Here is a 113,618-nt window from a genome sequence, read left to right as displayed (position 1 = left end):
TTTTAAAGGAAATAAGGCGCCAAAACTCATCTTTGACAGATTCCTCAATGAATGTCTGAAATACAATGCCATTTTCGAGCAATAGAGTAATATCTCCTGTATCGGAAAAGTTGACCTTTGTTACCCTCACGCCGCGAGATAAATTCATATTCAGTGCGTTCACTTTTTCATCGTACACACTGTTATCATCATTTCCTATGTCAAATGGCTTTGTCTCATCGAAGCGTCTATACATATCACCGGAAGCCAAAATGATTTTATTGTTTTGCAGGAATCTCCATGCACATTGAATGACAAGATAGTATAAATGCTTTTCTTTGCCCTTTACTTTAATTTTATCTCCAAAACCAATCCAAACGGTCAACCCTCCTTTTCCAACCTCTGAACAAGTTATGTTTTTCAGTATGTTGGATATGAATTCAAAATCATTCATTTATGTGCTCCTTTTGATGTTTGGGATTCTTGAGTATTATTTTAGCTATTTAGTAGATAAGCGGTGCAAATGCTTTAGAGGATACTTCGACTTCATTGTAAACATATCCTTCTCATGATAAGTTTCTCTTGTTACAGAAAAACTATTGACGGATATGTTAAACTAAACGGATAGTGATTCCTTAGTTATTTTTAGAAAGTGAATATACATGAAGATCATTGATGCTCATCTGCACTTTGGCAGAGGGGAGTATTTTGATACCGTCGCACGTGCGGCAGGGCACGAGAACACGGAGACGGCACTGCGGCGCGACTGCCGTGCGGCGGGGATTGTCCACGGTGTTATCATGGGCAATCTCCCCGTGGAGGAGCTCGCGCCGAACTATCCCGATCTCTTTCACTACTGTGTCGGGATCGCGGGCGACGGCGGGCAGACGGAGATGAGTGCCGCGCGCATTGATAGGCTCCTTCCTGCACTCGAGCAGCATCTTCGCAGTGAGCGCTGCGTCGGCATCAAGCTCTATCCCGGCTACAATTATTTCTATCTCTATGACGATATGCTTGCCCCCGTCTACGAACTCGCGGCACGGTATGGAAAGCCCGTCGCCGTACATACGGGACTGACAGCGACGGAGAAGGCACTGCTGAAGTATGCGCATCCGAATGTCATGGATGAGGCGGCGACGAAGTTCCGTCAGGTGAATTTCGTCATGTGCCATCTGGGTGAGCCGTATTTCATCGATTCCATTGCGGTGATGGAGAAAAACCCGAATGTTACCGCCGATCTCTCGGGGATGCTCGAGGGAAAGATTGTGGATTTTGACCGCTTCTGTGCGCGGAAGCATTTCTACATCGAGCAGCTGCGCGGCTGGCTCGCGTATCTGAACGCGTACGATCGGCTGATGTTCGGCACAGATTGGCCGCTGGCGAACTTCGGCGACTATGTTGCATTCACGAAGCTCCTCATTCCCGAGGAGCATTGGGATGCGGTATTTTATGAGAATGCGGTGCGGATCTATCATCTGCACCTGACATGAGGAATACTATGGCGATACTTGACATCAAGAAGGCGGGCGATCCCGTCCTGAAACAGACGGCAGAGCCGATCGAACGCCTCACGAAGCGGCATCGGCAGCTGCTCGACGATATGGCGGAAACGATGTACGCCGCTGACGGCGTGGGCCTTGCTGCGCCGCAGGTGGGGAAGTCTCTGCGCATCGTTGTCATCGACGTGCAGGATGAGCACGGACTCTTGGAGCTCGTCAATCCTGTCATCACCATGCGCGAGGGCAGCGTGACGGAATCGGAGGGGTGTCTCTCTGTGCCAAAGGTCTACGGCGATGTGGAGCGCGCGGAGCGCGTGACGGTGGAGTATACCGACCGCCGCAGCCGTCGCCGCACATTGACGGCAGAGGGGCTTTTGGCGCGCTGTATTCAGCATGAGTGCGATCATCTTGAGGGGCGGCTCTTCATCGATATTGCCGTGCGCCTGCGCAAGGAGGAGGAAGAGGAATGACGCCGATGCGTACCGTCTTTATGGGGACGCCGGATTTTTCCGTGGGAATTCTTGCGGCGATGGCAGAGCGGCGCGATCTCATGGATATCGCCGCTGTCGTCACGCAGCCGGATCGCCCGCGCGGGCGCGGGAAGAAACTCAGCCCCTCTCCGGTTAAGGCGTGGGCACTCGCGCATGATATTCCCGTTCTTCAGCCTGCGCGCGCACGCGATGCGGCCTTTGCCGAAGAGCTGCGCGTCCTCCGTCCCGACGTGGCGGTGGTGGCTGCATTTGGGCAGATCCTGACGCAGGAGATTCTGGATATCCCCGTGCATGGCTGCATCAATGTGCACGCATCCCTGCTGCCGCTGTACCGCGGTGCTGCACCGATTCAGCACGCGGTGATGGACGGTGTTGCCGTGACGGGGATTACGACCATGCAGATGGACGCGGGACTCGACACGGGGGATATGCTCCTGCGGCGCGAGGTTCCCATCCATGCGGATACAACGTACGGAACCCTCCACGATGCCCTGATGGAGACAGGGGCGGCACTCCTCGTGGAGACGCTGGAACAGCTTGCGGCAGGGACGCTTATCCGTACGCCGCAGACGGGGGAGAGCACCTATGCTGCGCGCATTACGCGTGAGACGGCGCAGATCGACTGGTCACGCACGGCGCGGGAGCTCGACGCCCTCGTGCGCGGGCTGAACCCTGTGCCCTATGCGGAGACACATCTGGGTGACGCATTGTATAAGATCGGTATGCTGTCCCTCACAGGGGAGCGGACAGATGCGCCGCACGGCACCATTCTCACGGCAGATCGGCGGGCAGGGCTGCGCGTCGCAGCAGGCGATGAGATCGTGCAGGTGACGGAGATTCAGGCACCCGGGAAACGGATGATGGCGGCATCCGAATTTTTGAACGGCTGTGCACTGACCGCAGGAGCACGTTTTACATCATGAGTACGGAGACATTGACGGTCAACGGCGGCAAGGCGGGGGAGAAGAAGACGATTCTCCTGCCCTCACGGCCAAAGAAGCGGCTCTTTATCGGGATGCTCCTGCTCGTGACCCTGCTCGCCGCCGTGCTCCTCTTTGGGATTTGGTACATTGGCGTGCCGGGGCTCGAGCGCATCCAGCCGCTTCTGCCGTGGGCGATCGGCGCCCTGCTGACGGGCGCGGTATTCCTGTCCTTTTTTGGTATCTTCAATATGGTGCTTGCCGTTGCGGGACTGCCGTACCTCCCGTGGATGAAGCGGCAGACTTACGAGCTGATCAATCTGCTCTTTCCTGCTGCCGTGCGCTTGGGCGCTCTTTTTGGCGTCAAGCGCCGTCGGCTGGAGGGCTCGTTTATCGCGGTCAGCAATCTGCTCTTTCACCGCATGCACATCCGCGTGCCCGCCGAGCGCCTGCTCGTCGTAACACCGCACTGCCTGCAGCTCGCGAGCTGCCCGCACAAGGTGACGCGCGATCCGAACAACTGCAAGCGCTGCGGCGGCTGCAACATCGGCGATCTTGTCGCACTCTCAGAGGAGATGGGCTTTCACTTCTTTGTCGCGACGGGCGGGACACTGGCACGACAGATCGTCTACAATACGCGGCCGAAGGCTGTGCTTGCGATTGCGTGTGAGCGTGATCTGATGAGCGGCATCCAGGATGTCTTTCCGCTTCCCGCCGTCGGGGTGCTCAACATCCGCCCGAACGGTCCCTGCTACAATACGAGCGTGGATATGGCGGAGGTGCGCCGTCAACTGGAAGAAATCATCGAATCGAAGAAAAAGGACGTATAGATGCCAAAGCCGTACGATGCGAATAAAATCGACCGCATACGCGAGCAGGCCATGCAGGTGCTCCTGCGTATTCACAGTGAGGGGGCCTATGCTAATGTGGCGCTGGCAGAGGAACTGCGCATCGCACAGATGACGGAGCGCGACCGCCGTTTTCTGACAGAGCTGGTCTATGGCACGGTCAAGGCGGGCGAGACGCTCGATTATATGATTCGCCGCTATGTCGCCGATCTCAAAAAGGCGCAGCCGCCCATACGCGAGCTTCTGCGCCTTGGCTTTTACCAGATCTTCTTTATGGATAAAATCCCGTCATCCGCCGTCTGCCATACGGCCGTGGAATTGGCGAAGAAACATGGCGGAAAGGGGGCGGCGTCCTTTGTCAATGGGGTCCTCCGTACCGCCCTGCGTGAGCCGAAGCGTGCAGCGCTCCCTCAGGGGCATGATGCACGCTCGCTTGCGCTGCGGATGCAGCATCCCGTGTGGATGGTGGAGCGGTGGCTGCGCGACTATGGCAGTGAACGTACGGAGACGCTGTGCCGCTGCGACAATGAGAGTGCACCGCTCACGCTGCGGACGAATACACTGCGCACGAGCCGCACTGCCCTTATAGAGCGGCTGACGGCGGCAGGAGTCCGCGCTGAGGCGTCACTGCGCGTCCCCGAGAGCGTTCTCCTGCATGCGCACGGTGCGCTCGATGCGCTCGCGCCGCTGCGCGAGGGGCTGGCGCAGGTGCAGGATGAGAGCTCGATGCTTGTGGCGCATGTCCTTGGGGCAGAGCCCGGCATGACGGTGATCGATGCCTGTGCCGCCCCAGGGGGGAAGACGACCCATATCGCTCAGCGGATGGAGAACCGCGGGCGCATTTGGGCATTTGACATCCATGAGGAAAAACTGCGGCGTATCATGCGCAACGCAGAGCGGCTCGGCATCTCCATCATTGAGACGCAGCTCCTCGATGCGCGTGAGGTCGGTGCGCACTATGGTGTGTGTGCCGACCGCGTTCTTGTGGATGCACCGTGCTCGGGGCTCGGTGTCCTGCGCCGCAAACCTGATGCTCGCTGGCGCAAAACTCCATCGGACGTTAAGACGCTGCCGCCGCTGCAGCTCGCGATTCTGGCGAGTGCGGCGCGAACGGTGAAGCAGGGCGGCGTCCTCGTCTACAGTACCTGTACGATGGAGCGCAGCGAAAATACCGCCGTGGTGGAGGCATTTTTGCGCGGGCATGAGGACTTTGTCCTTGAGGAAACGGGGGCGTTTTTGCCGGAGCAGAAAACAGCAGAACGCATGGTACAAATCATGCCGGAGACGGGTGGGCCGGACGGCTTCTTTATCGCCCGTATGAGACGCCGATGAATATTTTTGGATGGACGAAGACAGAGCTTGCCGATGCCCTTCGTGCAGAGGGGATCCCTCGCTTTCGCGCGGACCAGGTTATCCGATGGATGTATCAGCGCGGTGCGGTTTCTTTTGATATTATGGACAATCTGCCAAAGACGCTGCGCGTTCGTTTGGCGGCGCTTTTTTCCATCGAACGGCCGCAGATTGCCGCGCGCCTTACATCGACGGACGGCGCGACGATCAAGCTCCTCTATGCATTTGCTGATGGGCAGACGGCAGAGACGGTGCTCATGCGTCATCCCTACGGCAACAGTGTCTGCGTCTCGACGCAGGCAGGATGTCGGATGGGGTGTGCTTTTTGTGCATCGACACTGCACGGGCTTGTGCGTAATTTGACCGTGGGGGAGATCGCCGCGCAGGTGATCGGCATGGCAGATTACCTGCGGCAGGAGGGGGCGCACGTCGATACGATTGTCGTCATGGGCTCGGGCGAACCGTTGGAAAACTATGATAATGTCATTGGTGCACTGCGCCTTTTGCATGCAGATGATACCATCGGACTCAGCTATCGCGGCATCACACTTTCGACGTCGGGGATTGTTCCCGGAATTCTGCGGCTTTCGGAGGAGGGGATGCCCATCTCCCTCTCCATTTCTCTTCATGCGCCGACAGAGGAGCTGCGCTCGTCGTTGATGCCCGTTAACCGCATGTATCCTATGGCGGATGTACTGCGCGCGGCACAGACCTATGCCGCGCGGACGAAGAGGCGCGTGACCTATGAGTATATCCTCATCCGCGATGTGAACGACGGAATACGTGAAGCAGAGCAGCTTGCGGAACTTTTGCGCGGACAGCTTGCAAGCGTCAATCTCATTCCCATCAACCCTGTCGTCGAGCGAAACCTTCTTCGCCCGTCGAAGGGGACCGTGCGCCGCTTTCAGCGTGTTTTGGAGGAGCGGCACATCACCGCAACCGTGCGCCGTGAGATGGGGACGGACATTCAGGCGGCATGTGGGCAGCTCCGCAGCAGGCTGATGGACGCAGGACTATAATTTTTTCAGGATTTATGCTATGATATAGAAGTTGTTTTATATTCTTATGAAGCATGTGGATTTTCCTGTGCTTTACGATCAAAGGAGAGCGATGCATGATGATGGATCGCGTGGAATCGTTTCTGGGGGATCACATTGAGGGATTCTTCAACCGCAAGTTCAGCAGTCATCTGGAGCCGGTTGAACTGATCAGGGGATTGGAGAAAGAGGCAAAGCGTCAGGGAAGCGCCTCGATTGCCAATGCTTACGTCATTTCCCTTGGAACAGAGGACTATCAGCGCCTCTGTTCTCATCGTGTGACGGATGAGCTGGGCACGGCACTGAAGCGCTGTATTATCCGAGAGGATCTTCTGATGGAAGGGCGGCTTAGCATCTCATTTGTTGTTGATTCTTCTCTGCGTGCAGGTTCCTATCGTATGACCGCACAGATGCAGCAGAAGCATGTTCCGGAACAGAACGAGCCGGTCTCCCATGATACGATGGCACAGACCATTGTGCTGGAGCGTCCGTCGATGCGGGATGTGCGCTGCCTCGACCTGCCGCCGGAGCATGAGCTTGCCATGCTCACTGTTCTCAGCGGGGCAGATGAAGGTATCACCATGCTGCTTGGTGAGCGCAAAATCTATATGGGACGTATGCCGCGCAATGAGTTTATTCTGACGGACACCAATGTCTCGCGCGTGCATGCATGGATTTCCTATGAGCAGCATCGGCACATGCTCTATGATGCGGAGAGCCGCAATGGGACCTTTGTCGATGGCAGGCGGATTGAGATGCAGTGCCTCAGAAACGGGGATGAGATATGCCTCGGGACAACAGCGCTTCGCTATGAGGTATGCTGATGCCGGCGCTTTTTCTTAAGGCGCTGCGCGTCATATTGGAATATGGTGCATTGCTTTGGCTGGCTTATTCCGTCTTCCGTATCGGGCACCTCATGTTTTCCTCACTGCGCATGGATTTGCATGTACCACGTGCGCCTGTGCAGTCGGTCGGAGCACCGACACTCCTTGTCCTCACCGGCAAGGGGATAGAGGGAAAGAGATATCCCCTAGGGCATGAGCTGTCGATCGGCCGCAGTCCGGATAACGATATTGTCCTTTCAGACAGCTTTGTTTCACATCATCATGTTCTGATTTATCAGCGGGAAAATTCATATATTGCAGAGGATCTTGGCAGCCGCAACTGTACCTACCTGAACGATGGGCGGCTGTCGGGACGGGCGTATCTGCGCCCCGGCGATGTTCTGCGCATCGGTGCCGTGTCTCTGCGGTTTGAGAGGTAAGCACATGATAGAAGTTTCGAGTGCGTCGGATATCGGCCGTGTACGAACGTCGAACGAGGACAGCTGCGGCGTATTCGTCCATTCCGTCTATGTCGTGGCAGATGGCCTCGGCGGACATGCAGCAGGTGAGGTGGCAAGCCGCATTGTTGTTGCCGCTGTGCATGATATGGCGAATGCAGGTGAACCCATCGATACGGCGTCGCTCAAGAGTGCAGTGCTTCGTGCGAACCAGCAGGTATTGGATGCCGCTGCAGGCAATTCCTCCTATGAGGGGATGGGATCGACGGCGACGGTTCTTCATATCGATGAAGCTGCGCAGATGGCGCATTATGCGCACGTCGGCGACAGCCGTCTCTATCTTCTGCGGGATGGAGAATTCCGCCAGATCTCGCGTGACCACTCCTATGTGGAAGAACTTGTCGCACGAGGAGAACTGAGTGAGGCAGAAGCACAGCATCATCCGCGCAAGAATTATCTTCTGCGTGCCGTCGGCATCGAGGAACGCCTGCATGTGGATGGTGATTCGTTTCCCGTTGAGGCGGGGGATCGCTTTCTCCTCGCAACAGATGGGCTGACCAATATGGTTGAGGATGCAGAGCTGTGTACACTGCTCGGCGGTGTCCCCGCCGATGCTGCCCATCAAATGGTGAAACGTGCCCTTGATGCAGGGGGAACGGATAACGTAACGGCGATTGTCGTCGCCTGTGATCCGTCATGATGCATAAATTGCGATTTGCTCCGCTCGGTATCCTCCTCTGCGGACTTGGTATTCTTCTGCTGGAGCACGGGGCGGGGCAGCCCGGCTGGCACTTTGACTGGCAGACCGATTTGCCGTATTTGCCGTATCTCGGCATTCTCCTGCTTTGCGGCACGGTGAGTTTTTTCCTTGCGGCACGGCGCAGACTGGATCGTGTGCCCTTGATGCTCGCTTATGTACTCCTTTCCGTTGGCCTTGCGGAGATTGCACGGCTGAAGCCAGATCTCTTCACAGCGCAGCTGCGCTGGGCATCCATTGGAATCATCCTGTGGATGACGGTGATTCTTATGTGGGATCGCCTTGCGCGGATGTTTTCCTATCCTTACTTGCTCGGTGCAGCTACCACCATCGTCCTCCTGCTTCCTCTGCTCTTTGGTGTCTCCATTGGCGGCAATAAGAATTGGCTGGCATTCGGCGCTTTTTCTGTCCAGCCCTCGGAGTTTGGCAAGATTCTTCTCGTGTTCTTTCTTTCTGCCTATCTTGCCGATCATCATGCCGTGCTGACACTTCCGGCACGGCGCGTCGCATTCCTCCATCTGCCGCCCGTACGTTTCATCGCGCCTCTCATTGCTCTCTGGGGACTTTCCGTGCTGATGTTTGTTATCGCACATGACCTCGGCGCGGCATTGTTTTTCTTTGGCATGGCAGTGGTTATGACCTATATGGGAACAGGGCGCAAGTCCTATGTGTTTCTTGCGGGAGTGTTCATTCTTGCTGCGGCAGCACTCAGTTATATGCTTTTTGGGCATGTGCGTGTCCGCTTTGACATCTGGATGCACCCGTGGGCAGACCCAAATGGTATGTCATATCAGATCGTTCAGGCTCTCTTTGCCATCGGCAGCGGCGGTGTCTGGGGGACGGGATTTGCTGAGGGGCATCCCGGACTGATCCCGGAGGTGCACACGGACTTCATCTTTGCTGCGATTGCCGAGGAGTTCGGTCTGATTGGTGCAGCTGCTGTTCTCCTCGCCTATGCACTTATCTTTTGGCGTGGTGTCCATATTGCTATGTGTCAGCTGCGTGTGGAGCGGGCTCTTGCTGCAGCAGGTGCTGCGACGGCGCTTCTCCTGCAGGCGTTCATTATCATTGCGGGCGTTACGAAACTTCTGCCGTTGACGGGCATCACTCTGCCCTTTGTCAGCTATGGCGGCAGCTCCATGGCGGCGAGTTTTGTTTTTCTTGGTATTCTGACGGCACTGTCCGCACCACGTAAGGAGGCGGCACCATGACGGATGAAAAGATGCGCCGGCATATCGCTGCCGCTGCTGCGTGTCTGCTCCTTCTTATCGTTATCCAACTTCTTTACCTCGTCAAGCTTTCTGTGTGGGATGGTCCGGAACTTGCCGCACATCCGCTCAATATGCGCTCCGCACTGATGGAGGGAGATATACAGCGCGGCCGTATCCTCGATCGTGAGGGACGTGTCCTCGCCGAGAGTGATGCCGGAGGGCATCGTTCCTATCCTTATGGCACGGTGCTTGCACCTGTTACTGGCTACCGTACTGACCGTCATGGGGCGACAGGTATCGAGCAGACGGAGGGCGCTGCGCTCAGCGGGGTGACGAATGATGTGGCGGGGATGGGCCCACTGCGCACACTTCTGCGCGCCGATACGGGCTATGATGTCCGTCTTACTGTCGATGCGGAACTGTCGCAGACGGCGTACCGTGCGCTCGGCGAACATCGGGGAGCAGTCGTTGTAATGGACGCGGCGACGGGGGCAGTGCTTGCCATGGTGAGTACGCCATCCTTTGATCCTTCGGTGACAGAACGTGCGTGGGATGAACTATCGTCCCGTGCCGACAGCCCGCTCGTAAATCGGGCCGCACAGGGACTATATCCGCCTGGCTCTACCTTCAAGACACTGATCGCCGATGCGGCACTGAAGACTGGTGTGACGACGCCGGATGAGATCTTTGACTGTACGGGAGAGCTTGCCATCGGCAAGGACTATGTCCTGCATGAGAGTCACGGTGAGGCACACGGCCGACTGCGTCTCGCGGATGCACTGCGTGAGTCGTGTAATATTACCTTTGCGACACTCGCCATGCGCATGGGAGACAAGGGGCTCAGTGATGCGTTTGACCGCTTCGGTATTGGGGCAGAACTTCCAGCGGCGGAACTTACGATGGCGATGGCCCATGTTCCTTCTCTGCACGGTCTGAGCGACGGAGAGATTGCCCAGATCGGATTCGGTCAGGGACAGCTGCTTGTCACCCCCCTGCAGATGGCACTCGTTGCTGATGCGTTCGCGAATGGGGGACGCATCATGCAGCCATATCTCGTAGATGCTGTACTGACGACGGGAGGTGCAGCACTCTATGCAGCAAATCCGCAGGTGTGGCGGACGGCAACGACAGCCGAACGTGCTTCTATTATCGATGCGGATATGGAGGGAGTCGTTGCCTCCGGGACAGGTACGGCGGCAGAGGTCAGCGGCGTGCGTGTGACGGGCAAGACCGGCACGGCAGAGAACGCAACCGGAACCGATCATGCATGGTTTATCGGCACGGCAGAGCACGGCGGCCGCAAGATCGTCCTTTCCGTCCTTGTGGAGGAGGGCGGCTACGGCGGCAGAGCGGCGGCGGGGATTGCCCGTCGAATTATCAGCAGGTATTTTGAGGGCTGACACCCTGATGAGATAGTGCCTCGGCACACGGCAGAGGCGATAGGAGGAAGAAACATGGTCGAGCGTGTTTTGGATGGACGCTATGCACTGGAAATGCTTGTTGGCAGCGGCGGCATGGCGGATGTCTATCGGGCGAAAGATCAGCTTTTGGAACGCACTGTCGCTGTTAAAATTTTGCATCAGCAGTATGAGCACGACACGGAATTCATTGGGCGGTTTCAGCGTGAGGCAAAGGCTGCGGCGCGCATCACGCACCCCAATATCGTCAATGTCTATGATGTCGGTGTTGCCGAGGGACGCCACTACATTGTTATGGAGTATGTTCCGGGACGTACGCTGAAGGAGCGCATCAAGGAGGAGGGGGCTCTGCCCGTGGCTCAGGCGCTCCGCATTGCACGTCAGATCGCGGGAGCACTGGCACAGGCACATGCGAATAATCTTGTGCACTGCGACATCAAGCCGCATAACATCCTGGTCATGCCCGACGGAAACATCAAGGTGGCAGACTTCGGCATCGCACGCGCGGTGACTGAGTCCACCATGACGTACAACGATAATATCATGGGCTCTGTACATTATTTCTCTCCCGAGCAGGCGCGCGGTACGCTCATTACGCCGAAGTCGGATGTCTACTCCCTCGGCGTTGTTCTCTATGAAATGCTTTCTGGCCGCATCCCTTTTGATGGGAATACTGCCGTGAGTATTGCACGCAAGCATCTCGAAGAGGAGCCGCAGCCACTCCGTCTCCTCGTTCCGGGTATTCCGCCTGTCGTTGAGGCTCTTGTAGCACGCATGATGGCGAAGGACCCGTCACAGCGTCCGGACAGCAGCACACTCGCGGCAGATATTGCACATACGGAGCAGATGATGCATAGCGATACCACCGCTGTACCAGGGTTTGATCCGGATGCGACACGTGTTCTCAGCCCCATGGAAGCGCAGGAGCTCCATGCTGCTGTCCCGGCGTCGGAGAATGAGATAGAATTGCCGCAGGCGGAAGAGCGTTCATTCTATCAGAAGAAGAAGTTCAAGTTTGGGATTGTTCTCATTCTTCTTCTGGGATTCTTTACTGGTTTTTTCCTTAGCTTTGGCAAATTCTGGAGTTCCGTTGAGGTCACTGTTCCTGATGTAACAGGAAAGCAGCTGACACTTGCCCGACAGATTTTGGAGGATCAGCATCTGCGTGTTACGGTCGCTGAAACCTATGATGCATCTGTACCTGTCGGCATTGTCGTTTCGCAGACTCCTGAGGCAGGCATGACGGTCAAGGAAGAGCGTACGGTTACCATCTACGTCAGCAAGGGCGGTGAGGAGATCGAGATGCCGAATCTGCGCGGACTGACGAAGGCAGATGCCATCGCCAAACTCGAGCAAATGGGGCTGCGCCTTGGCTCAGCGTATGAGACATATTCAGACGAGGACAGTGGCACGGTCATCTCACAGGACCCGCGCAGCGGATCGCGCATCAGCAAAGGACAGTCGGTCGATATTACTGTCAGCAAAGGGCAGAAGGTCAAGAAGGTCGCAGTCCCTGATGTAAAAGGTGTACCATTGGATCGTGCCCGTGCGCTGCTTGAGAGCAGCGGTCTGAAGGTCGGAAGTACGGCAGAAGAGACGAGTACCCAGGCAGCAGGGACGGTTATCAGCCAGTCGCCCTCGGCGGGAGCTGAGATGGAGGCAGGGAGTGTGGTACGGCTCACTGTTTCGAGCGGAAAGGGGACTGAAACGAAGAACAGCGGGAAAAACAGCGAACCTAAGAAGGGGGATAAAGACCCCGCCGGACGCCGTATCCAGACGGAAAAGACAGAGTAGGGAGGCGGCTGTGCACCAGTACGGACGGATTCTGAAGGTCTACAACAGCGTCATCCACGTCAGCGTGAACAGTGCGGAGATACTCTGCAAGCTGCGCGGCAAGAGTACACGTGGGCGTGATGCACTGCTTCCCGGTGACATTGTGCGTCTGGAGAGGATCTCCTCCACGGAGGGCGTGATCGAGGGAACAGAGCCGCGCACATCGCTTCTTTTGCGTCCGCGCGTGGCAAATCTCACGCAGATCGTCGTCACTGTCGCTGCCGCCGCCCCCAATCCACACCCGCTCGTTGTCAGTCGCTTTCTTGTACTTGCCGAGCACAGCGGCATAGATCATATCGTGCTCTGCATCAATAAGATTGATCTGGCTGGCGGCAACATGACGGAATTCTGCACGCCGTACGAAGCAGCAGGGTATCCCGTCCTGCTGGTGTCTGCAGTGAATGGGACGGGACTTTCGGCGTTGCAGGAGCGTCTTGCAGGAGAGATCACGGTCTTTGCAGGCCCTTCGGGCGCAGGAAAATCCTCCCTGCTCAATGCAATGGATTCGTCCCTCGCTCTGGCAGTGGGAGCGGTCAGTGAGAAAATCGGACGCGGTCGGCATACGACGCGCCGCGCCGAACTCCTTCCCTTTGCGGGTGGCTATGTCGTCGATACGCCGGGCTTTACCCAGCAGGAGCTGACGGGAATCGCGGCGGACGAGCTCGCGGACTGCTTTCCTGAGTTCCTGCATTTCCCGGGCTGCCGCTTCACGCCGTGCAGCCACAGTCATGAGCCGAACTGTGCCGTTAAGGCGGCGGCAGAGGAAGGACGGCTCGCGTGTACGCGCTATGATGCTTACATTGCGTTGCTGGATGAAATCAGATCGGTAAGAAGATAGGAGAATACCCATGACACACGAGCATGAATATGAAGAAGAAATGATGGAGGAAGAGGAACATATCCACGTAGAGCGACCGACGATTATCGCCCCGTCCATCCTCTCAGCGGATTTTGCGAATCTCGGGGCAGAGGTGCGCCGCGTCGAGGAAGCAGGGGCAGAGTACATCCACATTGACGTGATGGACGGGACGTTTGTGCCGAATATCACGATGGGGGCATGTGTGGTCGAGAGCCTGCGCAAGGTGTCCAAGGCGGTCTTTGACGTGCATCTGATGGTCGAGCACCCCGAGACGCACATCGAGAGCTTTGCGCGTGCGGGTGCGGACATCATCACCTTCCACGTCGAGGCGACGCGTCACGCGCACCGCGTCATCCAGCAGATCAAGGCGGCGGGCTGCCGTGCGGGAGTCGCACTCAATCCGGGCACCTCCATCTACACGCTCGAGGAGCTGATCGACGATGTCGACATGGTGCTGCTCATGACAGTGAACCCCGGCTTTGGCGGGCAAAAGTTCATCGAGAACACACTCGGGAAGATCCATGCCCTCTACCATACGATTGAGGGGAATGAACTGAATGTCGACATCGAGGTCGACGGCGGCATCAATGCGGAGACGGCGGAGTCCGTGCGCTCCGCGGGAGCGAATGTGCTCGTCGCCGGATCATATATCTACGGTGCGGCAGATGTATCTGCTGCCATCGCGTCGCTGCGCGGCTGATCGAAAAGGGGAGAACGGTATGGGAGAACGTGCAGTCATTCTGCTCTCGGGGGGGCTTGACAGCTGCACCTGCATGGCGATCGCCCATGCGGCGGGGCAGGAACTCTATCCGATCAGTTTTAACTACCATCAGCGCCACAGTCGTGAGCTGGATGCGGCGAGGAGCATTGCCGCTCACTATCATGCGGCAGAGCATCTCATCATTGAAACGAATATGGACGCCATCGGCGGTTCAGCGCTGACCGACAGTGCCATTGATGTCCCACAGGGCAATGCGGAACGGACCGACATTCCCGTCACATATGTGCCTGCCCGCAACCTCATCTTCCTCAGCTATGCGCTCGGCTATGCGGAGCGCGTTGGTGCCGCACACGTCTACATCGGCGTGAACTCTGTGGACTACTCGGGCTATCCCGACTGCCGCCCGGAATTTATTGCGGCGTTTCAGCGCGCAGCAGATGCGGCGACGGCGGCATCTGCGGAGGACGGACGGCGTATCGTCATCGAGACGCCGCTCCAGCATCTCTCAAAGGGTGAGATCATCCTCCGCGGGGATGAACTCGACGCACCCTACGCACTGACAACGAGCTGTTATCGCGGCGGCACTGTGGCATGCGGTGTCTGCGACAGCTGCCTTCTGCGGCTGCGCGGCTTTGCCGAGGCAGGGCTGCATGACCCCATCCCGTATGCTGAGGGGAAGAACTGATGCAGGACGTACAGAGCAGGGAGGACGGGCGCGGCATCGCCATTCAGCGCGTCGGGGTCAAGGACGTGCGCCTTCCCTTTCTCATCAAAAAACAGGCGGGCGGCTATCAGCAGGTGCTGGCAACGATTACCTTCACCGTTTCCCTGCCGATGGAGTTCAAGGGGACGCATATGAGTCGTTTCCTTGAGATCCTGCTTCCGTGGCGCGAGAAGCCTCTCGCCGAGGAGGAGATGGATGCGATGCTCACGGAGGCACTCGATCGTCTCCAGGCCGAGGCGGCAGAGGTGCGGCTCGCATTTACCTACTTCCTCGAAAAGAGTGCGCCCGTCAGTGGACGCACTTCTCTCCTCGATGTCGATGCGTCCTTTACGGGACGCAAGCGGCGTGGCATGCCGATGGAGTTTGAGCTGGGACTGTCCATGCCGTTCACCTCGCTCTGCCCGTGCAGCAAGGAGATTTCCTCCTATGGGGCGCACAATCAGCGCTCGCGGGCGCGCGTGCGGCTTCGCTTCCATGAGGGCGTGCCGTGTATCTACATCGAGGATCTGGCATCGCTTCTCGAACAGCAGGGCTCTGCGCCCATCTATCCGCTGCTGAAGCGCGCCGATGAGAAATACGTCACAGAGGAAGCGTACGAGCATCCGAAATTTGTCGAGGATATCCTGCGGGATACAGTCCTTGCTCTGCGGCAGCTGCCGGGGCTTGCGTACTTCTCTCTCGCCTGTGAGAATGAGGAGTCCATCCACAGCCACAATGCCTTTGCGGCACATGAAGAATATTTGAACTAAAGGAATCACGGACAACACAAGGACGCTGAATTATCAGTGCGTCCGCAAGGATTCCTTCCTCAGGGAAAGGGGGAGAGGGGCGAACCATGGGGAAATTCATACGGCGCTTCCTACTCCTTTTTGTTCTTGTTGTCGGTATCTCTGCTGCCGTCATTTACACCACCGTCGATATCAATACTCTGCACAATCTGACGCGTTTTCAGCCATGGTCGCTCGTGCTTGCCCTCTGTGCTATAGCACTTGGCATGTTTTTTGACGGCAGCCGCCTGATGCATCTTGTCCGCATTTCCAACGAGCGCATTACACTGTATCAGGCGGTGCAGGTGATCTTTGGCAATTACTTCCTCGCTTTGCTTACCCCAGGGGCGACAGGGGGCGCTGTGGCGCAGGTCATGTTCCTGCGTCATGCGGGCGTACCGACAGGGAAAGCGGCGGTGCTCGTCATTGTGCGAACCCTGCTGTCAATCTTTTTCCTTGCCCTTTGTATGCCGTTGATCTTCCTCCATGACGAAGGAATCGTTCCAGGAATCTCTAACGATGTGCTGATGGCGATAACCCTTGCCGCATTTCTTGGTATCATTCTCATTGTCATCAGTGCGCGGCGCGGCTATCTCGACTACCTCGTCGTACGTCTTGCCCGACGGCTGCGTGAATGCCGCCGGCGCAAGCTATTTGCCCTATACCGCGATACGAAGAGCGCCATCTCACTCCTGCTTGATGCACCGCGCCAGATGCTCATTGTATTCATCGAGTCGGGGCTGAACCTCCTGTGTATCTACGCGGTCGTTCCATGTCTGCTCCTTGGCCTCGGCGTTGTCGATGCGGACTGGTATACCGTCATGGGACGCATGATCTTCCTTAATATGCTTCTCTATTTCAGCCCGACACCGGGCGGATCGGGAATTGCCGAGGGCGGCTTTGTCCTCCTCTTTGCCGCTGTCGTCCCCGCAGGAACGGTCGGCATCGTTGCAGTTTGTTGGCGGCTTATTGCTGAGTATCTGCCGTTTCTCATCGGCTTTTATTACACCATTACTGTTTTTGGGCGTGAGTTCTTACGGCGTTACTGAGATTTCTATGGGCGTTGTTATCTTCCCTGTTCAGTGATGCTGCCGCAGCTTGGCTTGATGAGGTGACGAAGCCATTTCTGTCAAGGCTGTACAGTCTGAGCGGCTGGCAGTGTTCGTTAAGAGTCTCAAAGTGAGAAGCGAGTCCGCAGCAGAGTTTGACAGCCGCCTTTAGGCGAGCATGGCAGAGTGCGTCAGTGTGTGAAATTCCTATTGGAGGATAACTCTTCCCAGAACTTCATCCCGAGGGAGAACCCATACGTCATCCGGCGTACGGAATCCCTCGGTTTTTTGTATGGGCGCGGCCGTGAATACGTCATAGGAAAGCGTATCCGTTGCTCCGCGCAGCCCGAGCACAGTGTCTGCGGTCACGTGGCTGTTGTGAACCTCTGTGCCTTACCCGCAGACTGCACCGACCTCAAGCTCAAAGTAGAGTCCTGTCTTTTGTTTCGGGTATCGTGTCGAAAGTTCATTTCGGAAATACCATCCGTTTGTGCCCTTAAATTGTTCTTTCGATTTCCTCATTCCCAATATATTTTGCAGCTTGGCGCATTGCTTTCATGTCGTGCATGGAGATAAATCTGCCGACGGAACTATTGTCCGAATCTCTGACATTTTGTGGACGGAGCAAAAATGACAACAAGTTTTTTCGCGGAGAGGGAGATGATGTGATATAAGTTGTATTTGACAAAAATCAAAAAGTCAAATATAATGGTAGAGATCACAATTAGGAGTAAGCAAAAGAAGGTGGTATGATGAGCAACATTGCCGATATGATCGAGTCGTATATTCTGCGCCAGCTCGCCGCCTGTCAGGATGGAAAGGTGGAGCTGCGCCGGACGGACATCGCTGATGAGATTTCGTGTGCGCCGTCACAGATCAGCTATGTGCTCTCTACGCGTTTTACGCAGGATAAGGGCTTTGTGGTGGAGTCGCGGCGCGGGCTTGGTGGTTTTATCCGTATCGTACAGGTGCCGCTGCGTGATCTTGTTTACCGTGATATGATGTCGAAGATCGACGAACATACGGACTGTGATGCAGTGCAGACCATGCTGCGATATTTGATGCAGCACGGCATGATTGAGACTCGTGAGACAGCCCTGATGCTGCAGATGGTGTCCGGGCTGTTCCATGCAGAGTCTCTTGATCCCAAAGAGCGTGTACAGATGCTGAAAACAATGTTTTTGACACTGGAGAAATTTACCTAGTTATTCGATAGATATAGATAAAGGAACTGTCGTCCAGACGGATGAAAAAGGAGCGCACGAATGATTTGTGAGGAATGCGGCCGCAATGAGGCGATTGTACACATTGTGCAGATTGGTCCGGGTGGTCGGAGCGAAAAAAACATCTGTATGAACTGTGCCGCGCGCTATGGTGCGTCGATTCTTCGCGCTCAGCAGGAGAATGTCTCAGCGGAGGATTTTCTCAAGGGTCTCTTTGGCAGCAATCAGCAGGAGAGCACAGAGGAGGATGACGTTCCCAGCATTACCTGTCCCAACTGTGGGATGCGTTTTGCCGATCTTTCGAAGACAGGGCAGATTGGATGTTCCGTCTGTTATGAGACGTTCCAACACGAACTTGCACCGCTGCTGCGGAGGATTCATGGGGCGAGCATTCATCGCGGCAAGATTCCGCGACGCTCCGGCAGTGATATTATGCTGCGTCGGGAGGCAGAGCAGCTGCGCACGGGCCTCAAGGAAGCAGTTGCCAATGAGGAGTACGAGAAGGCGGCAGAGCTGCGCGATCGGATTCGTGCATTGGAGCAGCGTATGGAGGCGAACGGCCATGGCACTTGAGGATCTCCTGCGTGCGGAACAGCTTCCGTGGTTTGGTGCCGCCGGACAGGACAGTGATGTTGTGCTGTCGAGCCGCGTACGTCTTGCGCGCAATTTGGTGCGGCTTCCTTTTCCGGGGCGTGCTGATGATGCACAGCTGGCAGAGATACAACGGATTTTGGATAATGTCCTTGCGGATCTTGGCACGGCATTCGGACAGACCTTTGAGCGCATCGTCATCGATGAACTGTCGGATGTTCAGCGGGAGGTCTTGATCGGGAAGCAGCTCATCAGTGAGAAGTTCACTGCCGACCAGCCGCACCGCATGGCGTACATCAGTGCGGATATGGGGATTGGCATCCTTGTCAATGAAGATGACCACCTGCATATCCAGGCAATGACGCCGGGGCTTTCTCCTGCACAGGCATTTCAGACGGCGGCGCGGGCAGATGATTTCATCGAAGCGCGGCTCGATCTTGCCTTTGATGAGCGGATGGGCTATCTGACCGCTCAGCCGACCAATCTTGGCACGGGATTGCGCGCCTCGGTGATTGTTCATCTTCCGGGGCTCGTCTACACTCGGAATATAGAAAACATCATCCACTCATTTCCCCAGCTCGGGCTTGCTGTCCAGCCGCTTCACGGCGGTGCTGAGGGCGCACATCTCTATAAAATCTCGAACCAGCTGACGCTCGGTTATGCCGAGGCGGAGATTATTGAAAACCTGCGCACGGCGGTCGGGGAGATCGCCGCACATGAACGCCGCGCACGCAAGGCTCTGTCCTACGTCGGCAAGGACAGTGTCGAGGATGGTGTTTGGCGTGCTCTTGGAATTTTGTCTTATGCACGTTCGCTGACGGAGCAGGAAACACTTGACCTGCTCTCGCGTGTGCGTTATGGTATAGATCGAGGGATCATCACCGGCGTATCGGGGGATTGCTATGGTGAGATTGCCGTGGCGGTACATGATGCCTATATCCGTTATATGGCGGGCAATGAAGAGTATACAGCGGGGGAGATCGCCGGCATGCGCGCAGCGCGTGTACGGGCAATTTTAGATAAATATAAAACGCAGGGGTAAGGAGGGGAACAGCTTGAACTACCGTCAATTTTTCACACAGGCGGCGATTAAAGCCGTAGAGTTTTCACAGTATATTGCGCAGCGGCGCGGCAAGGGGTACATCGGTACCGGTCAGCTCCTGCTTGGGATTCTGCACATGCGTGACACGACTGCAGCCGAGGCATTGGATAAGTGCGGTGTAGACTACGACAGTGCGGAGCAGGTGATTCGGGAAGGGGACGGTTTTCAAGATGTCTTGACCCCGGAGGAGACGCCCTACTATACGCGGCGCGCCCAACGTGTCATGCAGGGAGCGATTGACACCGCGCGTGAGGAACGCTCCTTTGTGACGACAGAGCACATCCTGCTTAGTCTGCTCGCAGAGGGTGAGGGGACAGCCATACAGACGCTGGAAGATCTTAACGTGGACATCGAGGCACTGCAGAATGATGTGCGTGCCCAGATGGAAGATACGGAGGAGGCACCGAAAGAGAGATCAGCACGCCGCAAGACCGGAAAGGACAGTCGTAAAGGGCTGCCTGCCTCACTGAAGAAGTATGGTACCGACCTGACTGCGGCAGCGGGCGGCGGAGAACTTGATCCCGTGATCGGACGCACGGCAGAGATCGACCGCGTGATCCAGATTCTTGCGCGGCGCACGAAGAACAACCCGCTTCTGCTTGGTGAGGCAGGCGTTGGCAAGACAGCCATCGCCGAAGGGCTGGCGCGCCGCATTGCTGCAGGAGAGGTGCCGTTCTTGCTCGAGGATAAGCGCATCGTGACGCTGTCGATGACAGCACTTGTGGCGGGGACAAAGTACCGCGGAGAGTTCGAGGAACGTTTGAAAAATGTGGTGGATGATGTCGTTAAGGCAAAGAACATCATCCTTTTCATCGATGAAATTCATACGCTCATCCGTGCGGGCGGTGCCGAAGGTGCGCTCGATGCGGCGAATATCCTGAAGCCTGCCCTTGCGCGCGGACAGATGCAGATTATCGGTGCAACAACGCTGAGCGAGTATAAGAAGTATTTTGCCAAGGATGGTGCGCTTGCCCGACGTTTCCAGACTGTCACAGTGGATGAGCCGGGCGAGGCGGATGCCGAGCAGATCCTTCTCGGGCTGCGCGGACGCTACGAGGAGTTCCACCATGCACGTATTGAGGATGGTGCCGTTACGGCGGCAGTGCGTCTCTCCCGGCGCTATCTGACGGATCGCTTCCTGCCGGATAAGGCGATTGATCTGATGGATGAGGCAGCATCCCGTGTACGTATGAAGAGCGTCGGGGGAACGGATAAACTGGTTGGACTGCGCCGCGAAATAGCGGGAGTTGTGAAGGACAAGAATACGGCGATCAGTCGACAGGACTATGAGACGGCAGCAAAACTGCGCGACCGTGAGAAGGAGCTGCACGCAAAACTCGAGGCATCCCGCAGGAGCGAAGATACACGTACGGAGATTCGTGTGACGGAGAATGACATTGCTGATGTGGTGGCACAGTGGACAGGAATTCCTGTCCAGCGCATCGCGGCGAAGGAGTCAGATCGGCTTCTTGCTCTTGAGACGCACATTGGACGCCGTGTCATCGGGCAGGATGAAGCAGTACGTGCGGTCGCGCGTGCTGTGCGCCGCGCCCGCGCCGGGGTGAAGGATCCGCGCCGCCCGATTGGTTCGTTCCTCTTTCTTGGTGCGACCGGTGTTGGCAAAACCGAGCTTGCACGGGCCCTCGCTGAGGCGGTATTCGGGACAGAGGAGGCAATCATCCGCTTCGATATGTCTGAGTATATGGAGAAGCATACAACGGCACGCCTCGTCGGTGCGCCTCCGGGCTATGTCGGCTATGAGGAGGGCGGTCAGCTCACGGATGCTGTGCGGCGCAAGCCGTTTTCCATTATTCTCTTTGACGAAGTGGAGAAGGCACATCCGGATGTGTTCCACATGCTGCTGCAGGTGCTTGAGGATGGACGTCTGACAGATGGACAGGGACGTGTCACGGACTTCCGCAATACGATCATCATTATGACCTCGAATGCAGGAGCCGATCACCTGCGCTCGACGCGCGGAACCATCGGTTTTGCTGTCGGACTACAGGCGAGGGCGGATGAAGAACAGGCGAAGAAACGTGTTCTCGAAGAGGTACGGAAGATTTTCCGCCCGGAGTTCCTCAACCGTGTAGACGATATGATCGTATTCAATGCGCTTGGAGAGCCTGAGCTGTCGAAGATCGTGGATATCCTGCTCCGTGATGTGAAGGTACGCCTTGCCGAGCAAAAGATCAATATCGAGGTCAGCCCGTCGGCCAAACGGGTACTCATTGCAAAGGGCGCAGATGTCAAGTTCGGTGCACGTCCGCTGCGGCGAGCCATTCAGAAAAACATTGAGGACGCACTTGCCGAGCACATCCTTGCCCGTGACTTTGCGTCGGGGGACAGCATTTCTGTGCGCAAGCTCGGAGATGGACTGAATTTCGTCAAAAGGGATAAGACACGCAACCGCCGTGCGAAGAATGGGAAAAAGGAGCCTTGCCGTGAGGCATGAAGGGGGCAATGTGCTTGCTCCGCACTCACGACTTGGACGACTGGGTGATTTTTTTCTTAATTTCGGCTGGTCGCTGTACTGGCTTGTGCGCTCTGCGCGGCGGCTGATTCTGTCTCGGTGAATGAAGGGGCTGCTGCATGAAGGTCGACTACCTCGTGCAGCAGCCCTTTCTTGTGTTCCTTTTGATGGAGAGATTATGGCAAAGAAAAAAAAGATGATGTATGTCTGTCAGAACTGCGGATACGACAACACGCGCTGGATGGGCAAATGTCCCAGCTGTGGTGCATGGAATACGATGGCGGAGGAGGTTGTCGTCCCCCCGGCGGAGGAACGACGGGGCGTCGCTTCAGCAGGGGAACCTCCGCAGCCGATCGCAGAGATCCGTGCGGAGGATCTGCCGCGTTTTTCGACCGGATCAGGCGAGCTTGACCGTGTTCTTGGCGGCGGTGTAATCCCTGGCTCCATCGTGCTCATTGTGGGAGATCCTGGTGTCGGTAAGTCGAGCCTTACCCTGCGCGCCTCGGCGGATATTGCGCGGAAAGGACGACGTGTTCTCTATGTGACAGGGGAGGAGAGTGCACGTCAGATCCGAATGCGTGCCGACCGTCTGCAGGCTGTGGCGGATGAGCTGCTCGTTGTCAGTGAGACGAATCTCGATGCGATCTGCGCGCATGCGGAACATGTGAAGCCTGCACTTATTATCATTGATTCCATCCAGACGATGTATCGTCCCGACATTGAGAGCGCGCCAGGCAGTGTCTCACAGGTGCGCGAGTGTGCCATGGAGTTGATGCGTGTCGCGAAGACAGCGGGCATCGCGGTTTTTGTCATTGGCCACGTGACAAAGGAAGGAAGTCTGGCGGGACCACGGGTTCTGGAACATATCGTGGATACCGTACTCTACTTTGAGGGGGAGCGAAACGCTGAGTATCGTGTGCTGCGTGCCGTGAAAAATCGTTTCGGCAGCACGAATGAATTGGGGCTCTTTGAGATGCGGGATGTGGGGCTGGTCGATGTACCCGATGCGTCGAAACTCTTTCTCTCGGAGCGTGCCCCCGAGAGCGGTTCAATTATCGTTCCGACCGTAGAGGGAACCCGCCCTCTGCTCGTAGAGGTACAGGCATTGGTTGCACCGACGCCCTATCAGCCGCCGCGTCGTACGGCAGACTCTGTGGATGTCAAGCGTATTCAGCTGCTGCTTGCCGTTCTTGAGAAACGCGTACGCCTGCCCATCGGTGCTGCCGATGTCTATGTGAAGGTCGCGGGCGGTATCCGTCTTGATGAGCCTGCGGCCGATCTTGCCCTTTGTGTTGCGATGGCATCGAGTTTTGCGGGGCGTCTGCCGCGCCCGCAGATGGTCGTCTGCGGGGAGGTCGGGCTCTCGGGGGAGGTGCGCGCTGTCTCGCAGGCGGAGCAGCGCATTGCCGAAGCAATGCGGCTCGGCTTTCATGCGGCACTTTTGCCAATGAAGAACTATCGCCAGCTGAAAGGAAAGTTTCCGGAAATGGATTTGCTGGGGGCAGAGACGATTGGCGATGCCCTTAGGTGCGCCATGCCAAAAAATATTTAAGAATTCACGTCTCCTTTTCGATAAAGAAATTGAAGAGGTGATGTGTAGATGAATGCCGGGAATCTTATGGCGGTATCGACCGCGGATGGAACGTCGGCCGGGACGGGTGTGCAGGGTGCACGCAATGTGTCGGCGGCCAGCCGTACGCAGACAGCCTCAGGGAAGAATACGTTCAGCGATACGATGGGCGCACTGCAGAAAAAGGGAATGACTGCCAATGCGACCAAGATCCAGACCAACAATGGTTCCGCTGATGCCGTGCAGGGTAAGCCTGCGGCGGCGCAGAACAACGGGTCTGCGCAGGACGCACAGGATGTGAAGAAAGCAGCGTCAGATTCCACAGAGAAGGGGAAGACTGATGCTTTAAAAGAAATCTCCGCAGAGGACAAGGATGCAGACACAAGTGCGGCGGCTGCTGTACTTGCGTCACTCCTGCAGGTGGATGTGAATGCGGCACTTGTGAACCACACGGGCGCGGAAGAAGAACTTCCCGCGGCATTGTCGGATATTCTCAAGCGCTACGATCTGACGGCGGATCAGCTTAGCGATGATAAGCTGCAGACAACGGTACAGAATCTTCTTCAGCAGATGCCCGAGGCAGGAGAGAAAAGCAAGAATTTCCTTTTGGCGCTTTCAGGGGAACCGCTTGCCTTGGAATCGACAGATTCCGCCCCTGTGCAGACTGCACCTGCTGCAGCGCTTGCGCGTCTCGTTGCACTTGATGCAGCGATGCCGGCACAGCTGCGGGCTGCGCTTCAGGATCAAATGACATCTGTGTCTGAGCCTGTTCCTTCCGTATCATCAGAACAGACGACGCAGAACGTGCAGCCGTCAGCCGTTCCTGCGGTACAGATGACGGCTGCCGCACAGCAGACGCTTGTGCAGGGGCAGGGAAAGCGTGCCGCTGATTTAGTCGGGGAGAATCTGACAACGAAGACCGTCGCTGAGCCGGTCAGCCCCCTTGATGTTCTTGCCCAGCGTACGATGCGTCATGACGCCATGCAGCAAAATATGGCAGAAGATGCACAGCAGGAACAACACCCAATGCAGAGTGAAGCACAGACCGATGCGCTGCGCGGCGGTGTGCCCTTTGAGACTGCAGTACGTGCAGCCGAAGCCCCGGCAGTCCAGCCAACACCGGCGCAAGTGATGTCGATGCAGGCTCCTGCGCAGCAGCCTGTGCAGGATGTGCAGGCTCCACCGGTTCCTGAAACTCCGCAGCGCCCACAGACGGATTACGAGATCCCGCGTCAGATTGTGGAGCAGGCACGCCTTCTGCGTACGATGACGGATACACAGATGGTCATTCGATTGAAGCCGGAGCATCTCGGTGAACTGACCCTGCGCGTTGCCGTCGGTGCTGACGGTGCCGTGCAGGCGTCCTTCCACAGTGATAATGCCCACGTGCGCAGCGTGATAGAGAATTCCCTCGTCCAGCTGCGGCAGGAACTGAACACGCAGGGGATCAAGGTTGATCGTGTCGGTGTTTATACTGGTCTTGCCGATGGGCAGATGCCGCAAGGGCAGGGCCAGGAAGCATGGCAGCAGCAGAGCAGTCGCGGAGAGGTACATTCCTATGCGAGTGGGGATGCCGATGACTATCTCGATGTGGATGCTGCTGAGGGAACTGCGCCGTCAACGACGCAGGAGAGCAGAGGAAATGTTGCCGCGGAAGGCGTAGACTATCGCGTCTGAGCAGGGTGAGGAGGAATTATTGTGGCTAGTACAAATCCTTTGAATACGATCAATGTCGGCGGTGTCGTTCAGAAGGTGTCCGACTATGAGAAGGCACAGAATCAGGCAAAGGCTGCCAGCAAGGATAACAGTGCACTTGGCAAGGACGCATTCCTGCAGCTGCTTGTAACGCAGATGCGCTACCAGGATCCCCTCAATCCGCAGGATAACGCCGAGTATCTTTCGCAGCTGGCGCAGTTCTCGGCACTTGAGCAGATGACGAACGTTTCCAAGGGGCTGGAGAAGGTCAGCAAGATCGTTGACAACATCGATTCTTCGGTGTTGATCGGTCAGCTCAGTTCGATGATTGGACAGCCAATTCAGTGGATTACAGAGACAAAGGGCAAAGATGGTGCTGTAACGAAGCAGAACTTTGAAGGCAAAGTTATCGGCGTGAGCATCACAGACGGTGCGCCGAGCATTATCGCCGATGTCAATGGACAGTCGCACAAGGTGCAGATCTCCGAAGTGGTGCGTGTCGGTCGGCTAAAAGCAGCTACGGCATAAAAAGTAATGATCAGGGGGCAGCATGGAGTCGTAGAGGCGTCATCCTGTCCTTTTCTTCTTGCATGATGAATATCCATCGCTTATAATGGGGGCGCGCAACATCCCAAGGGAATATGGGATGAAGAGAAGGAATGGAGGGATCCATAATGGCTATATCAGCCGTTGGAGGAGGCTTTGGTTCGAGCCTGTTTCAACAATCGAACCGTGAAATTCACCGCATTGGCGGTGAAGCGACACAGGCTAAGATGAACGAGGTCAAGGCGGTCACCGGCGACTCGAAATTTGGCTCCGGCACCAAAGCGGGGACAAGCAAATTTCAGCAGACACAGGATCATGTGATTCGCGTGGCGGAGCAGAGCACCTCGCGCGCAACGCAGCAGTCAGAACGCAATATGGATCCTGCTGCTCTCGGAACGAGTGCATTTCAGCGTTCGAACCGTTCGGCACAACAGATGGGGGCGCAGGCAACACAGGCCAAGATGGATGTGGTCAGATCCGTCATGAGCGACTCGAAGTTCGGTTCGAGTACGAAGGCGGGTACCAGTGAGTTCCAGCAGACACAGCGGACGATCGTGCGGACTGCCGAGCAAGTGTCCTCACGTGCCACACAGCAGACCGCGCAGAATTTGGATCCTGCGATGATCGGAACAAGCCGCTTTCAGCGTGCGCTTCGTGAGGCTCAGCAGAATGGTGCGCAGGCAACGAGTCAGCGCATGGAGCAGGCCAAGGCCGCCTATGCGGTCAGCCCACGTGCTCCTCAGAATGTCGGAAGCAATCTTGATATCAAGGCGTGAGCAAGATGATGGTGGACTGTTGTACGGAATCCTTCACTTCGTATGGCAGTCCTTATTTTTGTCTTGACAAGCTAGAATCCATCTGTTAATATAACATCTGTCGCAGTGATAGCGTGAAGTGAATATGGAGTGGTACTCAAGAGGCTGAAGAGGACGGTTTGCTAAATCGTTAGAGTGGGTAACCGCTGCGAGAGTTCGAATCTCTCCCACTCCGCCATTTTTATACCTGGCCTGCGTCGGGCTTTTTTAGTTTAAGGAGATGCTTTTATGGAGATGCAGGGAACGCCGCCGTCCTTTGTCGAACGATTCTTCAAAGTGCGTGAAAAGGGGTCGACCGTACGTACGGAATTGCTCGCAGGCGTGACCACATTCATTGCAATGGCGTATATTCTGTTTGTTAATCCCAATATTCTTGCAGATGCAGGAATTCCCAAAGAGGCAGCCATCGCTTCAACCATTTGGATTGCTGCACTCGCCTCTTTGGCAATGGGGGTATTTGCCAACTATCCTGTTGCCCTTGCACCTGGCATGGGACTGAATGCGTTCTTTGCCTATTATGTCTGTGGTGTTCTTGGACTGCACTGGACCGTTGCTCTGGGTGCGGTGTTCTTTTCAGGGGTTCTTTTCCTCATTCTGACGGTCGGCGGCATTCGTCAGGCGATCATCAATGCGGTGCCGCGTGATCTGAAGCTTGCCATTAGTGTCGGCATCGGACTTTTTATTGCCTTCATCGGTTTGAAGGGGACGGGGCTGATTGTGGAGAATTCCGCGACGTATGTCTCTCTGGGACACGTGACCGCTCCGACGACACTTCTTTCGCTCTTTGGACTCCTTTTTACGGCGGCGCTTATGGCACGTAATGTCCATGGATCAATCCTTATCGGCATCTTTGTAACGACACTCCTTGCGATGGCACTTGGCATGACGCCGGCACCGCAGGGGATTACGGATGTGGTGAGCACCTCGCTCCCCCATATGGGGGAGACGTTCGGTCAGCTCGATCTGGTGGGCGCATGGCACTACGGTCTCATCTCGATCATCTTTACGTTCACCGTGGTAGAGTTGTTCGATAATATGGGGACACTGATTGGTCTGACAACAAAGGCGAAAATGATTCGTCCTGATGGGCATATCGAAAATATTGACAAGGCACTGACAACGGATGCTGTCGGCACGATGGTTTCTGCTGTGTTTGGAACATCGACGGTCACATCCTACATTGAGAGTGCTGCCGGAATTACTGCCGGCGGGCGAACGGGATTGACGGCTGTGGCGGCAGGTGTGCTTTTCCTTGCTGCACTGCTCTTTACCCCGCTGATCGGCTTGGTGCCGGCGTTTGCGACAGCACCTGCCCTCATTCTTGTCGGCGCACTGCTTATGTCCGAGGTCGGGAAAATCGATTTTTCCGACTTCACGAATGCACTGCCTGCGTTTCTCACAATTATCATGATGCCGCTTACGTCGAGTATTGCCAACGGCTTTGCGTTCGGATTTATCAGCTATACCATCATGAAACTCTTTGCCGGACAGTATAAGAAGGTCAGTTGGATTATGTATCTCGTTTCAATCGCATTCCTTATCAATCTGGCGCTGCGTTCGTGATCTGTCAGAAGGAGGCAGCTGTGCGTATGAGGTACCGACTTTCACTTTTCGTGAGTCTGCTTCTTTTGACTTCCGTCTTTCTTGGCGGCTGTACGGGAGCCTTTCGCGGTGCCCCGGCAGAGCAAGCGGCGCAGCAGGGCTCAATTACCGTTAAGATGCTTGATGTCGGTCAGGGGGATGCCATCCTCATTCAGACCGAGACGCAGAATGTCCTCATTGACACGGGCGATCTGGACGAACGGGATAAGCTTCGTGCCGAACTGGACAAGGCCGGGGTCAAAAAAATCGATGCGGTGATCCTGACACATCCCCATGCCGATCACATCGGCGGGATGGAGATGCTGATCGATACGTATCCCATCGGCATGGTCTATGACAATGGGATGCCGTCAACGTCGCGCGTCTACATTGGCTATATGAAACAACTGAAGGCGAAGGGGATTGCACGCAAGGGACTCTGTACGGGGGATCGCGTGGATCTCGGCGGCGGAGCGGTATTTGAGGTGCTCGCTCCATCGGCATCGCTTGTTCAGCAGGGCAGTGTCAAGGGCTATAAGCACGATCCGAACAACGAGTCCGTCGTCGGACGTCTTGTCTTTGGCGATTTCTCCATGATGTTTACGGGCGATGCAGAAAAGAAAGAGGAGCAGGACGTCCTTGCCGGCGGGCAGGGAGAGGTGCAGAGCACCGTCCTCAAGGCAGGGCATCATGGCAGTAAGACCTCCTCCTCGGCAGATTTCCTGCGTGCCGTCCGTCCTGCGGCGGTACTCATTTCCTGCGGCGTGAACAACGACTATGGTCACCCGCATAAGGAAACGATGAAAAAGTACCATGCCATGGATCTGGATATTTATGTGACGGCGGAGAATGGCACCATTACACTCACGAGCGATGGCAAGGACTACCATATTACGCCGGAGAGAGGAGAGAAACAATGATTTCTGCGTATCTGGATCGGTTCGAAGGAGATCTTGCCGTGCTTCTCCTCGGAGATTCCATGGTCAAGGTGAATTTTCCGCGTGCGTTCCTGCCGAATGATGCGGCAGAGGGCGACTATCTGAAGCTGGCGATAGAGCGCGACGCGGCGGCAACGGATGCCGCTGAGGATGAGGCACTGGAGCTGCTGAAAGGCTGAATGGGGGGCGAGATTGGCATTGACGATCGATAACAGGGGTCATCTGTGGATGCGACCGCTGCTTGCCGCAGCGGTTTTTGTCTGCCTGCTGTTTCTCCTCGGCGGAATGGGAGAGGCGCGAAGCGGCGGCACACATCGCGTTACGGGCATTGAAAGCCATGCGGTGGAGGTGGACGGACGCGCAGCCCAGCGCATTGAAATCACCGTAAAGAAGCCGGGACTGCACTACGCTCCATCGGAGCGGTATCATGCGGACCATCAGCTGCTGGTCGAGCTGGAGGACGTTGCGTTGGATGAGCATCTTCCGCATGAGATCGCCTTGGATGGAGCGGTGCTGCAGCGGCTTGTCGTTATTCCGCGCGAGAATCATCGTGCGGCACTACGAATCTATGCAGGGCATGATCTCCGCGGTGCGGATGCCTATCGTATGTATACCGTACCAGGGGAAGGCCGCGCCAAAAATACGGAACGCCTTGTCATCGACATCTTTGCGGATGTCGATGACACGCTCAGCAGAGCGGTCATGGGACATACGGTGGTCATTGATCCCGGACATGGCGGCAGTGATTCAGGGGCAATCGGTCCTTCAGGCGTATGTGAAAAGGATGTGGCACTTGCCGTTGCAGCGCGTACGAAGGAGCTTTTGACCAAGGCTGGTGCACACGTTATTATGACACGAACCGACGATGTTGATGTCGCCTATGCGGGCAGTTCGGCATCACGTGAGCTGCAGGCACGCGTAGATGTGGGGGCGGCTCATGAGGAGGCGGAGCTTTTCCTTTCGGTGCACTGCAATTCGTTTTCCAATCCAGATGCCAACGGGATGGAGACCTACTACTATCCGAAGACAGATGAGGATGAGCGCTTTGCTGTGCTGCTGAATGAGGAACTCGCGGCGGCCGGCGGTCTCTATAACCGCGGGGTAAAGGATGCGCGGTTCTATGTCCTGCGGCACTCCGCGATACCTGCTTCCCTCGTGGAGCTTGGTTTCATTTCGAATCCGGAGGAGGAGAAACTGCTGGCGGATGCTGCCTATCAGGAGACGCTGGCACAGGCACTCTTTCGTGCAGTTGCGCGCTATTTTGAGTAATGGGGAGAGAATCTGAAATGTTTATGTGCTCGAAACTTATCATACGAATGCTTGGCATGCTTTTGTGTATTGTTCTCCTTCTTGCTGCCGGCTGTGCGGATGAGAAGAAGTCTGCTCCGCCGACCGCTGAGCCGCAGGCGGCACAGACTGCCAGTACAGAGAATCATCCTGTCAATGACACCAAGGAAATGAAGGTTCGTGTCTACTTCCCGAAAAATGACGGTATGGGGCTCGCTGCAGTCAGCCGTACGGTGAAGATCGACAAGGAGGATAAGTATACGGCTGCCTTGAAGTCACTGCTTACAGGGACGACGGAGAAGGGGCAGACGAATATTATCCCGAAGCAAACAAAGCTGCGCAGTGTCACGGTAAACAACGGCACGGCTGTGGCAGATTTCTCTAAGGAAATGCAGACAAATTTCAATGGCGGATCGACGGGAGAGGAGATGCTTATTGGCTCGATTGTCAATACACTTACGGATTTCCCGGAGGTAACGAAGGTGCGTATTCGGATCGAAGGGAGAGATGTAGAGACTCTTTCAGGACACATGGATCTCTCCGACCCACTCCCGCGTATGACGGAGCTACTGAAATAGCTGTGCTTGTCATTTTTGGCGTTTTGTGATAGGATACAAGTACAATGGCGGAGGATGCTCTCTTTGCATGCCCGCAGATCGGAGGGTGCAGCGCGCTCTCAAAGGAAAAAGCAGGAGGTTGTTTCATACAATGAAGGTTACGGCGGAGCATGGTGAGAACCGCGAGGTCACGCTGACGATTGAAGTGGAGCAGGAAAAGCTGGAGAATGCAACGGACGGTGCGGCCAAGCGTATCGCAGGACGTGTGAATATTCCGGGATTCCGTAAGGGAAAGGCCCCCCGCAAGATCGTCGAGAATTTTGTCGGGAAGGAAGCCATCCTTCAGGAGGCATTTGAGGCTGTTGCCCAGAAGGCGTTTGATGAGGCACTGAAGGAGCAGGATATGGAGCCTGTGACGCGCCCTGAGATCGACATTGTAACGCTTGAAGAGGGCAAGAATGTCGTGTTTACGGCGAAGTTTACCCAGCGCCCCGAGGTTACGCTTGGCGAATATAAGGGACTCAAGGTTGAAAAGCCTGAGGCATCGGTTTCTGAGGAAGACATTGATCGTCAGATTGAGGGAATGCGCCAGCATCAGGGCACACTCATCGATGCCCCCGCAGATGCCGCTGTCAAAAAGGACGACTTCATCACGCTCGATTTCGATGGCTTTGTAGACGGTGTGCCGTTCGAGGGCGGCAAGGGCGAAGACTACCCGCTCCAGATCGGTTCAGGTTCCTTTATCCCGGGGTTTGAGGATCAGCTCATCGGCGCGAAGGTCGGTGAGGAGCGTGAGGTGAACGTCACGTTCCCCGAGGACTACCATGCGGAGAATCTCAAGGGCAAGGCGGCCGCCTTCAAGTGCACGGTGCGCAGCATCAAGTCGCGCGAACTGCCAGAGCTGGACGATGCGTTTGCCAAGAAGGCGAGCAAGTTCGATACGCTGGCGGAGCTGCGTGAGGACATCCGCAAGAACCTTCAGGAAAGTGCGGCGCGTCGGGCGGAGAATGAGCGCCGCACGAAGGCGATTGACATGGCAACGGACAACTGCACGATGGAGATCCCGCCGGTGATGGTTGAGAACCGCATCACGGCGATGATTCAGGAGATGGCGATGCGCCTTGAGCAGCAGGGGATGAGCCTCGAGCAGTATCTTCAGTACGCAGGTCTTGATATGGCGCGCATCCGTGATGAGTACCGCGAGACGGCAGAGAAGAATGTGCGCACTGACCTCATGCTCGAGGAGGTGGCAAAGGCAGAGGATATCAAGGTCGATGGAAGGGATCTTGATCAGGAAGTCTATGCCATGGCGCTTTCCTATGGCGCAACACCAAAGCAGGTTCAGAAGATCATCAAGGAACAGGGGCGCGTCAGTGATCTTGCTGCGACGGTTCTGCGCAAGAAAACGGCGCAGTTTATCGTGGACAATATCACGGAGTAAGAAAGCTCCTGCGGGGAGGAACATATGAGTTACTATGTACCGATGGTGGTGGAGAACTCCGGACGCGGGGAGCGTGCCTATGACATATACTCCCGCCTGCTGAAGGAGCGTATCATCTTCCTTGGTGGTCCGATTGATGACAGCGTTGCCAACGTCATTGTTGCGCAGATGCTCTTTTTGGAGTCAGAGGATCCCGATAAGGATATCCACCTTTACATCAACAGCCCCGGCGGTGTTGTCACGGCAGGACTGGCGATCTATGATACCATGCAGTATATCAAGCCGGATGTCTCCACGATCTGTGTTGGACAGGCGGCGAGCATGGGCTCGATTCTCTTGACGGCGGGTGCAAAGGGAAAACGCTATGCCCTCCCGCATGCCCGTATTATGATCCATCAGCCGCTTGGAGGAGCACAGGGACAGTCGACGGACATTCAGATCCAGGCGAAGGAGATCCTGCGTCTGCGTGAAGTCGGCAATGAGATCCTGGCACGTCATACAGGGCAGGATACTGCAAAGATCAACATTGATACGGAACGCGACAACTTCATGTCGGCGGAGGAGGCAAAAGAATACGGCCTCATTGATGAGGTTGTCCTCCGACCAAAGGATACATCTGCTGACAGCAAGGCCTGAGGGGGTGTCATGCGATGAAATTTGGCGCGGATGATAAGGGACAGCTCAAATGCTCGTTTTGCGGAAAGACACAGGAGCAGGTGCGCAAGCTTGTCGCGGGGCCGGGGGTCTATATATGCGACGAGTGCATTGAACTCTGCAATGAGATCATCGCAGAGGAATTTGGCGACGAAGTTGATGTCGGTCTGAAAGAAATTCCGAAGCCAAAGGAGATTCGGCATATCCTCGATCAATATGTGATCGGACAGGATGAAGCAAAGAAATCATTGTCGGTTGCGGTCTATAATCATTATAAGCGGATTCATGCAGGACAAGGGAAAAATGAGGACGTGGAACTGCGTAAGTCGAATGTTCTCATGATTGGCCCCACTGGCAGCGGCAAGACCCTGCTGGCGCAGACACTGGCACGCATCCTGAATGTGCCGTTTGCCATCGCCGATGCAACCTCTCTCACGGAGGCAGGCTATGTCGGCGAGGATGTCGAGAACATTCTGCTGAAGCTGATCCAGGCGGCAGACTACGACATCGAAAAAGCACAGCGCGGTATCATCTACATTGATGAAATCGATAAGATTGCGCGAAAATCGGAAAATCCCTCGATTACACGGGATGTTTCCGGCGAGGGCGTTCAGCAGGCGCTTCTCAAGATCCTTGAGGGGACGACGGCATCGGTACCGCCGCAGGGGGGGCGAAAGCATCCCCAGCAGGAACTGCTGCAGATTGATACGACGAATATTCTTTTCATTTGCGGCGGATCATTTGATGGCCTTGAGGAGATCATCGAGTCTCGTCTTGGCAAGAAGCAGATGGGATTCGGGGCAGAGGTGCGCTCAAGGAGGCGCGTCAAAATTGGTGCGTCACTCAGCAAAATCATTCCAGAAGATTTGATGAAAAACGGGCTGATTCCCGAGTTCATTGGACGTCTTCCTGTGGTTGTTACACTGAACTCACTCGATGAGGATGCCCTTGTCCGCATCCTGACGGAACCGAAGAATGCGCTTATTAAGCAGTTTCAGAAGCTCCTTGAATTGGACGGCGTACGTCTCACCTTTGAGGATGAGGCACTGCACCTTATCGCGAAGGAAGCACTTACGCATAAGACGGGGGCGCGCGGACTGCGTTCCATCGTTGAGAACATCATGCGGAATGTTATGTATGAAGTGCCGTCAATTCACGGTGTGACAGCATGTCAGGTCACAAAGGATGTTATCATCAACCATAGTGACCCCATCTTAACCATTGATGGTACAGGAGCACAGAAAATGGCGGCTGCAAATTAGCATCATATTTTTGGAAGGAGCCTGCATTGCGGTGCTCCTTTGTTTTTTATTAGTGAGACCATAGACGGAAGGAACGACCATGTCTGAGAAACAAACACTACCGCTGCTCCCCCTGCGTGGGCTGGTGGTCTATCCGCATATGATGGTTAACCTGGATGTGGGACGTGATCGCTCTGTTGCGGCGATTGAGGCGGCTATTGCGGGTGACAGCCGCATTCTTGTCGTCTCACAGAAGGAACCGGAGCTTGACGAACCAACTGCTGCAGATCTTTATGATGTCGGCACAGTTGCCGAAATTCGTCAGTTTCTGCGGATGCCGGAAGGTGTCTTGCGGATTCTGGTTGATGGGCAGCAGCGTGCAGAGATCCTCTCCGTTCGTGAGGGTGAGACCTATGCGGAGGCGGAGGTCAATGTGGTTGAGGAGGAGAACCCGGATGTGCCGCAGACAAAAGATATGGAGGCACTTGTTCACGGTGTGACAAGTAAATTTGAGGAATGGGTGAAGCTCTCTCACAAGATTCCCCCTGAGGCACTTGTTTCGATCTCCATTATAGAAGATATGGGACGGCTCGCGGATATCATTGCCAGTCATCTGAGCCTGAAACATGAGGTGCGGCAGGATATCCTTGCCACCATTGATGTGCGCGCACGTCTGCATCGCCTCTATGAGGTACTCGTCTATGAGCTGGATATCATGGGGATCGAGCAGAAGATCAACCGTCGTGTCCGTAAGCAGATGGACAAGGTTCAGCGTGATTTTTATCTGCGTGAGCAGATAAAGGCAATCCATAAGGAACTCGGCGACGATGTGGATAAGTCCGCCGATGTGGACCGTTACCGTACAGCTCTCGCGGAGGGGGCGTTTCCCGATGCCGTACGCGAGACCATCGAGCGTGAGATTCACCGTCTCGACGTCAGCCCTGCGATGAGTGCCGAGGTCGGTGTGATCCGCAGTTATCTGGACTGCCTGATCGCGCTGCCGTGGATGCACACAACCAAAGAGACGGTCGATATGACCGCAGCACGCTCTGTGCTCGAACGAGACCACTACGGACTCGAAAAGATCAAGGAGCGCATCCTCGACTACCTTGCTGTGCGTCAGCTGGCACCGGAGCAGAATGCCCCCATCCTCTGCTTCGTCGGTGCGCCCGGTGTCGGCAAGACGTCGCTCGGAGCATCGATTGCCCGTGCGATGGGGAGGGAGTTCATCCGCATCTCACTCGGCGGCATCCGTGATGAGGCGGAGATTCGCGGGCATCGCCGTACCTATGTCGGCGCGATGCCGGGCCGCATCATCGAGGGGATTCGCCGTGCGGGAACGAAGAACCCCGTCTTTCTCCTGGACGAGGTGGACAAGATCGCCATGGACTTTCATGGTGATCCCTCCGCCGCCCTGCTGGAGGTTCTTGACCCTGCACAGAACTGCACGTTCAGCGATCACTTTGTGGAGCTGCCGTTTGACCTCTCACAGGTGTTCTGGATCGTCACGGCAAATCATCCCGCACGTATTCCCGCACCGCTGCGTGACCGTATGGAGATCCTGAATCTCTCGAGTTATACGGAGATGGAGAAGGTCGAGATAGCACGGCAGCATCTCCTGCCGCGCCAGCGCATTCAGAACGGGTTGAAGGCAAAGGACATCCGCATCAGTGCAGGCGTCTATCCTGCGCTCATCCGCTCCTATACGCGCGAGGCGGGGGTGCGCGAGCTGGAGCGCGTTGTGGGGCAGCTTTGCCGCAAGACGGCGCGGCGCATCGTCGAAGGGGAGACACCGCCCATCGCTGTGACGAAGGCGAACCTTACGGAGTTCATGGAACGCCCGAAGTACCATGCGGCGCGGCAGGAGAAAAAACCGCTCGTCGGCGTCGTCACGGGGCTCGCGTGGACGGAGGTCGGCGGCGACGTGCTGCGGACGGAGGTCAACATTCTGCGCGGGAAGGGAAAACTTATCCTCACGGGGCAGCTTGGCGACGTGATGCAGGAGTCGGCACAGGCGGCGCTCTCCTATGTGCGCAGCCGTGCGGATGCACTCCATCTGGCGGAGAACTTCTACGAGACGGACGACATACACATCCATCTGCCCGAGGGAGCGATTCCGAAGGACGGCCCCTCGGCCGGCATCACCATGGCAACGGCGATGATTTCTGCGCTCACGGGGCGCAAGGTGCGCTCCGATGTTGCCATGACGGGGGAGATCACGCTGCGCGGGAATGTCCTGCCGATCGGCGGGCTGAAGGAGAAGACGCTCGCTGCCTATCGCGAGGGGATGCATACCATCGTCCTTCCGCAGGAGAACGAACGCGATATTGAGGATATTCCCGATGCGGTGCGCGCGTCACTCGAGTTTGTGCCTGTAGCGCACATGGACGAGGTGCTGAAAGTCGCGCTGTATAATTAGGGAAGCCAGGAGGTGCAGTATGTCCGAGCCAGTTGTCATTACAAAGGCTGCCTATCTTGCCTCTGCGGTACGGCGCGATCAATACCCCGAGGAACAGTGCCCTGCGGCTGCATTCATCGGGCGCTCCAATGTCGGGAAGTCGTCCCTCATCAACTCCCTGACACGCATTCGCCAGCTTGCCCATGTATCGGGGAAACCGGGGAAGACACAGACGATCAACTTCTATGAGCTGCTGATGCGCATCGATGGAGGTGAAGAACGCCATCCCGTGCATCTGGTCGATCTGCCGGGTTATGGTTATGCCAAGGCGGCGCGTGAGAGCCGAAATACATGGGCAAAGTTTATTGAGGAGTACTTCCTCCATGCAGAGAATCTGCACTTTGTCGCTCTCCTGCTCGATATCCGTCATGCGCCCATGACCTCTGACTGCAAAATGTTTGACTGGCTTGTGGCGCATGATATACCCGTGCTGGTTATCGCCACGAAGGCGGATAAGCTTGGGCGTACGGCGCGGCAAAAACAGCTGTCGCTGATGCGCAGGACACTCGGCGTCCCCGATCTTTCGATTCTGCCGTACTCCGTGCCTAAAAACGAGGGGCGCACAGAACTCCTTGACGTGATGAAGGAATATCTGTTAGAATAGGCACACAGAGAAGTGAATCGCATTCATCTTTTTGTTCCTGTGTCCTATGATACGATTGTCCATGAGCAAGACGATCCGACCCTGGTGCATGAAGATGGTGCACTGTGTATGGGAGAGTCTTTAATGGCAGAACTGACAGAATTTGACAAGCGGCTGCTGAACCTCCTGCAGGGCAACCTGCCGGTGTGTTCACGGCCGTTTGCGCGTCTCGGCGAGATGCTGGAGACAACGGAGGAGCATGTGCTTGAGCGGCTGGACACCCTGAAGGCGGACGGTTTTTTGCGGCGCATTGGGACATTTTTCAACTCGGAACGGCTTGGCTATCAGGGGACGCTGATCGCGCTGTGCGTGACGCCCAATCAGCTTCCGTCCGTTGCCCAGGCAATCAATCGCTATACGGGCGTGACACACAACTACGAGCGCGAGGGCAGGTATAACCTATGGTTTACCCTGATGACACCGTCGCAGGCGATGGAGGCGAAGATCATCAGGGAGATCGAGGCACTGCCCGGGGTGGAGCGTCTGATGAGCCTGAAAGCGAATAAGAAATATAAGATTAACGTGCAGTTTAAGCTGAACTGATGCAGGAAGGAAGGCATATCTATGAGCGAAGCAATCGAAGTCGATGCCCTCGACCGCAAGATCATCCGTCTCCTGCAGGGCCAATTTCCGATTGTTGCTGAGCCGTACAAGGCGCTCGCAGCGGAAATCGGAATCAGCGAGGAGGAGTTTCTGCAGCGCGTGGAGCGTATGATTGCGGAAAAGAAGATTCGCAAGATGGGGGCGGTTCTTCGTCACCGTGAGGTTGGCTTTACGTCCAACTGTCTCTGCGTCTGGAATGTCCCCGACGTACGCGTGGATGAGGTGGCGCGGCGGATGGCGCAGCACGAGCGCGTCTCCCACTGCTATGACCGCAGCCGTACGGCGGATTGGCCCTATAACGTCTACACGATGATCCATGGCTTCAGCAGAGAAGAGTGTGAGAAGATCGCCGGAGAACTCGCGGCCGCAACGAATATCGAAGATCGTGTGATGCTCTACACCAAGAAAGAGTGGAAGAAGACGTCGATGCAGTACTTTATGGAAGAGTGATATTGACAGAAACCCCCCGAAGGCTTCCATCGTGAGCCTTCGGGGGGTTCTATTTACTTAGGGAAGCACTGATAAATTCAGCACCGCCATCTTAGCACATCTTTTTTCCCCGCGATCCTCCACATAGCTTTGGCTATGCGTCCAGTTTGCCTCCTCAATCGGACGAAAAAATCTACGTCAATCTGAGGGTCTATTTTATCAGCGATTCCCTAGAGTGCGAGCACTTGATCATGGAGTGCCTTGAGCTGTTCCTCGGATGGAACGTAGAGGATACGTACCTTGTCCATGGCAATCTCGCAGCCGCCCGTCTTCAGCTCGTCCTCGATCTGCTGGATGCTCTGCCCGCCCCAGCCATAGGAGCCGAAGGCGAATGCCTTGCGTCCTTTCGGTGCGAGCCCCCGCATGTAGCAGAGGAAACCGCCGATGGTCGGGAGCATCGTGTTGTTGAGCGTCGGTGAACCGACGGCGAGATAGCGGCTCGTAAGGATATCCGTCATGATGTCTGCATGGGTGTTCTTCTTGATGTCGTAGTAGCCGACGGAGTAACCCTTGTCGATGAACGCCTCGGCAATCGTATGTGCCATCGCTTCGGTGGAGTGCCACATGCTGTCGAAGACGATGACGGCGCGCTCCTCTGTTTCGCCGCTCGACCACTGCTTGTAGCGCTCGATGATCTCAGGGATGTGGGAACGCCAGATGATGCCGTGCCCTGTGGCGATCATCTCCATGTCGAGCCCGTGCAGTGCCTTGAGTGCCGCCTTTGCCTGTGCCCCGTAAGGAAAGAGAATGTTGGCGTAGTATTTTTTTGCTTCCTCACAGACAACAGCGATGTCGTTTTCGTCATCAAACCGTTTTCCAGATGCCAGATGCTGACCGAATGCATCGTTCGAGAAGAGGATTTTTTCTTCCGGGCAGTAGGTGACCATGCTGTCCGGCCAATGAAGCATCGGCGTCGGGATGAATTTCAGTGTACGTTTGCCGAGTGAAATGCTGTCGCCTGCCTTCACGGTTTCGTAAGGGAGATCTCCGTAGTAGGCACGCAGTCCTTTCAGTCCATTTGGGGCACTCGTGATAATCTTTGCATGCGGTGCAAGTGACGAGATGAGAGATACACCGTGGGAGTGATCCGGCTCTACATGGTTCGAGATGATGCAGTCGATTTTCGATGGGTCGATGACAGAGGAGATGCGTGCGAGCAGTTCATCTTCAAAGCCCTGTTTGACGGTGTCGATTAGCGTGACCTTATCATCAAGAATAAGGTAAGCGTTGTATGATGAACCACGCTGCGTATCATATCCATGGAAACTGCGCATGGACCAGTCGATGGCACCGACCCAGTAAATGTTGTCGCGAAGTTTGACGGCGTTCATGAAAGACGCTCCTTTCATATATAGGTTTATCTGGATTGTTTATAGAATAAATCTATAAATAGTATTTATACTCACAGGGTTATTCTAGACTAGTTCCGAATATTTTGCAACAAAAATTTATGCGGCTTTTCCGCTCTATTACCCGTGTGACAGGCACTTTCTTGACAGATGATTCAGCCTGCGGTATAATAAATACGACGAAAGCCATGAATAAATAGGATGAAATGACTAGAAAAGAAAGGACTTTCGCACGTGGAAAAAATTCTGGTCTTTGACACTGAGACAACTGGCTTTCGCAGTGATGATGAAGTGCTGACACTTGCTGTCGTGAATGGTACAGGCGAGACAATGGTGGACAGCATGTATGCTCCCGTGCGTAAGGCGGAATGGCCGGATGCAGAGCGGATCAACCGCATATCGCCGGCGATGGTTGCAGACTGTGATCCCATTCTCACGCATCGTGAGGAGCTGGAGTGCCTCTTCAACGCGCCGGATACCCTTCTCGTTGGTTATAACATTGAGTTTGACATTCGCCTTTTGGCTCAGTCGGGGATTCGTATCACGAATGCGAATCGTCATGATGTGATGCTTGCGTTTTCAGCATTCCGCAAAGTTCCGGATGCACGGCGCGGCGGGTATCGTTGGTGGAAACTGACAGAATGTGCGGAATACTATCGCTACGATTGGGGAACGACTGTAGCACACGGTGCGCTTGCAGATACACTGGCAACGCTCTTTTGTTACCGGAAGATGAGTGAGCCGGTCTATGAGGAGCAGAGTTTATTTGACTGAACCCTTTGCAAGGAATGAAAGGGAAGGTAGTTATTATGGCTGTGAAAAAGGATCAACAACAAGAAAAAACGCCGGCTCAACTCATGCGCGAGCGTAAACGAAAAGCTTTTGAGGAGCGCCTTCAGCGTGTACGTAAGATGCGCAGCTCCTATCAGCGCAAGATTATCGTCGGTATTGTGGTTGCCTTTATTCTCCTTATCATAGCCTGTGCCTTGCTTCCTTCGGGTGACCAGGGCTATGACGGCAAATGGAATAAGGATATCAATGCGGGTCAGTCAGGTATTTTAAAAGGTTTGCGGAACAGTTTTAAATAGGTCTTGCTATTTTTTCAAAACTGCGTATTCTTATAGGAGGTACGCGGTTTTTTTGTTGGAGGGGTTGTTTGCATGAAATTTCAAGAGGTTATCCTCACACTGCAGGAGTTCTGGTCGGGGCAGGGCTGTATCCTCGCCCAGCCTTATGACGTAGAAAAGGGCGCAGGGACGATGAGCCCGTGGACGTTCCTGCGCGTTCTGGGGCCAGAGCCGTGGAATGTCGCCTACGTGGAGCCCTCCCGCCGCCCGGCGGACGGACGCTATGGAGACAACCCGAATCGTCTCTATCAGCATCATCAGTTCCAGGTGATTATGAAGCCGTCGCCGGACAACATCCAGGAACTTTACCTTGAGAGCCTTGCCCGCCTCGGCATTCACGCCGAGGAGCATGACATCCGCTTTGTCGAGGACAATTGGGAGTCGCCGACGCTGGGCGCGTGGGGGCTTGGCTGGGAGGTCTGGCTGGACGGGATGGAGATTACGCAGTTCACATATTTCCAGCAGGTCGGCGGTCAGGATGTAAAGCCCGTCTCCGTGGAGATCACCTATGGGCTTGAGCGCCTTGCCATGTATATTCAGGGCGTAGAGAACGTCTATGACATCGCGTGGACGGATGATGTGACCTATGGCGATGTGTTCCATCAGAATGAGTTTGAGCAGTCCTCGTATGCGTTCGATCTCTCGGATGAGAAGCTGCTCTTTGATCTGTTCGACAAGTACGAGGCGGAGGCGGTGCGCGTCATCGAGGCAGGCTATGTGCATCCGGCGCATGACTACGTGCTGAAATGCTCGCATACGTTCAATCTGCTCGACGCACGCGGGGCGATCAGCGTCTCCCAGCGGACGGCATTCATCGGGCGTGTGCGCAAACTCGCGCGTCTCTGTGCCGAGGCGTATCTCGCACAGCGGGAGGAACTGGGGTATCCGTTGCTGAAGAAGGAGGGAAAGGCATGAAGAGAGATCTGCTTCTCGAGATCGGGACGGAGGAGATTCCGGCGCACGTAATGCCGCACCTCCTGGAGGATTTGGCGCAGCTGGCGGAGACGATGCTGAAGGAGCACCGCCTTTCCTGCGAGAAGGTACGCACGCTCGGTACACCGCGCCGTGCCGCCCTCATTGTGACAGGGCTTGCGGAGCGGCAGGAAGATGTCAATACGGAGACGCGCGGTCCATCCGTCGCCATTGCCTTTGATTCGGACGGAAATCCGACGAAGGCGGGCGCGGGGTTTGCGCGCGGACAGGGCGTCGATCCGTCTGCTCTGATTCAGCGGGACGGCTATGTCTATGCCTCCGTGCATGAGAGCGGTGCAGCGACGGCCGAGCTTCTGACCTCGCTCCTGCCTGACCTTGTGCGTGCGATTCCCCTGCCGAACAGTATGCGGTGGGGCGATCTGGACTTCCGCTTCATCCGCCCGATTCGCTGGTTCGTGGCACTCTACGGGACGGAGATCGTGCCCTTTGCCCTTGCCGGGGTGACGAGCGGGAATCACTCGCGCGGGCATCGGACGCTCGCCCCTGCGGACTTTGTGATCACGTCGGCGGCGGACTACGAGGCGGCGTGCGAGAAGGCGTATATCATCGTCGATCCCGAGCGGCGGCGCGCCATGATCTGTGAGCAGATCGCAGAGACGGCAAAGGCCTGCGGCGGTACGGCGGAGATCACGCCCGACCTCCTCGAAGAGGTGCTTTATCTCGTGGAGTATCCGACCGCACTCAGCGGCTCGTTCGAGGAAAAGTATCTGGCGCTTCCCGCCGAGGCTGTGATTACGCCGATGCGCGACCATCAGCGCTACTTCCCGGTCAAGGCGGCGGACGGAAGCCTCCTGCCCGTCTTTATCACCGTGCGCAACGGCGGCAAGGAGCATCTCGATATCGTGGCACACGGCAACGAGCGCGTCCTGCGTGCGCGTCTTGCCGATGCGCAGTTCTTCTTTGATGAGGATCGCAGGAAGTCCCTCGCTGAGCACCGCGAAAAGCTGAAAACGGTCGTATTCCAGCAGGGGCTCGGCTCGATGTACGAAAAAACAGAGCGCCTCATGGCACTCACGACGGCGATTGTTGAGGAGATGGCGGAGGGGGATGCGGCCGATGCCGTCCTCGCTGGTGCACAGCGTGCCGCCAAACTCTCGAAAGCCGATCTCGTGACGGGCATGGTGACGGAGTTCACGGAGCTGCAGGGCATCATGGGACGTGAGTATGCTATGCTCGACGGTGAGGATCCTGCCGTTGCACGCGCCATCGACGAGCAGTATATGCCGCGCTTCGCGGGAGATGAGCTGCCGCAGACACCGCTCGGTTTTGCCCTCAGCGCAGCGGACAAGGTCGACAACATCGTCGGGACGTTCAGCCAAGGCAGGATTCCGACGGGGTCGCAGGATCCCTTTGCCCTGCGCCGCCAGGCACTCGGTCTCGTCCTCATGCTGATCGAGCAGAAGAGCACGATGCTCCTCTCCGATCTTGTGGACGAGGCGTGCGATCTCTATGATCTTGATGTGTCTCTGTGTCAGAAAATGCAGGTCTATGTTGCAGATTTTATCCGTCTGCGCTTGAAGAATGTGCTCACAGAGCGCGGTGTGCGCTACGATGTGCAGGAGGCAGTGCTGGAGGATGTGGACTTCGTCGCGGATGTCCCCGTGCGCGCCGCCTATGTGGAGCGCCTGCTTGCATCAGATGGTGCGGACGCGCTTGTGCAGTCCTTTGTCCGCGTGGGGAACATCGCCCGCGGCGTGACGGGCGGCGCAGTGGATCCTGCACTGTTCCAGGCAGAGGAGGAGGGCGCGCTGCTCTCCGCCTATCAGACTGCTGCGGCTGCGCGGGCAGAGGGCGAGGATACGCTTCCGGCAGAACGAGCCCTTGGCAAGGCGATCAACGCATTTTTCGATGCGGTCATGGTGATGGACAAGGATGTGCGCATCAAGGAAAATCGTCTGTCGCTCTTAAAGATGATCGACGACTATCTGCTGGAGACGGCAGACTACAGCAAGATCGTGCTGAACTGACAAATTACGCTGCTGCGCAAAGGCCTTTTCATCTTTGTGCAGCAGCTTTTTTATGAGAGGATGATGGTATGCGGGTGAAGATGTGCGGCATGCAGACCTTGGCAGCGGCACGTGCGGCAGAGGCGGCGGGGGCGGACTACATCGGGTTCATCTTCGCGCAGGGCAGTCGGCGTTATGCTGCGCCGGAGACGGCACATGAGATTGCGCGGGAGATGCAGCGCGTGAAGAAGGTCGGCGTCTTTGTCGATGCGCCGATGGCGGAGGTGAACCGGATTGCCGATGCCGTTGGGCTGGACTATGTGCAGCTGCACGGGCACGAGACGGCAGAGATGGCACGCATGGCAGAGCGCCCCGTGATCAAGGCGTACCGCTATGGAGACGACTTCGATGCAGAGGCAGCGAACGTCTATCCTGCGGAGATCATTCTCGTTGACAGCTACGTCAAAGGCGCAGCAGGCGGCACGGGACTGGCGTTCCATTGGCAGGAAGCGGCACGGGAGATTGCGCGCGTTACGAAGCCCGTGCTGATCGCAGGCGGCATCACGGCCGCGAATGTCAGGGAGGCCGTCGAGACCTTTCATCCATTCGGCATTGATGTATCGGGAGGTCTTGAGGAGGACGGCGTGAAATCCAAGGCGAAAATCACAGCGTTTATGGAGGCGGTGTGTGCGCTTCGGTAATCCGTTTGTCCCGCACGAACACGAACGGTACAAGTGATCGTGTGCGTCCTCGCATTGACAAATGCCGCATTCTCCTCTAAGATAGACAAATACGCCGAAAGGCGCAGAATGAATCATCTGAAGGAGGTGCACAATGCGCGATATACTTGCTGAAATCGTGGCGAAGAAGCGCGGCATTGTCGCGGCGGCGAAGGAGGCCGTGCCGCTCGATGTACTGAAACGGGACCTGTCCTGTGGGACGTTCCGTATGGCGGAGCACTTCCGATGGCATGGGTGGGGGCTGATCGCTGAGTGCAAGCTGCAGTCGCCCGCCAAGGGACGGCTGACAACGGCGCACACGGTCACGGAGCTCGCCGATATCTATACGGCGGCAGGCGCAGCCGTGCTCTCCGTGCATACCGATCCGCATTTTCTCGGCAGCAACGCGGATTTTTCCGCCGTACGTGCACGTGTGGATACACCTCTCCTGCGCAAGGATTTTATCATCGATCCCTATCAGGTCTACGAGGCGCGTGCGTTGGGCGCGGATGCCGTTCTGCTGATTGTGCGCATCCTCACGCCGGAGCAGCTGAAGCAGCTGCTTTACCTGACGTGGAGTCTTGGGATGGACGCTCTTGTAGAGGTGCACGACCGCCGTGATTTGGAAACTGCACAGGAAACGCCGGCAGAATTCATCGGCATCAACAACCGCAATCTCGTGACCTTTGAGACGAGCGTGGAGACGACGCTCGCCCTCCTGCCCTACGCAGACAAGAATCGTACGCTCATCAGCGAGAGCGGCATCTTTGCCCGTGCGGATGCGGAACGCGTTCGTGCGGCAGGGTGCAAAGGCGTGCTGGTCGGAGAGGGATTGGTGCGTGCGGCGGATGTCGGGGCGTTTGCAAGAGAACTGGTTGATGTTGAGACGAAGGAGCAATAATATATGAGCAAGAAGGGACGATTCGGCGACTATGGCGGGCAGTATGTGCCCGAGATTGTGATGCCGGCACTGAATGAGCTGGAAGAGGCATATCTGAAATACCGTGACGATGCGGCGTTTCAGGCGGAGTACCGCAGCTACCTCAAGGAGTATGCAGGGCGTCCGACGAATCTTTATTTTGCCGAGCGGCTGACGAAGCACTACGGCAAGGCGGACATCTATCTCAAGCGCGAGGATCTTCTCCATACGGGGGCGCATAAGATCAATAATGCGCTCGGACAGGCACTTCTTGCACACCGCATGGGCAAGAAGCGCATTATCGCAGAGACGGGCGCGGGGCAGCACGGTGTGGCGACGGCGACGGTAGCGGCACTCTTTGGAATGGAATGCCGCATCTTCATGGGTGCGCTTGACGTGGAGCGGCAGAAGCTCAACGTGTTCCGTATGCGTCTGCTCGGCGCGACGGTTGTCCCCGTATCGAGCGGCACGGGAACGCTGAAGGATGCAACGAGCGAGGCGATCCGCTACTGGGCAACAAACATCACGGATACTTACTACGTCATTGGCTCCGCTGTCGGGCCTCATCCCTATCCGATGATGGTGCGCGACTTCCAGAAGGTCATCGGTGAGGAGATTCGCACACAGGCAGAGGAGAAATTCCACGCGAAACCCGACTATCTCGTCGCCTGCATCGGCGGCGGGAGCAACGCCATCGGTACGATCTATGATTTTCGCAATGATGCCGACGTGAAGAAGTTCTGCGTCGAGGGGGGTGGGCGCAGCGATGCGGACGGCGACAATGCCAAGACGCTCAGCGGCGGCGGTACGCCGGGCATCCTGCACGGAGCGTACAGCAACCTCCTGCAGAATGAGGACGGGCAGGTCATTGAGGCGTACAGCATCTCGGCAGGGCTTGACTACCCCGGCGTTGGTCCGGAGCATTCCTACTTTAAGGACAAGGGCATCGTCACCTATGTCTCTGTGACGGACAGAGAGGCACTCGACGCATTCCAGCGTCTCTCGCGCATCGAGGGGATCATTCCCGCGCTCGAGAGCTCGCATGCGCTGGCGTATCTGGAGACGCTGATGCCCAAGACCAAGGCGGGCGAGCGCGTTGTTGTCTGTCTCTCGGGACGCGGCGACAAGGACGTGCAGATGGTGGCAAAGGAGCTGGGGGAGGACATCGCATGAGCAAGCGGATGAATAACAAACTCGCAAAGCTCCGCGCCGACGGACGGACAGGGCTTTACATCTACGTGACGGCGGGCTGCCCGAGTGCGGAGGCAACCGTGGACATCGTGCGCCGTGCCGAGGAGGCGGGCGCCGACCTCATCGAGCTCGGACTGCCGTTCTCCGATCCCATGGCGGACGGTCCCGTGATTCAGGCGGCAAGCGTCGCAGCACTGAAGAACGGCATGACGATGAAGAAGGCGCTTGAGATCGTCAAGGAGATCCGCAGACACTCCGAGATCCCCATCGTCGGCATGGGCTACATCAACATGGTGAACCACTATGGGTTTGAGCGCTTTGTCACGGACTTCAAGGCAGCGGGGATGGACGGCGTGATCCTGCCCGATGTCCCGCACGAAGAGTCAGAGGAAATGCGCCGCATCTGCGGTGCGCATGACTTTACCCTGACGGAGTTCATCACGCCGGGAACGACGGAAGAGCGCATGGCGGAGACGTGCCGTCATGCAGCGGGCTTCGTCTACTGCGTCTCGAACTATGGTGTCACAGGCGTCAAGGAGATCGACTACAGCATCATCGGGAAGGTCTGCTCTGCCGCACGCCGCTATACGGATATCCCTCTTGCCATCGGCTTCGGCATCGGTACGCCCGAGGCTGCCGCACGCGCCGCAAAGCAGGCAGACGGTGTGATCGTCGGCAGTGCGGTCGTCAAGCACATTCTCGACGGTGATATCGACGGCGGCATCCGGCTGATTGCTGCGATGCGCAAGGCACTCGATGCTTAAGGGAACAATATTGCCCACCGCTGTGAAGTCGGTGGGCTTTGCCATGTGAAGGGAGATCCTATACCATGAAGTATCTGATTGATTCGGCAAATCTCGATGAGATTCGTGCGCTTTCGGAATATCTGCCGATCGCCGGTGTGACCAGCAACCCGAGTATCGTCAAGAAGGAGGGGAGTGTCCCGTTCTTTGCCCACATGCGTGAGATTCGCTCCATCATCGGCAAGCTCCGCCCCCTGCATATCCAAGTGACGGCGACGGACTATGACGGGATGATGCGCGATGCAGAGGCGGTATTTCATCATGTCGATGAGAAGGTATTCATTAAGGTTCCCGTTGATTTTGAAGGCGTCAAGGTCATCAAAGCGCTCCGCCGTCAGGGGGCGAACGTGACGGCGACGGCCGTCTACGGGATGGACCAGGCGTTTATGGCACTGGAGGCAGGCGCGGACTGCATCGCTCCGTACTATAACCGCATGGAGGCGCTTGGCGTCGATGCGGCGTCCGTGATCGGGAATATCGCCGGCATTATTGCACATTACGGCTATGAGACAGAGATTTTAGCAGCGAGTTTCAAGCAGCCCGCCCAGATCGACCGTGCGATTCTCGCAGGCGCACATTCCGTCACCGTGGCTCCTGACGTGCTGCGCGGCATCTTTGCCAAGCAGGTCGTTGCAGATGCGGTGCAGGCATTCTCCGACGATTGGGCGGGGCTATATGGGGGAAAGACCCTCGCGGAGCTGTAAAGAGCATATGTCTTGATTCCAAGCACTCTCTCGAATACTTTGACAGATATTCAAGGGAGTGTTTTTAAGAGATCACTGATAAATTCGGTATGACCATCGATTCCTGTTCGTTTCGTAGTAAAATAAAAGGACAGCACCGAACGAATGAATGAGAGGAGGGAGCAAGGTGTCATGGGAGTGGAGGCTTGCAGACAGCAGGCGTACGGGGCGGCATCTCTATGGCGATGAGAAGATCCCGCCGCAGCCGCCGGCGGAGAAAACACCGAAGCTGCTCCGTGCCATGCGCTCTCTTGTCAAAACCTCGACGAACTTCTGGCAGTCCCGTTCCGAGCTTTTCCTCAAGCAGGCGCGTCTCATGGCGAACTACGAGGACGACTATGACTATCGGGGGACTGTCAATCAGTATTTCCCGACATATGATTCGCTCACCGATCCCGAACTGCGCGGGTATTTTGCTTGGCGGACGAAGGTACGGCGCGGGGAGGTAGAGCGGCGGGGAATGTCCTACGCATCGCTCTACGCCTATGAGCTCCTGGCACTCGTTGGCTGTACATCACCGATGGACGCTTATGAGCGCCTGCATACCTTCGGTCACGCCTATGGTGCTCTGGATCCGCAGATTCTGCGCTGCCTCAAGGATTGGGAGCGTGCGCTCATCATCTACTATGGGCTCAGCCCTGCGCTGTTGGAGGAGCATGATGGGGCGGTGCAGGAGCGCAGACAGGATGATGCTGTCTATGTGATGCTGCATCAAGAGGAGCATACGGCAGAGGAGATCATGGCGGCAGTGTGTACGCTTTCCTCGTATCGTTTGGAGCGCTCCAAACTCTATCGCACACATACAGCGGAAGCGGATGCCATTGTCCTCCGCGTCCTTGCACGTGTCAAAGAATACTATGAAAAACACCGCATCTGCGATTTTTTCTCGGACTGTATCGCACGTTCCTGTACGAGGTCGGTGGATCTCTTTGCGTCGGCCGTATTTCATCCGCCGCGCGCGGAGGAGGACCGCATCTATGCCGTGCATCCTCTGCGGCAGTATGAGTGCGCAGGCGGCGCATGGCAGCTGCATTCTTATGAGCGTACGGATGGTGCGGCGCAGCGTATCGGTGGGCTCCTGCGCGGGGTGGATACGCAGCTGCGCGAGCACTATGAGCTCACGGAGATTCGGCTGCCGCAGCTCCTAAAATGGCAGTGGAAGATCATCCGTGAGGAGACAGCAGAATTTTTCGCGGCACAGCGGGAGATCGAGGCACGCCGCGTTCATTTGGATTTTAGTCAGCTTGACCGCATCCGCGCCGATGCTGCTGTCACCGAGGAGCGCCTGATTGTGGATGAGAATGATGAATTGCTCCCCGTCGCAGGGGAGAACATATCACCTCCTATGCAGGAGCATTCTCTGCAACCCCCTGCAGCGCAGAATGCAGCGGCAGCGCCATATACGAATCCGCAGCAGCAGGATACACCGTCCTCGTCGTCCGCCGATCATGGCCTGACACAGGCGGAGAAGCGTCTCCTCTGTGCGCTCCTGACCGATGGGAATCTTGATTGGGTGCGCGCGGAGGGACAGATCCTCTCCGTGCTCGTGGACAGCATCAACGAGAAGCTGTATGAGGATTTTTCCGATACGGTGATTGAGGGCGAGCCGCCTGCCGTTGTGGAGGATTATCGTGATGAATTGGAAGGGAGGTACAGTCATGGCATCGAATGAACAGCGGAAGGTTCCGCGCCGCATCGCGCAGACACTCATCAATGCGCTCAAGGGGGGCGTTGTGCCGCGTGTCGGGCTTCCCTATATCACGGTGGGGCGTCGGCGTGAGATCGAGGCGCTCCTGTCGGATGTGGATATGATTGCGGAGGGCGGTGCATCCTTTCGCTTTATTATGGGGCGCTATGGGAGTGGCAAGAGTTTCCTCCTTCAGACCCTGCGCAGCTATGTGATGGCGAAGAATTTCGTCGTGGTGGATGCAGATCTCTCTCCGGAGCGCCGGCTTCAGGGGACGCGTGGGCAGGGGCTCGCAACCTATCGTGAGCTGATCCGCAATATGGCGACCAAGACGACGCCCGAGGGAGGCGCGCTCACCCTCATCCTCGACCGCTGGATCAGCCGAATCCAGCAGGAGACGGCGGAGGAAACGCCGCCGGACCGTGCGGACTTCTCAGCGGTGGTGGAGCGGCGCATCGCTGCGATGATTTACGGTCTGAATGATCTTGTCCACGGCTTTGATTTTACGCGTCTTCTGACGCTCTACTATCATGCTTACCGCGACGGTGACGAGGCACTGCGTGCACAGGTAGCGCGATGGTTTCGCGGGGAGTATACGACCAAGACGGAGGCACGGCATGCGCTCGGCGTGAATATCATCATCACAGATGATGACTGGTATGAGTATCTGAAGCTGTTCGCCGCATTTCTGCGGCAGGCAGGCTACGCGGGGATGCTCATCTTTATCGATGAGCTGGTCAATATCTACAAGATTCCCCATGCGATTACGCGCCAGTATAACTATGAGAAGATCCTCACGATGTACAACGATGCCATGCAGGGGCGCGCCAAGTATCTCGGGATGGTTCTCTGCGGCACGCCTGCCTGCATGGAGGATACGCGCCGCGGCGTATACAGCTATGAGGCGCTGCGCTCGCGCCTTGCCGAGGGGCGCTTTGCAGGCGAGCACCGCGATCTGCTCTCGCCCGTTATCAAGCTGTCGCCCCTGACACATGAGGAGATGCTGGTGCTGGTGGAAAAGCTGTCAGGCATCCATGCGGAGCTGTACGGATACGAGACGACCGTCACGCAGGAGGATCTGGCGGATTTCATCCGCATCGAGTTCGGGCGCATCGGCGCAGATGACCACATTACGCCGCGTGAGGTGATTCGTGACTTCATTCAGGCACTGGATATCATCTATCAGACACCGACGCTCAAGATGGCAGATTTGCTCCTGTCGGAGAACTTTTCCTATGCCGCCAATGCGGTGGAGGGGGCGGAGGTCAGTGCGCAGTTTGCGGAGTTTGATCTATGAACGTGTTTGACCGCTATGCGCCCTGTGTCCGTGAGTACATCTACGGGCAGGATTGGCGCAGTCTGCGCGGGGTTCAGGTCGCGGCAGGCGAGGCGATCTTTGGGTCGGAGGAGCACGTCCTCCTCACCTCCTCAACGGCGTCGGGGAAAACGGAGGCGGCGTTCTTTCCGATCATCACCTTGCTGCTGGAGAGCCCTCCCAGCTCCGTCGGCTGCATCTACATCGGCCCGTTGAAGGCGCTCATCAATGACCAATTTGAGCGGCTGACGCCGCTCTGCGCGGCGGCGGGCATTCCCGTGCGGCATTGGCACGGCGATGTCGGCCAGACGCACAAGGCGCGGCTGATGAAGCATCCGTCGGGCATTCTGCAGATCACGCCCGAGTCACTTGAGGCGCTCCTCCTGCATCGGCATGCGGCGATTCCGAAGCTCTTCGGCGATCTGCGCTTCGTCGTGATCGACGAGGTGCATTCTCTCCTGCGCGGGGATCGCGGCGGGCAGACGCTCTGCCTGATCGAACGTCTTTCGCGTATCGCCGGTGTGCAGCCGCGCCGCATCGGGCTGTCGGCAACCATCGGCACGCCCGCAGAGACGGGGGCACTGCTTGCGGCGGGGACGGGGCGCGGGACGCTGGTGCCGGAGATCGCAGCGAAGGGAAGCCGATGGCGGCTTTCCGTGGAGCATTTCTACGTGCAGGACACGCAGGCGGGAGAAGGCCGTACGGATATTGATCTGCCCACAGCACCGGATACAACGACCGATATGCCACCGGAGGGGGCGGATCCGGGGATTGCCTATATTTTTGAGCATACGCGCGGGAAAAAATGTCTCGTTTTTGTCAATTCGCGCGAGGAGTGCGAGGCGGTGACGAATACCCTGCGCTCTTACTGCGAGCGCAGGCATGAGCCGGATCGGTTCCTCATCCACCACGGCAATCTCTCGGCTGCCTTTCGTGAGACGGCAGAGGCGCACATGAAGGATGAGGAGAGCTGTCTCACGACGTGCACGACGGCGACGCTTGAGCTCGGCATCGACATCGGCAGACTTGAGCGCGCGTTTCAGATCGATGCGCCGTGGACGGTGTCGTCCTTCCTCCAGCGCATGGGACGGACGGGGCGGCGCGGGCAGCCGCAGGAGATGCACTTTGTCGTGCGCGAGGATGTTCCCGATGCACGCGCTCTCCTGCCTGCAGCGATCCCGTGGAAGCTCCTGCAGGGGATTGCCCTGATTCAGCTCTATCTTGAGGAGCGCTGGGTGGAGCCGCCGCGCCTTCATCGTCTCCCGTTCAGCCTCCTCTACCATCAGACGATGAGCACCCTCGCCTCCTGTGGCGAGCTCTCTCCGCGCGCACTGGCGGAACGGGTACTCACACTGCCTGTTTTCGCACGCGTGACGCAGGAGGACTATCGCACACTCCTGCGCCATCTCCTGCAGGAGGAGCATATCCAGCGGACGGAGCGCGGCGGCCTGATCGTTGGACTGGCAGGGGAGCGCGTCGTGCAGTCCTATCGCTTTTACGGTGTCTTTCAGGAAAACGAGGAGTACACGGTTCGCTGCGAGTCCCAGGAGATCGGAACGATTGTCACGCCGCCGCCGGTCGGTGAGAAAATTGCCATTGCGGGGCATGTGTGGCGTGTACTGGAGGTGGACCGCAAGCGGCATCACGTCTACTGTGAAATGGTCAAGGGGAATGTGCCCGCGTATTTCGGCGAGTGTCCCGGGGACATCCATACGCATATCCTGCATCGGATGCGGCAGGTGCTCGCCGAGGATCTTCTCCCTCCGTATTTGCTGAAAAATGCCGCGGCGCGTCTCATGGGAGCGCGGAGGGCGGCACAGCATTCAGGGGCGGCGCGGGACGTGCTCATACCGCTCGGCGGAGCAATGTATGCACTCCTGCCGTGGCTTGGCAGCTATGCCTTTCTCGCGTTGGAGCGCTTTCTGCGGATCCGCTGTGCTGCGCGTCTTGGCCTGCGCGGGCTGGAATCCATGCGGCCGTATTTTATGCAGTTTACGATGAAGGCGTCTCCTGCCGACTTTTTCCGCATTCTCGCGGAGGAGGCTGCGACAGATTTTTCGCCGATGGAGCTTCTCTATTCGGATGAAGTGCCTGTGTTTGACAAATACGATGAGTATCTCCCTGCGGAACTGGTACGGCGCGGATTCGCGGAGGGCGTGCTGCACACAGTAGAGATGCGGAAAACCGTTCTCTCGTGGCGGGGAGCGCGGATTGACAGTATTGCGCGTGCATGATAGAATGATTTCCATGCGGATGTGGCGGAACTGGCAGACGCGCTGGACTTAGGATCCAGTGCCGCAAGGCGTATGGGTTCGACCCCCTTCATCCGCACCATTTTGGCTTATCGGAACCGCTGACAGGATAGGGCTCAGCGCTTCCTTTCATTGTCCTCGTGGGTTCGCTGCAGGTTTATGCCGTCTTCTTTTCCTTGGCAGGACGAAGCCGCACCCATGGTGCACAGTTCCTTCCGACTGCAGTGCAGTCGGTATTTTTTTAGGGAATCACGGATGAAATGAAGCCCATCATTTGTTGTATAGGAGTGTGAATCTTATGTCTGTTCTTGCTGCTTATGCTGTACCGCATCCGCCGCTCATTCTTCCTGCGATCGGCGCGGGACGCGAGCAGGAGATTGCGCACACCATTGACGCCTATCGTGAGGTCATGCGTGCGGCGGCAGAGCTCCGTCCCGATACCGTCGTCGTCATCAGTCCGCATGCTGTCGTCTATGAGGATTACTTTCATATCTCACCGGGAGAGCATGCAGAAGGAAATTTTGCGGCATTCGGGCATCCTGCGATCTCCGTCGGTGTCGACTATGACGAGGATTTCGTGCGGATGCTCGCCGCGACGGCGATGGATCACGATATTCCGGCGGGAACCCTCGGAGAGCGGTCGGCAGCACTCGATCACGGAACGATGATTCCACTGGCTTTTTTGAGTGATTATCTCGGAGATGCGCCGGCCAAGGTGGTGCGCATCGGTATTTCGGGTCTGCCGGCATATCTGCACGCGCGGCTCGGTCAGTGCATTGCTGCCGTGGCGGAGCGGCTGGGGCGGCGCACGGTGTGTATCGCGAGCGGCGATCTCTCGCATCGGCTCAGCCCTGCGGCACCGAATGGTTTCGCCGCGGAGGGGCCGGAGTTTGACCGCCTTTGTACGGCGTTTATGGGGGCAGGAGATTTTTTCTCCCTGCTGCAGATTCCGGGGAGCTTTGCCGAGACGGCAGGGCACTGTGGGCTGAATGGTCTCTGGGTGCTTGCCGGAGTGCTCGACGGCAGTGCGATAGAGAGCCGTCTCTGCAGCTATGAAGGCCCCTTCGGCGTCGGCTATGCAGTGGCGTCCTTTACGGTCACGGGAACGGATGAGAGCCGCGGCTATACGGCACAGCTCGTTCGTGCTGAGGATGCGGCGATGGAGAAGCTGCGCGCATCGGAGGATATGTATGTACGTCTCGCGCGGGCGAGCGTGGAGCACTTTGTGCGGACGCATACCTATGCCGCTCTGCCGCCGGATATGCCGGAGGAGCTGACAGAGGGACGTGCGGGGGTTTTTGTCTCCATCAAGAAATATGGAAAACTGCGCGGCTGCATCGGGACATTTCTGCCCGCGCAGCAGAGTCTCGCTGAGGAGATCCTCTACAATGCGGTCTCGGCAGCGGCGCATGACAGCCGATTTGAGCCGATTGCCGCGGAGGAACTGGATCGCCTCGTCTACAGTGTGGATGTGCTCAGTGCGCCTGAGCCGATCATGTCGGCAGAGGAACTGGATCCGCGTGTCTACGGCGTTATCGTAAAAAGTGCGGCGGACCGTCGGCGCGGACTCCTGCTGCCCGATCTTGCGGGGATCGACACGGCGGAGCAGCAGATCGCCATTGCACGGGAGAAGGCACACATCATGCCGAAAGAGCCGATTTCCCTCGCACGATTTACCGTCGTTCGGCATCATTGAACAGGTGCGGTTCGCCGCGTGAGAGGAGTATTTGCATGGGAGATAAGCCGGACTTTTCCTTTTGGAATGCCTGGTGGAAGGAGAAATTTCACGAACGTACGGAGCACATACGGGCGAATCCGCAGGTGGATTACTGGGACAAGCGCGCACGGGATTTCTCCGCCATGCGCCGCAGCAACGATTATGACTACGGGCGGAAAACCTATGCGGCACTGCGGCACATTCTGAGCGCGGACGCGACGATGCTCGATATCGGCGCAGGACCCGGCTCCTTTATTATTCCCTTTGCCGAGAAGATCAAATTTGCTGCGGCAGTGGAACCGTCGCACGAGATGGTCCGCCTCCTGCGGGAAAATGCCGCTGCGGCAGGAGTGTCCAACTATGCGGTGATCGAGGAGCTGGTGCAGGATCTTCCCGTCGGCGGGGCACTTGACCGCGCGTTTGATCTCGTGACGGTGTCGCTCGTCTTCTGGATGTATGCGGATGTATGGCCTCTCATCCTTCAGATGGAGGCATATACGAAGGCATACTGCGCCATCGTTGCCGAGATCCCCGACAAGAAAAACCCGCGCTCGGCGAGCAGCTGTGACGTGGAGGAGTTCCAGATTCTCTACAATATGCTTGCTGCGCAGGGACGGTTCGCCAACGTGCGCACAATTGACTATCGCTGTGAGCGCAGTATTGAGGATGAGCTGCGGTATCGGCTGCTCGCCTATGAGCAGTATGAGGGCGATGTCACGGATGCCGTGCGTGAGGAGCTGCACCGTGCCGTCTGCGCGGAGGCAAAGAACGGAAAATGCACTGTTGCAACGCGCTCGGCCGTGATTTGGTGGGATGTGCGGGAAATGCTCTAACAACTGCATCAAAAAAGCCGCCTCGTTGTCGTGAGGTGGCTTTTTCGTGCGTATTTTGCTTACTGTGCCGCGGCTGTCTCGACGACCGTCTCGTTGAGCTTGTCGATGAGTGCGTCGATGTCGATGCCATGTGCCAGTGCGCCCTGCTCGATGTTCTCGAAATGTGCCGCCGCGCAGCCGAGGCAGCCCATGCCTGCGTTCATCAGAACCTCGACCGTGTCGGGGTACTTCTGCACAATCTCGATGATGCTCATATCTTTGGTAATTGCCATAATGACCTCCTATGGGAAAATACAGTGAAAGCAAGGGAAATATCCCTTTGACTTTTTCACATTATAGCACAAGATATAAAAATTGAAAGTACCATTTGCAACATATACGTCCATGCTGTGAAGAAAAGCGTCGGAAAACTGTGTTGGAATTGACCTGTGCATGGGTTGTGTGCTATAACATAACGTGTATATCTGTCATAACGTGTTTTGGAGGAATATCTGTGAGCAATCTTGAAGTCGGAATCGTCGGTCTGCCGAATGTGGGAAAAAGCACGCTGTTCAACGCGATCACGAAGGCGGGCGCAGAGGCGGCGAACTATCCGTTCTGCACGATTGAGCCGAATGTGGGCGTCGTGGCCGTGCCGGATGCGCGCCTCAAGGTGCTGACGGATCTCTATCATTCCAAAAAGACGACGCCCGCCAGTGTGCGCTTCGTCGATATTGCAGGCCTTGTGAAGGGCGCCTCGAAGGGCGAGGGGCTGGGCAATAAGTTCCTCGAGCACATCCGCCAAGTGGATGCTGTCGCCCATGTGGTGCGCTGCTTTGAGAGCTCGGACATCACGCATGTAGAGGGCGGCATTGACCCTCTGCGCGATATTGACATCATCGAGACGGAGCTGTGCCTTGCCGATCTGGAGGCGGTGGAAAAACGCCTCGTCAAGGTGACGAAACTGCTGAAATCGGGGAGCAAGGAGGCAAAGGCGGAGCACGCGGCACTGGAGCGCCTGAAGGAGGCGCTCGATGCGGGGCGGCCTGCGCGCGAGGTGGAGCTCTCCGAGGAGGAGCAGGGGATCCTGCGTGATCTGAATCTCCTCACGCGTAAGCCCATCCTCTACATCGCGAACGTCGGCGAGGATGAGGCGGCGACAGCGGATGCGGAGAATCCTCACGTGCAGAAGGTGAAGGAGTATGCTGCGCGTACGGGTGCGCAGGTGGTGACGGTATCGGCGCGCCTCGAGGAGGAGATTGCCGAGCTCGATGACGAGGAAGCAGCAGCGTTCCTTGAAGATCTTGGCCTTGCGGAGAGCGGGCTGGATCGCCTGATCCACGGTGCGTTTGCCCTGCTCGGCCTGCAGACATTCCTCACGGCGGGAGAGGATGAGTGCCGTGCGTGGACGATTACGCGCGGAACGACCGCGCCGAAGGCGGCAGGAAAGATTCACACGGACTTTGAGCGTGGGTTCATCCGTGCGGAGATCGTGAACTATGACGATCTCGTCTCGCTCGGCAGTGTCGCGGCAGCGCGTGACAAGGGTCTGGTGCGCCTTGAGGGCAAGGACTATGTCATGCGCGACGGTGATGTGGTGAATTTCCGTTTTAATGTTTGAGCGTAATTTCTGAGCACGATGAAAGGAAGTGAAGAGCATGGACGATACACCTTTGCAGCCTCCGCCGTATACGAGTATTCTGTTCTCTCTTCGCTGTGCAGCTAGGATGCGGTGACAGCGGGGGAGGACAATCGGAAAGGAGCGTTCTCCCTTGCTGCAGATTTATAAATCCATGGAATCCGGCCCGCTGCAGGAGCTGTCACTCAAGACGCTGTCCAAAGGGGCATGGATCAATATTGTCAATCCGACGCCGTACGAACTGAAGGTTGTCAGTACACTCACGGAGGTCGATCCCGATTTCCTGCGTTCCGCTCTTGACGATGAGGAGCGTTCACATACGGATGTTGAGGATGACTCCGTCATGATCCTGACCAATGTTCCCGTCTATCGCGGCGAGGACACTTATGATACACTGCCGCTTGCGATCATCCTCACGGATGAGCATGTCATTACCGTCTGTCTCGAAGAAACTCCCGTCATCGCGGAGTTCAATGAGCGGACGGCGAAGATGTTCCGCACGTACAAGCGGACGCGCTTTCTTTTTCAGATCCTCTACAAATCTGACGTATTCTATCTGCGCTATCTGCGGCAGATCAGCAAGCTCTCCGAGGAAATCGAGGATCGTCTGCGGCATGACATGAAGAACAGCGAGATCCTGCGCCTTCTGCAGCTGCAGAAAGGTCTGACGTATTTTAATGCAGCACTGCGATCGAACGGTGCGGTGCTCGACCGTTTGATGCGCCTGCGTACGAACACCTCCCTCCATCATATTTTTAAGATGTACGAGGAGGATGAGGATCTGCTGGAGGATGTCATCATCGAGAATAAGCAGGCACGCGAGATGGTCGATATGTACAGTACGATTATGGCACGCCTTGCCGATACGTTTTCATCCATCGTTTCGAACAATCTGAACCTCGTGATGAAGTTCCTGACGGCGATTACGATTATTCTCGCCATCCCGACGGTGATCTCGAGCTTTCTTGGGATGAATGTGCCGGTGCCGTATCAGGATGACCCAACGGGCTTCCTGCGCGTGCTCGTCTTCGCCGTCTGTGTATCGACGCTGGCGGTCTACCTGCTCTGGCGGAGGGATATGTTTTGATACGCGAAGCACAGCTGGACCGCGGCATCATCTTCGGTGATGCGCACACGGCGGAGTATGTATACATGCCGGGCAGTGAGGTCGGTGCAGAGCATCCGGTCTACGTGTACGAGAACGGTCCCGAGCGTCGTGACATTGATCTCACGGAGGCACTGCACCTTATCCGCGTGCGTGACCTGCGCCCGACATCACACCCGCTCCTCGGCAGGACAAGCTGCTGAGAGTATCCTGCTCGGTGCCGGCGGGGCAGCTTCCTTTGTGTGTATCCCTTATTGGAGGTCTCTCATGTATCAGCATATCAAGCAATCCATTCAGGATGGTATCGCACAGATCATTATGGATCGTCCAGGGTCAAACAATGCACTGGATGCAGAGATGTTCCGCGATTTGATCGCAGCTGTGGAGCATTGCGGTGCAGACGAAGCGGTAAAGGTGATCATCCTTACGGGCGCGGGCAGGAATTTCTCTGCAGGCGGCGACATCAAGGAGATGGCGACCTTTTCATTCATCAGCTATGAACTCTCCATGCTGACAGGGCAGGCGTCGCTTGCTCTGCGAAAGTGCCGAAAACCTGTGATTGCGATGGTGAACGGCACGGCTGCAGGCGCCGGCTGCGGCCTCGCGCTCGGCGCAGATTTCCGCATCATGACGGAAGGGAGCTGTCTGCTCACAGCGTTCTCGAACGTCGCTCTGCCCGGGGACACGGGCTGCATCTATCATCTGCATCAGATTGTTGGACTCGCGAAGACGATTGAGCTCATGGCGTTGAGTACCCCCGTCTATGGTGAGGAGGCACTGCGTCTCGGACTGGCCACGCGGGTCGCTGCCGCAGGAAAACTGGAAGAGGAAACGCGTGCCTTTGCCATACAGCTCCTGCGCCGTCCTCTTGGTGCCATCGCCATGCAGAAACAGCTTTACTATGAGGTTTTTTACCGCGACTATATGGCATACAGCCGCATCGAGGCGGAAAATCTCGGGAAGGCGGGTGCCTCTGCGGATCATCGTGAGGCTGTGACAGCATTCTTGGAAAGACGCGAACCGAGCTTTAATCAGAAGGAAACAGGAACGAAATAGGGTGTTCGGATGCTTGCATCATAAAAAACAATGATAGAACGCCGTAATATCGGAGATACAAAGCACCTGTCTTGTTTACAAGGCGGGTGTTCCGTTGTATAATAAACAGAAAGTATAGAATTGATACTTCTCCATAGATATTGTTTCTCGTTCGACGGAGGGGAAGAAATTCTTTGCTCATGTGTATATATTTTAATAACCGATGAAGTGCAGAAGCATTTCTAGGGAATCGCTGATAAAATGGGGTATGCCGGATTGGCGTAGATTTTTCGTCCGATTGAGCAGCAAACCGGACGCATAGCAAGGGCTATGTGGAGGATTTGCTAACGATAAGCGGGCGAAAAAGATGCGTCAAGATGGTCGTGCCGAATTTATCGGCGCTTCTCTAAAGAGAGGAGAGCAGTACTATGGCAAAAAAGATGAAGACGATGGACGGAAATACCGCCGCGGGCTATATTTCCTATGCCTTTACGGATGTGGCAGCGATCTATCCGATCACGCCCTCGTCGCCGATGGCGGAGTATGTCGACAGCCTTGCTGCCAAAGGAATGAAGAATATCTTCGGACAGAAGCTGCGTCTGATTGAGATGCAGTCGGAGGCCGGTGCTGCGGGGGCTGTCCACGGGTCTCTGCAGGCGGGTGCGCTGACGACAACCTACACAGCATCGCAGGGACTTCTGCTGATGATCCCCAATATGTATAAAATTGCAGGTGAGCTGCTGCCGGGCGTGTTCCACGTCAGTGCACGCGCCATTGCCGCCTCCTCGCTGAACATCTTCGGCGACCATCAGGATGTCATGGCAGCGCGTCAGACAGGTGTCGCCATGCTCGCCGAGTCGAGCGTGCAGGAGGTCATGGATCTCTCTGCAGTAGCGCATCTCGTCGCCATCAAGGGACGTGTGCCGTTCATCAACTTCTTTGACGGATTCCGCACCTCGCATGAGATCCAGAAGATCGAGGTCGTGGACTATGCTGACCTCGCGAAGATCCTCGACTGGGATGCCGTTGAGGCGTTCCGCCGCCGTGCGCTCAACCCGGATCATCCGGTGGTGCGCGGCACGGCACAGAACCCTGATATCTACTTCCAGGGGCGTGAGGCGGTCAACCGTTACTATGATGCCATTCCTTCCCTCGTTGAGGAAGCAATGGCACAGATGGCAAAGATCACAGGCCGTGAGCACCATCTCTTTGACTACTACGGCGCACCTGATGCGGACCGCATCATCATTGCGATGGGCTCGGTCTGCCAGACGGCGGAGGAGGTCGCGGAGTATCTCAATGCACAGGGCGAGAAGGTCGGACTGCTGTCCGTTCATCTCTATCGTCCGTTCTCCGTCGAGCATTTCTTCAAGTATCTCCCGAAGACGGTGAAGAAGGTTGCTGTCCTCGACCGCACGAAGGAGCCGGGTGCCCTCGGCGAGCCGCTCTACCTCGATGTCAAGGCGGCGTACTATGGCTCAGGCATGGATCCCGTCATCGTCGGCGGCCGCTATGGTCTCGGCGGCAAGGATACGACGCCGGATCAGATTTTTGGCGTCTACGAGGAGCTGAAGAAGAACGAGCCGATGCACGGCTTTACGCTCGGCATCGTCGATGATGTGACGAACCGCAGCCTGAAGCCCGCACACAGAGATGTCAACCTCACGAAGGAGGGGACGACGGCGTGCAAGTTCTGGGGACTCGGCTCGGACGGCACGGTCGGCGCGAACAAGAGCGCGATCAAGATCATCGGCGACAAGACGGATATGTATGCGCAGGCATACTTTGCCTACGACTCGAAGAAGTCGGGCGGCATCACGATGAGTCACCTGCGCTTTGGCAAGTCGCCGATCATCAGCCCGTATCTCATCAACCGTGCGGACTTTATCTCCTGTTCGCAGCAGTCCTATGTGCGTCAGTATGACCTGCTCGCAGGACTCAGAAAGGGCGGCACGTTCCTGCTCAATACGTTCTGGTCGGATGAGCAGCTGGATACGCATCTGCCCGCATCAATGCGCCGCTTTATCGCACGCAACGACATCCAGTTCTATACGGTGGACGCCGTTCATATCGCGCGTGAGCTCGGACTTGGCGGACGCTTCAACATGGTCATGCAGTCCGCGTTCTTCAAGCTCGCCAACATCATTCCGCTCGACGATGCAGTCAAGTATCTCAAGGATGCGGTTGTCACCTCCTACGGCAGCAAGGGCGAGAAGGTCGTCAACATGAACAATGGTGCGATCGACAAGGGCATCGAGGCGCTGCACCGCGTCAATGTTCCTGATGCGTGGAAGGATGCTGTGGACGAAGAGGTGCCGGTCAACGAGAAGACGCCTGCATTCATCACGAACGTCCAGAATGTCATGAATCGTCAGGAGGGCGACAAGCTCAAGATCTCCGAGATCCTCAGCATGGAGGACGGTACGTTCCCCGTGGGCGGTACAGCCTATGAGAAGCGCGGCACGGCGATCTCTGTCCCCGTATGGCGCCCTGAGAAGTGTATTCAGTGCAACCAGTGCTCCTTTGTTTGTCCGCATGCGACGATTCGTCCGATCCTGACGACGGACGAAGAGCTTGCGGCAGCACCTGAGGGGATGCAGTCTGTGAAGTCGCGTCCCGCAAAGGGAATGAACCTCACCATCGCCGTCTCGACACTCGACTGCCTTGGCTGCGGCAACTGTGCACAGGTCTGCCCGGGCAAGGCACTTGATATGACCTTGCTCGATGACAAGCTCCGTGATGCGCAGAAGTACTTTGACTACGGTGTCGATACGACGAAGGTCGCGGTCAAGAATGTCCCGATGAAGAAGACAACGCTGATCGGCTCGCAGTTCGAGCAGCCGCTCTTCGAGTTCTCGGGGGCGTGCGCAGGCTGTGGCGAGACACCGTATGCCAAGCTCATCACGCAGCTCTTTGGAGACCGCATGATGATCGCCAATGCAACGGGCTGCTCCTCCATTTGGGGCGCCAGTGCACCTGCCATTCCGTACACGAAAAACCAGAAGGGCTGCGGTCCTGCATGGGCGAACTCCCTGTTCGAGGACAACGCAGAGTATGGTCTCGGTATGCTGCTCGGCACAAAGTCGGTACGTGAGTCGCTCGCTGCCGCTGTGACGGAGGCGCTGGAGGCCAAGAAGGGCTCGGCGGAGCTCCAGGCGGCGATGCAGCTCTGGCTCGAAAAGCGCAACAGCGGTGAGGGAACGCGCGACCGCGCCGACCTCCTGCGCGAGCTGCTCGAGAAGGAGAAGGGGACGGACGATCTTCTTTGCCGCATCTACAGCGACAACGACTACTTCGTCAAGCGTTCGCAGTGGGTCTTCGGCGGCGACGGCTGGGCATACGACATCGGCTACGGCGGTGTGGATCACGTGCTCGCCTCGGGCGAAGACATCAACATCATGGTCTTTGATACCGAGGTCTACTCCAATACAGGCGGACAGGCGTCGAAGTCCACGCCGGCGGCTGCGATTGCAGAGTTTGCCGCGACGGGCAAGAAGACGAAGAAGAAGGATCTCGGCATGATGGCGATGTCCTACGGTTACGTCTACGTCGCACAGATCGATATGGGGGCTGACCAGAATCAGGTGCTCAAGGCGATCAGCGAGGCGGAGGCATATCCGGGACCCTCGCTTATCATCGCGTACTCGCCGTGCATCAATCACGGCATCCGCAAGGGCATGGGCTGTGCTCAGCTTGAGGGCAAGCTCGCCGTGGAGTGCGGCTACTGGGCGAACTATCGCTACAACCCGCAGCTTATCGAGACAGGCAAGAATCCGTTCAGCCTCGATTCGAAAGAGCCGGACTTCTCGAAGTTCCGTGAGTTCCTGTTGGGTGAGAACCGCTACATCAATCTCCAGCGCAGCTTCCCCGAGGCGGCGGATGCACTCTTTGAGAAGACGCAGAAGGACGCGGAGACGCGCTACAACAACTACAAGAAACTTGCAGGCAAGGCATAAGGACGTACCGGATTTTCTCGTACACTTTGCTGCTCCTGCTGAGAAAAACTGCCGTGCTGTCACGGCAGTTTTTACTTGACATATCATTAACATAGAAATATAATATGCAAACAATGTTTTTGGAGATCGCTGATCTGCTCAGTATCATCTTACCAGCGATTTCTTACATCTTGGGATATGGAGGAATTCTCTATGGCAGATCAACATAAACATACGCCTCATGATGAGGTGGAACAGCAGGCGCAGGCGGCGCTCTCTGCCGCGAAGCTCAGCGGGCAGAAGCGTCAGCTCGCACTGTGGATCGCGGCGCTCATCGTCGGCGGCATTCTTGGCTGGGCGAACGTGCCCGCGCTGAACAACCTGTTCAGCTTTATCGCAACCGTCTTTACACGCCTCTTCCAATTCGTCGCCGTGCCGACGATTGCCCTTGCCGTGATCACGACGTTAGCCTCACTTGGGACGAAGCGAGATACGGGACGCATCTTTGCCCATGCTGTCACCTATACCCTGCTGACGACAATCTGTGCGGCGGCGGTCGGGCTGGCACTTTTCCTCTGGCTCGCACCCGCAAACCTTCCTGCCGATGTTGTCGGCGCGGGCATATCGGATGTGCCGGGCAAGCTGGAGGGACTGTCCTATTACGATCACTTCCTCTCCATCGTTCCGAACAATGTGCTCGCCCCGTTTGTCTCGGGAAACGTCCTCTCTGTCATGCTTGTCGCAGCAGCGGCGGGGCTTGGACTTGCCTTCGCACCCAAGACGGAGAACCGTGAGATGCTCCTCAAGGGGATTCATGGCCTGCAGGAACTGCTCTTCACGCTCATTCGCGCGCTGATCACTGTCCTGCCCGTGGGGATCCTCGCCTTTGCCGCACAGCTCGCGGCACAGATCGAGGCGGGCGTCATCATTGGTTCACTCGGTGTCTATACCGCTGTCGTCATCGGCGGCAATCTGATTCAGTTCTTTATTGTCATTCCGTTCTTCCTCGCTGTGCGCGGGCTGAATCCCGTGCGCGTGTTCCGTCAGATGATGCCGGCGGTCGCGGTCGCTCTCTTTACAAAGAGCTCGGCAGGTACGCTCCCCGTGACACTCGCTTCTGCTGAGCAGCGTCTTAAGGCGCATCCTTCGGTGACACGTTTCGTCCTGCCAATCTGCACGACAATCAACATGAACGGCTGTGCTGCGTTCATTCTCGTGACCTCGCTCTACGTCATGCAGAATGCAGGGATGGAACTCTCGCTCGGCACGATGATCAGCTGGCTCTTTATCGCCGTGCTCGCCGCCGTCGGCAATGCGGGCGTTCCGATGGGCTGCTATTTTCTGACGCTCTCTCTCATGGCGTCGATCGGCGCACCGGTCGGGCTCATGGGGGTCATCCTGCCGATCTACTCGATCATCGATATGATTGAGACGGCGGAAAATGTCTGGTCGGATTCGGCCGTCTGCGCGATCACAAATCGCGACCTTGAGGGAACTCTGTCGGACGAGGATGTGCCGATTCCGAGCGTATAACGCGTCTATACCACGTCTGTCGTGTATGAAAAGCCTCTGAAAAGAAATATTCAGAGGCTTTTCAGCGTTTTATCCTATATTTTTATTAATAATGAAATAAGGAGAGAACGTGATGAACTTTTATGGAAAAATCGCTGGATTGGCTCTTGGTATCAGCATGCTTAGCATGACTGCTGTGCAGGCATCTGTGTTGCAGGATGCACTCGTCGCAGGTGGGATTGAGTACGGTGCATCGGAGAGTTACGTGCGCAGTGTCTATGGTGCGCCGCGTGAGGTTGAGACGAAGTATAACCCGATCTACTCCGGTGGACAGGCCGTTGAGTGGGAGTATGGCAGCGAGTTTGACATTACCTTTGTGGATGGTTTCGTTCGGCGGATTGAGGTTGGTGCGAGCAACGGCATTCGTACCAAGGATGATATCGCGGTCGGCAGTGATCTGAATGCACTGATTGCAGCGTATGGGCAGCCGGATGCGATACATGGGGATGACTATATCTACTATGTGGATGGTGATCAGACGATCGGATTTTCCTTTGAGATCGAACATGGTCGCGTTGATGAGATCCGCATGGGAGTGATCCGCTGAGGCGGGCAACTTCCCGCAATCCAGTAATTCCCTAAGGGAGAGACAACCGGTGAAGATGCGAAAGAGCGTTGTATGTGCAGGGATTGCCATCGTAGGAGCCGCAGCGCTTCTTACAGCCTACATGCTCCAGGGCTGTACAGAAGAGCCGCTGAGCAATTCCCCTGGGGACCATGTACCTATTGCACGCGAGTCTGTAGAGAAGACGCTCATGGCAGATGATGCAGCAAAGCGTGAGGCGCAGCTGCTTCGTCAGCATCGCACAGAGGAGCAGACATCAGCGGTTCGTCTGGAACGCAAATCGCTGATCCTTGGCGGCATCGCATACGGTGCAGGGGATGCAGAGGTACGCGCCAGCTATGGAACACCGCAGGAGACGACATCACAGAAGTCCATGCGTTATGCAGGGAAAGATGTCGTTGCATGCAGATATGAAGACGGCCTTCTCGTTGAAACGGTAGACGGAGCAGTGCGCTTGGTGCGTGTGCGCTCGCATAATGCTCTTGCTTCCGGCAAGGGCGTTCGCGTCGGCACACCGGTTGAGGAGCTGCGGCGTGTCTATGGTGAGCCGAGCATGATCTATGGCAAAGACTACATCTATTTCTTCGAAGAGGATCCGACGATAGGATTTGCGTTTTCCATCGCAGACGACCATGTGGAAGAAATGCGGATGGGCGACTTGGGACTATAGTTTCTTTTACCTATGGCGTGAACAGTTTTTGTGCTGTTCACGCCATATTTGTCGGAGGCAGCGGTGTGTGTCTCGTGTTGACGGTGTCTGTGTTTTTTGATATGATGCAGGGGATATTGCACGGTATCTATGCGGATGCTTCTTGAGGAGTGGCGAAGATGAAATTGGTTGTGACGATTGTCGGACGGGATCAGGTCGGTATTGTAGCAATGGTGAGTGGGATCCTTGCCAAGCAGCGCGTCAATATCATGAATGTGAACCAAAACATCATGGATGGTTTTTTCAACATGGTGATGCTTGCCGAGATGCCGGATGATGCGGAGATCAAGCTCAAGGATCTGCAGGAGATTCTGCGGAAGAAGGGCGAGGAGCAGGGACTCGAGATCAAGGTTCAGCACCAGGAGATTTTCCAGGTCATGCACAAGATTTGAGCGAGGAGCGGCAGATTGATTACATTTGAGAACATCCGTGAAACCAATCGGATGATTACGGAAAACCGCCTCGATGTGCGTACCATTACGATGGGAATCTCCCTGCGGGACTGCGCCCATCCAAACCTCGAGAAGTTCTGCCAGAATGTCTATGAGAAGATTACGCACTCAGCGGAGTATCTCGTTCAGACAGGCGAGGACATCGAGACGGAGTACGGCATCCCCATCATCAACAAGCGCATCTCCGTGACGCCCATCGGGATCGCGGCGGATGCGTGTCAGACGGATTCCTTCGTCCCCGTAGCGGAGGCACTCGACCGCGCAGGCAAGGCGGTCGGGGTAAACTTCATCGGCGGATTTTCGGCACTCGTCGAAAAGGGGATGACGCATGGCGACCGTGTGCTCATCGACTCCATTCCACAGGCGATGGCAGTGACGGATATTGTCTGCTCGTCGGTCAACATCGGCTCGACGAAGGCAGGCATCAATATGGATGCCGTGCGCGAGATGGGCGATGTGATCAAGCGCACGGCAGAGCTGACGCGCGAGCAGGAGGCGCTCGGCTGCGCAAAGATTGTCGTGTTCTGCAATGCGCCCGGAGACAATCCCTTCATGGCAGGCGCATTCCACGGCGTTGCTGAGGGTGACCGTGTCATCAATGTCGGTGTCAGCGGCCCTGGGGTGGTCAAACATGCCCTTGAGGATCTGAAGGGCGCGGACTTCACGGAGATCGCCGAGACGATCAAGCGTACGGCGTTCAAGATCACACGCGTGGGACAGCTCGTCGCGCGTGAAGCATCACGCCGCCTAGGTGTTCCGTTCGGCATTATCGACCTCTCCTTGGCACCGACATCGGAGGTCGGCGACAGTGTGGCGCGCATCCTGGAGGAGATGGGACTTGAGGCGTGCGGAGCACCCGGTACGACGGCGGCACTCGCACTCCTCAACGATGCGGTCAAGAAGGGCGGCCTGATGGCGACCTCTCATGTCGGCGGCCTGTCGGGGGCGTTCATTCCCGTCAGCGAGGACGAGGGCATGATCGACGCCGTTCAGCGCGGCAGTCTCTCCATTGAGAAGCTCGAGGCGATGACCTGCGTCTGCTCGGTCGGACTGGATATGATCGCGATTGAGGGCGATACGCCCGCCAGCACGATTGCCGGCATCATCGCGGATGAGGCGGCAATCGGCATGGTGAACAACAAGACAACAGCGGTACGTGTCATTCCTGTGCCCGGGAAAAAGGTGGGGGAGACGGTATCCTTCGGCGGACTCTTGGGCTACTCGCCTATCGTTCCCGTCCGCAGTTTCTTCAGCTCGGCGGCGTTCATCGCGCGCGGCGGGCGTATCCCGGCGCCGACGCGCGCCCTGACGAACTGATGCGCGTCACGAAGGCCGTTAAGGCAGAGCAGCTGCGCATTCTGCGGTCTCTCTATCCGAATGCAAGACCCGCGCTCACGTTTCAGTCGCCGTTTGAGCTTCTCATTGCCGTCATCCTTTCGGCACAGTGTACGGATGCACGTGTCAATGTGGTGACGGGGCGGCTCTTTCCAAAGGCAAATACGCCTGCTGCAATTGCCGTTCTTGGGCAGGCAGAACTTGAAAAAGAGATTCATGACTGCGGATTTTTCCGCATGAAGGCAAAGCACATCATAGAGACCTGTCATATCTTGCTGGATGAGTACGACGGCGAGGTGCCGGCGGACTTTGAGGCACTGCAGAAGCTCCCAGGCGTCGGACGCAAGACGGCGAATGTCGTGATGAGTGTCGCATTTCATATGCCTGCCATCGCGGTGGATACGCACGTGTTCCGCGTGGCAAACCGCCTGCGGCTTGCCGTGGGCACGACGCCGCTCGAGGTGGAGAAGGGGCTGCAGAAGGTAATTCCGCGTGAGGATTGGAGCGACGCACACCATTGGCTCATCCTGCACGGAAGACAGGTCTGCAAGGCACGAAAACCGCTTTGCGACACGTGTGCGCTTGCTCAGGTGTGTCCAAGCAGCGGGGCATAGGTATGATGAGGGGAGGGCGCGGATGATTTATCGAAAGGCGAGATTTGACGACGTTGAGCCAATCTATCAGCTTGTGCGGGTCTATGCGGCGCAGGGCGATATGCTGCCGCGCTCGCGCAACACGCTCTACGAGAATTTGCGTGATATTGTCGTCGCCGAGGAAAACGGGACGGTGGTCGGAGTGGGGGCACTGCGCATCATGTGGGATCGACTTGCCGAGGTGTGCATGATGGCGATTGCACCGACGCATATACGGCAGGGGATCGGCGCGGAGATTGTGCACCGCCTCCTCGATGAGGGCGATGGACTCGGCATTGAGAAGTTCTTTACACTCACCTATAAGCCGGCGTTTTTTGAGACGCTTGGCTTTCTCCGTATCAGTAGGGAGGAACTGCCGCAGAAGGTTTGGAAGGAATGCATTGACTGTCCTAAGTATCCAAACTGTGATGAAATTGCTATGATAAAGGTATGACGGAGGTACGCTATGATCGTCGTTATGAACGCAGGAGCCACACAGGAGAATATCGACCATGTGATCGCTAAGATTGAGCAGACGGGGCTGCGCACGCATCTATCAAAGGGAGAGGATCGCGTCATCATCGGGGTCATCGGGGATAAGCAGATGATAGCAGGGCTCGAGATGAACATGATGGAGGGCGTCGAAAAGACGGTGCGCATCACGGAGAAGTATAAGCTGGTCAGCCGCGAGTTTCACCCCGAGAGCAGTATTGTCTATGTGTCTGGTTTCCCCGTCGGCGGTGAGCAGCTGGCGATTATGGCGGGACCGTGTTCTGTCGAGAGCTACGATCAGGTCTATGATGTCGCGGTCAAGGTGAAAGCGGCAGGTGCGCAGTTCCTCCGCGGCGGCGCATTCAAGCCGCGTACGAGCCCGTACGACTTTCAGGGGCTCGGTGAGGAGGGGCTGAAGATTCTGCGCGATGTCGGAGACAAGACAGGTCTGCGTGTTGTGACGGAAGTCGTGGACAAGGATGATATCGGTCTTGTCTCGGAGTATGCCGATCTCCTGCAGGTTGGTGCGCGCAATATGCAGAACTTCCAGATGCTTAAGGCACTCGGCAAGGCACAGAAGCCCGTGCTTTTCAAACGCGGGCTCTCTGCGACGATCAGTGAGTGGCTGAATGCAGCGGAGTACATTGCGGCGGGCGGAAATGAGAACATCATCTTCTGTGAGCGCGGCATCCGTACGTATGAGACCTATACGCGCAATACGATGGATCTCAATGCGATTGCAGCACTCAAAGAGCTGACGCATTTTCCCGTCATCGCCGACCCCAGTCACGGGACGGGACGGTGGCAGATGGTGCGCCCGCTGGCGCGTGCCTCCGTCGCTGTCGGTGCAGACGGGCTCATCATCGAGGTGCACTGCCACCCCGAGCTGGCACTTTCCGATGGGGATCAGAGCTTGATTCCGCGCAACTTCGAGATGCTGATGGATGAGGTGCGGCAGATTGCCCCTGCCGTCGGGCGGCGCGCATGACACGGACGAAGCTTGCCATCATTGGCGTCGGGCTGATCGGCGGCTCACTCGGGCTGTGCCTCAAGGAGACGCTCGGTGATGGGATCTGCATTACAGGTCTCTGCCGTTCAGAGCAGTCCATGCGTGCGGCGATGGACTGCGGTGCGGTGGACTATGCAGGGGCGGATCTGGCGGCGGTTGTCGGGGATGCGGACATTGTGTACCTCAGCCCGCCCGTCCTCCAGATTGTTCCGATGGTAGAGCGGATCCTGCCGTACCTGAAGCGCGGTGCGATCCTGACGGATGCAGGAAGTACGAAGGGCGAGCTCTATCGGCAGCTGCATGAGATCCTGCCGGCGGATATCTACTATATCCCCGGGCATCCGATGACGGGACGCGAAAAGAGCGGTGTTGCGGCGGCGACGAAGGATCTCTTTGCCCATAAGGCGTACGTCATCATCGACGACCCGGCCATCCCGCAGGAGATCAAGGAACGTCTGATGGATGTTCTGCGGCTCACGCGTGCCCGATTTACGACGCTCGATCTTGCACAGCACGACCGCTGTGCCGCGGTCATCAGCCATGTGCCGCATCTCGCGGCGGCAGCTCTCGTTACCCTCCTTAACCGCAGCGGTGATGATCTTTCCTCCTGCCTGAAGCTCATCGGCGGCGGATTCAAGGACACGACGCGCATCGCTTCCTCGAATGCTGATATGTGGGCGGACATCTGCATGACGAATGCGGGGGCGATCACGGATGCCCTGCGCGAGCTGCAGACGATCATGGGGGAGGTTATCACGGCCATTGATGCAGGAGATCGACAGGCGATCCACGACTATTTTTCCGCTTCCAAGGCGCGCCGTGACAGTATTCTCCACGATGCAGAGCAGAAATTTGATACAAATTAGGGAATCGCTGATGAATTCGGTCAGGCCATCTTGACGCATCTTTTTTGCCCGCACTTCGGTGGAGAATCTATGCAATCTGACGAACTTCATTTTATCCGTGATTCCTTAGGAGAATTTCTTCACTTACCCCCTTTTTTTTAGAACGTATATATGCTATGATACTAATAATAATATGTATGCGAACCTGTCAGGGGGTATCACGGTGAAGAAGACAAGAATATCCACGCGGCGACAGTCGGAGATATTGGACTACATCAAGGAGTTCTTGGTGGAGAAGGGGTATCCGCCCTCGGTTCGTGAGATTGGCACGGCAGTTGGACTGAAATCCAGCTCGACGGTACATCGCTATCTGTCGATGCTCGAGGAGAACGGCATGATCCGCCGTGATGCGACGAAGCCGCGTGCGATCGACATCATGGGAGAGAATCCGTGGGGGCGCACGATCCCCGTGCCGCTGGTCGGCGTTGTGACGGCGGGCGAGCCGATCCTCGCCGAGCAGAACGTGGAGGATGTATTCTCCTTCCCACGCGGGCTTCTCGGGACGGCGGAGGATGTATTCATGCTCCGCATTCAAGGGGACAGCATGATCAACGTCGGCATCTTCGACGGCGATTTCGTGCTTGTGCGTCAGCAGCCGACAGCGAACAACGGCGATATCGTTGTGGCGCTCGTCAACGGTGAGGCGGCGACGGTGAAGCGTTTCTTCCGTGAAAAGACCTGCATCCGCCTGCAGCCCGAGAATGACGCCATGGAGCCGTTCTACGAGACGGATGTCCAGATTCTCGGCAAGGTGATCGGACTCTATCGTAATATTTGACAAGATACTGGGGAGCACTGTGTAAAATGCACGGTGCTCCCTTTTCATTTTGTCGGCAGAGTGTTATAATAAATCAGTTTTTCTTCGATAAATTTCTTGTTTTGGACGGAGACGATGTATGTCGACAGAACTGCGCAGTGGATATACGACAGGTGCATGCGCGGCGGCAGGGGTCAAGGCGGCATTTCTCTTTTTGCAGGGGAAGCCGTGGCAGGAGATTTCCCTCACGGCACTGGACGGAACGCCGCTGACGATTCCCGTCAAGGCGGTCACACAAACGGAGGACGGGATCTGTGCCGAGGTCGTCAAGTTCTCGGGCGATGATCCCGATATCACGAACGGCGTTTCCGTCTACACGACGCTCAGGCTGCGCGATGATGCCGATGGGATTGTGTTCCGTGCAGGTGAGGGGGTCGGCACGGTGACAAAGCCCGGCATGAGCCTCCCTGTCGGTGAACCGTCGATCAATCAGGGGCCGCGTGCGCTCATCCGACGTGTTGTCACTGAGATGACGGGGCGGGAGGATGTTGGCGCAGAGGTGACGATCGCCATTCCGGCCGGAACAGAACTGGCAAAGAAGACGCTCAACCCCGTGCTCGGCATTGAGGGCGGCATCTCCGTGATCGGTACAACGGGCGTGCTTCGCCCCATGTCGGAGGAGGCGTTCAAGGACTCCCTTGTTCCGCAGATCGATGTGGCACGTGCAGCAGGGGAGGAGGTACTCGTCTTTGTTCCCGGGAAGATTGGACAGCGGATTGCTCTCTCTCTGGGGATTTCGCAGAAGGCGGTTATCGAGACAAGCAACTTTATCGGCTTTATGCTGGAGCGTGCCGCCGAGCGCGGCGCAAAGGGCGTGCTGATTCTCGGTCATACGGGCAAGCTCGTAAAGATTGCCGCCGGCATTTTCCATACCCATAATCGTATGGCGGATGCGCGGCTGGAGACGCTCGCGGCGTATGCTGCCGCTGAGGGGCTCAGCCAGACGGATGTGCGCGCCGTACTGGCAGCGAATACGACGGAGGATGCCTTGGCGGTGATCGCGTCGGCAGGGCTCGCTGAGCGGGTCTGCGCGGTGATCGCCGCACGCGTGCGTATCCGTGCGGAGAGGTATCTCTTCGGGAAAATGAAGGTCGGTGCCGTCATGGTGAATTTCGCGGGGGAGATCCTCGGCGTGGATGAGCAGGCGCGGGCTTTTGCCGATGCCTGCGGATGGAGACTGAACGCATGAGACATACGATCACCGTCGTCGGCATCGGTCCCGGCGACCCCGCCTATCTTCTGCCGCAGGCACGGGCGGCGATTCATGACGCGCGCGTCCTCGTCGGCGGGCGGCGCGCGCTCGCCGATCTTGCTCCTGCGGAGGTGCGTACGCATGCGATTGGAGCGGATGTTGCAGAGGTGCTGACCTTTATCCGGGATGCGCTCCGCGACGATGATGTGGTGGTCATGGTCTCGGGAGATCCCGGCTACTACTCGATGCTGGATGCTCTGCGGCGGACGTTCCCGCCCGAGCAGATGGCTGTGATCCCGGGCATCAGTTCGCTCCAATTTGCCTTTGCGCGGCTCGCCCTGCCGTGGCACGATGCACGTCTGCTCAGTTTTCACGGGCGTGAGCCGCGGGCAGAGGAGCTCGCGCGTACGGCAGATGCTGTGCTCGGGATGCTGACGGACGGGAAGCACAACTCACAGACCATCGCGAAGCGGCTGCTCTCATCAGGGTGGCGTGCAGATGACATGATGTATATAGCGACGCGCCTTTCCTATGCGGATGAGAACATTGTTCGGACGACGCTGGGAGATGCGGCGCGTGATGAAGGAATTGGGCACGGCGTGATTATCGTCTGTGCTGTGAAGGAGGATGATGCATGAATCTCGGCATAAAAGATGACGCTTTTGTGCGCGGTAATGTGCCTATGACAAAAGAGGAGATACGCATTCTCACGCTCGTCAAGGCACAGATTGCTCCCGATGCTGTCGTCTATGATGTCGGCGCGGGGACGGGCTCACTCTCGGTGGAGGCGGCGCGTCTTGCACCGCAGGGGCATGTCTACGCCATCGAAAAGAATCCCGAGGGAATCGCCCTCATCAAGGAGAATGCGGCACGTTTTTCCACACAGAACCTCACAGTGGTCGAGGGGGCGGCTCCCGCCGCGCTGGAAGGGCTTCCCCATCTCGATGTCGCCTTGATCGGCGGCAGCGGACGGCGTCTGCCCGAGATTCTGGACATCATCGGAACGCGTATGCAGAGCGGCGGACGCATCGTGGCAAATGCGATTACGATGCAGACGGTCTCCGCCTGTCTGGATTATTTCCATGCGCATGCGGAGCTCTATACGTGCGAGGCTATACAGGTGCAGATCAGTCGGTTGGAACGCGTCGGTCCCTACGATATGGCAAAGGCACTGAATCCGATTTATATCATTACGGCACAGAGAAAGTGAGGAATACATGATTCATATTGTCGGTGCGGGTCCCGGTGACCCTGAGCTCATCACGATGAAGGGCGCACGCTATCTGGCTGAGGCAGATGTCGTCATCTATGCCGGCTCACTCGTGAACCCCGCACTCCTCGATTTCTGCAAGGAAGAGGCGGAGATCCATAATTCGGCGCACATGACGCTCGATGAGGTCATCGAGGTGATCGCGCGTGCAGAGACGGCAGGGAAGATGACCGTGCGTCTCCATACCGGTGACCCTGCGATCTACGGAGCAATTCAGGAGCAGATGGACGCGTGGGAAAAGCGCGGCTTTTCCTATGATGTTGTGCCGGGCGTGAGTTCCTTCCTCGGGACAGCGGCGGCGCTGCGGCAGGAGTATACCCTGCCCGGCATCTCGCAGACGGTCATCATCACGCGCAATGAGGGACGCACGCCCGTGCCGGACCGCGAGAAGCTGCGCAGTCTCGCTGCGCACCATTCGACGATGTGTATTTTCCTCTCGATCACGATGATCGAGGAGGTTGCGGCAGAACTGACAGCAGGCGGGTATGAGCCGACGACGCCTGTCGCCATTGTGCAGCGCGCGACATGGCCGGAGCAGAAGATCCTGCGCGGTACGCTTGCGACGATTGCAGAGCAGGTGAAGGCGGAGGAGATCGACCGTACAGCGATGATCGTGGTCGGCGACTGTCTCGATGCGGTGTATGAGCCGTCGAGGCTCTATGCCGCCAATTTCTCGCACATGTTTCGGGATGCAAAGCAGTGAGAGCTGCTGTTTTTGCTCTGACGGACGGCGGGGCTGCGCTTGCGGCGCGTCTGTGTACCGCCCTTGACGGAGAAGCGCAGCTCTATTTGCCGGAGCGGCTGAATGGCAGTACACCCACGGCAGGACATACTGCCTATTTTGCCCATCTGTCCGCGGCGATTACGACGGCGTTTTCACGCTATGATGCACTCGTCTGTGTCATGGCGACGGGGATTGTCGTGCGTATGCTTGCCCCCTGTGTCCGCAGCAAACTGTACGACCCCGCTGTGATCGTTTTTGACGAGCAGGGGCGGCATGGAATCAGTCTCCTTTCGGGACACGTCGGCGGGGCGAATGATCTGACACGCACGCTTTGTGCGGCGGTGGGCGCGGATCCCGTCATTACGACGGCAACGGATGTGACGGGGGTGCTCGCTCCCGATGCCGTCGCCGCGCGGCTTGCCCTGCGCCCTGTGCCGAAGTCTGCCATACAGGTGCTGAATACGGCGCTCATGGCGGGCGAGGAAGTGCACTACTATATCGACAGTGATCTGCCGCAGGCTGCCTTCTATGAGGCGCAGCTGCGGGAGCAGGAGATCGGCGCACGGCTCTTTCGCGGCGAGGTTCCCCCTGCGGATGGAGCGAGCTGCCGCGTTGTCATCGTTGGGGCGGAGCATGTGCCTGCCGCTGCGGAGGAGCGGACGATTTATCTTGTTCCGCGGCGCCTGATCGCGGGCGTTGGATGCCGTGCCGATGTGACGGAGGCGCAGGTCCTCCGCGCGCTGACGGAGGCATGCGGGATGATCGGGCGGGAACCGCCCGCGATCGATCTTTTTGCGAGCACCGAGGTCAAGCGCAATGAGGCAGGACTTCTCGCGGCCGCGCGGACACTCGAACGTGAGATTATCTTTTTCCCACAGGAGGCGCTTCGGCAGATGATTGAAGACTATGATTTGACCGAATCGGATTTTGTACGGAAAACAATCGGTGTCGGAAATGTATGCGAGGCGGCAGCACTTTGTGCAGCAGGCGAGAAAGGCGGACGCATGGCACTCGGAAAAACAGTATTTGGGAAAGTGACGGTGGCGCTTCTATGGGAAAAATAAGTGTTGTGGGCATCGGCCCCGGCAGTACGGATGATATGACCTATCGTGCACATCGCACGATTGAGGAAGCAACGGCAGTTGTCGGCTACAGCCGCTATATCCAGCTGATCGCTGACCTGGTCGAAGGAAAAAAGGTGCTCGATACGGGCATGACGCAGGAAATCGACCGCTGCCGTGCGGCACTGGAGGAAGCAGCAGCGGGGGAGAATGTCGTCGTGATCTCAAGCGGCGATGCCGGCATCTATGGCATGGCCGGGCTGGTGCTCGAACTCCTTATGAAGATGGGTGAGGATCAGCGCCCCGAATTCGGCGGCGTGATCCCGGGTGTCTCGGCAATGAGTGCGGCGGCAGGGCTCCTCGGCGCGCCGATCATGCACGATTTTGCCGTCATCAGTCTTTCTGACCTCCTCACGCCGTGGGAGCTGATCCAGGAGCGTGCAGAACTTGCAGCGAAGGGAGACTTCGTCACAGTGCTCTACAATCCGCGCAGCCATAAGCGCGTCGGTCAGATCAAGGCGGTGCAGGAGATCTTTCTGCATGAGCGCACGCCCGAAACGCCGGTCGGCATCGTGACAGCGGCAAGCCGTGAGGGAGAGAATGTGCTGATTTCGACGCTTGGTGCGTTCACCAATGAGGATATCAATATGTTCTCGATTGTGATCATCGGCAACTCGAAGACGAAGCAGAACGGGCAGTGGATGATTACGCCGCGCGGCTATCAGAAGCGGGAGCCGGGACTGTGATCTTCACGGCAGCGGGGACGCAGGACGGGCGTGCCGTCGTCCGCCGCCTCTGCGAAGCGGGATATGACGTGACAGCATCCGTCGTGAGTTCCTATGGGGAGCAGCTGCTCGAGGCGCAGAGTGCGGCAGGCGGGCATCTGACGGTACATGATACGCCGCTTGATGCGGATGAAATGGCGGCGTATTTCAGGACGCACGGCGTTCGCGTCTTTGTCGATGCGACGCATCCCTACGCCGTCAATGTTTCGCGCAACGCCATGGCGGCGTGTGCGGCGGCAGATGTTCCCTACATCCGCTACGAGCGCGATCTGAGCGATATCTCGTATGAGAAGGTGCATCTCGTACACTCCTATGAGGAGGCGGCGGAGACCGCGGCGGGCTTGGGGCGGCATATCTTTCTGACGACGGGCAGCCGCAATTTGGCGCGCTTCGTCCATGCAGCAGCGGAGTTTGACTGTGTGCTCACAGCGCGTGTTCTGCCGACGGCGGAGGTCGTGATACTCTGCACGGAGCTGGGGCTGACGCCCGCGCAGATCATTGCGATGCAGGGACCCTTTTCCCGTGCGCTGAACCGTGCCATGTACGAGAAGTACGAAGCAGACGTGATTGTGACGAAGAACAGCGGCACTGTCGGCGGGACGGATGCGAAGTTTCAGGCGGCGGAAGATCTCGGTCTGCCCGTCGTGGTGATCGACCGCCCCGTGCTTTCCTATCCGCATCTGGCCCATACGGCGGAGGAAGTTCTGACATTTGTTGCTGATATTTATGATAGAAAATAGGAGACCTTCATGGATTTTATCAAAGAGCCGATGACCATTGAAAATCGCAGTATGGAGCTGATTGCACCGCATCTGGCAGAGCTGCATCTCGACGAGCGTGAGACGAAGCTCTACTCGCGCCTCATTCACGCATCGGGAGATGTGGGATATGCGCCCATTACACGCGTACACCCGCAGGCGATCGACGCGGCGATTGCCGCGCTGAAACGCGGGGTCGATATCTATACGGATGTCGAGATGGTGCGTACGGGCATCAACAAGAAGAAACTTGCCTCGTTCGGCGGTACGGTGCACTGCTTAGTGGCGGATCCCGATGTTGCCGCACGCGCAAAGGCGGAGGGGATTACGCGCTCAATGGTCGCCATGCGTACGTTTGGCAAGGATATGGACGGCAGTATCGTCGCCATCGGCAACGCACCGACGGCGCTCTTTGAGGTTCTGCGCCTGGTCCGTGAGGAGGGGATCCGCCCCGCCTGTATCGTCGGTATTCCCGTCGGCTTTGTCGGTGCGGCAGAGTCCAAGGCGGAGCTCGCCGCAAACGACATCGTTCCCTACATCACGGTCGAAGGGTCGAAGGGCGGCAGTCCGATTGCGGCAGCGGCAGTCAATGCGCTGATGTATATGATCGACAATACCCGTCCCTGAGGAGCACATCATGCAGTGGAATATTCCGCGCATCGTGATCGCGGCAACGCAGTCGGGGGCAGGGAAGACAACGCTGACGGCAGGACTGCTTGCGGCACTGCGGGCGCGCGGCCTTTCCGTACAGTCCTTTAAGGTCGGACCCGATTACATCGACCTCGGCTATCATCGTATTGCAGGCGGGCGTACGGGGCATAATCTGGATACATGGCTCGTGCCCGAGGCACGGCTCGCGGAGATCTTTGTCCGCGAATGCCGCGGCGCAGATATCGCCGTGATCGAGGGTGTGATGGGGCTGTACGACGGCGGCCGGCGCGGCATCAGTTCGACCGCCGCCATCGCAAAGGTTCTGGATGCGCCCGTGCTCCTCGTCATGGATGTCAAATCCGTCGGAGCTTCTGCAGCGGCGACAGCACTTGGCTTCCGCCGCTACGATCCGAACGTAAACCTCGCGGGCGTACTGCTCAACCGCCTTGGCAGCGGGACACATGAGGCGATGGTCCGCACGGCTATGGCGGGGATCGATATGCCCGTCTATGGGTCGCTGCGCCGCGATGCTTCTTTTGTCCTTCCTGAGCGTCATCTTGGCCTGACACCCGTGGAGGAGCATGAAGCGCAGGCGATGATTCAGTGTCTTGGGGCATGTGTTGAGACAGGGCTCGACATCGACCGCATTATGGCTCTGGCGAATACGGCGCCGCCCCTTTCGTCTGCAGCGGGGGAGGAACTCCCGCCGCAGCATCAGTGCCGCATTGCCGTTGCGCGCGATGAGGCGTTTTCCTTCTACTATGCGGCGAGTCTCGACGAACTCCGTGCATGCGGCGCGGAGCTGGTGGAGTTCAGTCCGCTGCACGATGCGGCACTGCCAAATGTGGACGGCATCATCATCGGCGGCGGTTTTCCTGAGATGTTTGCCGCAGATTTGGCGCGGAATACGGCGATGCGCTCTGCGATACGTGCAGCGTCGGAGGCGGGGATGCCCATCTATGCCGAATGCGGCGGCTATATGTACCTCATGCGCTCTATGGTGGACTTTGCGGGAGCAGAGCATGAGATGGCAGGGGTGTTCGCGGCGCGGGCGCGCATGACCGAACGCCTGCAGATGGTCGGTTACGTGGAGGCGGAGCAGACAGAGGATACGATACTCGGTGCGGCAGGGCTTATCCTGCACGGGCATGAGTTTCACTTTTCCGTCGAGGAGACGGAGGCGGAAGAGGCGGATCGCCCCTTCCGCTTTACGAAACTGCGCAGCGGCGCGCAGTATCCAGCAGGACATCGTCGGAGTAATACGCTTGGCAGTTATCTGCACCTGCACTTTGCAGGATGCCGCAGTGCGGCGGAGCATTTTGTGGAGGCGTGTCATCAATGGGGCAGATCATTCTCGTAACAGGCGGCGTCCGCTCGGGCAAATCCTCGTTTGCTGAACGCTGTGCGGCGCGCTGCGCCGCAGAGAGCGGCACAGCTGTCGCCTATATTGCGACCGCGCAGATCTATGATGCGGAGATGCAGCTGCGCGTCGATCTGCATCAGTCGCGCCGTCCGGCAGACTGGACGACCTACGAGGCACCATTTTCCTCCGAGAATGCGATACGTGAGGCGGGGGCGACGCACGGCGTAATCCTCTTTGACTGCGTGACGATGTTTCTCAGCAACGACATGCTCCAGTATTCGGAGGAGGAACAGGAGCGCGACTCCTTTGCACGCCATGTCGAGGCGCGTATCAATGCGCTTATTCGTGCCGCTGAGGAAGCCGATGCGACGACGATTTTTGTCACAAACGAGGTGGGGGACGGGATCGTTCCCGCCAATCGCCTCGGGCGGCTCTATCGGGATATGGCGGGGCTTGCCAATCAGCAGCTCGCCCGCCGCGCGGCAAAGGTCTATCTCGTCACCTGCGGCATTCCCGTTGATCTCAAAAAGCTGGCGGAGGCGGTGTAAATGGCGAAGAGCATCATGCTGATGGGAACGAGTTCCCATGTCGGCAAGAGCATTCTGACGACGGCACTCTGCCGTATTTTTTATCAGCAGGGCGAGCGTGTCGTGCCCTTTAAGGCACAGAACATGGCGCTGAATTCCTATGTCACGCTCGACGGGCGGGAGATGGGAAGGGCACAGGTCGCGCAGGCGGAGGCGGCGGGACTCGCCCCCGAAGTCGATATGAACCCCGTCCTCCTCAAACCGACGGGGAACGCGCAGTCACAAGTTGTCATCATGGGTGAACCGGTCGGCAATATGAGTGCTCGGGAGTACCACACAGGCTATTCGCTCAAGGCATGGGAGGCCGTTGAGGTGTCGCTGGATCGCCTGCGTGCCGCGTATGATCTGCTCGTGATCGAGGGCGCGGGCAGCCCCGCCGAGATCAATCTCAAGGCAAACGATATCGTCAATATGCGCGTGGCAAAGCATCTTCGCGCGCCCGTCCTCCTGATCGCTGACATCGACCGCGGCGGTGCGCTTGCCGCCCTTGTGGGGACGCTGGAACTGCTCGACGCGGAGGAGCGTGCGCTCGTCAAGGGCCTTGTCATCAACAAGTTTCGCGGTGACGTGAGCCTCCTGACGCCTGCCCTTGACTTTTTGGAAAAAAAGACGGGAAAGCCCGTCCTTGGGGTCATCCCGCACATCGACGCGCTCGGCATCGATGAGGAGGACTCCGTCTCCCTCGACGAGCAGCACTATGGCGATACGGCCGCCTTCGATGGGCAGCTGCGCATTGCGGTCGTTCGTACGCCGAAACTATCGAACTTTACGGACTTCGACGCGCTGGCGCACGAGCCGGATGTCGCGCTCTATTACGTGCGCACGCCAGAGGAACTGGGTCATCCGGATCTCATCCTCCTGCCGGGGTCGAAGAATACGACGGAAGATCTCCTCCATATCCGACAGGTGGGCCTCGCGGATGCTATCCGTGCGTGCGTCACGGCGGGGACGCCGCTCTTTGGGATCTGCGGCGGCTATCAGATGCTCGGGGAGAGGATCTCCGACCCGCTCCACACCGAGTCGGCGCATGATGCGGTGGAGGGGCTGAGGTATCTGCCGCTCACGACGACCTTTGCCGCGCGCAAGCATCTGCGGCAGGTCACGGCGGACTGTGCGGCGTTTCCCTTCTTGGGGGAGAACATCTCTGTGCACGGGATGCGGGGCTATGAGATCCACATGGGCGACACAACATTTGCCGAGGAGGTATGCCGTCCGTTCCGTATCGTCCGTGCGGGCAATACAGAAGCGTCGGTATTGGACGGTGCGGTCTCGGCAGACGGGCGGATCGCGGGCACGTACATCCACGGCATCTTTGACGATGATCATTTCCGTCGGGCAGTGCTCAATCGCCTGCGCGTGCGGCGCGGCATGGAGGAGCTTCCCATTCAGTACCGCTGCGGGGCGGAAAAGGAGCATGCCTATGACCGTCTGGCTGCGACGGTGCAGCGGAGTCTCGATATGGATAAACTGGCAGCGATCATTGCGGCAGGAGAGTCATGATGATCGCCCCGCCCATCGCCGCCATGGCGGCGTTTTTTCTCGATACGATAGCGGGGGATCCGCAGAACCGCCTGCATCCCGTCGCCTTTCTCGGGCGATTTATCGGATGGCTGGATCGGCACCTCTATCCATCCTATGGAGGAGACGGCAGGAAGTTCGCCATGGGGACGCTGCTGGTGCTGATTGTCCTCTCGATTTCCTACGCTGCGGCGGAGGGGCTGATCCTTGCCGCGCGGCATCTGCCTGTGGCATGGGGGGCAGATGTCCTCGAAATCATCCTGCTCTATTTCTGTATCTCTCCACGGTCACTGGCAAAGGCGGGGCATGAAATCTATGCCCTGCTCGACGGGGATAACCTTGTGGGTGCACGGGTGCGCGTCGGCTATATCGTCGGGCGGGATACGGCGGAGCTCGACGAGGAGGACGCTGCGCGCGCGGCGATTGAGACCGTCGCGGAGAATACAGTGGACGGAGTCATCTCGCCGCTTTTCTTCTTTCTCCTCGGCGGCGCACCGCTCGCCGTGCTCTATCGGGCAGCGAATACAATGGACTCCATGCTCGGCTACAAGAATGACCGCTATCTCTACTTCGGGCGCATGGCGGCGCGTGTGGACGATGTGCTGAACTATGTTCCCGCGCGCATCACGAGCATCCTCTTTGTGATGGCGGCCTTCCTCCTGCGCTATGATGCACGCAACGCGCTCTTTATCCTGCGGCGCGACGCGGCGGGGCATCCCAGTCCGAACGGCGGATATGCGGAGGCTCCTGTGGCGGGCGCACTGCACATCCGTCTCGGCGGCATCAACTACTACTTTGGACAAAAGCACTTCCGTGCTTATATGGGCGACGCCCACATGGACATTGCCCCCAAACACATCTTGGGCGCGGTACGGCTCATGTATACGGCGACGGTTCTATTTCTGCTCTTTGCCTATTTGTTTTCGCTCTATCGTTAAGGATCGGTTCTATGCATTCTTTTTTGATCGGCCTTCAGTTTCTCACACGGATCCGCTTCGTCCGACAGACGACGTGGACGGCGGAGGACTTTGGGCGCAGTACGCGTTTTTTCCCGCTGGTCGGGCTCGTGCTCGGCCTGTGCTACATGCTTGCGGCATGGGTGCTCATCTACTTCCTCGGCGTGCGGTCGCTGACGTGCGTCCTGATCCTCATCCTGCCGATTCTCCTGACGGGCGGCATCCATGCGGACGGCTTTATGGATACGGCGGACGGCATCTTCTCGGGGCGGGAGCGCGCACGTCAGCTCGAGATCATGAAGGACAGCCGCGCGGGCGCATTTGGCGTCGTTTCTTTCGTCATGCTCATGTTCGTGCAGTTTGCCCTGATCTCCGATATGCATCCGCTCCTCTTTGTGCCCGCGCTCTTCGTCATGCCAATCATCGGCAGGCTTGCCATGGTACTTGCGATCGCGCTCTTTCCATACGCCCGTGCGGAAGGTGTCGGAAAGACCTTTGCCGATATGGCAGATCGACGCACCGTTCTCATCGCTGCTGTGACGACGGCGGTGCTTGTCCTGCCGTGGGGCGTATTGGCGGCACTTTCGCTGCTGTTGGGCGTGCTCTTTGCCCTTCTTTTCTGCCGCACGATCACCAATATCCTCGGCGGAGTGACAGGTGATGTCTATGGTGCGGTCACCGTATTGACGGAGACTCTGGTTCTCGCCACCTTTTCCCTGGCATCAACACATCCGAACATTTGGGGGTTATTATGGAGATTATAGCAAAAGCGCCCGCGTCCTGCGGGGAGCTGATCGAGGGCTCTCTTGCGGGAACGCCGTTTCTTGTCACCGCACCGATCAGCATGTATGCGACGGCGACGGTCTCGGATGCGTTTACGGGGATACATGGACTGGGAACCAAGGCACAGGAAGCACTGCGGCGGACGCTCGCTCACATCGGTGAGGAGGCGTTTCGCTTTGGTATCCGTCTTGAGACGGAGATTCCACAGGGTAAGGGCATGGCGTCCTCGAGTGCGGATATCGCCGCGGTGTCCTATGCCGCAGCGCGTGCATATGGACGGGAACTGACGGCGCGCGAGATCATGGACATCGCCATCGCCATCGAGCCGAGTGACGGCATCGCCTTTGCGGGGCTTTCGCACGTCAGTCATACGACGGGAGAGCTGTTCGGCCAGTACCATAATATTCCGCTGCTCGGCGTCTCCATCTTCGATGCGGGCGGTGAGGTAGATACCGTCGCCTACTATCAGAGCAAGGGCAATGCAGGCGACCAGGACGACGCCTATCGCGCTCTGCTGCATACAGTCGATCGGGCATTTGCCGTGAGTGGGGCAGAAAAAGAGCGCCTCCTCGGACAGACGGCGACCGAGAGCGCACGGCGCAACCAGCAGCACCTAGAAAAGCCGGAGCTGGAACGCTTCATCACGGCGGCGCAGAGCAGAGGAGCGCTCGGTGTACTGGTGGCACACAGCGGTACGGTGGTCGGTGCACTCTGGGCATCCGATTTGTCGACGGCGGCGATCGACGCGCGTACGCATCAGCTGGCACAGGAATTTTACGGCACGTATGCCTTTATGCGTCAGGAACGGCTGATCTCGGGCGGCGTTGTCTGTGAGATTCGCGCATAGAAAATCATAGGAAGGGGAAGGGAAATGACGGAAATTATCATCATACGTCATGGGGAGACCGAGTGGAATAAGACGGGACGCTTTCAGGGACAGTCAGATGTGCCGCTCTCACCGGAGGGACACGCACAGGCAGCACTGCTCGGCCAGCATCTCGACGTCGACCACGCAGATGCATTCTATGCGAGTGATCTCATACGGACGATGGAGACGGCGGCACCGCTTGCAGCGCGGCTTGGTCTGACCGTCGTCCCCGATTCTGCCCTGCGTGAACTTCACTTCGGGGCATGGGAAGGGCGCTTCTTCAGTGAGATCAACACCGAGGATCCCGAGACGCTAAAGCATTTTTACCGTGATCCGGAGCATGCGAATATCCCGGACAGTGAGGACTTTTCCGTGTTCCAAAAGCGCATCGCAGGGCGCGTGCGCACGATCGCCGCAGAACATCGAGGCGAGCGCGTCATCATCGTCTCGCACGGTGCGGCAATCCGCATTCTGATCGCTGACATACTCGCTATGCCGATCCGCTCGATCTGGCACGTTTCTCAGCTCAATACGGCAGTCAACTGCATCCGCTTCGAGGATGACGGCTTTGCTGTATTGACGCGCATGAACGATGTGGCGCATTTGCGTGCGGGGACGGTACAATGAGCGTCCTTGCCGTCGGGCTTGGCGGTGCGGTCGGAGCGATTCTGCGCTTTCTGCTGGGACAGGTCGTGCCGAAACTCGGGAGCGGTTTTCCTCTTGCTACGTTTGCTGTCAACATCCTTGGATGTTTCGCCATCGGCGCCGTCGTCGGTCTGGCGGGACGTCAGAGCGGCCTTGACCCACGCCTTGTCCTCTTTCTCCAGACAGGGATATGCGGCGGCTTTACGACATTCTCCACCTTTTCGTTGGAAACGCTTTCTCTCATCGAGAACGGAAAGCTCGCCGTCGCCCTTGCCTATATCGCGCTGAGCATCGTGCTCGGCATCCTTGCCCTCCTGCTAGCAAAGCATCTGGTGAGCGGGTGGGAATAGGAAGTTATGTCCATCAGACCAATCGACTCGAAGGAATCCAAACGTTTATTTGCGTAAGGATTCTCTCGAGTTTTTATTGTTGAAGAATGAACGTTTATGTTCATTCTTGTTTATCTAGCCGCCTGTGGGTAATTTTTTTCCCGCAAGGTATGCTATAATCATCGAAAAGAACTGATGGAGTGTTAGGGAAGCACTGATAAATTCAGCACCGACATCTTAACGCATCTTTTTTGCCCGCTTTTTGTCGGCAAATCCTCCACATAGCTTTGGCTATGCGTCCGGTTTGCCTCCTCAATCGGACAAAAAATCTACGCCAATCTGACGGACTTCATTTTATCAGCGATTCCTTAGTAAAACGGTAGGAGGCGATGTGTTTGGACTTGTATGCCAATGGCAATAAAAAAATGCTGAACATGCTGATACTGGAGATATTAAAGGACCACACCGATGCTGATCACCCATTGACTCAACAGGAGATTATTGACCTTCTTAACCGTAACTACGGCATGATATGTGATCGCCGTTCTGTCCGCAACAATATCCGCTCCTTACAAGATATGGGCTACGACATCTGCACGCAACGGGGATGTTATCTTGTAGAGCGAGAGTTTGATGACGCAGAGCTTCGTATGCTGATAGACAGTGTTCTTTTCTCCAAGAATATTTCTTGTACTCAGGCCAAGCGACTGATCGACAAACTGAAGCGTTTCGGCAATCGCTACTTCCATGCGAAAGTAACCCATGTGTCGAATTTGCCGGACATTTTTCACTCCGACAACAAACAGACCATGCTGGCGTTGGATGTACTCAATGATGCGATTGAAGCAAACAGGAAGGTCAGCTTCATTTACAACTGTTATGGTATGGATTTCAAGCTTCACCCGCGGAGAAAAGAGCCATACGTCGTCAATCCCTATCAGATGGTTGCCAACAATGGACGTTATTATCTTATCGGTAACTATGATAAATATGACGATGTGAGCCACTACCGCATTGACCACATCACCTCTGTCACAGTACTTTCCGAGTCCAGAAAGCCAAAGAGTAAGATCAAAGACTTTGCACGGGGCTTCAATCTTCCTCGTCACATGGCGGAACATATCTATATGTACAGCGGCGAGAGCGTCACCGTGAAGTTTGCAGCCGAGATGAACCTGATGGACGAGTTGGTTGACTGGTTTGGTACGGATTTTCGGATACATGAGATGGGGCATGACACGATGATGGTCACGCTGACATGCAACGAGCGTGCTATGATGTATTGGGCGCTCCAATATGGACAGCATATTGAGATCAAAGAGCCCCAAAGTTTACGGGATTCGGTGCGAAGAATTGTGCAGCAGATGGCTGGAAAGTATGAAATATAGAAAGGATAGAATCATGATGCGCTATGACACTCGGAACTGTCCGCCGGAACCTGAGCCAATCCGGCTTACGGCAGGGAAAATGACAGCGAAGCTCTTTGCGGGGATGCGGTATGTTTGGGCATGTTGCTATAACGAAGCTAATTACGGCTGGGGTTATGATTATAAATTTTATCACATCAACCGCAACATCTATCTCGTTGATGCCTGTGATAAGAAAATCACAAAAAAACTGCAGAAGGTTTTTCCCATTATTGATGCATGGAAGGATCGCAGGCTTTTAGATGGTGAGCCGTGGAAGGTGTTTACGCCAGATGCCTGCTTGCGTGTATATGAGCACAAGGATATTTTCGATCATGCACCACTGATGAAGAAGGAGCGCAACATTGAGCTCATGCAGGATGAGGCATGGTATATCATCTGTGCGTTGTCTCCCGTAAAGGATATTCAGCCACTGGAAATCAACAAGCACGTATTCGAGCATTGGGAATATGTCGCGAAACAAACCGGAAAGCCATGTATTTATGTCGGTAATGAAAACGAGCGTTATGTTTTGGGAGAGCCAGGGAAGCGTAATATCCTCATATTTGGCATCAATCCCAGTACGGCTACGTATGAAAAATACGACCGAACAATCAACAGGGTTCGCCGTATCCTACAGGAACATCCAACGTATGATGGGTGGCTCATGGTGAATCTTCATCCACAGGCAACACCATATCCTGAGAATCTTGTAGAATATGCCCAATGGCATGACAACAATCTCGATGTCCTGCATAAAGTGTGGTTTGACTTTCGACCTGAGGCCATTTGGTGCGCGTGGGGAGGACATATTGCGGAGCAGAGCAAATCATTCTTGTTCCATGCGCTGTTTGAGATTTATGAGATGTTTCGAGACACGAGACCATGGCTTTATTATGGCACGCTGACAAAGGACGGTCATCCGCGCCATCCACTGCAACGCGATCCAAAACACGCATCACCAATGCAGGAGTTTAGTCGTTTCGATGTTGAGACGTATTTGCTGCGTCATGGATATGGGAGGAATAGGTTCTGATGTATGGCGCAATTTTGGGAGACATGATTGGGTCTCCTTACGAATTTGACAAAGGCGATAAGACAAAGAAAATCCCACTGTTCTCAAAAAAATCTCACTTCACGGATGATACGGTGATGACCATTGCTGTGGCTGAGGCATTGCTCGATGTTGGCAGTGATGCCAATCGTGAGATCGTTCACGATGCCGTCACTTACGCCATGCAGAAATGGGGCAGAATGTATCCTTATGCTGGTTACGGCAGTATGTTTTGCCGGTGGATCAAGGCAAAAAATCCAAAGCCCTACGGCAGCTTCGGCAATGGCTCTGCCATGCGAGTAAGTTCTGTGGGGTGGCTATATGATCTTCCACAAGCACGGGAAGTTTCCCGTTGGACAGCGGAAGTCACCCATAATCATCCGGAGGGAATAAAGGGGGCGGAAGCTGTGGCAAGTGCCATTTGCTTGGCTCGGCGTGGCAAAACAAAAGTCGAGATCAAGGCATACATTGAGAGCGAATTTGGCTATGACCTTTCTCGCACACTTGATGAGATACGCCCTGCTTATCACATGGACGTGTCTTGTCAAGGCTCAGTGCCGGAGGCCATCAGCGCATTCTTAGAAGGGCTGAGTTTTGAGGATACCGTGCGGAACGCCGTGTCCATTGGCGGCGATACGGATACCATCGCCTGCATTGCCGGGAGTATCGCCGAGGCGTATTACGGGCTTTCAACGGAGTGTGAGGTAGAGTGTTTACGACGAATTCCTGCGGAGTTCCGGTGCGTAATCCTTCGCTTCGAAAGTCTCGTTAAGAGAGAGGTCATGGATAACGGACGCATGATAGAAGCCCCTCTCAGCCGCTATGAACATGATGAGGAGGATAACCCACAGGAAGTAATCGCTGCACTCACGGCACACCTTCGTAATGGGGGGTATCTTCGTATGCCCAGCGGCGCAGTGGCTTTGATGGACTCGATTCGTACAAAGGAGAATTATACAGACGTGCCATGGCTGCTTGCTTTCACCTCTAACGATCAGTATCTTGAATGGCATTTGTGGCCGGATGAAATGAACTGGGTACCGGCTTGGGAAGAAGATTATGACCGAGCGGATGTAACGGATGTAAAACTCCATGAGGTTCTTTCTTGTATTGCCAAGGCACAAAACGAGGATGCTGCAGTCGTGCTGAATCAAGAGGCCTTTTTCATTACACCACAAATGGCGCAGGTGATTCTTTCCAATGACAGGTATACTGATGCGGAGCCCCCCATCAGAGAAAAGATCAGTTTGATGAGCCAATAGGTATGCTTTCGCCTTTACACACGGGAAGGAAGCAGGGAGATGCTGATAAGACCCGGTACGGAGTGCTTCTGGGGATATGGTTTATTATATCGTTCACAGAACAGTTCCTTTTTGAGCATCAGCCTCATTGAGGGGATTTCTCTAAAGATATCTTCGTTCCGATAATTCTTATTGTGTCACCAGAGTTCAACGTTATGGTCAAATGCAGTTGTCCATTTGGAGATTGCCGTATTTCTTCTGAGAAAATATATGTTCCACGTCCCCATGGTTCTTCGAATGATATGTCAAAATGTGATGTGTTCTCCATAATTAGAGCTGCTGCCTGTTCTGCGTTTCTTATGGGAGGAAATTGGGGCAATATCAATGATATGACAATCCTTTTTTCTTGATATAAAACCGCTATATCTTGCAGTAATGAATCATGCAAATCTATTTCTGAAATTTGGAAGTTCTGACATATCGGCTTCATTCTATCTGTCTCCTTTCAACGGATGAGTTTGTCTTACTTATGGAGAGAGCCTTCTTTATGCCATGAAGGACGCTCTGTCTTCTGTAATCCACACTAATAATAACATGAGTCAGCGGAGAATGACAGCAGAATCGAGGGAGTGTTCTATCTCTCCGTCTTGACAACTGCCCTTTTGATATGCTATTATCCCCTAATGTAGGCGTATAGCCTGTTTGGGCGAAAGCCCATCCCCAACCGCACGGCGAGGTCACACAATCGGCGCTGCCGAACCGCAGCCGGCGAGTAACGTGATAGGGAGGTGTTTTCATGTATGCAATCGTAAAGACGGGCGGCAAGCAGTACAAGGTCGCTGAGGGCGATACCATTTTTGTGGAGAAGCTCGAGGCGGGCGAGGGCGAGGCTGTCGTTTTCGATCAGGTTCTGACCGTTGTCAACGGTGCAGATGTCAAGATCGGCCGTCCGATGGTGGACGGTGCGAAGGTGACGGGCAAGGTCGCGGCACACGGCAAGGGCAAGAAGATCCTGGTCTTCAAGTACAAGGCGAAGTCGAACTATCGCAAGCGTCAGGGGCATCGTCAGCCGTTCACGAAAGTCGTTATCGAGAAGATCGAGGGCTAATCCGTGATTTCGGTCAAGATCTTCGTGAATGAAGATGGGATGATCGACGGTTATGCTGTTTCAGGGCACAGCGGAACGGCGGCACGCGGACAGGATATTGTCTGTGCCGGTGTATCTGCGCTCACGCAGTCCGCGCTTCTCGGAATAATGGAGCATCTGCATCGCGCCGTCACCTATGACATTGCGAGCGGCAACCTCCGTGTGCGGCTTTCTGAACCGCCGGATGAACGCAGTGAAGCGATTCTGCGAACCATGTGGATGGGACTCGCAGAGATTGAAAAGATCAGCCCGAAAGGCATTCAGATTCAGGCAGTAAAGGGGTGAATAATTTGTTCTCGTTTGATTTGCAGCTTTTTGCACATAAAAAGGGTGTCAGCTCGACGCGCAATGGACGTGACAGCCATTCGAAGCGCCTTGGCGTGAAGGAGCAGGCGGGCACGCATGTGACGGCAGGCAGCATCATCGTACGTCAGCGCGGTACGCATTTCCATCCGGGGCACAATGTCGGCATCGGCAAGGATGACACGATCTTTGCAAAGATTGACGGCAAGGTCGCCTTTGAACGCAAGGGACGCCATCAGCGTCAGATCAGCGTATATCCGCTTGCGGGCGCAGCGGTCTAAGCACGGAAGTTTGATATGCAGAGATGCCTGTACTCTCTAGTACAGGCTCTTTTAGAAGCTGTTTTCGCAGGTGAGAGTGCACTTGCGAAAACAGCTTATTGTGTAAAGAGGGAGGAGGGACGTATGCAGTTTATCGATCGTGCCCAAATCACGGTGAAAGCGGGGGACGGCGGTCACGGCAAGTCCGCGTTTCGCCATGAAAAGTTTATGCCCAAGGGCGGTCCTTCGGGCGGTGACGGCGGACGCGGCGGCGATGTGATCTTTCGTGCCGACCGCAATCTGAATACGCTGCTCTCCTTTCGCTATCGCCGCAAGTTCGTCGCGAAGAACGGCGAGAACGGTGAGTACAAGAACCAGTTCGGTAAAAATGCGGCCCCCCTCTATGTCGATGTCCCGCCCGGCACGATTGTGACGGATGAGGCGACAGGAGAGGTGCTTGCCGACCTCGCAGAGATTGGGATGGAGGCGGTGATTGCACGCGGCGGACGCGGCGGGCGCGGCAATGCCAAGTTTGCCAACTCTGCCAACCGTGCGCCGTCCTTTGCTGAGTTCGGTGAGCCGGGCGAGGGACGAAAGCTTCGCCTTGAGCTGAAGCTGCTTGCCGATGTCGGGCTGGTCGGCTATCCGAGTGTCGGGAAGTCGAGCCTTGTCGCTTCCTGCTCGGCTGCACGTCCCGAGATCGCAGACTACCATTTTACGACGATTACGCCTGTCCTCGGCGTTGTCCAGACGGACTATGAGAAGAGCTTCGTCATGGCGGATATCCCCGGGCTGATCGAGGGCGCCGCCGACGGTGTGGGGCTGGGGCATGACTTTCTGCGCCATGTGGAGCGCACACGGCTGATCCTGCACATTGTGGATGCTTCCGGGATCGAAGGCCGTGACCCTGTAGAGGACTACTACAAGATCAATGCAGAGTTGGCACGCTACAGCGAGAAGATTGCACGGCGCACACAGTTCCTCGTCGCCAATAAGATCGATCTTCCCTCTGCGGCGGAGCATCTGCCGCGTCTGAAGGAGCTCGCCGCACAGGAGGGGCTTGCGTTCTTCGCTATCTCTGCGGCGACGCGTGAAGGCGTGCAGGAGCTGATTGATCGGGTCGGTGCGTGGCTGGACGCCTATGTCCCTGAGCCGGAGGCGGAGGAGGACGATGTCGTCGTCTACGATCAGAATGCGGACGATGACGAGAAGGTGACGGTCTCACGCAACGATGCGGGCGATTTCGTCGTCTCGGGCAAGGCCATCGAGAAGCTGGTCGCCATGACCAATTTCAACAATGATGAAGCCGTGCGCCGATTCCAGTATATATGGCGGCTCAAGGGGCTGGATGAGAAGCTCCGTGCACGCGGCATCAAGGAAGGCATGACCGTCCACATCGGTGATATGGCGTTCGATTATCAGGATTAACGGAGGAAAGACGTTGCTGCGAAAATCACTTTCCAGTAAGCAGATACGAAAGCTGCGCTCCCTCGGCATGACGGAGGAAGCGGTCGTCATGATCGGCAAGGAGGGAGTCAGTCCTGCTGTAGTGGCATCCGCACGTGAGGTGATAAAAAAGCGCGAGCTGATCAAGGTGCGTGTTCTGCAGAATGCGCCGGAGGAACCGGCAGACGCGATTACCATGCTTGCCGAGCGCGCCGACGCCAACCTCGTTCAGGTGATCGGCAGGAACGGGCTCCTGTTCAAACGAAATTTTGACAAGCCGAGGATTGAGCTGTGAATGCGCGGGCGCGTCTCTCCGAGGCGAAGCGCATTGTCGTAAAGGTTGGAACAAGTACGCTGACGCATCCCTCGGGCGGAATGAATCTGCGCCGCATCGAGCATCTTGTGCGTGAGCTGATCGACGAGGCCAATCAGGGCAAGGAGATTCTCCTCGTTTCCTCCGGTGCGATTGCGGCGGGGATGAATGCGCTCGGCATGAAGGAACGTCCTGCAGCGGTGCCTGCGCGGCAGGCCCTTGCAGCGATCGGGCAGGGATACCTTCTCCACATTTATGAAAAGCTCTTTCATGAGTATGGACGAACGATGGCACAGGTGCTCCTGACCAAGGAGAATGCGGCGCGTCATCATCAGTACATCAACTCGCGCCGTGCCCTTCTCGCCCTGCTCGATATGCAGGTCATTCCCGTCATCAATGAGAATGATGCCGTGGCGGTGGATGAGATCAAAATCGGAGACAACGACAGCCTTTCGGCGGTTGTCGCGGCACTTGTCGATGCCGATGCGCTCATTATCCTTTCGGATATCGACGGAGTCTATACGGCAAACCCGCGGACGGATGCGTCGGCGCAGCTGATCTCCGAGATCGCAGAGATTACGCCCGAGATTGAGCATCTTGCGGGCGGTGCCGGATCAGCGCAGGGCACGGGCGGGATGCAGACGAAGATCGAGGCGGCGAAAATTGCGCGCAATGCCGGTGCGACGATGGTGATTGCGCGCGGTGATGAGGACGGCATCATCCGCAACATTCTGCGTGGGGAGGAGATCGGGACGATCTTCCCTGCGCGTGAGGCGCATCTCAGGACGCGCAAGAGCTGGCTCGCCTTTGGCAAGAAGCTCGCGGGAGAGCTTTCTGTCGACGCCGGGTGCGCGGCAGCGATGCGGCGCGGCGCGAGTGTTCTCGCTGTCGGTGTGACGGCAGTGGACGGCGACTTTGCCGCGGGCGAGATGGTACGTGTGCTCAGCCCCCTGGGGCAGGAGATTGCCAGGGGGATCACTGCCTACGGTGCGGCGGATACAGCGCGGCTGATGGGGCATCAGACACAGGACTTTCAAGGCCTTGTCTCGGATGCCTCACATGAGGAGATCATACACCGGGATAATTTGGTGCTGATGCAGTAAGGAGCGACGGCGATGATGGAGCAGGCAGTGCGGGCACAGGCAGAAGCGGCAAAGGAGGCATCCTATGCCCTTGCGGTGCTCCGCAGCGATGTGCGTGATGCGGCGCTGCATGCGATGGCGGCGGCACTGACGGAACATGCGGCGGAGATCCTGCATGAGAACGCCGCCGATGTGGCAGACGCCGAGGCGGCGGGTGTGCGTGCTTCCTACATCGACCGCCTGCGGCTCACGTCGGAGCGCATTCATGCGATGGCGGAGGGGCTGCGGCTGACCGCAGCGCTTCCTGACCCGCTTGGGCGGGAGGACTACGCTGTGCGCCGTCCGAATGGTCTGGAGATTCACCGTGTCCGCGTACCGCTCGGGGTTGTCGGCATGATCTACGAGGCGCGCCCGAATGTGACGGCGGATGCGATCGGGCTCTGTCTGAAGTCAGGAAATGCCGTGCTCCTGCGCGGCGGCTCGGATGCACTGCGCTCCAACGCTGTTATTGCCGATGTCCTTTCACGCGCTGCCTATGCTGCCGGCATTCCTGTGGGAGCCGTTCAGATGCTCGCGATGAAGGAGCGCAGTGCCGTGGATGTGATGACGCATCTCACAGGGCTGCTGGATGTCCTTATTCCGCGCGGCGGGGCAGGGCTGATTCGCCACATCGTGGAGAGCAGCAGCGTCCCTGTGATCGAGACGGGATCCGGCATCTGTCATATCTATGTTGACCGCGGCGCGGACCTCACGATGGCGTGCCGTATCGTGAGGAATGCCAAGGTCTCGCGCCCCTCGGTCTGCAACGCGGCGGAGACCTTGCTCGTACACCGTGATGTTGCCGCTGCATTTTTGCCGCAGATGGCAGAGCAGCTGCGTGCCGATGGGGTGGAGCTGCGCGGCTGCGCAGAGACGTGTGCGATTCTCAGCGACGTGGCTGCGGCAGCGCAGGAGGACTGGGCGACGGAGTACGGTGATCTCATCCTCTCCGTCCGTGTCGTTGCGGACATGGATGCCGCACTGCGGCACATCAATCGCTATGGGACGGGGCATTCCGAGGCGATTGTGACGAATGACATCCGTACGGCACATACCTTCCAACAGAGGGCCGATGCCTCAACGGTTTATGTCAATGCCTCGACGCGGTTTACGGACGGGTTCGAATTTGGCTTTGGCGCGGAGATCGGCATCAGCACGCAGAAACTTCATGCGCGAGGTCCGATGGGGCTGGAAGCTCTGACGAGTACGAAGTATCTTGTCTATGGAGAGGGGCAGGTGCGGGAAAATACGCCTGCACCATCGGAGACGTGCGGCGGATGCGGCGCCTGATCGGATACTGGCGCACACTGCAGCAGTATGCAGCATCGCCGAAGGGGCAGCATGATCTGCGTGACTATCTGTATGCGGGCGTGATCTTCCTGCTTCTCTGCACCGTTCTTCTGCTGCTGCTCTGCATCGTGAGGTGACTCGGATGAAAAAGCGAATTGGAATTATGGGCGGAACGTTCGACCCAATTCACATGGGACATCTGATCACGGCGGAGATGGTGCGCGCAGAGGCGGAGCTGGACGAGGTGCTCTTTATCCCCTCTGCACGTCCCCCACACAAGGATGGCACGCGAGCGGCGTCCATCGCGGATCGGTTAGCCATGACGGCGTGTGCCATACGGGACAATCCGAACTTTTCTCTTTCAGACATGGAACTGCGTCGGGAGGGACCGTCCTATACCGTGGATACCATAGCGGTGCTCCACGATTATTTTGATGGAGCGCCGCTTTTCTTCATCACGGGTGCGGATGCGATGAATGATCTCTATCGCTGGCATGAACCGCATCGGCTCCTGCGTTCCTGTCAGTTCATTGTTGCAACGCGGCAGGGGACGCTGCTCGATGAAACGCTTCTCGCAGAGAAGTTTACACCGGAGGAACGACGTCACATTTTTATCGTGCCGACACCGCATCTGGAAATCTCATCAACGATGATCCGTGCGCGCGTGCGTGCAGGAAAATCCATTCGGCATCTTGTACCGCGTGCTGTGGAAGAGTATATTGCAGAAAGGGGGCTGTATCGTGCGCATGAACATGACGTATGAGGAGATGTGTACGCGCTTGGAGAAGCGTCTTGCGCCGGGACGCTATCAGCATTCGCTTGGTGTGGCAGATACGGCGGCAGCACTGGCACGCCGCTTCGGTCTGGATGAAGAGCGAGCGCGTGTTGCAGGACTCCTGCACGACTGCGGCCGTACTTATGCGACGGAGATGCTTCCAGCGGAGGCACGGCGCCGAGGGATTCCCATCGGCAGGATCGAGGCAGCAATGCCGCTGCTCCTGCATGCCTATGTAGGAGCATACCTCATCTATGAGGACTATGGTGTCGATGATGCGGGCATTGCACAGGCGATATGGCGGCATACGGTTGGGGGAAACAGTATGACTGCACTGGATAAAATCATCTATTATGCAGATATGATCGAGCCATCGCGTGTCTACCCGGGGGTGGAACACCTGCGGGAGCTTGCACGCACCGTATCACTCGACGCGATGGTGTTGGTGGGGCTTACAGAGTCCATTCGATTCGTTCTGCAACGGGGGGGCCTCGTTCACCCGGACACGGTGACGGCACGGAATGAACTGCTGTTGGAACAACACTGATGTGATCGAGAATCTACGACAGCACTGAACAGCGGGAAAAGGGGGAGAGGGACGTTGTCCGAATATGATACGGAAGAACTTGCTGCACAGTTGGCAAGTGAAAATTCACGCGAAAATATAAAACGACGTCGTTCCCAGCGTGCACGGCGCCGCCGCATAGCGATACTGCGTGGTTTCTTTCGTCTCATTTTCGCCGTTGTTTTCCTCGTTGTTGTCGGTATCTCTGGATATTATTTGATCGGATGGGGGGTTGAGGCATATCATGACCTGCGGAGCATGTATGAGGCGTATCTTGTTCGGCAGGAGGAGAATCGCGGCGAGGTCGATGTACGGTTTGACGGTTATACAAACGTGCTTGTTCTTGGACTCGACGATGCGGTAAATGTGGACGAGGCACCGGAAAAACGTGCCGATGCCATTCTCCTCGTGAGTATGGAGAACGCGACAGGTAAGGTGCGTATCCTCAACATTCCGCGGGATACGTGGGTGCCCATGGCACAGGAGAAGGGAGAAACACGGCTTTCCCACGTCTATGCAGTGGGCGGTGCGCCGTTGATGGTACGGACCATCAATCAGATGTTTGGCATCTCGATTCACCAATATGTCGTCATCGATTTGGATACATTTGCCAAGATCATTGATGCTGTCGGCGGGATTGACATCTATGTCGAGCGGGATATGGACTATGATGATCCGGAAGCAGGGCTTTCCATTCACATGCGGCAGGGGTATCGTCATCTTGACGGTGTCGGTGCAGAGTGCTATCTGCGTTACCGCAGTGATGATCTCGGGGATCTTGGACGCACGCAGCGGCAGCAGAAATTTGTCAAGGCATTCTATGCCAAGCTGCTGCGCGTCGATACACTGCCGAAGGTTCCGCAGATTGCGGATATTCTTAAGCAAAACGTGACGACAAGTGCTGAGTTATTTGATTCCGTGCATATCGGGAATGTGGTGCGGAAACTCAATGCACAGCCGCCGCGCACCATCATGCTGCCTGGTGACTTTGCACGGGATGATGATACGGTGTGGATTATGGATCGTAAAGCGACGGATAAAGTCATTCATGAGCTCTTTCCGCCGGAGGAGGCGGAGCAGAAGGATGAGGAGGAGTAGAACTTGACAGAGCAGGAAAAGTGCCGCATGATTGAGGCGGCGGCAGATGAGAAAAAGGCACGGGATATTGTGCAGATGAATATGGTCGGCCTGATGTCGACCAATGATTATTTTATTATTTGCTCCGCAAATACTGCGACACAGGTGCGTGCAATTGCAGACAACATCGAGGAGAAGATGGAGGAAGCGGGCGTAACCTTTCTCCACAAGGAAGGTTATCGCGAAGGCGAGTGGATACTGCTTGACTATGGTGATACCGTTGCCCACATCTTCCAGCAGGATGCACGCGAGTACTATGCACTTGAGCGGCTCTGGGGCGATGCCAAACTTACGCCCTACGAGGAATAGGCCGTGGCGGAGCGGCAAAAACCCGCGCTTTTGCACCGTAAATACGGCCCAAGTCAGGTGGCGGAACTCACTGCCGTGCGCGAATCCGAGTGGGGCATCTTTCTGGATGCGGAGACGGGCAATACGAGTGATGATATTCTGCTGCACACGATGCAGCAGACTGCACCGGTCAAGGTGGGCGACCGCGTCCGTGTCTTTCTCTATCTCGATCCGAAACGGCGGCTGACGGCGAGCATGCGCACACCTCGCATGAAGGAAGGGCAGGTTGCTCGTTTGCGCGTTATCAACGTGACGAAGGAAGGTGCCTTCCTCGATGTCGGGGCGGAGCGCGGGATCTTTCTGCCCTACGCAGGGATGCGCGGACGGCCGCAGGTCGGTGAGGTCGTTTGGGCGAAGCTCTATACGGATAAATCGGGGCGTCTTGCCGTGACGATGGAGGTGGAGGATGAGCTGCGCCGTGCCTCTCGCCCTGCCACGGGTGTGCATGTAGGCGATCAGCTGAGAGGCTCTGTCTATAACATTACAGAACGCGGTATTTTTCTCTTTACTGAGGAGCACTATATTGCATTCGTCGATCATCGCGAGGCGCCGCGGCGTCCGCGTGTCGGCGAGAGCGTGGTGATCCGTGTCACTTATCTGCGTGAGGATGGACGTCTGAACGCATCTCTGCGTCCGCCGAAGGAAGAGGCACGCGCTCTAGATGCCGATCGTCTGCTTGCCCTTTTGGAGGAACACAACGGCAAGATGCCATATACGGACAATACATCGCCTGCCGTTATCAAGGATCGTTTTCAGATCAGTAAGGCGGCGTTTAAGCGCGCGCTTGGGTATTTGATGAAAGAAGGCCGTGTATACCAGCAGGACGGCTGGACATATTTGTCGCAAGAAAATAAAATGAATTAGTTTTTTCTTAATCAAGGAAGGATTTTTATTCCAAAGGGCGAATAGAGAGCATAGCGAAGAATGTAGACGTGCAGGGGGAGAGATACATGGCAGATACGGTAACCGAAGAGAGAAAAGGGATCCTGCTTGAGACGGGAACAAATGAGTTTGAAATTGTCGAGTTCAGCATAGGCAAGGTGAATTACGGCATCAATGTCGCGAAGGTGCGCGAAGTCATCACACGTGTGCCGGTGACTGCCATGCCCGAGGCACATCCTTACGTTGATGGGCTGTTTACGCTGCGCGGCAAGGCCATTCCTCTCGTGAATATGGCACGTTGCCTCAATCTCCAGACCTCGGATGAGATGCAGAACATCATTGTGACGGAGATCAACAATTACGACATTGGTTTCCTTGTCGGCAGCGTCTACCGTATCCATCGCATCTCGTGGAAAAATATGGAGCCGGCACCGAACGTTGGTGAGGGGTCACGTGTTGTCGGTATCATCAAGATGGAAGATCGTATCGTCCTACTGCTGGACTTTGAGACGATCATCGCGGAGATCAATCCAGAGATCAACCAGAAGCTCACGACCGTTGCCGAGGCAACGCAGGATGCCAAGACGCGGCGCGGCACGGCGCATATCGTCGTTGCCGAGGACTCCAAGATGCTGCGTGACCTCCTTGTGGCGACACTGCATGAGGCAGGCTACAAGTTCATTCGTGACTTTGGCAACGGACAGGATGCATGGGATTATCTGCAGGATCTTGCCCGCAAGAATGGTCCGATCGAGAATCATGTCCGTATCATCATTTCTGATGTTGAGATGCCAAAAATGGACGGACATCGCCTGCTGAAGCTCGTCCGTGAGGACAGCCGCCTCGGTGAAGTTCCACTCGTCCTTTTCTCCTCCCTGATCAGCGAGGAGATGAGGCGCAAGGGCGAGAGCCTTGGAGCATCGGGACAGGTATCGAAACCAGAGATCAATCAACTGATCGATCTTCTGGATACACTGATCTTTGGTGAGCCCCTGCACGACACGAGCAAAGAAATTTGAGACTTGTTCTATGGGACTGCTGTATCCTGTGATACGGCAGTCCTTTTCGTTCTATTGACATGGATTTGAAATCTCGCTATCATAGGCATAAGGAGATGATAATATGAAGGTAGCAGTCCTGATGGGCAGCGATTCTGATTGGCCAATTCTCAAGCCTGCGGTTGAGCTTCTGAAGCAGTTTGGCATTACCCCCGTGATCAAGGTAGCATCGGCACATCGCACACCGTCGATTGTTCGTGATTTCGTCATGGAAGCGGATCATGACAAGGAATTTGCCGCATTTATCGTGGCGGCAGGCGCGGCGGCACATCTGGCGGGGGTCGTGGCAAGCTATACAATTAAGCCTGTGGTGGGGGTTCCGATCAATGCAACGCCTCTAAACGGCATGGATGCTCTGCTCAGCACGGTACAGATGCCGTCAGGGGTACCTGTGGCGACCATGGCCGTCAATGGTGCAAAGAACGCGGCGATTTTTGCGGCGGAAATTCTTGCCGTGCATGATGCTTCTATTGCCGAGGCGCTCATGGATTATCGTGAGAAGATGGTGTTGGAAGTCGAGAAGAAGGCAGACCGCGTCGCAGCACAGCTGTAAGGAAATGCTGCGTTGCTCAGCGCTTCCTTAAAAGGATATTTCTATGGAATCGCCGATAAAATGAGGCCTGTCAGAGTGGCGTAGATTTTTGTCCGATTGAGGCAGCAAACCGAACGCATAGTAAGGGCTATGCGGAGGATTTGCTAACGAAAAGCAGGTGAAAAAGATGCGTCAAGACGGCAGTGCCGAAGTTATCAGTGTGCTTCCCTAGTGTTTGAGAAGAAAGGCAGGACAACGATGGAGCGTAAAGAGGCTCTTTATGAGGGGAAAGCAAAGATCATCTATGCCACGGACAATCCGAATGAGTACCTTGTCTACTACAAGGACGACGCGACGGCGGGGAACGGTGCCAAGCGCGGTACGATCGTGGGCAAGGGAATCATGAACAACAAGATGTCGGCATTCTTCTTCGACCTGCTGGCGAAGGAGGGCATCGCTCATCACTATATCTCCATGCCGAGCGATCGTGAGATGCTCGTGAAGAAGCTCACGATTATTCCGCTTGAGGTCATCATCCGCAACGTGGCGGCCGGCTCACTCGCCAAGCGTCTTGGGCTCGAGGAAGGCGTTCCGATGCCGTTCCCGGTCATCGAGTACTGCTACAAGAACGACGATCTCGGCGATCCGATGCTCAACCGCTATCATATCCGCGCCATGAAGATCGCGACGGATGCGGAACTGGACGAGATCGAACGCATGTCGCTGAAGATCAACGATATCCTCACGAAGTTCCTCAAGTCTAAGAAGGTGGATCTCATTGACTTCAAGCTGGAGTTCGGCAGGGATGCTGACGGGAAGATCATCCTCGCCGATGAGATCTCACCGGATAACTGCCGCTTCTGGGACAGCGACACGAAGGAGAAACTGGATAAGGATCGTTTCCGCCGTGACCTTGGCAACGTAGAGGATGCCTATAAGGAGATGCTCCACAGGCTGACGGGAGAAGCATAAGAGCGATGTACGAGAAACTGCCAAAGTGGAAGGAAGAGTGCGGCATCTACGGCGTGTATTCTCCGACGGAGGATGTGTCCGAGATGACCTATCTCGGCCTCTTTGCGCTCCAGCATCGCGGGCAGGAGAGTGCGGGTATTGCGTTGACGGACGGTGCGTGGATTGACGTCAAAAAAGGCATGGGGCTGGTAACTGAGGTGTTTCGCTCGGAACTGCCTCATCTTGACCATGCCAAAATTGCCATCGGCCATGTGCGCTATGCGACGACGGGGTTCAGCCTTGCGGCGAATGCACAGCCGCTGCGCGTCAACTATGCGGGCGGTGCACTGGCACTGGCACATAACGGTGACCTCACCAATGCCGCATTGCTTCGACGCGGCCTCGAGAGTAAGGGTACCGTATTCCAGACAACCATCGACTCGGAGGTCTTTGTCCATCTGATTGCACGCTCACAGAAGATGACCATCGAGGAGCGTATTTTGGAGACTGTACAGGAAGTGCGCGGCGCATTCTGCCTGACCATTATGACAGAGAACAAGCTCATCGGTGTGCGCGATCCGCAGGGCTTTCGTCCGCTCTGCATTGGACGGACGACAGAGGGAGGCTGGGTGTTGTCCTCTGAGACCTGTGCTCTTGAGGTTAACGGAGCTGCGTTTGTGCGTGACGTACTGCCGGGCGAGATGGTTGTCATAGAGTGCGGTTCACTCAAGTCCTATCGTTTTTCCAATGGGCAGGATGTTGCCTCCTGCATCTTTGAGTATATTTATTTCGCCCGTCCCGACTCGATCATCGACGGACAGAGTGTCCATGCGGCACGCTTCGAGATGGGACGGGTTCTTGCACGTGAATCCGGCTTTCGCGGCGATGTCGTCATCTCCGTGCCCGACTCAGGGACAACGGCGGCGACAGGATTTGCCTACGAGGCGGGTATCCCGTTTGCCGAGGGACTCATCAAGAACCGCTACATCGGGCGGACGTTCATCCAGCCGACGCAGAAGCAGCGCGATACGGCAGTCAAATTGAAACTGAGCCCGGTGCGCTCCGTTGTCGAGGGAAAGTCCGTCATCATGGTGGATGACTCCATCGTGCGCGGCACGACAAGCGGTAAGATCGTACGACTCCTGCGCAACGCTGGGGCGCGTGAGATCCATGTCTGCATCAGCAGCCCGCCGATCACCGATCCCTGCTACTACGGCATCGATACGTCGGTGCGCAAGGAGCTGATCTCAGCGACGAAGAGTCTCGAGGAGATTCGCAATTTTATCGGGGCAGATTCCCTTCACTTCATCTCCATCGAGGGGCTGAGGACGTGTGTTCCTGTCCTCAATCCGGACCACATGTGCTATGCATGCTTTAACAACCAGTACCCGGTTCCAGAGGAGGATGCCGCACTTGACGTGGACGACGCGATCACGCGTGAGCAGCAGCGGCTTGCACAGCGTGAAAGGGGGATGTAAGTGTCCATGAAAAAAATGACCTATCGTGATGCGGGTGTCGACATCGATGCGGGCAACGAATCCGTATCGCTGATCAAAGACAGCGTACGTGCAACCTATCGTCCGGAGGTGCTCGGTGATCTGGGCGGCTTCGGCGGTCTGTTTGCCCTGCGCGCGCAGGACTATCGTGAACCCGTGCTCGTTTCCGGAACGGATGGGGTCGGGACCAAGCTGCGGCTTGCTTTCCTGTTGAATCGGCATGATACCATTGGGCAGGATGCCGTGGCGATGTGTGTCAACGACATCCTCGTGCAGGGGGCAGAGCCTCTGTTTTTTCTTGACTACCTCGCCGTCGGCAAACTTGAGCCGACGCAGGTTGCCGACGTGGTCTCCGGCGTTGCCCGTGCCTGCAAGGAATCCGGCTGTGCGCTCATCGGCGGTGAGACGGCGGAAATGGCAGGGTTCTACCCCGTGGGTGAGTACGATATCGCGGGGTTCGCCGTCGGTGTCGTCGAGCGCGAACGGCTCATTACGAGTGCGCGTGTGAAGGCGGGGGATGTCCTGCTCGGACTGCCTTCCTCGGGCGTGCATTCCAACGGCTACTCTCTCGTGCGCAAGATTGTCTTTGAACACAAGGGCTTTCACGGTGATGAATACATGGAGGAACTGGGACGCACCATCGGCGAGGAGCTGCTGACACCGACGCGTCTCTATCCGCAGGTCTGCCTGCCGCTGATTCGTGACTTTGATCTTCACGGTATGGTGCACATCACGGGCGGCGGATTCTATGAAAACATTCCGCGTGCCCTCCCCGAGGGGATGGGCGCGGAGGTCAATGCAGCCGCGTGGGAGATGCCCGCGGTCTTTCGTCTCATCCAGGAGTGGGGCAACGTCGACTGGGCGGAGATGTACCGCACGTTCAACATGGGGATCGGAATGGTGCTCATTGCCTCCGAGGAGGAGGCGGCGCGCATCGAGGCACGTCTCGATGCGCAGCATGAGGCAGTCTTCCGGATCGGACGCGTGACCGAGGGCACACATGAGGCGACGATCAAGGGCGGTGTCTTTGATGCCTAAGGAAAAGATTGGAGTGCTCTGCTCAGGGCGCGGGTCTAACCTTGCGTCCATCATCGATGCCGTGGAGCGCGGGGACATCTGTGCGGAGATTGCCGTCGTACTGGCAGACAAGGCGGAGGCCTATGCGCTCACGCGCGCGCGGGAACATGGCATCCCTGCCGCTGCCGTTGTGCGCAAAGAGTATGCTGAACGCGAGGACTTTGAGCGTGTACTGCTCGAACACCTGCATGCGCACGGAGTCACACTCGTCGTGCTGGCAGGGTTTATGCGGATCCTGTCGCCATTCTTCGTGCGTGCCTATGCGGGATGCATCCTCAATATCCACCCCGCACTGCTGCCAAGTTTCCCTGGGGCACATGCCCATCGGGATGCATTGGCCTACGGGGTGAAGGTCAGCGGATGTACGGTGCACTTTGTGGATGAGGGGACGGACTCCGGCCCCATCATTCTCCAGGCAGCTGTGCCTGTAGCAGAAGGGGATACGGAGGACAGCCTTGCCGCACGCGTTCTAAAGGAGGAACATCGGATCTTTCCTGCAGCAATTCGACTCTATGTCGATGGCAGACTTCGTACAGACGGCAGACAGGTACACATCCTGCCCCCTGCCGAAGGAGGAGCATTATGAAGATAAAACGTGCCCTGATCAGCGTATCCGATAAGAGTGGTGTCGTCGAATTCGCACGGACACTGCAGAAGGCAGGCATTGAGATCGTCTCTACGGGCGGGACGATGAAGGCACTGCGTGAGGCGGGGATTCCCGTTATCTACGTCAGTGATGTCACGGGTTTTCCCGAGATTATGGATGGCCGCGTCAAGACCTTGAATCCCCTCGTGCACGGCGGGATTCTTGCTGTGCGCGGCAATCCGGAGCACGAGAAGGCACTGAGGGAGCTGAAGATCACACCGATTGATCTCGTTGTCGTCAATCTCTATCCGTTTGTGGAGACCGTGGCGAAACCTGACGTTACACTTGCCGAGGCGGTCGAGCAGATCGACATTGGCGGTCCCGCGATGATTCGTGCCGCAGCGAAGAACTTTAAGTTCGTCACCGTCATTACCAATCCGTCGCGCTATGCAGAGATCGCCGCGATGATCGAAAAAGACGGTGCGGTGGACGGCATGACGCGGATGCGTCTGGCGCAGGAGGCATTTGCTCATACGGCAGAGTATGACCGTGCCATCGGAGCATATCTCTCACAGCAGATAGAAAAATGAGGAAGACGACGTGAATATTCTTGTCATCGGCTCGGGCGGGCGCGAGCACGCTCTGTATTGGAAACTCTCGGAAAGCCCGCAGACGGAGCAGATTTACGCCATCCCCGGCAATCCCGGCATGGACGCGTCGGCGGCGCTTGCACTTGACGATCATGCGGAGATCCTGCGCTTTGTCAAGGAGAAAGATATCGGACTTGTCGTCGTTGGTCCCGAGGTGCCGCTGATGAATGGGCTGGTGGATGAGCTCGAGGAGGCAGGGATCCGTGCCTTTGGACCGCGCGCGAATGCGGCGGAGATCGAGGGCTCGAAGTCATTCGCTAAGGATCTCATGAAAAAGTACGGGATACCGACGGCACGCTATGAGGTCTTTACTGCGGCAGAGCCAGCACGCGCCTACATCCGTCAGGAGGGCGCACCCATCGTCGTCAAGGCGGATGGCCTTGCAGCAGGCAAGGGCGTTATCGTCGCCATGACGGAGCAGGAGGCGCTCAATGCCGTTGATGCCATCATGGAGGATCACTCTTTCGGCGATGCGGGTGCACGCGTCGTCATTGAGGAATTTATGGAGGGAGAGGAGGCATCGCTCCTCGCTTTTACCGATGGGATGACGATTCGTCCGATGATCAGCGCACAGGATCACAAGCGTGCTTATGACGGGGACCGTGGACCAAATACAGGCGGTATGGGTACCTATGCACCTGCACCGGTCATGACGCCGGAGATGACGAAGCGTGCCGTGGAGGAAATCCTAGAGCCCACCATTGCCGCCATGGCGCAGGAGGGGCGTACCTATCGCGGCTGTCTCTATCTTGGACTGATGGTGACGGCGGACGGGCCAAAGGTTGTGGAGTTCAACGCACGGTTTGGTGATCCCGAGACGCAAGTAGTGCTTCCGCTTCTCGACAGCGATCTTGTGGAAATCATGTGTGCCTGCACGAATGAAACTCTTGCAGATGTTTCCATCCGTTGGAAGGACGGTACGGCTGTGTGTGTCGTGCTTGCCTCGGGGGGCTATCCGGGTGCCTATAAGAAAGGGCAGGAGATTATAGGGATCGCCGACGCTGAGGCGATGGGCGCGCTCGTCTTCCATGCCGGAACGGCGATGAAAGATGGAAAACTCGTCACAAACGGCGGCCGCGTGCTCGGTGTAGTCGGGCGCGGCGCAGATATATCCTCCGCTGTCGATGCCGCCTATGCTGCTGCAGAGAAGATTTCCTTCAAGGATGCCTACTATCGCAAGGATATTGCACATCGCGCACTTGCTCGGTGAGACCATAGGAAAAGAGCTTGCCAAATGACGGCAAGCTCTTTTCCTATGGGTGTATACTGTTATTGAAGGGCTTCCTTTAAGGTCTCCATATTCCTCTTCATCGTGTCGATGTAGGCGTTCTTTGCTGCAGAAGTCGCTTCGCCTGTGACAACAGGGTCAAGGGTGTAGATCTTTGCGCCGGTCTCGCGCGCAATCGTCTCTGCGGCGGCAGGAGAGTACTGTGGTTCGGTAAAGAGCACCTTAGATGGGAGCGCATTCACCTGCGCGATGGTTTCCTGCAGTTCGCTCGGCGTCGGCTCTGTTCCCGGCTCGCGCTCGACGACGGCAATGATGTTCAGATGGAACTCTTTTGCGAAGTAGGGAAATGCCTCGTGGAACGTCACGATATCCTTGTGCGGAACATTGTCAAGCGCGGCGTGCATCTCCGTTTTCAATGCTGTGAGCTTTTCAATGTAGGAAGCAGCATTTTTTTCGTAGGCATCCGCATGGGCGGGATCGGCTTCCTTTAGCTGATCGGCAATGTTGCGCACCTGAGCAATGGCATCGGTGACACTCAGCCAGACGTGGGGATTGTCACCTTCCTCATCATGGATGAGTTCGATCCCGCGTGAGGCATCGATGACCTTCATTTGTTTTTGTGCGCTCGTCACCTTGTCCATGAAGTCCTCCATGCCGGCACCGTTGATGATGAAGGCATCGGCATGTTCGAGTGTTTTCATGTCCTCGGTCATGAGTTGGTAGTCGTGCAGGCATCCTGTCTGCGGTTTCGTCATATTGGTGACTTCCACACCGTCTACGCCGTCTGTGATGTTGATGGCTGCTATATACATGGGATAGAACGAGGTGACGATGCGGAACGGTTTCTCCGCTTTCTTCTCCGCGGATTGCTGTGATCCGCCGCAGCCGAGGAGCGCTGTCGTGAGGAGGACGAGCAGGAGAGATAGGATTTTTGTGGTCATTTTCATGAATATTGCTCCTTAAAAACTGAACATTTGCTAGATTGGTGAAACGACGATAGGAAGATGATACGCCATGGTGAGATAGATTGTCAATAGGCAAGGCATAAAATATAGAAAATTTTTATCAATAGATACTATGTATAAATAAATGTTCAGATGAGTATAAAATGAAGATAGGGCTCAAGCCTTATTTTGTGAAAATTTGATTACAAGATTGACACGAATTATCCCTATGGAGTATAATGACAGAGCATCATTTTGAGATGCGAAATACTCCGCGCGTGGAGGGAGGGGAAATGCATGGCAAATGAAATCAAGGTCGGCAAGAATGAGTCGATCGACAGTGCTCTCCGCCGCTTTAAGCGTATGTCACAGAAGGCCGGTACTCTTGCCGAAGTTCGAAAGCGTGAACATTACGAGAAACCGAGCGTTCGCCGCAAGAAGAAGTCTGAGGCGGCACGCAAACGCAAATACAGGGGCTGACTGCATAAGGCATCCGCGGCGCAGTGCTGCGGATGTTTTTCTTTTTATAGGAAAGGATGAAAGCAATGTCACTCATGGAAAAGCTTACGGCAGATATGAAGGAAGCCATGAAGCGGGGCGAGAAGGACCGCCTTTCCGTCATTCGCATGGTGCGAGGTGCGGTGCGTCAGGCAGAGATCGATGGGAAGAAGACACTCACAGATGATGAGGTGATCGGCGTCATCTCCAAGGAAGTGAAAATGCGCCGCGATTCCATTGAGGAGTTCGCACGCGGCAAGCGCGATGATCTCGTTGCCAAGACCAAGGCGGAGATTGATGTTTTGATGCCTTATCTCCCTACACAGCTCAGTATCGATGAGGTGAAGAAGCTCGTGGCGGATGCTGTCGCCGAAGTCGGTGCAGTGACGGCAAAGGACATGGGCAAGGTAATGGGGGTCCTCATGCCGCGCGTCAAAGGGCGTGCTGATGGGAAACTCATCAATGAAGCTGTTCGTGCACATTTGAAGTAATCTCCTTTTCAGAACACATCCCCGCATTTTCCTTTGACAAAGGAGCGGGGATTTTTATATAATTGAATGAGAATAAATTTTTGCATAGGAATGAACAAGGAGATACAGATGACAGAAAAGGATAAGCGGGGCGGAAAAACTGATCGGCCGATGGCGCGTGAAGAGGCTCTTGAGAACGCACTGCGTAATATCGAGAAGGCCCACGGCAAGGGAGCGATCATGCGCCTTGGTGAAGCCAAGGCAAATATGAACATCGAGGTGATCTCCACAGGGATTCTTCCGCTTGACATCGCGCTCGGTGTTGGAGGAATCCCGCGCGGACGCATTATCGAGGTCTTTGGACCTGAGTCCTCCGGCAAGACGACCGTCGCACTGCACATGATTGCCGAGGCGCAGAAGGCAGGCGGTATTGCGGCATTCATTGATGCCGAGCATGCCCTCGATCCGGAATATGCCCGCAAACTTGGGGTCAACATCGAGGACCTTCTCGTCTCCCAGCCAGATACAGGTGAGCAGGCACTTGAGATTGTGGATGCGCTCGTGCACAGTGCTGCAATCGACATCATCGTCGTTGACTCGGTTGCCGCTCTTGTACCAAAGTCTGAAATCGACGGTGATATGGGGGCATCTGCCGTTGGTTTGCAGGCGCGTCTCATGAGCCAGGCAATGCGCAAGCTGACGGGCATCATCAGCAAGACGCGTACGGCTGCCGTATTCATCAACCAGCTGCGCGAGAAGATCGGCGTTACCTATGGGAATCCGGAGGTGACAACGGGCGGACGTGCGCTGAAGTTCTACGCATCAGTACGCATTGACGTGCGACGCGCCGACTCCATCAAACAGGGCACGGAATCACTGGGCAACCGCACGCGCGCGAGAATTGTCAAGAACAAGGTCGCGCCTCCGTTTAAGACGGCAGAGTTTGATATCATGTACGGTGAGGGAGTTTCGCGTCTCGGCAGCATCATTGATATGGGCGTCGAGCTGGATATTGTCGATAAGAGCGGCGCATGGTTTTCCTATGGGGGAACGCGTCTCGGACAGGGCAAGGAAAATGCAAAGGCAACTCTTGAGGAGAGACCGGAGATGATCACTGAGATCGAAGAAAAAATCCGTACGAAACTCCTTGCCGAGGGGGAAAAACCGAAGAAAAAAGGTACAGGAAAGAAGACTGCTCCATTTGAGGAGACAGCGCAGGATTTTGCCGATGTGTCCGATCGGGATCCCGCCATGGGAGCCGATGAATGACTGCTGCACGGAATGAAGCAGGGAACGGAAGTAAAAAGCGGGAAGAACGTACGGCGCTCATGGTGGCAGTGGATTATCTCGCACGTCAGGCACACAGTGAGAAAAGGCTGCGTGAGAAACTAATGCGAAAGGGCTTTTCGGCAGAGGAGGTCGATGCTGCGATTGCACGGCTGATCGAACGACATTACCTCGATGATGCTGATCTGTGTGCTCAGCAGTTTATGTATCTTTATCAGGAAAGCTGCAGCTCTGTGCGCCAGATTTGTGCAAAGCTCATGCAGCGCGGGTTTGACCATGATCTCGTGCGGAGCGTTGTTCCCGAGGATATCGATGAGCGTGAAGTGGCGGCAGCAGAGCGTGTCCTTGCCATGAAGTACAAAGCGAATGACAAGGCTCAGAAGATGATGACAAATCTCTACCAACGGGGATTTTCGGTCGATGTAGCACACAGTGCCGTTCGGGAGTTTAAAGATTCCTTTGCCGAGGATGCAGAAGAATAACGTGAGAAAGGGAACAATGATGAACAGACCCGATGCCGCAGAAATGATCTTAGTGTTGGACTTCGGCGGGCAGTACAATCAGCTGATCGCGCGCCGCGTGCGTGAAAATCACGTCTACTGTGAAGTGCATCCGCATACGCTTTCCGTGGAGCGCATCCGCGAACTTGCCCCGCGCGGGATTATTTTGACGGGCGGACCGAATAGTGTTTATGGGGAGAAGACAGTTACGGCATCGAAGGAGCTCTTCATGCTCGGCATCCCCGTGCTTGGGATCTGCTACGGGGCACAGCTGATCGCCTATCTATGCGGTGGGCATGTGGAGCCGGCACCGACGAGCGAGTATGGTCGGACAGAGGTGGAGGTCGTCGATGCCGATTCACCGCTCTTTGAAGGGATTCCACGCATGAATGTCTGCTGGATGAGCCATACGGACTACATCAGCGGACTGCCGAACGGATTCCACGTGACGGCACAGACGCCGGTCTGCCCCATCGCAGCGATGGAGAATCCTGCAGAGCGACTCTATGCCGTGCAGTTCCATCCCGAGGTGATGCACACAGAGCATGGAGCGGAGATGCTGCGCAGTTTCATTTACCGTGTCTGTGGATGTACGGGAACGTGGCGCATGGATTCTTTCGTTCAAACCGCTATTGAGGAACTGCGCCAAAAAATTGGCAGAGGACGAGCTCTCTGTGCTCTCTCGGGTGGTGTGGATTCTTCCGTTGCGGCAGTTCTCCTCTCCAAGGCAATTGGCAGTCAGCTTACCTGCGTCTTTGTCGACCACGGCCTCCTGCGAAAGAATGAGGGCGATGAGGTCGAGGCCGTCTTTGGGCGAGACGGCGTCTATGATGTCAACTTTATCCGCATCAATGCCCGTGATCGTTTTTATGCTCGCCTCAAAGGCGTGACAGAGCCGGAACAAAAACGTAAGATTATTGGGGAGGAGTTCATCCGTGTCTTTGAGGAAGCGGCACATGAGATTGGTGCGGTGGACTTCCTTGTGCAGGGGACGATCTATCCCGATGTCATTGAGAGCGGACTCGGGAAATCCGCCGTGATCAAGTCCCATCATAACGTCGGCGGACTGCCTGATCATGTGGACTTTAAGGAAATCGTCGAACCGCTGCGCCTCCTCTTTAAGGATGAAGTGCGTGCGGCGGGGCGTGAGCTCGGCATTCCGGACTATCTCGTCGACCGCCAGCCATTCCCGGGCCCTGGTCTCGGCATCCGCATCATCGGAGAGGTTACGGAGGAGAAGGTGCATATCGTTCAGGAGGCAGATGCCATCTATCGTGAGGAGATCGAGAAGGCGGGCATCCGCAGAAATCTCGGGCAATACTTCGCAGCTCTCACCAATATGCGTTCCGTTGGTGTCATGGGAGATGGACGTACGTACGATTACGCCATTGCCCTGCGCGCTGTTGAGACCAGCGACTTCATGACGGCGGAGTCTGCACAGCTTCCATGGGAACTCCTGGCGCACGTGACCACACGTATTGTCAATGAAGTTCGAGGCGTGAACCGCGTACTTTATGACTGCACAGGGAAGCCGCCGGGAACAATAGAATTTGAGTGAATCGTGTCCACCCATAAGATGGGTGGATATTTCCTTACAGGATGAACTTTGACAACGCGGCGGGAGGAAAATGCGTGCTCTGTTTTAAGGATATCTCTGTGGACTATGGGCGTGGGAACGATGCAGTTCATGCGCTTGCGGACGTGTCCGTACAGCTGGAGCACAGCGCAGTGCTCGCCCTGATCGGTGCATCGGGCTGCGGCAAGTCGACGCTCCTGCGCGTTGGTGCAGGACTTCTTCAGCCGACGTCGGGGCAGGTGACCTGCGGCGGTGCGCCCATTGATCCGCATGCGCTGCGGATCGGGTTTCTTCCGCAGAACTATGGGCTCCTTGCATGGAAAACAGTACGCGAAAATATCCTGCTTGCGGCAGAGATCAAGGGCATTCGCCGCGATGAAGATGCAGAGCGGCTGGATACGCTGGTTGATGAACTGGGACTTAGGGATTTGCTGGCACGTTATCCGCATGAGCTGTCGGGCGGACAGCAGCAGCGCGTCGGACTGGCGCGCGTATTCTTCCTCGCGCCCGACCTCCTGCTGATGGATGAGCCGTTCTCCGCGCTCGACGCGATCACGCGCGAGGCAATGCAGGAGGTGTTCCTCTCCCTCCGCAGGCAGTATGCGGTAACGACACTGCTCGTGACGCATTACGTGGAGGAGGCGCTGATGCTGGCCGACCGGATTGCCGTCATGCGCGGAAAACCCGGCCGCATCGTCGAAGTGATCGACAATGCGTTTGTCGGCGATACCGCGCGCCGCGGATCTCCGACGTTCTCCGCCATGGGGCAGACACTGCGCGAAAAGATTGCGGGGGAGGAGGCATGATGGAGAAAATCTCACTGCGGATGATCGCCGTCGGGATGCTCGTATGCCTTCTCCTTTGGGCGGGGGCAGCGGAGCTCTTTCAAAAGCCTGTGATCCCATCGCCCGTGCAGGTGTTTTTCCGATTGACGGCAACATTCACAGGGACGATTGCCATTCACGCGGCATACAGCCTGATGCGGATTGCTGTGGGCGTGCTTGTCGCCGTTGCTGTCGGCTATCCGCTCGGCATCCTGATGGGATATTTTCGGCGTGTCAATCATCTCCTCGCTCCGATCCTCTATCTAACCTACCCCATCCCGAAGATCGCACTCCTGCCCATCGTCATGCTGCTCTTTGGCGTCGGGGAGACGAGCAAGCTGCTGCTGGTCTTTCTCATCATCGTCTTTCAAGTGATCGTCACGGTACGTGATGCCGTCGCTGCGATTCCGCCGGCTACATATTTCCCGCTGCGCGTACTCGGCGCGTCGTTCGGACAGATGGTGCGCCACATCATCGTGCCCGCCTCGCTGCCGAAGTTCATCACGGCTGTGCGCGTGGCGATGGCAACGGCGATCTCCGTCCTCTTCTTTACGGAGACATTCGGCACACAGTACGGCATCGGCTACTACATCATGGACGCGTGGCTGCGCGTGAACTACCTCGATATGTACGCAGGCATCGTGGTGCTGAGCGCGATCGGGCTGCTGCTCTTCATCCTGCTCGATCTGGCAGAGCGTCGGCTGTGTGCGTGGAATCGGCAGTAGACGGTATTAGG

General features: G+C 56.6%; 120 protein-coding genes, 2 tRNA genes and 1 pseudogene (1 of these 123 running past the window's edge). 116 read left to right on the top strand and 7 right to left on the bottom strand.

Annotated features, from left to right (window positions below; all coding sequences use genetic code 11):
- Positions 1–433 carry the 5' portion of a hypothetical protein gene (locus HMPREF0908_RS10175; protein WP_006691417.1) on the bottom strand. The gene continues 41 nt to the left of window position 1, outside the view, so the window shows 433 of its 474 coding nt (coding positions 1–433); its start codon is at positions 431–433; its stop codon lies beyond the left edge, outside the window.
- A gap of 208 nt (positions 434–641) precedes the next feature.
- Here HMPREF0908_RS10175 and HMPREF0908_RS10170 point away from each other — a divergent pair, with 208 nt between their 5' ends.
- From HMPREF0908_RS10170 to HMPREF0908_RS10090, 17 genes are all read left to right on the top strand, one after another.
- Positions 642–1,469 carry an amidohydrolase family protein gene (locus HMPREF0908_RS10170; protein ID WP_006691416.1) on the top strand — a complete coding sequence of 276 codons (828 nt, stop codon included), beginning with the start codon at positions 642–644 and terminating at the stop codon, positions 1,467–1,469.
- An 8-nt stretch (positions 1,470–1,477) separates the two neighbouring features.
- Positions 1,478–1,948: a peptide deformylase gene (gene def, locus HMPREF0908_RS10165; RefSeq protein ID WP_040572735.1), complete on the top strand. Its 471-nt coding sequence runs from the start codon at positions 1,478–1,480 to the stop codon at positions 1,946–1,948.
- Between the two features lie 5 nt (positions 1,949–1,953).
- On the top strand, positions 1,954–2,892 hold the full coding sequence (fmt, locus tag HMPREF0908_RS10160; RefSeq protein WP_211204806.1) for a methionyl-tRNA formyltransferase: 939 nt from the start codon (positions 1,954–1,956) through the stop codon (positions 2,890–2,892).
- On the top strand, positions 2,889–3,719 hold the full coding sequence (locus HMPREF0908_RS10155) for a DUF116 domain-containing protein (RefSeq protein ID WP_006691413.1): 831 nt from the start codon (positions 2,889–2,891) through the stop codon (positions 3,717–3,719). Before fmt ends, HMPREF0908_RS10155 begins: the two co-directional genes overlap by 4 nt.
- Positions 3,720–5,069: a 16S rRNA (cytosine(967)-C(5))-methyltransferase RsmB gene (gene rsmB / locus HMPREF0908_RS10150; RefSeq protein ID WP_006691412.1), complete on the top strand. Its 1,350-nt coding sequence runs from the start codon at positions 3,720–3,722 to the stop codon at positions 5,067–5,069.
- The gene (gene rlmN / locus HMPREF0908_RS10145; protein WP_006691411.1) at positions 5,066–6,106 is read left to right on the top strand and encodes a dual-specificity RNA methyltransferase RlmN; all 1,041 of its coding nucleotides are present in this window, start codon (positions 5,066–5,068) and stop codon (positions 6,104–6,106) included. The genes rsmB and rlmN overlap by 4 nt, the downstream gene beginning before the upstream one ends.
- A 98-nt stretch (positions 6,107–6,204) precedes the next feature.
- Entirely contained in the window at positions 6,205–6,948 is a 744-nt protein-coding gene (locus HMPREF0908_RS10140) for an FHA domain-containing protein (protein ID WP_040572747.1), read from the top strand.
- Positions 6,948–7,388 carry an FHA domain-containing protein gene (locus tag HMPREF0908_RS10135; RefSeq protein WP_040572734.1) on the top strand — a complete coding sequence of 147 codons (441 nt, stop codon included), beginning with the start codon at positions 6,948–6,950 and terminating at the stop codon, positions 7,386–7,388. The genes HMPREF0908_RS10140 and HMPREF0908_RS10135 overlap by 1 nt, the downstream gene beginning before the upstream one ends.
- Positions 7,389–7,392: 4 nt before the next feature.
- Positions 7,393–8,106 (top strand): Stp1/IreP family PP2C-type Ser/Thr phosphatase, encoded by a 714-nt coding sequence (locus HMPREF0908_RS10130; protein ID WP_006691408.1) that lies wholly within the window; start codon positions 7,393–7,395, stop codon positions 8,104–8,106.
- Positions 8,103–9,374 carry an FtsW/RodA/SpoVE family cell cycle protein gene (locus HMPREF0908_RS10125; protein WP_006691407.1) on the top strand — a complete coding sequence of 424 codons (1,272 nt, stop codon included), beginning with the start codon at positions 8,103–8,105 and terminating at the stop codon, positions 9,372–9,374. The genes HMPREF0908_RS10130 and HMPREF0908_RS10125 overlap by 4 nt, the downstream gene beginning before the upstream one ends.
- Positions 9,371–10,774 (top strand): peptidoglycan D,D-transpeptidase FtsI family protein, encoded by a 1,404-nt coding sequence (locus tag HMPREF0908_RS10120; RefSeq protein ID WP_006691406.1) that lies wholly within the window; start codon positions 9,371–9,373, stop codon positions 10,772–10,774. The genes HMPREF0908_RS10125 and HMPREF0908_RS10120 overlap by 4 nt, the downstream gene beginning before the upstream one ends.
- 54 nt (positions 10,775–10,828) lie before the next feature.
- A complete protein-coding gene (pknB, locus tag HMPREF0908_RS10115) occupies positions 10,829–12,586 on the top strand; it encodes a Stk1 family PASTA domain-containing Ser/Thr kinase (protein WP_006691405.1) in 1,758 nt (585 codons plus the stop codon).
- Positions 12,587–12,596: 10 nt separating this feature from the next.
- Complete coding sequence (gene rsgA, locus HMPREF0908_RS10110) at positions 12,597–13,463, top strand: ribosome small subunit-dependent GTPase A (protein ID WP_006691404.1); 867 nt, start codon at positions 12,597–12,599, stop codon at positions 13,461–13,463.
- A gap of 10 nt (positions 13,464–13,473) precedes the next feature.
- The gene (gene rpe, locus HMPREF0908_RS10105; protein WP_006691403.1) at positions 13,474–14,184 is read left to right on the top strand and encodes a ribulose-phosphate 3-epimerase; all 711 of its coding nucleotides are present in this window, start codon (positions 13,474–13,476) and stop codon (positions 14,182–14,184) included.
- A gap of 19 nt (positions 14,185–14,203) precedes the next feature.
- Positions 14,204–14,890 carry a 7-cyano-7-deazaguanine synthase QueC gene (gene queC / locus HMPREF0908_RS10100; RefSeq protein ID WP_006691402.1) on the top strand — a complete coding sequence of 229 codons (687 nt, stop codon included), beginning with the start codon at positions 14,204–14,206 and terminating at the stop codon, positions 14,888–14,890.
- Positions 14,890–15,678, top strand: a complete 789-nt coding sequence (gene folE2, locus HMPREF0908_RS10095; protein WP_006691401.1) for a GTP cyclohydrolase FolE2 — start codon at positions 14,890–14,892, stop codon at positions 15,676–15,678. Before queC ends, folE2 begins: the two co-directional genes overlap by 1 nt.
- 86 nt (positions 15,679–15,764) lie before the next feature.
- On the top strand, positions 15,765–16,745 hold the full coding sequence (locus tag HMPREF0908_RS10090; protein ID WP_006691400.1) for a lysylphosphatidylglycerol synthase transmembrane domain-containing protein: 981 nt from the start codon (positions 15,765–15,767) through the stop codon (positions 16,743–16,745).
- 207 nt (positions 16,746–16,952) lie between these two features.
- Here HMPREF0908_RS10090 and HMPREF0908_RS11070 read toward each other — a convergent pair whose 3' ends face one another.
- Positions 16,953–17,114: a hypothetical protein gene (locus HMPREF0908_RS11070; RefSeq protein ID WP_169304143.1), complete on the bottom strand. Its 162-nt coding sequence runs from the start codon at positions 17,112–17,114 to the stop codon at positions 16,953–16,955.
- Between the two features lie 383 nt (positions 17,115–17,497).
- Between HMPREF0908_RS11070 and HMPREF0908_RS10085 the strand changes: the two genes are divergently transcribed.
- The 21 genes from HMPREF0908_RS10085 to ahbB all read left to right on the top strand — a co-directional run bounded on the left by HMPREF0908_RS10085 (position 17,498) and on the right by ahbB (position 38,613).
- Positions 17,498–17,950 carry a CtsR family transcriptional regulator gene (locus tag HMPREF0908_RS10085; protein ID WP_040572733.1) on the top strand — a complete coding sequence of 151 codons (453 nt, stop codon included), beginning with the start codon at positions 17,498–17,500 and terminating at the stop codon, positions 17,948–17,950.
- A gap of 60 nt (positions 17,951–18,010) precedes the next feature.
- Positions 18,011–18,541 (top strand): UvrB/UvrC motif-containing protein, encoded by a 531-nt coding sequence (locus tag HMPREF0908_RS10080; protein ID WP_006691394.1) that lies wholly within the window; start codon positions 18,011–18,013, stop codon positions 18,539–18,541.
- On the top strand, positions 18,531–19,601 hold the full coding sequence (locus HMPREF0908_RS10075) for an ATP--guanido phosphotransferase (RefSeq protein ID WP_006691393.1): 1,071 nt from the start codon (positions 18,531–18,533) through the stop codon (positions 19,599–19,601). The genes HMPREF0908_RS10080 and HMPREF0908_RS10075 overlap by 11 nt, the downstream gene beginning before the upstream one ends.
- Before the next feature lie 13 nt (positions 19,602–19,614).
- On the top strand, positions 19,615–22,116 hold the full coding sequence (locus tag HMPREF0908_RS10070; RefSeq protein ID WP_006691392.1) for an ATP-dependent Clp protease ATP-binding subunit: 2,502 nt from the start codon (positions 19,615–19,617) through the stop codon (positions 22,114–22,116).
- A gap of 196 nt (positions 22,117–22,312) precedes the next feature.
- Positions 22,313–23,686, top strand: coding sequence for a DNA repair protein RadA (gene radA, locus HMPREF0908_RS10065; protein WP_006691391.1), 1,374 nt, complete (start codon positions 22,313–22,315; stop codon positions 23,684–23,686).
- Between the two features lie 48 nt (positions 23,687–23,734).
- Complete coding sequence (locus HMPREF0908_RS10060) at positions 23,735–25,381, top strand: flagellar hook-length control protein FliK (protein WP_006691390.1); 1,647 nt, start codon at positions 23,735–23,737, stop codon at positions 25,379–25,381.
- 21 nt (positions 25,382–25,402) lie between these two features.
- Complete coding sequence (locus HMPREF0908_RS10055; protein ID WP_040572732.1) at positions 25,403–25,927, top strand: flagellar hook assembly protein FlgD; 525 nt, start codon at positions 25,403–25,405, stop codon at positions 25,925–25,927.
- A gap of 146 nt (positions 25,928–26,073) precedes the next feature.
- On the top strand, positions 26,074–26,721 hold the full coding sequence (locus tag HMPREF0908_RS10050) for a hypothetical protein (protein ID WP_245522951.1): 648 nt from the start codon (positions 26,074–26,076) through the stop codon (positions 26,719–26,721).
- A gap of 126 nt (positions 26,722–26,847) precedes the next feature.
- Positions 26,848–26,938: transfer RNA gene (locus tag HMPREF0908_RS10045), tRNA-Ser, on the top strand.
- Between the two features lie 50 nt (positions 26,939–26,988).
- Positions 26,989–28,323 carry an NCS2 family permease gene (locus HMPREF0908_RS10040; protein ID WP_006691387.1) on the top strand — a complete coding sequence of 445 codons (1,335 nt, stop codon included), beginning with the start codon at positions 26,989–26,991 and terminating at the stop codon, positions 28,321–28,323.
- A 26-nt stretch (positions 28,324–28,349) separates the two neighbouring features.
- The gene (locus tag HMPREF0908_RS10035; protein WP_040572731.1) at positions 28,350–29,261 is read left to right on the top strand and encodes a ComEC/Rec2 family competence protein; all 912 of its coding nucleotides are present in this window, start codon (positions 28,350–28,352) and stop codon (positions 29,259–29,261) included.
- On the top strand, positions 29,258–29,458 hold the full coding sequence (locus HMPREF0908_RS10030) for a DUF3006 domain-containing protein (protein ID WP_006691385.1): 201 nt from the start codon (positions 29,258–29,260) through the stop codon (positions 29,456–29,458). The genes HMPREF0908_RS10035 and HMPREF0908_RS10030 overlap by 4 nt, the downstream gene beginning before the upstream one ends.
- Before the next feature lie 49 nt (positions 29,459–29,507).
- Positions 29,508–30,548: an N-acetylmuramoyl-L-alanine amidase family protein gene (locus tag HMPREF0908_RS10025; protein ID WP_006691384.1), complete on the top strand. Its 1,041-nt coding sequence runs from the start codon at positions 29,508–29,510 to the stop codon at positions 30,546–30,548.
- Positions 30,549–30,604: 56 nt separating this feature from the next.
- Positions 30,605–31,144, top strand: a complete 540-nt coding sequence (locus HMPREF0908_RS10020) for a GerMN domain-containing protein (protein WP_245522950.1) — start codon at positions 30,605–30,607, stop codon at positions 31,142–31,144.
- Positions 31,145–31,274: 130 nt separating this feature from the next.
- Positions 31,275–32,564 (top strand): trigger factor, encoded by a 1,290-nt coding sequence (gene tig / locus HMPREF0908_RS10015; RefSeq protein WP_040572729.1) that lies wholly within the window; start codon positions 31,275–31,277, stop codon positions 32,562–32,564.
- A 24-nt stretch (positions 32,565–32,588) separates the two neighbouring features.
- Positions 32,589–33,200, top strand: a complete 612-nt coding sequence (gene clpP / locus HMPREF0908_RS10010) for an ATP-dependent Clp endopeptidase proteolytic subunit ClpP (protein WP_040572728.1) — start codon at positions 32,589–32,591, stop codon at positions 33,198–33,200.
- A 14-nt stretch (positions 33,201–33,214) separates the two neighbouring features.
- The gene (clpX, locus tag HMPREF0908_RS10005) at positions 33,215–34,480 is read left to right on the top strand and encodes an ATP-dependent Clp protease ATP-binding subunit ClpX (RefSeq protein ID WP_006691380.1); all 1,266 of its coding nucleotides are present in this window, start codon (positions 33,215–33,217) and stop codon (positions 34,478–34,480) included.
- A gap of 79 nt (positions 34,481–34,559) precedes the next feature.
- Positions 34,560–36,878 (top strand): endopeptidase La, encoded by a 2,319-nt coding sequence (gene lon, locus HMPREF0908_RS10000; RefSeq protein ID WP_006691379.1) that lies wholly within the window; start codon positions 34,560–34,562, stop codon positions 36,876–36,878.
- A 19-nt stretch (positions 36,879–36,897) separates the two neighbouring features.
- Complete coding sequence (yihA, locus tag HMPREF0908_RS09995) at positions 36,898–37,521, top strand: ribosome biogenesis GTP-binding protein YihA/YsxC (RefSeq protein ID WP_006691378.1); 624 nt, start codon at positions 36,898–36,900, stop codon at positions 37,519–37,521.
- A 123-nt stretch (positions 37,522–37,644) separates the two neighbouring features.
- Positions 37,645–38,103 carry a siroheme decarboxylase subunit alpha gene (gene ahbA, locus HMPREF0908_RS09990; protein WP_040572727.1) on the top strand — a complete coding sequence of 153 codons (459 nt, stop codon included), beginning with the start codon at positions 37,645–37,647 and terminating at the stop codon, positions 38,101–38,103.
- Between the two features lie 21 nt (positions 38,104–38,124).
- Positions 38,125–38,613: a siroheme decarboxylase subunit beta gene (ahbB, locus tag HMPREF0908_RS09985; RefSeq protein WP_006691376.1), complete on the top strand. Its 489-nt coding sequence runs from the start codon at positions 38,125–38,127 to the stop codon at positions 38,611–38,613.
- A gap of 57 nt (positions 38,614–38,670) precedes the next feature.
- On the opposite strand, the gene HMPREF0908_RS11360 is transcribed toward ahbB, so the two are convergent.
- Together HMPREF0908_RS11360 and HMPREF0908_RS09980 are read right to left on the bottom strand one after the other, a co-directional pair.
- Positions 38,671–38,772: a secretion protein HlyD gene (locus HMPREF0908_RS11360; protein ID WP_071585479.1), complete on the bottom strand. Its 102-nt coding sequence runs from the start codon at positions 38,770–38,772 to the stop codon at positions 38,671–38,673.
- Between the two features lie 50 nt (positions 38,773–38,822).
- Positions 38,823–39,983, bottom strand: coding sequence for an FprA family A-type flavoprotein (locus HMPREF0908_RS09980; protein ID WP_040572726.1), 1,161 nt, complete (start codon positions 39,981–39,983; stop codon positions 38,823–38,825).
- Between the two features lie 252 nt (positions 39,984–40,235).
- Here HMPREF0908_RS09980 and HMPREF0908_RS09975 point away from each other — a divergent pair, with 252 nt between their 5' ends.
- The 15 genes from HMPREF0908_RS09975 (at position 40,236) to HMPREF0908_RS09905 (ending at position 56,246) form a co-directional block, all read left to right on the top strand.
- Positions 40,236–40,775 carry a 3'-5' exonuclease gene (locus HMPREF0908_RS09975; RefSeq protein ID WP_006691374.1) on the top strand — a complete coding sequence of 180 codons (540 nt, stop codon included), beginning with the start codon at positions 40,236–40,238 and terminating at the stop codon, positions 40,773–40,775.
- Between the two features lie 35 nt (positions 40,776–40,810).
- The gene (locus HMPREF0908_RS09970; protein WP_040572746.1) at positions 40,811–41,089 is read left to right on the top strand and encodes a hypothetical protein; all 279 of its coding nucleotides are present in this window, start codon (positions 40,811–40,813) and stop codon (positions 41,087–41,089) included.
- 72 nt (positions 41,090–41,161) lie between these two features.
- Positions 41,162–42,043 (top strand): glycine--tRNA ligase subunit alpha, encoded by an 882-nt coding sequence (gene glyQ, locus HMPREF0908_RS09965; protein WP_006691372.1) that lies wholly within the window; start codon positions 41,162–41,164, stop codon positions 42,041–42,043.
- The gene (gene glyS, locus HMPREF0908_RS09960; protein ID WP_006691371.1) at positions 42,040–44,088 is read left to right on the top strand and encodes a glycine--tRNA ligase subunit beta; all 2,049 of its coding nucleotides are present in this window, start codon (positions 42,040–42,042) and stop codon (positions 44,086–44,088) included. The genes glyQ and glyS overlap by 4 nt, the downstream gene beginning before the upstream one ends.
- A 68-nt stretch (positions 44,089–44,156) precedes the next feature.
- Positions 44,157–44,768 (top strand): phosphoribosylanthranilate isomerase, encoded by a 612-nt coding sequence (locus HMPREF0908_RS09955; protein ID WP_006691370.1) that lies wholly within the window; start codon positions 44,157–44,159, stop codon positions 44,766–44,768.
- A gap of 133 nt (positions 44,769–44,901) precedes the next feature.
- The gene (gene trpC / locus HMPREF0908_RS09950) at positions 44,902–45,687 is read left to right on the top strand and encodes an indole-3-glycerol phosphate synthase TrpC (protein ID WP_006691369.1); all 786 of its coding nucleotides are present in this window, start codon (positions 44,902–44,904) and stop codon (positions 45,685–45,687) included.
- Between the two features lie 3 nt (positions 45,688–45,690).
- Positions 45,691–46,878 carry a tryptophan synthase subunit beta gene (trpB, locus tag HMPREF0908_RS09945; RefSeq protein WP_006691368.1) on the top strand — a complete coding sequence of 396 codons (1,188 nt, stop codon included), beginning with the start codon at positions 45,691–45,693 and terminating at the stop codon, positions 46,876–46,878.
- Positions 46,875–47,660 (top strand): tryptophan synthase subunit alpha, encoded by a 786-nt coding sequence (gene trpA, locus HMPREF0908_RS09940; protein WP_006691367.1) that lies wholly within the window; start codon positions 46,875–46,877, stop codon positions 47,658–47,660. Before trpB ends, trpA begins: the two co-directional genes overlap by 4 nt.
- 65 nt (positions 47,661–47,725) lie before the next feature.
- On the top strand, positions 47,726–48,403 hold the full coding sequence (locus HMPREF0908_RS09935) for a fructose-6-phosphate aldolase (RefSeq protein ID WP_006691366.1): 678 nt from the start codon (positions 47,726–47,728) through the stop codon (positions 48,401–48,403).
- A 148-nt stretch (positions 48,404–48,551) separates the two neighbouring features.
- Positions 48,552–50,114 carry a TerB N-terminal domain-containing protein gene (locus HMPREF0908_RS09930; RefSeq protein ID WP_006691365.1) on the top strand — a complete coding sequence of 521 codons (1,563 nt, stop codon included), beginning with the start codon at positions 48,552–48,554 and terminating at the stop codon, positions 50,112–50,114.
- Positions 50,101–51,426: an ATP-binding protein gene (locus HMPREF0908_RS09925; RefSeq protein ID WP_006691364.1), complete on the top strand. Its 1,326-nt coding sequence runs from the start codon at positions 50,101–50,103 to the stop codon at positions 51,424–51,426. The genes HMPREF0908_RS09930 and HMPREF0908_RS09925 overlap by 14 nt, the downstream gene beginning before the upstream one ends.
- Positions 51,423–53,678, top strand: a complete 2,256-nt coding sequence (locus HMPREF0908_RS09920) for a DEAD/DEAH box helicase (protein ID WP_006691363.1) — start codon at positions 51,423–51,425, stop codon at positions 53,676–53,678. The genes HMPREF0908_RS09925 and HMPREF0908_RS09920 overlap by 4 nt, the downstream gene beginning before the upstream one ends.
- A gap of 15 nt (positions 53,679–53,693) precedes the next feature.
- Positions 53,694–53,778, top strand: a tRNA-Leu gene (locus HMPREF0908_RS09915).
- A 216-nt stretch (positions 53,779–53,994) separates the two neighbouring features.
- Positions 53,995–55,392, top strand: a complete 1,398-nt coding sequence (amrA, locus tag HMPREF0908_RS09910) for an AmmeMemoRadiSam system protein A (protein ID WP_006691362.1) — start codon at positions 53,995–53,997, stop codon at positions 55,390–55,392.
- A 35-nt stretch (positions 55,393–55,427) separates the two neighbouring features.
- Entirely contained in the window at positions 55,428–56,246 is an 819-nt protein-coding gene (locus HMPREF0908_RS09905) for a class I SAM-dependent methyltransferase (protein ID WP_006691361.1), read from the top strand.
- Positions 56,247–56,305: 59 nt separating this feature from the next.
- Here the strand turns inward: HMPREF0908_RS09905 and HMPREF0908_RS09900 are convergent, their stop codons facing one another.
- Entirely contained in the window at positions 56,306–56,518 is a 213-nt protein-coding gene (locus HMPREF0908_RS09900; protein ID WP_006691360.1) for a DUF1858 domain-containing protein, read from the bottom strand.
- A 221-nt stretch (positions 56,519–56,739) separates the two neighbouring features.
- Between HMPREF0908_RS09900 and ychF the strand changes: the two genes are divergently transcribed.
- The 35 genes and pseudogenes from ychF (at position 56,740) to HMPREF0908_RS10775 (ending at position 89,639) form a co-directional block, all read left to right on the top strand.
- The gene (ychF, locus tag HMPREF0908_RS09895) at positions 56,740–57,846 is read left to right on the top strand and encodes a redox-regulated ATPase YchF (RefSeq protein ID WP_006691359.1); all 1,107 of its coding nucleotides are present in this window, start codon (positions 56,740–56,742) and stop codon (positions 57,844–57,846) included.
- Between the two features lie 151 nt (positions 57,847–57,997).
- Positions 57,998–58,951 (top strand): magnesium transporter CorA family protein, encoded by a 954-nt coding sequence (locus tag HMPREF0908_RS09890; RefSeq protein ID WP_040572724.1) that lies wholly within the window; start codon positions 57,998–58,000, stop codon positions 58,949–58,951.
- Positions 58,948–59,172: a hypothetical protein gene (locus tag HMPREF0908_RS09885; RefSeq protein ID WP_006691357.1), complete on the top strand. Its 225-nt coding sequence runs from the start codon at positions 58,948–58,950 to the stop codon at positions 59,170–59,172. Before HMPREF0908_RS09890 ends, HMPREF0908_RS09885 begins: the two co-directional genes overlap by 4 nt.
- 64 nt (positions 59,173–59,236) lie before the next feature.
- Positions 59,237–60,025 (top strand): enoyl-CoA hydratase/isomerase family protein, encoded by a 789-nt coding sequence (locus HMPREF0908_RS09880; protein WP_006691356.1) that lies wholly within the window; start codon positions 59,237–59,239, stop codon positions 60,023–60,025.
- A 264-nt stretch (positions 60,026–60,289) separates the two neighbouring features.
- Positions 60,290–60,414, top strand: a pseudogene (locus HMPREF0908_RS11355) (secretion protein HlyD).
- Between the two features lie 18 nt (positions 60,415–60,432).
- Positions 60,433–63,960, top strand: coding sequence for a pyruvate:ferredoxin (flavodoxin) oxidoreductase (gene nifJ, locus HMPREF0908_RS09875; RefSeq protein WP_006691355.1), 3,528 nt, complete (start codon positions 60,433–60,435; stop codon positions 63,958–63,960).
- Positions 63,961–64,152: 192 nt separating this feature from the next.
- Complete coding sequence (locus HMPREF0908_RS09870) at positions 64,153–65,472, top strand: dicarboxylate/amino acid:cation symporter (RefSeq protein ID WP_040572723.1); 1,320 nt, start codon at positions 64,153–64,155, stop codon at positions 65,470–65,472.
- 112 nt (positions 65,473–65,584) lie between these two features.
- Positions 65,585–66,058, top strand: a complete 474-nt coding sequence (locus tag HMPREF0908_RS09865) for a hypothetical protein (protein WP_006691353.1) — start codon at positions 65,585–65,587, stop codon at positions 66,056–66,058.
- Between the two features lie 55 nt (positions 66,059–66,113).
- Positions 66,114–66,746 carry a hypothetical protein gene (locus tag HMPREF0908_RS09860; protein ID WP_006691352.1) on the top strand — a complete coding sequence of 211 codons (633 nt, stop codon included), beginning with the start codon at positions 66,114–66,116 and terminating at the stop codon, positions 66,744–66,746.
- A gap of 158 nt (positions 66,747–66,904) precedes the next feature.
- On the top strand, positions 66,905–67,177 hold the full coding sequence (locus HMPREF0908_RS09855) for an ACT domain-containing protein (protein ID WP_006691350.1): 273 nt from the start codon (positions 66,905–66,907) through the stop codon (positions 67,175–67,177).
- 51 nt (positions 67,178–67,228) lie between these two features.
- Positions 67,229–68,554, top strand: a complete 1,326-nt coding sequence (locus HMPREF0908_RS09850; RefSeq protein ID WP_006691349.1) for a PFL family protein — start codon at positions 67,229–67,231, stop codon at positions 68,552–68,554.
- Complete coding sequence (nth, locus tag HMPREF0908_RS09845) at positions 68,554–69,186, top strand: endonuclease III (protein ID WP_006691348.1); 633 nt, start codon at positions 68,554–68,556, stop codon at positions 69,184–69,186. The genes HMPREF0908_RS09850 and nth overlap by 1 nt, the downstream gene beginning before the upstream one ends.
- Positions 69,187–69,208: 22 nt before the next feature.
- On the top strand, positions 69,209–69,658 hold the full coding sequence (locus HMPREF0908_RS09840; RefSeq protein ID WP_006691347.1) for an N-acetyltransferase: 450 nt from the start codon (positions 69,209–69,211) through the stop codon (positions 69,656–69,658).
- A 12-nt stretch (positions 69,659–69,670) separates the two neighbouring features.
- Entirely contained in the window at positions 69,671–70,684 is a 1,014-nt protein-coding gene (gene aroF, locus HMPREF0908_RS09835) for a 3-deoxy-7-phosphoheptulonate synthase (RefSeq protein ID WP_006691346.1), read from the top strand.
- Positions 70,681–71,571 (top strand): prephenate dehydrogenase, encoded by an 891-nt coding sequence (locus HMPREF0908_RS09830; RefSeq protein WP_006691345.1) that lies wholly within the window; start codon positions 70,681–70,683, stop codon positions 71,569–71,571. The genes aroF and HMPREF0908_RS09830 overlap by 4 nt, the downstream gene beginning before the upstream one ends.
- Positions 71,572–71,773: 202 nt before the next feature.
- A complete protein-coding gene (gene lexA / locus HMPREF0908_RS09825) occupies positions 71,774–72,388 on the top strand; it encodes a transcriptional repressor LexA (RefSeq protein ID WP_040572721.1) in 615 nt (204 codons plus the stop codon).
- A 118-nt stretch (positions 72,389–72,506) separates the two neighbouring features.
- Complete coding sequence (gene cbiD / locus HMPREF0908_RS09820; protein ID WP_006691343.1) at positions 72,507–73,616, top strand: cobalt-precorrin-5B (C(1))-methyltransferase CbiD; 1,110 nt, start codon at positions 72,507–72,509, stop codon at positions 73,614–73,616.
- Positions 73,613–74,257, top strand: coding sequence for a precorrin-6y C5,15-methyltransferase (decarboxylating) subunit CbiE (cbiE, locus tag HMPREF0908_RS09815; protein WP_245522949.1), 645 nt, complete (start codon positions 73,613–73,615; stop codon positions 74,255–74,257). Before cbiD ends, cbiE begins: the two co-directional genes overlap by 4 nt.
- A complete protein-coding gene (gene cbiT, locus HMPREF0908_RS09810; RefSeq protein ID WP_006691341.1) occupies positions 74,254–74,829 on the top strand; it encodes a precorrin-6Y C5,15-methyltransferase (decarboxylating) subunit CbiT in 576 nt (191 codons plus the stop codon). The genes cbiE and cbiT overlap by 4 nt, the downstream gene beginning before the upstream one ends.
- Before the next feature lie 7 nt (positions 74,830–74,836).
- A complete protein-coding gene (gene cobM, locus HMPREF0908_RS09805; protein ID WP_006691340.1) occupies positions 74,837–75,592 on the top strand; it encodes a precorrin-4 C(11)-methyltransferase in 756 nt (251 codons plus the stop codon).
- On the top strand, positions 75,589–76,677 hold the full coding sequence (locus HMPREF0908_RS09800; RefSeq protein WP_006691339.1) for a cobalt-precorrin 5A hydrolase: 1,089 nt from the start codon (positions 75,589–75,591) through the stop codon (positions 76,675–76,677). The genes cobM and HMPREF0908_RS09800 overlap by 4 nt, the downstream gene beginning before the upstream one ends.
- Positions 76,665–77,420 carry a precorrin-3B C(17)-methyltransferase gene (gene cobJ / locus HMPREF0908_RS09795; protein WP_006691338.1) on the top strand — a complete coding sequence of 252 codons (756 nt, stop codon included), beginning with the start codon at positions 76,665–76,667 and terminating at the stop codon, positions 77,418–77,420. Before HMPREF0908_RS09800 ends, cobJ begins: the two co-directional genes overlap by 13 nt.
- Entirely contained in the window at positions 77,417–78,199 is a 783-nt protein-coding gene (gene cobK / locus HMPREF0908_RS09790; protein WP_006691337.1) for a precorrin-6A reductase, read from the top strand. Before cobJ ends, cobK begins: the two co-directional genes overlap by 4 nt.
- Positions 78,200–78,208: 9 nt before the next feature.
- Entirely contained in the window at positions 78,209–78,844 is a 636-nt protein-coding gene (locus tag HMPREF0908_RS09785; protein WP_006691336.1) for a precorrin-8X methylmutase, read from the top strand.
- 10 nt (positions 78,845–78,854) lie between these two features.
- Positions 78,855–80,228, top strand: a complete 1,374-nt coding sequence (locus tag HMPREF0908_RS09780; protein ID WP_006691335.1) for a cobyrinic acid a,c-diamide synthase CobB — start codon at positions 78,855–78,857, stop codon at positions 80,226–80,228.
- A complete protein-coding gene (gene cobU / locus HMPREF0908_RS09775) occupies positions 80,207–80,779 on the top strand; it encodes a bifunctional adenosylcobinamide kinase/adenosylcobinamide-phosphate guanylyltransferase (RefSeq protein WP_006691334.1) in 573 nt (190 codons plus the stop codon). Before HMPREF0908_RS09780 ends, cobU begins: the two co-directional genes overlap by 22 nt.
- The gene (locus HMPREF0908_RS09770) at positions 80,780–82,318 is read left to right on the top strand and encodes a cobyric acid synthase (protein ID WP_006691333.1); all 1,539 of its coding nucleotides are present in this window, start codon (positions 80,780–80,782) and stop codon (positions 82,316–82,318) included.
- Positions 82,318–83,274 (top strand): adenosylcobinamide-phosphate synthase CbiB, encoded by a 957-nt coding sequence (gene cbiB, locus HMPREF0908_RS09765; RefSeq protein ID WP_040572720.1) that lies wholly within the window; start codon positions 82,318–82,320, stop codon positions 83,272–83,274. The genes HMPREF0908_RS09770 and cbiB overlap by 1 nt, the downstream gene beginning before the upstream one ends.
- Positions 83,275–83,285: 11 nt before the next feature.
- Positions 83,286–84,056 (top strand): adenosylcobinamide-GDP ribazoletransferase, encoded by a 771-nt coding sequence (gene cobS, locus HMPREF0908_RS09760; RefSeq protein WP_006691331.1) that lies wholly within the window; start codon positions 83,286–83,288, stop codon positions 84,054–84,056.
- Positions 84,044–84,922: a GHMP family kinase ATP-binding protein gene (locus tag HMPREF0908_RS09755; RefSeq protein ID WP_006691330.1), complete on the top strand. Its 879-nt coding sequence runs from the start codon at positions 84,044–84,046 to the stop codon at positions 84,920–84,922. Before cobS ends, HMPREF0908_RS09755 begins: the two co-directional genes overlap by 13 nt.
- 24 nt (positions 84,923–84,946) lie before the next feature.
- Positions 84,947–85,570: a histidine phosphatase family protein gene (locus HMPREF0908_RS09750; RefSeq protein WP_006691329.1), complete on the top strand. Its 624-nt coding sequence runs from the start codon at positions 84,947–84,949 to the stop codon at positions 85,568–85,570.
- The gene (gene crcB, locus HMPREF0908_RS09745) at positions 85,567–85,938 is read left to right on the top strand and encodes a fluoride efflux transporter CrcB (RefSeq protein WP_006691328.1); all 372 of its coding nucleotides are present in this window, start codon (positions 85,567–85,569) and stop codon (positions 85,936–85,938) included. Before HMPREF0908_RS09750 ends, crcB begins: the two co-directional genes overlap by 4 nt.
- A 368-nt stretch (positions 85,939–86,306) precedes the next feature.
- Entirely contained in the window at positions 86,307–87,305 is a 999-nt protein-coding gene (locus HMPREF0908_RS09740) for a helix-turn-helix transcriptional regulator (RefSeq protein WP_006691327.1), read from the top strand.
- 13 nt (positions 87,306–87,318) lie between these two features.
- Positions 87,319–88,359, top strand: coding sequence for a DUF1643 domain-containing protein (locus tag HMPREF0908_RS09735; RefSeq protein ID WP_169304142.1), 1,041 nt, complete (start codon positions 87,319–87,321; stop codon positions 88,357–88,359).
- On the top strand, positions 88,359–89,639 hold the full coding sequence (locus HMPREF0908_RS10775) for an ADP-ribosylglycohydrolase family protein (RefSeq protein WP_006691325.1): 1,281 nt from the start codon (positions 88,359–88,361) through the stop codon (positions 89,637–89,639). Before HMPREF0908_RS09735 ends, HMPREF0908_RS10775 begins: the two co-directional genes overlap by 1 nt.
- Positions 89,640–89,763: 124 nt before the next feature.
- Here the strand turns inward: HMPREF0908_RS10775 and HMPREF0908_RS09725 are convergent, their stop codons facing one another.
- Positions 89,764–90,108: a hypothetical protein gene (locus tag HMPREF0908_RS09725; RefSeq protein ID WP_040572719.1), complete on the bottom strand. Its 345-nt coding sequence runs from the start codon at positions 90,106–90,108 to the stop codon at positions 89,764–89,766.
- 306 nt (positions 90,109–90,414) lie between these two features.
- Between HMPREF0908_RS09725 and rplU the strand changes: the two genes are divergently transcribed.
- From rplU to purD, 21 genes are all read left to right on the top strand, one after another.
- Complete coding sequence (rplU, locus tag HMPREF0908_RS09720; RefSeq protein WP_006691324.1) at positions 90,415–90,726, top strand: 50S ribosomal protein L21; 312 nt, start codon at positions 90,415–90,417, stop codon at positions 90,724–90,726.
- Positions 90,727–90,729: 3 nt separating this feature from the next.
- Entirely contained in the window at positions 90,730–91,050 is a 321-nt protein-coding gene (locus HMPREF0908_RS09715) for a ribosomal-processing cysteine protease Prp (RefSeq protein WP_006691323.1), read from the top strand.
- A complete protein-coding gene (gene rpmA, locus HMPREF0908_RS09710; protein WP_006691322.1) occupies positions 91,047–91,349 on the top strand; it encodes a 50S ribosomal protein L27 in 303 nt (100 codons plus the stop codon). The genes HMPREF0908_RS09715 and rpmA overlap by 4 nt, the downstream gene beginning before the upstream one ends.
- A gap of 123 nt (positions 91,350–91,472) precedes the next feature.
- Entirely contained in the window at positions 91,473–92,756 is a 1,284-nt protein-coding gene (gene obgE / locus HMPREF0908_RS09705; RefSeq protein ID WP_040572718.1) for a GTPase ObgE, read from the top strand.
- A gap of 13 nt (positions 92,757–92,769) precedes the next feature.
- Positions 92,770–93,069: a YhbY family RNA-binding protein gene (locus HMPREF0908_RS09700; protein WP_040572717.1), complete on the top strand. Its 300-nt coding sequence runs from the start codon at positions 92,770–92,772 to the stop codon at positions 93,067–93,069.
- Positions 93,066–94,190, top strand: a complete 1,125-nt coding sequence (gene proB, locus HMPREF0908_RS09695) for a glutamate 5-kinase (RefSeq protein ID WP_006691319.1) — start codon at positions 93,066–93,068, stop codon at positions 94,188–94,190. Before HMPREF0908_RS09700 ends, proB begins: the two co-directional genes overlap by 4 nt.
- 12 nt (positions 94,191–94,202) lie before the next feature.
- Complete coding sequence (locus HMPREF0908_RS09690) at positions 94,203–95,498, top strand: glutamate-5-semialdehyde dehydrogenase (protein ID WP_006691318.1); 1,296 nt, start codon at positions 94,203–94,205, stop codon at positions 95,496–95,498.
- Positions 95,486–95,635: a hypothetical protein gene (locus tag HMPREF0908_RS10990; protein WP_006691317.1), complete on the top strand. Its 150-nt coding sequence runs from the start codon at positions 95,486–95,488 to the stop codon at positions 95,633–95,635. The genes HMPREF0908_RS09690 and HMPREF0908_RS10990 overlap by 13 nt, the downstream gene beginning before the upstream one ends.
- A gap of 5 nt (positions 95,636–95,640) precedes the next feature.
- The gene (gene nadD / locus HMPREF0908_RS09685; RefSeq protein WP_006691316.1) at positions 95,641–96,261 is read left to right on the top strand and encodes a nicotinate-nucleotide adenylyltransferase; all 621 of its coding nucleotides are present in this window, start codon (positions 95,641–95,643) and stop codon (positions 96,259–96,261) included.
- Entirely contained in the window at positions 96,245–96,820 is a 576-nt protein-coding gene (yqeK, locus tag HMPREF0908_RS09680; protein ID WP_006691315.1) for a bis(5'-nucleosyl)-tetraphosphatase (symmetrical) YqeK, read from the top strand. Before nadD ends, yqeK begins: the two co-directional genes overlap by 17 nt.
- 54 nt (positions 96,821–96,874) lie before the next feature.
- Positions 96,875–97,936, top strand: a complete 1,062-nt coding sequence (locus HMPREF0908_RS09675; protein WP_040572716.1) for an LCP family protein — start codon at positions 96,875–96,877, stop codon at positions 97,934–97,936.
- Between the two features lie 3 nt (positions 97,937–97,939).
- Complete coding sequence (gene rsfS, locus HMPREF0908_RS09670) at positions 97,940–98,284, top strand: ribosome silencing factor (protein WP_040572715.1); 345 nt, start codon at positions 97,940–97,942, stop codon at positions 98,282–98,284.
- 3 nt (positions 98,285–98,287) lie between these two features.
- The gene (locus tag HMPREF0908_RS09665; RefSeq protein ID WP_006691312.1) at positions 98,288–99,187 is read left to right on the top strand and encodes a CvfB family protein; all 900 of its coding nucleotides are present in this window, start codon (positions 98,288–98,290) and stop codon (positions 99,185–99,187) included.
- A gap of 86 nt (positions 99,188–99,273) precedes the next feature.
- Complete coding sequence (locus HMPREF0908_RS09660; RefSeq protein ID WP_006691311.1) at positions 99,274–100,224, top strand: chemotaxis protein; 951 nt, start codon at positions 99,274–99,276, stop codon at positions 100,222–100,224.
- A 103-nt stretch (positions 100,225–100,327) separates the two neighbouring features.
- Positions 100,328–100,816: a 5-(carboxyamino)imidazole ribonucleotide mutase gene (gene purE, locus HMPREF0908_RS09655; RefSeq protein WP_006691310.1), complete on the top strand. Its 489-nt coding sequence runs from the start codon at positions 100,328–100,330 to the stop codon at positions 100,814–100,816.
- Positions 100,817–101,053: 237 nt separating this feature from the next.
- Positions 101,054–101,767, top strand: coding sequence for a phosphoribosylaminoimidazolesuccinocarboxamide synthase (gene purC, locus HMPREF0908_RS09650; RefSeq protein ID WP_040572714.1), 714 nt, complete (start codon positions 101,054–101,056; stop codon positions 101,765–101,767).
- Between the two features lie 5 nt (positions 101,768–101,772).
- The gene (gene purF, locus HMPREF0908_RS09645; protein WP_006691308.1) at positions 101,773–103,224 is read left to right on the top strand and encodes an amidophosphoribosyltransferase; all 1,452 of its coding nucleotides are present in this window, start codon (positions 101,773–101,775) and stop codon (positions 103,222–103,224) included.
- A gap of 6 nt (positions 103,225–103,230) precedes the next feature.
- On the top strand, positions 103,231–104,280 hold the full coding sequence (gene purM / locus HMPREF0908_RS09640) for a phosphoribosylformylglycinamidine cyclo-ligase (RefSeq protein WP_006691307.1): 1,050 nt from the start codon (positions 103,231–103,233) through the stop codon (positions 104,278–104,280).
- Positions 104,273–104,905, top strand: coding sequence for a phosphoribosylglycinamide formyltransferase (gene purN, locus HMPREF0908_RS09635; RefSeq protein ID WP_006691306.1), 633 nt, complete (start codon positions 104,273–104,275; stop codon positions 104,903–104,905). The genes purM and purN overlap by 8 nt, the downstream gene beginning before the upstream one ends.
- On the top strand, positions 104,902–105,495 hold the full coding sequence (locus HMPREF0908_RS09630) for an IMP cyclohydrolase (protein WP_006691305.1): 594 nt from the start codon (positions 104,902–104,904) through the stop codon (positions 105,493–105,495). Before purN ends, HMPREF0908_RS09630 begins: the two co-directional genes overlap by 4 nt.
- A gap of 10 nt (positions 105,496–105,505) precedes the next feature.
- Positions 105,506–106,765 carry a phosphoribosylamine--glycine ligase gene (gene purD / locus HMPREF0908_RS09625; RefSeq protein WP_006691304.1) on the top strand — a complete coding sequence of 420 codons (1,260 nt, stop codon included), beginning with the start codon at positions 105,506–105,508 and terminating at the stop codon, positions 106,763–106,765.
- A gap of 59 nt (positions 106,766–106,824) precedes the next feature.
- Here the strand turns inward: purD and HMPREF0908_RS09620 are convergent, their stop codons facing one another.
- Positions 106,825–107,730 (bottom strand): metal ABC transporter substrate-binding protein, encoded by a 906-nt coding sequence (locus HMPREF0908_RS09620; RefSeq protein ID WP_006691303.1) that lies wholly within the window; start codon positions 107,728–107,730, stop codon positions 106,825–106,827.
- 294 nt (positions 107,731–108,024) lie between these two features.
- On the opposite strand from HMPREF0908_RS09620, the gene rpsU reads away from it, so the two are divergent.
- The 7 genes from rpsU (at position 108,025) to HMPREF0908_RS09585 (ending at position 113,607) form a co-directional block, all read left to right on the top strand.
- Positions 108,025–108,207, top strand: coding sequence for a 30S ribosomal protein S21 (gene rpsU / locus HMPREF0908_RS09615; protein ID WP_005841552.1), 183 nt, complete (start codon positions 108,025–108,027; stop codon positions 108,205–108,207).
- Between the two features lie 65 nt (positions 108,208–108,272).
- Positions 108,273–108,716 (top strand): GatB/YqeY domain-containing protein, encoded by a 444-nt coding sequence (locus tag HMPREF0908_RS09610; RefSeq protein ID WP_040572713.1) that lies wholly within the window; start codon positions 108,273–108,275, stop codon positions 108,714–108,716.
- Positions 108,717–108,824: 108 nt separating this feature from the next.
- Positions 108,825–109,964 (top strand): recombinase RecA, encoded by a 1,140-nt coding sequence (gene recA / locus HMPREF0908_RS09605; RefSeq protein ID WP_040572712.1) that lies wholly within the window; start codon positions 108,825–108,827, stop codon positions 109,962–109,964.
- Positions 109,961–110,464 (top strand): regulatory protein RecX, encoded by a 504-nt coding sequence (locus HMPREF0908_RS09600; RefSeq protein ID WP_006691300.1) that lies wholly within the window; start codon positions 109,961–109,963, stop codon positions 110,462–110,464. Before recA ends, HMPREF0908_RS09600 begins: the two co-directional genes overlap by 4 nt.
- Before the next feature lie 16 nt (positions 110,465–110,480).
- Positions 110,481–112,040 (top strand): glutamine-hydrolyzing GMP synthase, encoded by a 1,560-nt coding sequence (guaA, locus tag HMPREF0908_RS09595; RefSeq protein WP_211204804.1) that lies wholly within the window; start codon positions 110,481–110,483, stop codon positions 112,038–112,040.
- A gap of 41 nt (positions 112,041–112,081) precedes the next feature.
- On the top strand, positions 112,082–112,864 hold the full coding sequence (locus HMPREF0908_RS09590) for an ABC transporter ATP-binding protein (protein ID WP_006691298.1): 783 nt from the start codon (positions 112,082–112,084) through the stop codon (positions 112,862–112,864).
- Positions 112,861–113,607 carry an ABC transporter permease gene (locus HMPREF0908_RS09585; protein ID WP_006691297.1) on the top strand — a complete coding sequence of 249 codons (747 nt, stop codon included), beginning with the start codon at positions 112,861–112,863 and terminating at the stop codon, positions 113,605–113,607. The genes HMPREF0908_RS09590 and HMPREF0908_RS09585 overlap by 4 nt, the downstream gene beginning before the upstream one ends.
- Positions 113,608–113,618 lie beyond the last annotated feature (11 nt).

Origin of the sequence: Centipeda flueggei ATCC 43531 (assembly GCF_000160695.1) — a bacterium.
Taxonomy (GTDB): domain Bacteria; phylum Bacillota; class Negativicutes; order Selenomonadales; family Selenomonadaceae; genus Centipeda; species Centipeda flueggei.
This window is presented reverse-complemented; position numbering and strand designations above follow the sequence as displayed.

What these genes read in the sequence shown, in the direction of transcription:
- HMPREF0908_RS10170 (WP_006691416.1), top strand. Translation starts at nt 642, where the DNA reads ATGAAGATCATTGATGCTCATCTGCACTTTGGCAGAGGGGAGTATTTT.
- def (WP_040572735.1), top strand. Translation starts at nt 1,478, where the DNA reads ATGGCGATACTTGACATCAAGAAGGCGGGCGATCCCGTCCTGAAACAG.
- fmt (WP_211204806.1), top strand. Translation starts at nt 1,954, where the DNA reads ATGCGTACCGTCTTTATGGGGACGCCGGATTTTTCCGTGGGAATTCTT.
- HMPREF0908_RS10155 (WP_006691413.1), top strand. Translation starts at nt 2,889, where the DNA reads ATGAGTACGGAGACATTGACGGTCAACGGCGGCAAGGCGGGGGAGAAG.
- rsmB (WP_006691412.1), top strand. Translation starts at nt 3,720, where the DNA reads ATGCCAAAGCCGTACGATGCGAATAAAATCGACCGCATACGCGAGCAG.
- rlmN (WP_006691411.1), top strand. Translation starts at nt 5,066, where the DNA reads ATGAATATTTTTGGATGGACGAAGACAGAGCTTGCCGATGCCCTTCGT.
- HMPREF0908_RS10140 (WP_040572747.1), top strand. Translation starts at nt 6,205, where the DNA reads ATGATGGATCGCGTGGAATCGTTTCTGGGGGATCACATTGAGGGATTC.
- HMPREF0908_RS10135 (WP_040572734.1), top strand. Translation starts at nt 6,948, where the DNA reads ATGCCGGCGCTTTTTCTTAAGGCGCTGCGCGTCATATTGGAATATGGT.
- HMPREF0908_RS10130 (WP_006691408.1), top strand. Translation starts at nt 7,393, where the DNA reads ATGATAGAAGTTTCGAGTGCGTCGGATATCGGCCGTGTACGAACGTCG.
- HMPREF0908_RS10125 (WP_006691407.1), top strand. Translation starts at nt 8,103, where the DNA reads ATGATGCATAAATTGCGATTTGCTCCGCTCGGTATCCTCCTCTGCGGA.
- HMPREF0908_RS10120 (WP_006691406.1), top strand. Translation starts at nt 9,371, where the DNA reads ATGACGGATGAAAAGATGCGCCGGCATATCGCTGCCGCTGCTGCGTGT.
- pknB (WP_006691405.1), top strand. Translation starts at nt 10,829, where the DNA reads ATGGTCGAGCGTGTTTTGGATGGACGCTATGCACTGGAAATGCTTGTT.
- rpe (WP_006691403.1), top strand. Translation starts at nt 13,474, where the DNA reads ATGACACACGAGCATGAATATGAAGAAGAAATGATGGAGGAAGAGGAA.
- queC (WP_006691402.1), top strand. Translation starts at nt 14,204, where the DNA reads ATGGGAGAACGTGCAGTCATTCTGCTCTCGGGGGGGCTTGACAGCTGC.
- folE2 (WP_006691401.1), top strand. Translation starts at nt 14,890, where the DNA reads ATGCAGGACGTACAGAGCAGGGAGGACGGGCGCGGCATCGCCATTCAG.
- HMPREF0908_RS10090 (WP_006691400.1), top strand. Translation starts at nt 15,765, where the DNA reads ATGGGGAAATTCATACGGCGCTTCCTACTCCTTTTTGTTCTTGTTGTC.
- HMPREF0908_RS10085 (WP_040572733.1), top strand. Translation starts at nt 17,498, where the DNA reads ATGAGCAACATTGCCGATATGATCGAGTCGTATATTCTGCGCCAGCTC.
- HMPREF0908_RS10080 (WP_006691394.1), top strand. Translation starts at nt 18,011, where the DNA reads ATGATTTGTGAGGAATGCGGCCGCAATGAGGCGATTGTACACATTGTG.
- HMPREF0908_RS10075 (WP_006691393.1), top strand. Translation starts at nt 18,531, where the DNA reads ATGGCACTTGAGGATCTCCTGCGTGCGGAACAGCTTCCGTGGTTTGGT.
- radA (WP_006691391.1), top strand. Translation starts at nt 22,313, where the DNA reads ATGGCAAAGAAAAAAAAGATGATGTATGTCTGTCAGAACTGCGGATAC.
- HMPREF0908_RS10060 (WP_006691390.1), top strand. Translation starts at nt 23,735, where the DNA reads ATGAATGCCGGGAATCTTATGGCGGTATCGACCGCGGATGGAACGTCG.
- HMPREF0908_RS10050 (WP_245522951.1), top strand. Translation starts at nt 26,074, where the DNA reads ATGGCTATATCAGCCGTTGGAGGAGGCTTTGGTTCGAGCCTGTTTCAA.
- HMPREF0908_RS10040 (WP_006691387.1), top strand. Translation starts at nt 26,989, where the DNA reads ATGGAGATGCAGGGAACGCCGCCGTCCTTTGTCGAACGATTCTTCAAA.
- HMPREF0908_RS10035 (WP_040572731.1), top strand. Translation starts at nt 28,350, where the DNA reads ATGAGGTACCGACTTTCACTTTTCGTGAGTCTGCTTCTTTTGACTTCC.
- HMPREF0908_RS10030 (WP_006691385.1), top strand. Translation starts at nt 29,258, where the DNA reads ATGATTTCTGCGTATCTGGATCGGTTCGAAGGAGATCTTGCCGTGCTT.
- HMPREF0908_RS10025 (WP_006691384.1), top strand. Translation starts at nt 29,508, where the DNA reads ATGCGACCGCTGCTTGCCGCAGCGGTTTTTGTCTGCCTGCTGTTTCTC.
- HMPREF0908_RS10020 (WP_245522950.1), top strand. Translation starts at nt 30,605, where the DNA reads ATGCTTTTGTGTATTGTTCTCCTTCTTGCTGCCGGCTGTGCGGATGAG.
- tig (WP_040572729.1), top strand. Translation starts at nt 31,275, where the DNA reads ATGAAGGTTACGGCGGAGCATGGTGAGAACCGCGAGGTCACGCTGACG.
- clpP (WP_040572728.1), top strand. Translation starts at nt 32,589, where the DNA reads ATGAGTTACTATGTACCGATGGTGGTGGAGAACTCCGGACGCGGGGAG.
- clpX (WP_006691380.1), top strand. Translation starts at nt 33,215, where the DNA reads ATGAAATTTGGCGCGGATGATAAGGGACAGCTCAAATGCTCGTTTTGC.
- lon (WP_006691379.1), top strand. Translation starts at nt 34,560, where the DNA reads ATGTCTGAGAAACAAACACTACCGCTGCTCCCCCTGCGTGGGCTGGTG.
- yihA (WP_006691378.1), top strand. Translation starts at nt 36,898, where the DNA reads ATGTCCGAGCCAGTTGTCATTACAAAGGCTGCCTATCTTGCCTCTGCG.
- ahbA (WP_040572727.1), top strand. Translation starts at nt 37,645, where the DNA reads ATGGCAGAACTGACAGAATTTGACAAGCGGCTGCTGAACCTCCTGCAG.
- ahbB (WP_006691376.1), top strand. Translation starts at nt 38,125, where the DNA reads ATGAGCGAAGCAATCGAAGTCGATGCCCTCGACCGCAAGATCATCCGT.
- HMPREF0908_RS09980 (WP_040572726.1), bottom strand. Translation starts at nt 39,983, where the DNA reads ATGAACGCCGTCAAACTTCGCGACAACATTTACTGGGTCGGTGCCATC.
- HMPREF0908_RS09970 (WP_040572746.1), top strand. Translation starts at nt 40,811, where the DNA reads ATGGCTGTGAAAAAGGATCAACAACAAGAAAAAACGCCGGCTCAACTC.
- glyQ (WP_006691372.1), top strand. Translation starts at nt 41,162, where the DNA reads ATGAAATTTCAAGAGGTTATCCTCACACTGCAGGAGTTCTGGTCGGGG.
- glyS (WP_006691371.1), top strand. Translation starts at nt 42,040, where the DNA reads ATGAAGAGAGATCTGCTTCTCGAGATCGGGACGGAGGAGATTCCGGCG.
- HMPREF0908_RS09955 (WP_006691370.1), top strand. Translation starts at nt 44,157, where the DNA reads ATGCGGGTGAAGATGTGCGGCATGCAGACCTTGGCAGCGGCACGTGCG.
- trpC (WP_006691369.1), top strand. Translation starts at nt 44,902, where the DNA reads ATGCGCGATATACTTGCTGAAATCGTGGCGAAGAAGCGCGGCATTGTC.
- trpB (WP_006691368.1), top strand. Translation starts at nt 45,691, where the DNA reads ATGAGCAAGAAGGGACGATTCGGCGACTATGGCGGGCAGTATGTGCCC.
- trpA (WP_006691367.1), top strand. Translation starts at nt 46,875, where the DNA reads ATGAGCAAGCGGATGAATAACAAACTCGCAAAGCTCCGCGCCGACGGA.
- HMPREF0908_RS09935 (WP_006691366.1), top strand. Translation starts at nt 47,726, where the DNA reads ATGAAGTATCTGATTGATTCGGCAAATCTCGATGAGATTCGTGCGCTT.
- HMPREF0908_RS09930 (WP_006691365.1), top strand. Translation starts at nt 48,552, where the DNA reads ATGAGAGGAGGGAGCAAGGTGTCATGGGAGTGGAGGCTTGCAGACAGC.
- HMPREF0908_RS09925 (WP_006691364.1), top strand. Translation starts at nt 50,101, where the DNA reads ATGGCATCGAATGAACAGCGGAAGGTTCCGCGCCGCATCGCGCAGACA.
- HMPREF0908_RS09920 (WP_006691363.1), top strand. Translation starts at nt 51,423, where the DNA reads ATGAACGTGTTTGACCGCTATGCGCCCTGTGTCCGTGAGTACATCTAC.
- amrA (WP_006691362.1), top strand. Translation starts at nt 53,995, where the DNA reads ATGTCTGTTCTTGCTGCTTATGCTGTACCGCATCCGCCGCTCATTCTT.
- HMPREF0908_RS09905 (WP_006691361.1), top strand. Translation starts at nt 55,428, where the DNA reads ATGGGAGATAAGCCGGACTTTTCCTTTTGGAATGCCTGGTGGAAGGAG.
- HMPREF0908_RS09900 (WP_006691360.1), bottom strand. Translation starts at nt 56,518, where the DNA reads ATGGCAATTACCAAAGATATGAGCATCATCGAGATTGTGCAGAAGTAC.
- HMPREF0908_RS09880 (WP_006691356.1), top strand. Translation starts at nt 59,237, where the DNA reads ATGTATCAGCATATCAAGCAATCCATTCAGGATGGTATCGCACAGATC.
- nifJ (WP_006691355.1), top strand. Translation starts at nt 60,433, where the DNA reads ATGGCAAAAAAGATGAAGACGATGGACGGAAATACCGCCGCGGGCTAT.
- HMPREF0908_RS09870 (WP_040572723.1), top strand. Translation starts at nt 64,153, where the DNA reads ATGGCAGATCAACATAAACATACGCCTCATGATGAGGTGGAACAGCAG.
- HMPREF0908_RS09865 (WP_006691353.1), top strand. Translation starts at nt 65,585, where the DNA reads ATGAACTTTTATGGAAAAATCGCTGGATTGGCTCTTGGTATCAGCATG.
- HMPREF0908_RS09860 (WP_006691352.1), top strand. Translation starts at nt 66,114, where the DNA reads ATGCGAAAGAGCGTTGTATGTGCAGGGATTGCCATCGTAGGAGCCGCA.
- HMPREF0908_RS09855 (WP_006691350.1), top strand. Translation starts at nt 66,905, where the DNA reads ATGAAATTGGTTGTGACGATTGTCGGACGGGATCAGGTCGGTATTGTA.
- HMPREF0908_RS09850 (WP_006691349.1), top strand. Translation starts at nt 67,229, where the DNA reads ATGATTACGGAAAACCGCCTCGATGTGCGTACCATTACGATGGGAATC.
- nth (WP_006691348.1), top strand. Translation starts at nt 68,554, where the DNA reads ATGCGCGTCACGAAGGCCGTTAAGGCAGAGCAGCTGCGCATTCTGCGG.
- HMPREF0908_RS09840 (WP_006691347.1), top strand. Translation starts at nt 69,209, where the DNA reads ATGATTTATCGAAAGGCGAGATTTGACGACGTTGAGCCAATCTATCAG.
- aroF (WP_006691346.1), top strand. Translation starts at nt 69,671, where the DNA reads ATGATCGTCGTTATGAACGCAGGAGCCACACAGGAGAATATCGACCAT.
- HMPREF0908_RS09830 (WP_006691345.1), top strand. Translation starts at nt 70,681, where the DNA reads ATGACACGGACGAAGCTTGCCATCATTGGCGTCGGGCTGATCGGCGGC.
- cbiD (WP_006691343.1), top strand. Translation starts at nt 72,507, where the DNA reads ATGTCGACAGAACTGCGCAGTGGATATACGACAGGTGCATGCGCGGCG.
- cbiE (WP_245522949.1), top strand. Translation starts at nt 73,613, where the DNA reads ATGAGACATACGATCACCGTCGTCGGCATCGGTCCCGGCGACCCCGCC.
- cbiT (WP_006691341.1), top strand. Translation starts at nt 74,254, where the DNA reads ATGAATCTCGGCATAAAAGATGACGCTTTTGTGCGCGGTAATGTGCCT.
- cobM (WP_006691340.1), top strand. Translation starts at nt 74,837, where the DNA reads ATGATTCATATTGTCGGTGCGGGTCCCGGTGACCCTGAGCTCATCACG.
- cobJ (WP_006691338.1), top strand. Translation starts at nt 76,665, where the DNA reads ATGGGAAAAATAAGTGTTGTGGGCATCGGCCCCGGCAGTACGGATGAT.
- HMPREF0908_RS09785 (WP_006691336.1), top strand. Translation starts at nt 78,209, where the DNA reads ATGGATTTTATCAAAGAGCCGATGACCATTGAAAATCGCAGTATGGAG.
- HMPREF0908_RS09780 (WP_006691335.1), top strand. Translation starts at nt 78,855, where the DNA reads ATGCAGTGGAATATTCCGCGCATCGTGATCGCGGCAACGCAGTCGGGG.
- cobU (WP_006691334.1), top strand. Translation starts at nt 80,207, where the DNA reads ATGGGGCAGATCATTCTCGTAACAGGCGGCGTCCGCTCGGGCAAATCC.
- HMPREF0908_RS09770 (WP_006691333.1), top strand. Translation starts at nt 80,780, where the DNA reads ATGGCGAAGAGCATCATGCTGATGGGAACGAGTTCCCATGTCGGCAAG.
- cbiB (WP_040572720.1), top strand. Translation starts at nt 82,318, where the DNA reads ATGATCGCCCCGCCCATCGCCGCCATGGCGGCGTTTTTTCTCGATACG.
- cobS (WP_006691331.1), top strand. Translation starts at nt 83,286, where the DNA reads ATGCATTCTTTTTTGATCGGCCTTCAGTTTCTCACACGGATCCGCTTC.
- HMPREF0908_RS09755 (WP_006691330.1), top strand. Translation starts at nt 84,044, where the DNA reads ATGGAGATTATAGCAAAAGCGCCCGCGTCCTGCGGGGAGCTGATCGAG.
- HMPREF0908_RS09750 (WP_006691329.1), top strand. Translation starts at nt 84,947, where the DNA reads ATGACGGAAATTATCATCATACGTCATGGGGAGACCGAGTGGAATAAG.
- crcB (WP_006691328.1), top strand. Translation starts at nt 85,567, where the DNA reads ATGAGCGTCCTTGCCGTCGGGCTTGGCGGTGCGGTCGGAGCGATTCTG.
- HMPREF0908_RS09740 (WP_006691327.1), top strand. Translation starts at nt 86,307, where the DNA reads ATGTGTTTGGACTTGTATGCCAATGGCAATAAAAAAATGCTGAACATG.
- HMPREF0908_RS09735 (WP_169304142.1), top strand. Translation starts at nt 87,319, where the DNA reads ATGATGCGCTATGACACTCGGAACTGTCCGCCGGAACCTGAGCCAATC.
- HMPREF0908_RS10775 (WP_006691325.1), top strand. Translation starts at nt 88,359, where the DNA reads ATGTATGGCGCAATTTTGGGAGACATGATTGGGTCTCCTTACGAATTT.
- HMPREF0908_RS09725 (WP_040572719.1), bottom strand. Translation starts at nt 90,108, where the DNA reads ATGAAGCCGATATGTCAGAACTTCCAAATTTCAGAAATAGATTTGCAT.
- rplU (WP_006691324.1), top strand. Translation starts at nt 90,415, where the DNA reads ATGTATGCAATCGTAAAGACGGGCGGCAAGCAGTACAAGGTCGCTGAG.
- obgE (WP_040572718.1), top strand. Translation starts at nt 91,473, where the DNA reads ATGCAGTTTATCGATCGTGCCCAAATCACGGTGAAAGCGGGGGACGGC.
- HMPREF0908_RS09690 (WP_006691318.1), top strand. Translation starts at nt 94,203, where the DNA reads ATGATGGAGCAGGCAGTGCGGGCACAGGCAGAAGCGGCAAAGGAGGCA.
- HMPREF0908_RS10990 (WP_006691317.1), top strand. Translation starts at nt 95,486, where the DNA reads ATGCGGCGCCTGATCGGATACTGGCGCACACTGCAGCAGTATGCAGCA.
- nadD (WP_006691316.1), top strand. Translation starts at nt 95,641, where the DNA reads ATGAAAAAGCGAATTGGAATTATGGGCGGAACGTTCGACCCAATTCAC.
- yqeK (WP_006691315.1), top strand. Translation starts at nt 96,245, where the DNA reads ATGAACATGACGTATGAGGAGATGTGTACGCGCTTGGAGAAGCGTCTT.
- HMPREF0908_RS09660 (WP_006691311.1), top strand. Translation starts at nt 99,274, where the DNA reads ATGGCAGATACGGTAACCGAAGAGAGAAAAGGGATCCTGCTTGAGACG.
- purE (WP_006691310.1), top strand. Translation starts at nt 100,328, where the DNA reads ATGAAGGTAGCAGTCCTGATGGGCAGCGATTCTGATTGGCCAATTCTC.
- purC (WP_040572714.1), top strand. Translation starts at nt 101,054, where the DNA reads ATGGAGCGTAAAGAGGCTCTTTATGAGGGGAAAGCAAAGATCATCTAT.
- purF (WP_006691308.1), top strand. Translation starts at nt 101,773, where the DNA reads ATGTACGAGAAACTGCCAAAGTGGAAGGAAGAGTGCGGCATCTACGGC.
- purM (WP_006691307.1), top strand. Translation starts at nt 103,231, where the DNA reads ATGAAAAAAATGACCTATCGTGATGCGGGTGTCGACATCGATGCGGGC.
- purN (WP_006691306.1), top strand. Translation starts at nt 104,273, where the DNA reads ATGCCTAAGGAAAAGATTGGAGTGCTCTGCTCAGGGCGCGGGTCTAAC.
- HMPREF0908_RS09630 (WP_006691305.1), top strand. Translation starts at nt 104,902, where the DNA reads ATGAAGATAAAACGTGCCCTGATCAGCGTATCCGATAAGAGTGGTGTC.
- HMPREF0908_RS09620 (WP_006691303.1), bottom strand. Translation starts at nt 107,730, where the DNA reads ATGAAAATGACCACAAAAATCCTATCTCTCCTGCTCGTCCTCCTCACG.
- rpsU (WP_005841552.1), top strand. Translation starts at nt 108,025, where the DNA reads ATGGCAAATGAAATCAAGGTCGGCAAGAATGAGTCGATCGACAGTGCT.
- HMPREF0908_RS09610 (WP_040572713.1), top strand. Translation starts at nt 108,273, where the DNA reads ATGTCACTCATGGAAAAGCTTACGGCAGATATGAAGGAAGCCATGAAG.
- recA (WP_040572712.1), top strand. Translation starts at nt 108,825, where the DNA reads ATGACAGAAAAGGATAAGCGGGGCGGAAAAACTGATCGGCCGATGGCG.
- HMPREF0908_RS09600 (WP_006691300.1), top strand. Translation starts at nt 109,961, where the DNA reads ATGACTGCTGCACGGAATGAAGCAGGGAACGGAAGTAAAAAGCGGGAA.
- guaA (WP_211204804.1), top strand. Translation starts at nt 110,481, where the DNA reads ATGATGAACAGACCCGATGCCGCAGAAATGATCTTAGTGTTGGACTTC.
- HMPREF0908_RS09590 (WP_006691298.1), top strand. Translation starts at nt 112,082, where the DNA reads ATGAACTTTGACAACGCGGCGGGAGGAAAATGCGTGCTCTGTTTTAAG.
- HMPREF0908_RS09585 (WP_006691297.1), top strand. Translation starts at nt 112,861, where the DNA reads ATGATGGAGAAAATCTCACTGCGGATGATCGCCGTCGGGATGCTCGTA.